This window comes from Fimbriimonadaceae bacterium, from assembly GCA_019638775.1.
Classification (GTDB): Bacteria; Armatimonadota; Fimbriimonadia; order Fimbriimonadales; family Fimbriimonadaceae; genus JAHBTD01.
The window spans coordinates 921,450-1,036,792 of record JAHBTD010000002.1 but is presented as its reverse complement, the minus strand read 5'-3'; the positions used below and the strand labels follow the sequence as shown (position 1 = coordinate 1,036,792).

The following is a 115,343-nucleotide window of genomic DNA, read 5'->3' as shown; positions in this document are numbered from 1 at the left end:
GAACGTAAAGTGGATGCGAGGGAAGCTATCGGTTTTCGATTTTGACGATACGATCCTGGGGACTCCCGTTATGGATGCGTACGTCACCCTCTTTTACATCCGAATCAGCCCCAATGCCGAGGAGATCGAAGAGGCGTACTGGCGGGGGCTTGGCTCGGCTCCTGCGGAGCTTGGTGTGACGCCCGAGGAGTTTGAATGGCTAGTCGCATCCCGAGCGCCTTTGCTTGTGAACGAATTCTATAAGAACAACACGGCTGGGTTTTCGGAGCTCGCACCCAAGTACGCAAAGGTGACCGAAACAAGGCTCAAACACTTTTCCGATACCGGACGTTTCGACCCCCGCGTCGCAACGATGCAGGGGTAGCTGATCCCTTCCTGATCTGCCACCAAACGGGCATGCGTTGTGTCTTGGCAACTTGCAGAACAGGCCACGCGGCTTCTTCGTTGCAATGGTCTGAGATGGGACTAACTGCGAGGGTTTATCAGGTTCAACCCGGTTGGTGGTATTATCTCCGAGCCGGGAGGTTGAGTCGTCTTTGCCGGACGGCTGTTTTTTCGGCAAACACAGGAGTATCAAAGGCAAATGAAAGTTAGAATACGACTTCGCGCGTACGATCACCGCTTGATCGACGCCTCTGCAGAGAAGATCACTGAGACCGCCAAGCGCACCGGCGCAAGAGTTTGCGGACCGGTTCCTCTTCCCACCAACATCCGCAAGTTCTGCGTGATTCGCGGGCCGCACATCGACAAGGAGTCGATGGAGCACTTCGAGCTTCGCACCCACAACCGTCTGATCGACATCCTTGAGCCCACCAACAAGACGATCGACGCGCTGATGCGCCTCGACCTTCCCAGCGGCGTGGATATCGAGATCAAGAGCTAGTTCGATACAATAAATCAGAAATCAGAAATCTGAGATCGGAGATCGGAAGGGCACAAGATGCTCGTCCAATCTCCGATTTTTTGATTATTAGATCGCTGATGGCAGATCGCTGATAACTGATCTCTGATTGCTGATTTCTGATTGCTGATTGCTGATTGCCGATTGCTGATTGCTGATTGCTGATTGCTGATAACTGATCGCTGATGGCAGATCGCTAATAACTGATAACTGATCTCTGATTGCAGATAGCTGATAGCTGATAGCTGTTCGCTGATAGCTCGTACTTCCCCTTACAATCCTTACTCTCCGGCCTATTCATAAGCCACGGTCAAGACTGACGCCGGTATCCTTCTGACTATGAAATGGCTGGGTCTGATCGGTGGCACAACTTGGCATTCGACGGCCATTTATTATCGGCACCTCAACGAACTTGCGAGCGCGAAGCTTGGCGGTGTGAGCAGCGCCAAGTGCATCCTCGTCTCACTCGACTTTCAAGAGGTCGTCCAGAACCAAAGCGGGGGAGATCTGTCTCAGAACGAGAGCCTCATTCTTGACGCAGCAGTACGGCTCAAGTCGGCCGGAGCAGAGGGGATCATGCTTTGCGCCAATACGATGCACTTCTTCGCCGACAAAGTGACGGAAAAAGTCTCGCTTCCGGTGATCCACATAGCCGAGGCCACAGCCGATGCCATCAAGGCACAAAACCTGAGCCGAGTTGCGCTTCTTGGCACGAAATATACGATGGAGATGGACTTCTATCGCGACAAGCTCAGCGCGTCGGGCATTGAGTGGCTCATCCCCAATGCAGCAGACCGCGACTTCATCAACAAATCGATTTTTGAGGAGATGGGGCTCGGCGTTTTTTCTGACGCAACGCGTGCCCGGTACGTGCAAATCATCGAGAGCCTAAAAGATCAAGGGGCGGAGGGCGCGATCCTGGGATGCACCGAGATTCCCATGCTCATCAGCGCCGAAGATGTGTCTATACCCACGTTCGATACAACCTTGATCCACGCAATGGCGGCCTCCGAATTTGCCTTGTCGGGGTAGAGCTCGAATCAAGCGAAGCCTCGCCAATCTAGTCGTGTCTCGGCTGGTACGATTTCTAAGTGATCACTAGCCTATCGCCGATTCTGGCCACTGCCGATATTCAGGCCACGGTTAAGTTTTACACCGACGTCCTCGGCTTCACCTCAAGCTGGACGTGGGGTGATACGCCCGACTTCGGCGGAGCCAACTGGGGCAACGTCAGCTTCATGTTCAGTCTCAACCCGGAGCTGGCTGAGCGCAGCGAGGGCCAAGAGCAGTGGATCAGCGTCGAGGATGTGGATTCACTTTATGCCAAGCATCTTGAAAACGGAGCGTTGATCGTCTCGGCGATTGAAGACAAGCCTTGGGGCCGACGGGAGTACACCGTCCGCGATCCGAGCGGATACCATCTTCGCTTTGCCGGCGACCCCTCGCATTTCTCGCAAGGACCGGGCGAGTTCCCCCACGGAGTGAAGATCGTGCGCCGGATGCCAACTCAGCAAGAATATGACACGGTTGCAGGCAGCGCTTTCTATAAAGATGGCGCGCCGGAGGGAGTTCTTGATCGCACCTGGCAAGGCATCGTGGCAATAAACCCTGATGGTGAAGTGATCGGGACGACGCGAATCATGTACGATGCCCCCGGCTGGTTCAGCATTTGGGACGTAGCCGTGCTGCCCGATTGGCAGGGCAAGAGGATCGGGACGGCGATGATGGAGGAGGCTATAGAAATTGTCCGAGAAGAAGCGCCAGGGGCCTTTGTATTTCTCTTCACGTTCAAACACGGCTTCTATGAACGGCTTGGATTTTCCAAGGGCAGCGTCCATATGTTGAAAGTTTAAAGATTTATCCTATCCAGAGAAGACTGCATTTGCGCCGCCGACTTTGTTTCTCTCAAAGTCGCAAAGACGCAATACTTGTTTGAATGAACGAGAAACGAGCCTGGATGCTCCCCGATGGAAGCAAGGACGAAAGATTCGACTCTTGGACCTGAACGCCTAAACGCCCGAATGCCTGAACACTCAACGCCACCTGCCAACCATTTGCCGACAACTTGCCAACCACCTGCCGACCACCTGACAAAAACTTGCCAACGTCCCCCAATAGGCCCTGTTTCCCTTTTCCTGTTCCAATTGGGTATAACTCTGACCCGCGCTCCGAGCAATCGGAGAACGAAATCGTACGGCTTCAAGCTGGCGGCGATGCCGACCCGAGCAAGTTGACCCGGGCAACGGTTCTAAAAGAATCGCCCAAGAGCAGAAGAAGCTGAACGAAAGAACTTAACTTGTATCCCGATGGTTCGGGGTGCCCAAGGAGTGTTTGATGCTGCCAGGAATACTCGGCACAAAAGTTGGCATGACGCACATCTTTACGGATGAAGGGAAGATGATCCCGGTAACGGTCATTCAGGCCGGACCGGTTTACGTCACCCAGATCAAGACGGAAGATACAGACGGCTATAAAGCCGTACAGGTCGGTTTTGGCGAAATGAGCGATAAGAGGCTCACTTTTCCGAAGTACGGCCATTTGAAGAAGGCCGGAGTCGGCACCAATCTGCGCACCATGCGCGAGTTCCGCGTGGACGACACAAGCGCGTTTGAGCTCGGACAGCAGATTGGAGTGGATATCTTCAACGAGGGCGATGTGATCGTCGTAACCGGAAAGAGCAAGGGTCGCGGTTTCGCCGGTGGCGTGAAGCGATACCACTTTAAGGGCCAGCACATGACCCACGGTTTTATGACGCACCGACGGCCGAACTCAAGCGGTGCCACTGGACCGCAGCGCGTTTTTAAGGGAACCCGCAAGCCCGGACACATGGGCGCAGAGCAGGTCACCCAAGTTGGATTGAAGGTGGTGAAGGTCGACACCGAACGAAACCTTATTCTCGTCGATGGATCGGTCCCCGGTCCGAACGGCGCGTTCGTTGTGATCAAGAAGAGGTAACAGCCATGGCGAGTTTAGAAGTCAAAGGTAAAGACGGTAAAAAGGTCGGCACAGTCGATCTTGGCAAAGCGCTTGCTTCAGCCGAGGTTAGCGTTCACGTCGTCCACCGCACAGTTGTTGCAGAAGAGTCGAACTCTCGACAGGGCACCCAAAAGACGAAGACCCGGTCGGAAGTTCGAGGTGGCGGTCGAAAGCCATACAAGCAGAAGAAGACAGGTAACGCTCGACAGGGTACGATCCGTGCTCCGCACTATGCCCACGGTGGTATGGCGCTCGCGATCACCCCGCGCGATTACGATAAGAAAGTGAACAAGCGCGAGCGCAGAGCCGCGATCCTTGGTTCTTTGGCCGCGCGCATCAACGCCGGTGACGTTATCGTCGCCGACGCGATCGCATTTAAAGAGTCCAAAACTAAGGCTGCGCAGGCGTTCCTCGCAGCCTTAGGAGCTGATAAGGTCAAGCGCGTTCTGATTATTCTGCCCAGCTACGACGAAACCACCTACAAAAGTTTCCGGAATCTGCCCAACGTCGAAGTCAGAACGGCTCCGGCGAAGGCTGGCGAAGGAACCAAAACCGTCGCCTTTTCCACCCGCGATGTGGTGATCGCTCACAAGATCGTGATCGCCAAGGACGCGCTGGCAAAGGTAGAGGAGGTTTGGGGCTAATGATTAGAGATCCGCATACCATCATCATCAAGCCGTTCATCACCGAGCGGTCGGTATCCCTCTCCTATGGCGATCATCGCATCGAAAAGGAAGAGGATATCCAGCGGCAATACACTTTTATCGTCGCAACGGACGCCAACAAGATCCAGATCAAATCGGCTTTCGAGTCGATCTACAACATCGGACGCAAGGATGCCGACAAGCTCGTCGTCGAAAAGGTCCGAACGATCACGATCCATGGCAAGACGAAAAAGGTTCGCACCAAAGCGCGCGCCTTCCCCATCGCCGGAAAAACATCCGTGCGAAAGAAGGCGGTTATCACCCTGAAGAAGGGCCAGCTGCTTGAGGAGTACGGAGTCTAAAAATGGCCACTCGCAAGATGAAACCGACCTCGCCAGGCGTTCGCTTTAAGATCGTCTCGGACTATAAAGAGGTCACTAAGAAGCCACCGGAGAAGGGTCTTCTCGGCAAAATGTCGAAGAGCGGTGGTCGAAACCACACCGGTCGCATCACGATGTTCCAGCGCGGCGGTGGAAACAAGCGCCGCTATCGAATCGTGGACTTCAAGCGCGATAAAGACGCTTACACGGCCAAGGTCGCCGCGATCGAATACGATCCGAACCGAACCTGCCGAATCGCTTTGCTGCACTACCGCGATGGCGAAAAGCGCTACATCCTTGCCCCCAAGGGCCTGGAAGTTGGCAGCTATGTTCAGAGCGGACCCGATGCGGACATCCTCCCCGGCAACTGTTTGCCGATGAGAAATATCCCTGTCGGTAACTTCGTCCATAACATTGAGCTTCAGCCTGGCAAGGGCGGACAGATGGTCCGTTCGGCGGGCGCTGCCGCTCAGATCATGGCCAAGGAAGGGAATTACGTCACGCTTCGACTGCCCAGCGGCGAAATGCGGATGGTCCACATCGACTGTCGCGCAACCGTTGGCGAAGTCGGCAACGCTCAACACGAAAACGAGCGCATGGGCAAGGCCGGTATCAACCGAGGCCGAGGCCGCAAGCCAAAGGTTCGTGGTGTTGTCAAGTCCCCACGCGATCACCCACACGGTGGTGGTGAAGCCAAATCGCCGGTTGGCCGAAAGAAGGGGCCTGTGGACCGTTGGGGCAACAAGGCTCTTGGCGAGCGTACGCGACACAACAAGCGTACAGACAAATTTATCGTTCGACGGAGGGGGAGCAAGTAGGCATTCGGGCATTAAGGCGTTTGGCATAAGGAACTTTTCCTAACCGAACGCCTGAACACCCAAAGCCACAAGGCCCCAAAAAGAAGTGCACTGCCCGCCCAAAAGGGCGAGGGTTAACACAGGAGAAAAATGGCAAGAAGTTTAAAGAAAGGGTTCTTTGTTGATGACCATCTGATGAAGAAGGTCAACAGAATGAACGCCTCTGGAGAAAAGAAGATCATCAAGACGTGGTCTCGCCGTTCGACAATTACGCCGGACATGGTCGGACACACGATCGCCGTACACGACGGACGAAAGCACGTAGCCGTGTTCGTCACGGAAAACATGATCGGACACAAACTTGGCGAGTTCGCCCCGACCCGCACCTATCGCGGACACGGTGGCAGCATGCCGGATCGAGGGGTGAGGCTCAGATAAGCGAACGGCGAATCGCGATCAGCCACAAAGCCGGGTCGCAGATTGCTGAGATCGAATAGCCACACTAGGCCCCAGGTTGAAGGGGTGCTCGTGGAAAAAGGTACAATTTGACGCTATTTTGCCTCGGAGGAGGCAGCGTCCTACACGCCGAGAAAATCGGCTTATGGATAAGACGGAATGGAAGTTCGAGCAGTTGCAAAATATGTGAGAGTGCAGCCACGCAAGGTGCGCATCGTCGCGGATGAAGTCCGTGGCAAGTACGCCGAGCACGTTGTCTCTCTTCTGCGCTATCACCCGAGCAAGTCGGCAAAGGCTTTGCGAAACGTGCTGATTAGCGCAATGGCCAACGCGCAGGAGAATCATGGGATGTCTCCGGGCAATCTTCGTATCGCGACCATCATGATCGACGAAGGCCCAAGAATGAAGCGCATTCAGGCTCGAGCGATGGGCCGTGCTTTCCGCATCGTGAAGAAGACCAGCCATATCACTGTGGTCGTCGAAGATGCAGAGCCGCCAGCAAAGATTAAGCCTCATGGCACCAAGCCAAAGCCGAGGCCGTCATTCGCTGATGCTAAGAAGGCCAAGGCAAAAGAGAAGAAGGCAGCCCCCGCAGAGGTCGTTGCTGAAGCTCCGGTCGCCGTCGAAGATGTCGTAGAAGAAACAGCCACCGCAGCGGCGCCGGTCGAAGAGACCACTGCTGAAGCGCCGGTTGAGGAAGTTGTTGAAGAAACCGTTGCCGAAGCCGCCGCTGAAGAATCAGCCCCGGTCGAGGAAGCGGCAGAGACGCCTGAGACAACCGAAGGCGATTCAGAGAACAAAGAGGGAGCGGAGTAAATTTGGGTCAAAAAATCCATCCAGTCGGTTTTCGCGTAGGTGTTATCCGTGGCTTTGACAGCCACTGGTACGAGAACAAGAAGAACTACCATAAGTCTCTTCTTCAGGATCACCAGATTCGCGAATACATCAAGAACAAGATCGGTAAGGGAATCATCTCCCGTATCGAGATTGAGCGCGCAGCGAACCGGATCAAGGCGACGATCTTTACGTCCCGACCGGGCGCTGTCATTGGTAAGAAGGGCGAAGGCATCAATGAGCTTTCAGACACCCTGAACCGAAAGGTGCGCAAGTTGGACAAGACGATGGCCGTTCAAGTGAACGTCACCGAAGTCCGCCAGCCCGAGCTTGACGCGCAACTCGTTGCCGAGAATATTGCGGTCCAGCTCGAAAAACGTGTATCCCACCGACGTGCCATGCGACAGGCGATGACCCGCGCCGTACGCATGAACGGTCGTGGCATTAAGGTACACGTTTCAGGAAGATTGAACGGCGCCGAAATCGCCCGCAACGAGCAAGACAAAGTCGGAAAGATTCCGCTTCATACGCTCCGCGCAGACATCGATTACGGAGTCACATTTGCCCACACGATCTACGGTTCGGTGGGCGTTAAAGTTTGGATTTATCGAGGAGAGGTTCTTCCCGAAAAGCGAATCGATAAGAATCGAGCTCGCGACGCCGAAGCCGAAGCGCCTGTAAAGGCGAAGAAGGAGTCCGCTCCTGCCGCCGCTGAAGCAGCTCCCGAAGTACCCGTACTCAAATCTGAGGCGGAGCCCAAGGCTGCGCCTGCGGAGACGACAAACCCCGCTGGGAGTGAGGAGTAACACATCATGTTGATGCCAAAAAGGGTCAAATATAGAAAGATGATGCGCGGCCGCATGAAGGGTCAGGAGACTCGCGGCAACTTCATCGCCTTCGGCGAATACGGGATCATGGCTATGGAGCCGGCATGGATTACGAGCAGACAAATCGAAGCCGCTCGTATCGCCATGACGCGACACGTACGTCGTGGCGGTAAGGTCTGGATTCGTATCTTCCCGCAGAAGTCTTATACAAAGAAGCCGCTCGAAACTCGTATGGGTAAGGGTAAGGCCGCCATCGAAGGATGGGTAGCCGTCGTCAAGCCGGGCCGTGTGATGTTTGAAATGGCAGGCGTCTCTGAAGAGATGGCGAAAGAGGCTATGCGACTGGCGATTTTCAAAATGCCGATGCGCTGCAAGTTCGTCACTTTGCGCGACTTCCCGGATTCACCCGGTCCGAAGACGCCGTTCGTGATGACCGCAAAAGCCCTTCGGCGACAGGCTGCAGAGCTTGCTGCCCTGGATGAGGCCGTAACTGCCGCAACCGATGAGGCATCGGCTGACGTGCCAACGATTGGTGAAGAGGTTGCCGGTGAGCCTGCAGAGGAGAGCACCGAATAGGTCGCTGTGATTGAGATGAAGGAATTAAAAGCTGCAGAATTGCGAGACAAATCGGTCCCCGAGCTTGAAGAGCTCGCGGCAAAAGAGAGAGCGGCGCTTTACAAAGCCCGACGAGACCTCGTGTTTCGCCAGATCACTGACACGGCCCAGTTGAAGGCCCGAAGGCATAATATCGCGCGCATCCTTACGCTGATTGCCGAGAAGAAACGAGGAAACGACTAATGCCCGAAGCTACCGAGAAGAAGTCAACAAAGAAGGCAGCCCCCAAAGCCGCCAAGACCAAGGCCCCCAAGGAAGCCGTTGAGGCTGGGAGCCAGGATCGAGGTCGGCGCAAGCTTCGACAGGGCGTCGTCAGCAGCAACCGCATGTCGAAGACGGTTGTCGTTAAGGTAGAGCGACGCGTGCAGCACCCGCTGTATGGCAAGGTCGTTAAGCGTACGGAGAAGTTTAAGGCACACGACGAGGTCGGTTGCGACATCGGAGATACCGTGGAGATCATGGAGACCAGACCGATTAGCCGAGAGAAGCGCTGGCGCGTCACTCGGATCATCGAAAAGGTCCGATAGTTTTGGAGTGCGGGGCTTCAGCCCCGCTTTTGTTGCGCGATTTATCGTCGCAACAAATTAAGCAACGTGCAGTCGTTGCTTAATCGAAGAGAATTTGTAAGGGCCATGAGCCCGAGCAGGAAGAGAGTTTTGAGTTGGACCGCAGGCCAATAGAAAGCCGGCGCCACAAGGGAAGACAGCAATGGTTCAGCAATTTACGAGATTAAAGGTTGCCGATAATTCGGGCGCGCGAGATGTCATGTGCATCCGCGTCCTGAAGGGTTCGCAGCCCCGATATGGAGGCGTCGGCGACATCATCGTGGCGTCTGTCAAGATCGCGACGCCGAATATGCCGATCAAGAAGGGAGACGTTATCAAGGCGGTCATCGTGCGAACGAAAAAAGCGATCCGCCGACAAGACGGCTCCACACTTCGATTCGACGACAATGCATGCGTCGTGATCAACCCGGCCAACCTTGAGCCGCGTGGCACACGCATCTTTGGCCCGGTCGCTCGCGAACTTCGCGATCACAACTTTATGAAGATCGTTTCGCTCGCTCCGGAGGTGCTGTAATGACTAAAGCTGAAATCATCGCTCGCGCATCCAACGTCAAGCTCAAGATTCGAACTGGCGACAAGGTCAAGATCATCGCCGGCAAGGACAAGGGCGAAATCGGATTCGTTGCCGCCGTCTTCCCCAAGAAGATGCGCGCCGTCGTTCTAAAGGAGAACGAGGAGAACGCAGACCAGCCGATTCCTTTGAACGCCGCTGTCAAGCACCAGAAGGCTCGCACGACCGCAGAGAAGTCTTCACGCTTCCTGATGGCAAAGGCAATCCACCTGAGCAACCTTATGGTTCTTGATCCCAAGACAAACGAGCCGACTCGGGTTGGAAGACGTAAAGAAGGCGACAAGATCGTTCGGTTTGCAAAGAAGTCGGGAACGACTTTCGAAGACAAGCCCAACATCGTCAAAGACTAATTGGATTTTGTGGTGCGGGCATCCCTGCCTTCACTCAAGAAGAAGTGACCTCGCACGCTTGGCCAGAAATCAAGCGGTAGGAGATCGATAATGGCAAGAAAAGACAAAAACGAAGGCATCGCCGTAGATAAGCTCCCTGCACCACGGCTCAAAAAGGTTTATAAAGAGACGGTTGTACCCAAGCTCCAAGAGCAGTTCAGCTATAAGTCGTCTATGCAGATCCCACGATTGCAGAAGATCGTGATCAACATGGGTACTGGCATCGACGAGAAGCACCTTGAGAACTCAGTGCGTGACCTGATCCTCATCGCTGGTCAAAAGCCCGTCGTCACCGTCGCAAAGAACTCGATCGCGAACTTTAAGGTCCGCGAGGGAATGAAGATCGGATGCAAAGTCACTCTGCGCGGCGATCGAATGTATCACTTCCTCGACAAGCTGGCGACCGTAGTTCTCCCCCGAATTCGTGACTTTCAGGGCCTTAGCTCAAAGTCGTTCGATGGACGTGGTAACTACGCTCTCGGACTGAAAGAGCAGTTGGTTTTCCCCGAAATCCCTTACGATTCGTTCGACCGAATTCGCGGAATGGATATCGTCATCTGCACCACAGCAGCAACCGACGATGAGGCTCGCAGCTTCCTAAAGCTGATGGGTCTGCCGCTTCGCGAGAACTAAGTCCACTTTGGAACTTGAGCAAGAACCCCGTCGGCACTCTGCCGACGGGGTTCTTTACTTCAAAATCGGATTGTGTGTCGTCACCGTTTCGGGTCAAGCGGGATGCCGACGATCTCAACGATCTTTGTCCGCGTCCCCGCCAACACCAACTTTCCAACTTTTGTAGGGTCCACATAAAGGATCACGCTCACATGTCTAGGTGTGTTGTGCACAGTGCTCATCGCTAACCCTGCGCCCCGAACACGTCCGTTTTGTTCAAATGAGCGCACGTACATCTCGGTTGAATAAGGTTTGCCCTCCTCATCCGAGTATAAGAGCGCGTTTCCTTCTGTGTCCTTCAGCGATAAGCTTGCGATCACGGGTGGCCCGTCAATGCTGCTACGGTCGATTGCGACGGTCCATGCTGCCCCACGTCGTGTGTTAAAGCTTTGAAGGTACTGATCTCGTACACCGGGGTAGATCGCCGAAATCTTGTAAATTTGTCCTGCGAGATTGACTGTTTCACCAGCTTGGCAAACTAGCTCTTTGGTCTCCTGAATCGGATCGTTTTGCAGCAGGCGGATACTTGTCGTGGACTTATCGTTGGTTTCGCTTACAACGCGGTACTCAATACGGCTGTACGAACCGGTACCCGCAGATTTGTAGCCGGTTAAGGGGCCAATACCAAGGGTTACACCGCCTCGCAGTTCGCCCGAACCAACACCACCGACATTTATGTTTGCCAACGGTTTGCCCTGCTGAACAGGTGGGCTTGTGATCTTCATGATGATGATTCGATTCTTCCTTCCAAACTTGAAGCTCATCGTTGGAACGTTCGCACTTGCCCACTGGGGCGCTTTGAGAGCTGCGAGCATCCTTTCGCGCAGATCCTTGTCCGGCTCACCGTCATAAGTCCAGCAGGCTATGTCGGCTTCGTTCATCTGACAGACGCCAACAATCTCGGCTTGAGCCCCTTCTGCGTTCTTGTAAGTCCCCTCCACGGTGATGTCAGGCTTTGCCGGAGGAGTATTCGCTGGTGTGTTGCCTGTGGATGTATTCGTAGGCCTTGGCGAGGCTGGTTCAAAGCCCGAGGACGCAGAAGGAGCGCCCTCCCGTGAGTCGCCGTTCTCGCTTTGATTGCCACATCCCGATAGAGTCAAAGCGAGAAGGCTAAGTACGCAGATCAACGGTCTCATCAATACTCCCCATCATAACAGCTTGACGAAGGCAAAACCCCCTTACCTTGTTTGTTATGCCTATCAAAACAATCGAAGCTAGGTAAGTGGTTTCATGAAACGCCAACCTGACTAAGTGACGCTGAGAACTCGTGCACTGCTGCGGTTCTACGGCATCGCTAGCCAACAAGCTCTTTGAGTAGCTCCTTTGTTTCTGTGAGCGCCGCATCAAACGTTTCAACTGCGAACTGAATCTGCTCTTCGCTGATGATGAGAGGAGGCTCAAATCGCATCACTCGCGGATTGTTGAGCGTGTACGCAGCAACCATATTGCGCTTGAGCATCTGGGCGATAGTCAATTCTCCAACTTCGTCCATCGCAAACTCAACCCCGATCATCAAGCCTACGCCTCGCACGTTGCAAATCATGTCGCCGTGCTTCTGCTGAACCTGTGCTAGCCCGGCTTTCAGCTTCTCTCCCATTGCACGAGAACGCTCGACCAAACCTTCATCTTCGACCAGTTGAAGAGCAGCCAAGCCCGCGGCACAAGCCAGAGGATTGCCACCAAACGTGGAGGTGTGCATCAATGGATTTGAGCCAAAGATCGCTTCCCACACCTCAGGAGTACCCATAGTCGCCCCAATCGGAATGATGCCGCCGCTAAGGCACTTGGCCATCGTCATGATGTCGGGCTTAATCCCTTCATGATCGCAGCCAAACATGCGTCCGGTCCGGGCAAGTCCGGTCTGCACTTCGTCCACAATCAGCATCGCTCCAACCTCGGTGCAACGCTTGCGCGCAGCCGTAAGATATCCTTCCGGCGCGATGATAATGCCACCTTCGCCCTGGATCGTCTCGACGATAAAAGCAGCCGTGGATTCGTCAATGGCGGAAAGCATTGCTTCCGTATCGCCGTAGTTGACGAAGGAAACTCCGGGCATGAGGGGCAGGAATTTGGTTTGGTACTTCTCTCGCCCGGTGATGGACAGTGCGCCGATGGTCTTGCCGTGGTACCCACCGTTTGTGCTGACAATCTTGCTGCGGCCTGTTGTGCCCTTCGCAAACTTCAAAGCTGCCTCAACCGCCTCCGCGCCTGAGTTGCTAAAGAACGTGAACTGAAGACCTTCAGGCGAGACTTGAGCCAGCTTCTCGGCAAGATCGGCTTGATTCTTGTTGAAGAACGCCTTCCCGCTCAGGGGCATGATATCGAGCTGATTTTTCACAGCCTCGATAATCTTCGGATGGCGGTGTCCCAACGAGAACACTCCATAGCCCCCGAGACAATCGAGGTACTTACGCCCCTCTTGGTCAAAGATGTAGCAGCCCTCTCCGCGCATTTCGACGCCGAATCCGGCGAAAGACATCAGGCGGGCAAGGCCAGGGTTGACGTACTCGGCGTACTTGTCGACGACTTCGGCATACAGCGCATCGGCGTCCATGGTGTGAGTATATCGCGGACATTATCCGACTCACTGAGACGTGGGCCTTCGGCAGAATTTAGAGCCATGTCTGGCGTGTGCAGAGATGAACCAGTAGACTCGGGTTTAGCGATGAGGAGCACACATGCAATAGGAGTCGCGATTCTTTGTGTACTTGCGTTCAGGAGCGGCGCTTCAGATTTGCCGTCGGGCACGACCCAACGACCAAAGCCAAACATCGTGTTCATCCTCGTCGACGATATGGGATGGAAAGATGTGGGTTGTTACGGGAGCAGATACTACCAAACGCCCAATATCGACCGGCTTGCCAAGACAAGCGCAAGGTTCACTCAGGCCTACGCCGCCGCAGCCGTATGCTCTCCAACAAGGGCATCTATCCTAACGGGAAAATATCCAGCCCGCTTGCACCTCACCGACTGGATTTCGGGGGAAGGAGCGCCCAAGAATAGCAAGTTTACAATTCCGAAGTGGCAGCAGAGTCTGCCGCTCTCCGAGACAACTCTCCCCGAAGCGCTGAAGAGACAAGGTTATGCCACGGCAAGCATCGGAAAATGGCATCTTGGTGGCCCCGATTCTTCGCCCGAGAAGCACGGTTTTGACCTCAATATCGCCGGAGGACACATTGGTCATCCTGCCTCCTTTTTCTGGCCCTATGGCGCTCCTGGTAACTCGCACCGTGTCCCTGGTATAGCCGAGACCGGCGGACAGAAGGGCGAGTTCTTGACCGACCGATTGACCGACGAGGCGCTGCGATTCATGGATAGCAGTAGGGACAAGCCTTTCTTTCTCTATTTGCCATTCTATGCGGTGCACGCGCCATTGATGGGCAAGCCGGAGCTTGTTTCCGAGGCTGGCGAACGCACACCCTCCGGCGGACAGGGTAACCCGCGTTATGCGGCGATGGTCAAGAGCGTCGACGACGGAGTGGGCAGGATTCTTGAAAGGCTGGACAGGCTCGGCCTTGCCGACAACACAGTCGTGATCTTTACCTCGGACAATGGCGGAGCAGTTCACTTTGGTAAACCACCGGCAACCTCAAACGCTCCGTTAAGGCTTGGGAAAGGATTCGCATATGAGGGTGGGTTGCGGGTTCCGCTCATCATTCGAGCGCCTGGATTGACCGGCGGGCAGACCGTGAACACTCCAGTAATCAGCAACGACTTTTATCCCACGCTGCTCGATCTTTGTAAATTGCCAAAGGCTGACTCAGTGGATGGGCTCAGTCTGGTGCCACTCCTCAAAGGGGCTAAGGCGTTGAAGCGAGACGAGTTGTTCTGGCATTACCCACACTACTGGAACGGCGGAGTCGTTTCTCCCTACAGCATCGCTCGGGTGGGAGATTACAAACTCATTCGATTCTATGAGTCGGGAACGGAGGAGCTCTATAACCTTGCTAGTGATGGCTCTGAGCGACACGATCTTGCTAACGCCAAGGCGGATGTCCGCAAGAAGCTCAGCGCGAGGCTTGATCTTTGGCTAAAAGAGGTTGGGGCGCAGATGCCCGTGCCCAGGTAGGAGAACCTCTCAGCGGACTATTTGGACGCCTGGGCAGATGCACCTTCCCAAAGCATTAACTTCGGTTTCTTCGACTCCTTGCTAGGATATCTAGAACGAACGGCATCACAGAGCTTGTCGAAGCGGGCTAACTCGGATTGCATAGCTTTAGCATCACGAATTGGTGAAACCGATCCACCCGAGATGGAGCAGGGAAGTACAGACACTTGTTCAATGTCGTTGCCCTGGAACCGTAGTTGAAAAATCGCAGTCGATCCCGGTCTCGGGCTAATCAAGTTGCCGAGGGAATAGAAGATCGGTTTTCCTTTATAAAGCTCTGCTCCCTGCAAGACATGCGGATGATGCCCCAACACAACATCTGCCCCCGCGTCGATGAATGCGCGGCCCAAAGCGACTTGGTAGGGAGTCGGGGTGGTCTGTTTCTCGAGCCCCCAGTGCAGGGCAATAATCGCAAAGCCGCCCGACTTCTTCGCCCGATCCACAATTACCTGGATCGTTGGCAGCGTCTTGTCATTCACCACTCCGCCAAGCTTCAAAGCAGCAAGGCCCGCACTCTTAGGTCCGGCTGGCCAACACGTGTTGAGCGCTCCATCGCCCATAAAAGCAAGCATAGATGTCAAGCTGAGCTTAGGATGCGTCTTGTCTTCCCGAGCTGCCGGTTCCCAGGCAAGATCTCGATTGATACCCGCGCCTGCGTAGGCGATGCGATTTGAATCCAAACCCTTGAGCATCTGAATCAAGCCGGTGGGGCCGTAATCCATGCTATGGTTGTTTCCCAATGTAACAAGATCGAATCCCGTAGCTTTAAGGTGAGTGGCATGGCCTGGGTCTGCCTTGAGGATGAACTGCCTTTTCGCTTTGACGTCCTCAGCAGATTTGCGCGAAGTAGGCGTCGTGCGATCGGTAAGTGGAATCTCAAGATTGCCGATGAAAACATCGCATCCAACGGTGTAGGGGCTGATCTCCACAAAGGGGTTTGTTTTGGCGCTAATGCCGTTCAGCATGATGTCTCCGCCCACACCCAGAGTCCATACTTTGGGCTGGGCAAGAGTGGCGCTTGCGAGCAATGCGAACAAAATCATCAAAGGAGTCCTAATTCGATCATAGCCGCGATAGATTGTATGAAATTCAGCGACTGTTGATTCGTACAATGTAGGTGACGAAATAGTACGGTCCGCGAAAGCGGCGCGAGGAAATTTTCATGCTGAAGCGATCCATTGGAATCTCATTCATTGGCCTAATGGCCCTTTCATTTGCTGCAACGACCCAAGACGGCGTTCTACTGCGTCGGCAGTTGACCGAAGGCACGAGCGACGTCTACACGGTGGTCTCGTCGATGAACTCCACCCTCGATATCCCTGGGCAGGGTGTCACCGAACTCAAAGCCGACATGTCTTCCACCTATACAGTGAAGATCGGCAAGGTCGATCCTGAGAAGGGATTGGCTGACCTGGAAACGATCATGTCGGACATCAAGCTCAAGCTAGAAGGTCCGATGTCGGGCGGAGAAGATGCCGCACCCCCGAAAGACATCGTAGTCGTTGGAAAGATCGACAACCTGGGACGCCAGTCTGAAATGAAGATGAAGGGCGTTACGGGTGAGATGTTGATGGTCATGGGGGCCGCAACGGCTGCTGGCGAATCCTTCTTCACCTTCCCCGAGAAGGCGGTGAAGATTGGTGAGACTTGGACGGTTATGACCCCGAAGGTTCCTCAATTCGGTAACAAAGAGCATAAGCTGACCGCCAAGTACGTTGGCGACGAAGTAGCCTTCGACAAGAAAGCGATGAAGATCAGCCTGACGGGCACGATCCCGATGGACGTCAACGTCGCCGAGATGATGAAGCAGATGGGTAGCGAAGACCCAACGGGCGGCATGCTCGACTCTATGCAGCCGATGATGCGCGGCAACATCATTGTCACCGGAACCGCACTCTTTGAGAAGGCGACCGGCAAGGTGCTTTCCATCGAAAGTGCTATGGATATGAAGACTCGCCTTGAGATCCCTAGCGCAGGCATGACCCTTGAGTCGCCCGGAAAGTCCAAATCGTCGATGAAGCTGAAAGTCTAACCCTCTATTTTGGGAGTGCGCGAATTTATTCGCGCTTTCAAGGGCGGCGATTTATCGCCGCCCTTGTTTTTGGTCTGCTAAGCCACCAGTAATCAGCCGCCAGATTGAGTGCCGGATACAGAGAGTTCACGCTGCAATAGCCGCCCGAACTCAAAGCGGGGCGTAAGCCCCGCACTCCAAGTCGTTCCGGGTATCCTTTTCTGTCCAAAGGCGGGCGATTAGCTCAGTTGGTAGAGCGCCTCTCTTACAAAGAGGATGTCGGGGGTTCAAGTCCCTCATCGCCCACCATCCCCACAGATTGATGGCCTCCGATAGCCGATAGCTATCCCTCCCCCTACTGGCCCATCGCAAACCCGATGCTCGCGTTGCGGAAGATGTTGTTGGGATCAACCGACTGCTTAATCCCCACCAACTTCTCAAAGTCAGCGCTGGAGTACAGCTGCTCGATATGCTCGCCACTTACATCCGACTCACCCAGGAAGTTGAGCGGACCTCGGCTTAGGGTTTGATCTTTGAGCGCCGCAAAGACCCCTTCGGCGTGATCCGACATCATCTGTGGCGTGACCGGCCCCATCGGGATGCCGAGAAGATACAGCAAGTAGTTCGCATTGCGGTTGCTTGCCGACGTGGCGCCCGTGTTCCGGGCGATTGCCCCGCCATAGTGTCGAAGCTGAATCATCAGGTTCGGCGACTCGTTCACCGGTCCGATTGCCTCCAACATCGCCGCAACCGAATCGCCATCCAAATCGCTGATGAGGATTCCTTTACCGTTCGCAGGCAGTGGATCAACAGGATCGTTGTATACGGCAGCGCTCTCCGTGAATTGAAGAGGCCGGAAGGAGTCAAACACGGCGCCTTCCATCGTTCGGATAGGCCTCAAAAGCTCTTCGGCTTGCGCGAAGTCTGTGATGACTGAAGCCGCGAGGATGACCATCGAGCGCCCGTGCAGAAACTCCGGAACAAACGGTACCGGTGGGAAGGTGATCATGATCAGCGCCGCACCGACCTCATCGGGAACCGTCTTCGTCCATTCGACAAACGCAGGTACGACTGTCGGCGCGAGCGAAGCGTCGTACATTACCGAACCGCCGAAGAATTCGGCATGTGGGACAAGATTGACCTCAATCTCTGTGATGACGCCAAAGGCTCCGCCGCCGCCCAACGCTGCCCAAAAAAGCTCGCTGTTCTCGTCGGGGCTCGCCGTTGTGATGTCGCCGTTCGGCGTTACGATGCGAAGAGATCGCACATTGTCCACCGCAAGACCATACTTGCGCGACATCAGCCCGTAGCCTCCTCCGATGGTATAGCCAACAACGCCAACCGTGGGTGAAGACCCCGAGATGGGGGCCAAACCGTATGGATGCGCGGCCTCAATGACCTCTTGCCAGAGCGTGCTGCCACCGATGCGGGCAGTCTTCGACTCTGCGTCAATGCTGACAGAATTGAGACCTCGAAGGATCATGAGAACGCCACCTTGCGAGTTGCGAGGTTGCCCATGCCCTGTCGCCTGAATGGTCAGAGCCAACCTGTTGTCCTGACAGAACCTGACCACGGTCTGAACGTCCGCTTCGTTTGCCACTTCAACAACCAGTTCAGGCCGATGATCGACCGTGAGATTCCATCCCATTCTGGCGATGTCGAATGTATCCTCCTCTGGCAAGTAAACCTTGCCCGAGATCTGCTCCTTTAACTGCGAAATCTGTTCGCTCAAATCAACAATAGTTGTAGTTTCCATATTCCCCTGCATGTCACGCCGAGGTAGAGATTCGGCGTTACTCCAGAGCATTATTACGAGGGCTCTACGAGGGGTACTGGGGCATTGGGTCCGCTCGGGGACGTTTGGTCTGGGCCATTGGTCGGACGTGCGGGATCGTCCCCAACTCGCCAGTCCACACCATCGCCACCGATTTCGACAAGCTGCTTGCTAAAATAGCCATATGAACACAGCCGCCATCGCAGAACTCGACACGGCGGTCGAAGTGTTCGCCCATGGCTTCAGCTTTGTGCGAAGCTACACCAAGCCTTACCCAGCCCAGAAAGTTGGCGACATTTGGGTTCTGATAGATGCGGCAACCTCCCGGTCGGGACAGCCCGTCAAATACCCACGCAAAACCGAAGTGCTCGCCCACTCTCTGCCGCCCGAGGAGATTATCCGGCAGGTCCAGGCGGCAGGCTTAGGCTGGCACTTCCTTTGTTATATCGGCTCGGTCGGGGCACGTGAAGACGAGATTCGGGATGCGTTTAGAGGCTTTGGCTACCGCAAACTCGCAACCGAATGGATGTTTGTCCATAGCCTTGACGACATTCCCGTCGTCGAATCCGTCCCCCCAATTCGCAGAGTCACTGAGATGTCCGAGCTGTTAAGCATCAAACGAGCGATGCGCCGCTGGCCGATGCGGCTTGAGGACTTGCCTATAGACGATGCTCCGCAAAGGCTGTATGCTGCCATTGAGGGCAGCAGCGCCTATGGCTGGGTCAGCAGCGTGCCTGTTGGAAAGCAGTCTTGGGTGTCGAATCTGTTTGTGACTCCAGAACAGCGCGGCAAAGGCCTCGGAAGAGCGCTAATGAGCCATCTGTTGCTCGAAGACAGAAGGTACGGCATTGAGCAGAGCGTGCTTATGGCAAGCGCCGCAGGTGCAAGACTGTATCCGCACCTTGGCTATCGTGAGATCGGGACATTGCAGGTGTTCTGCCCGGCAAAGCGCTGAGAACGAAGGCAGTTGTCACTTGCGTCCGTCAATTGAATGGCAAAGAAGCGCTCAACCGGACTGCAGATTGTTTCGTGGACACTGACCAGCTATCTCGTTTTTATGCTTGCATCCGGGTTCGTACTCGCAAGGACCGGCAGTTGTGATTCATTCAGCTTCCTAGAAGGACAGTATCCGGTGGATGGCAGAGTTCACGGTCAAATAGAGTCTTACGGGGGCGCTGGCGCAAGAGTAACCCGCTCTTACTGTTGGGAGCGTAAATTTGAATGGGTGAAGGTTGCAGCGCAAAAAGAGTTGGCTCCTCTTGGGTACAGCATCACTCATCAAGAAGCGGACAACGTTATTTTTGAGTCCCGCATTGGGGCTTCCGTTTCGATTGCACGAGGGCAAATCAGCGGTCTCGATCAATACGAAGTGTACAACCGAGACCCACGCTGGGTGACCGTATTAGTCACGAACCCATTGCCAAACACACTCATGACCGAACTGCGCGTGTCGATGGCCCCTCAGCACTAATCCGCTTTCAATTCATTGAGCTGACGAATCCGCACGATTCACCAACGCGGAAGCATGATGCTTCACAATAGGGCTATGCAATGGACCCCGACCGATCAGTTTGGCAACCTTTACGAAGGCATCTCCGACGCCGAGAGCCTTGAGGCTCTGCGACCTTGCCTGGACAGCATGATCGACGAGCTTCAGGAGCGAGCCTCCGGTCCGATCCGCATGACGGTCGACATTGACTACCGTGAGATCAACGGCCCCGACCCTGAAAACGTCTCCCACATCCTGCGGGTGGCCTGGTTCGAAGGACAAGACAAAAGCCAAATCCATGCTGGCGTTTCAGCGATGGTTGAAGAGATTTGTACAGAGAAGGGGATTGAGGGCGTGACCGTGGGCATGGGATGATCGATAAGAATGGGTGGCTGAAAACTGCTTGGGCTCGGCTCGCCATAGCTGGGCCTATCGCCCTTTTTCATCTCTGTAGAGCTGTCTTTCTAATTTCTGCAACCCCAATTGATCCTAATCTCTGGTGGTTTGTCTTCCTAGAGCTTATCTGCACGATTCCACTTTTTTGGGTGATCGCCGGGCAGCGATGGGCATTGATCATGTCGGCAGTACTGTGGAGTGTTCGCTTGTTCGCAGGGCTTTTGGTTGCCGTAGTTACCTCCGTGTCTCAGGATACATATGCAGCTCGCGTTTTACAGACCGGCTGGCCCTTCTGGGCATGGTCAGTATCCGTTTTCCTGCTTGTTGCCCTTTGCATATATACGTTCAGAACAGTTACGTTAGACAGTCAGCCATAGTTCGTGCTCGCTGTTTTACTTTCTTTGAGGTGAAATCAAATGCTTGCGTTTCTAGTTGGGGTAGTCCTTACTAAACCCTTGACTGTTGAAGAGATCAGCAGCTTGCTGCGTGAAGGACCTTGGGCAACAGAGATCAAAGAGAATGACACGAAGTCGGCAAACTTACTAATCTCGCGATTCAAGAAGCTTGCCCAATGTGATCTTGCTGATCTTGAAGATGGAATGATCCACGCTCTTGAACTCTCTCCGTACATTGGGGGCGGATCGCTAGTCTTAGACCTACAGACCAACATGCGCTTGCTTAGTTGTGTTGTGTTTGAATCAGATCGGTTTGCAAAAGTCGATGAGGACGGGAAGATTCATATTACATTCCCTTATTCTCAGAGCAGCGGGCCACCAAGTATGGGCGTCACCGAGTTTCGAAAGCTCCGCAAGCATACACAAGTTCGTTCAGCTTGGCGAAAGACCAAGGACAAATAGCTTGTCGCAAACTGTAGAGTTGAGAGTCAGTTTAGTCCAACGACATCACTCTGCTAGGCAACGACAAAACGTTTGATATCATAGAGTTTATGGGGCCGGAATCTGTGTCGGAAAGCAGGGCTCGGCAGATTGGGTCGCCAAGTCGTCTCTATTGGCTGGACATCCTGATTGCTGGACCATTGATTGTGTTCCTTTGCCGACTCCTCGCGGAAGTTGTCAAATTCCGGATGCAGTCCACGCACACCCACGACGGTGGACTCCTTCTGCTCGTCTCCTTGCCCCTCATTCCTCTTTTTGGAGTCCTCTTAAGTAAACGTTGGGGATTGCTGGCGTCGAAATATGTGTGGGCCGGTACCGCGCTCTATCTATTCTCTACAGTCGTTTGGGACTCTGTAGATCATGGCAGACACCACCCAGCCAAGAGTCTGGAAGATCTATTACAAAGGCTTGTTGTCGTTGGAATCTGCGCACTCATCGCGCTCTACTGTTTGATTCGGCTGCAATCCTTTCCACAGCCTCATCAAAATCTTGAAAGCACAGGCTCCCATTCTTAAACAACCCACCCCAGAGACTTCAACACGGGCAAAAGAGAGAACAAGGTTTCCCCCAAGAATGTGGAAATGTTGAAAAGTTGCTCTAACTTTCGCAAGGTGAAAACCTCAAGTAAAACCTGAGGAATACCGATAAAAGGGGTGTATGAAACCTTTGATGCCCCATAAAAATGGAGTCGGCGGGGTCAAAGGGCGGCTTGACCGGCTGGCGGACCTCGGCCCGCGCGCTGGCTTTTGGTTTGATCGACTTTGCGATCGTGCGGAGAGCGTTTACTATTGGTTTGCAGGACTTCCTCGGAAGTTCCGTCCCAAAGCGCTTCGAAGTGCGGCAAGCAAGGACACCGACTTATGGATAGCGCCGAAAGCAATTCGACGCTGTCCACTTCGACAATTTGCGCCCACGCGGTATCTTGTGAGCAGCCTCACTGCGGTGTACCGCTGGCTGCTCGCCCACGCATCAGCGCGTGCAACTCTTGTTTCCGTGATCGCCCTCGGACTGTTGATGCTGATTCACAGCGCCATGGGACTGTCCGACGGCCTGACGATGGCTTATGTAGTCCCGATTTGGCTCGCCACGCGGTTGGGAGGACCGCTCTCCGGGCTATTGTCGGTGGCGCTCACCACCATCGCGATGAACCATGCCGATTCGCTGCGAGGAACCCTCGACGGCGGTGGGTTCAGCCACACAACCATCGTGCGCCTGTCAACGCTCACCGTCATTATGTTCTTCATCGCCCACATTGAAACGCGGCTCAAGCGCGCTGAGCAGCGGGCGAGCACAGACTCACTGACGGGCCTGAAAAACCGTGCGGCAATCGTCGAATTTGCTACGGAAGAGATCAGTCGGGCGACCGCCGAAAAGGGCGACATTATCGTCGCCGTCATCGACTGCGACCGTTTCAAGCTCCTTAACGACTCGTTCGGTCACGCCTTCGGCGACATGGCCCTGCGAACTCTGGCGAGAAAGCTGGAGGCTTCGATTGGAGACAAAGGAGCAGTCGCACGGCTTGGCGGAGACGAGTTCGTCGCGATCTTTACCGACGCCACCGCCGAAGAGGCCACGAAGATGCTTGATCGAGGATCTGACCGGTTCCTGCGGCATATGCTGTACTTCGGTTGGGAACGAACGATGACCTACGGCATCGCCGAACTACATCAGGACGGGCGCGACTTCGAGACCCTGTTGCGCAAAGCCGACGAACGGTTGTATGAGCGCAAGAGATCGACCGGGCAGATTCAAGCCGTAATCATGGCAAAGCCGGAAACGGCGTGTCTGTAGCAGCCGCAGTTCAAGAATAGACTCCACCTACCCCTTCGTCGGCACATCTTCAACGTTGTCGATGAAGGGGCTTAATATTGCTCAAGGCTGGGATCGACGGTTTCCGCCCAACCATTCATCCCAGATGCAAGATTTCGAACGTTTCGAAACCCGCTCGCAAGGAGAAACTGGGTGACACGCTGTGACCGCGCCCCAGAGCGGCAAATGACGACGATATCCGCATCCGCATCGAGCTCGCCAACCCTGTCAGCGATTTCGCCCATCGGGATATGCGTATCGATTTCAAGCCTCGATATCTGCAATTCGTGGGCTTCGCGAACATCCAGCAAGTAGAGTTTCTTGCCCGCATCAAGCTCGGCTTTGAGCGCAATCGGGGTTATCTCAGGTGTCGGCATCTTATTGCTATTGTACTGGGCGAAGGCTAACCCTCACTGGCGGGTCTTCTATCCGGTTTTTGGTTTGAAACCAAGCCCCGACGGGTAAAGTCTGAACCATGTCCGACCAGCAGATGACGTATCGCTCCGCCGGAGTCGATATCGACGAGGCACAGCGAGCGCTCCGGGCGGTTGTCGGTGAGATTCAGGATACGCACAACGAAAACGTTCTCGGTGGAGTTGGCGGTTTTGGAGCTTTGTACCGAGCTTCCTTCGGCGACTATGAACGCCCAATCCTGGTCAGCAGCATCGACGGCATCGGCACCAAAACGAAGGTCGCCGCGATGGTTGGTGAGTTCGAAGGCCTCGGCCACGATATCGTCAATCATTGTATCAACGACATCCTTTGCCAAGGAGCAAAACCACTCTTCTTCCTCGATTACTACGGGACGTCACGGCTCAGAGGGGAGGTTTTTGAGCAGGTGCTGCGAGGCATGGCCGCCGCATGCAAAGAGACCGATGTTGCCCTGATTGGCGGTGAAACCGCCGAGATGCCCGACGTCTATCACGACGATGAGATCGATATCGTTGGAACGGTCGTTGGCATTGTCGATGCCGAAAAGAAGCTGCCACGCCAGAAAGTGCAAGTTGGCGACGTCGTGATCGGCCTTGCAAGCAACGGCCTGCACACGAACGGTTATTCTCTTGCTCGCCGTGCGCTCTTTGAGATGGGCGGTATGTCCACGAAGGATTTGGTCCCTGGTCTGAACACAACGATCGGCGAAGAGCTGCTGCGCCCTCACAAGTGCTATCTCAAAGCGCTTCTACCGTTGATTGAGGAGGGAGCGGCTATCAATGCCGCCGCCCACATCACCGGCGGAGGCTTTTTCGACAACATCCCACGTGTTCTGTCTTCAGATATGCAGGTGTTGATCGACAAGCGTGCCTGGACGCCTCAGCCCATTTTCAGCCTCATTCGCGAGCTTGGCAATGTGCCAGAGCCGGAGATGTATAGGATTTTCAACATGGGGATTGGCATGGTGCTGCTGGTGGACAAAGACCACGGCGCGGCTGTCGTCCAACGATTGACGCAGGCCGGTGAAGCGGCTGCAGTAATCGGAACTTTGCAAAATGGGGCGCACGATGTGCAAGTGATTTAAGTTATTACGTATAGGTTCTGTAACTATGAAAGCATTGCTAACACTATCAATTCTCAGTCTGGCCCTCGTTGGGTGCCAGCCAGCAGACAACAGCTCTCTCTATCCAGAGAGCGCCTCAAGCTCAACGTCAATGAATACAAGCTCGCAAGATAAGGACGAGCCGGAACAAAAGCCGGCTGCAGCCCCCTACACTCCCATCGCAACGCCAAAGGACGGGGAAGAAGTCGCCATCGTCGAGACTGATGAGGGCAGAATCGTTCTTGGTTTCCTGCGCGACAAAGCTCCGAAGCACGTCGAGAATTTTATCAAGCTCGCCAAGAAGGGCTACTACGATGGAACGAAATTTCACCGTGTCATGTCCGGATTCATGATCCAGGGCGGCGACCCAAATACAAAGAACGGCGATCCTTCCACTTGGGGCACTGGCGGACCTTCCGAGCGAGTGAATGCTGAGTTCAACGATGTCGAGCACAAGCGTGGCATTTTGAGCATGGCGCGGGGCCCTGAGGCAAATTCGGCAGGCAGCCAGTTCTTCATCATGCACGGCGAGAACGCAAACTTAAACGGCCAATACTCGGCGTTTGGGTATGTCATTGAGGGGATGGACACTGTCGATAAGATTGCCGAAGCTGCTGTGACGCGCAGCCCTTCAGGCGAGAACTCCGTGCCAGTGAACCCGGTTACTTTGAAGTCGGCAAAGATCGAGAAGTGGCCTCTGAAGTAAGCGGCAAATCGTGAGCCGCGAAGAGTAAGTCGGAACGCGACTCAAGAAAACTGGGTGGGCAACCAGAAGTTGCCCACCCAGTTCGGTATTTAAGATCTTGAGTGAACCCGTGTTGCAAACGCCCACGACTCACGACTTTCTACTCACTACGCCGCATCGCGCGCAAACAGCCGCTTGAACCAACCGCCGTCGATTTCGGGCGCAGGAGGAAGGTTCGCGATTTTTCGGGCGATGCCGTCCATGTTTCGTGCCGCCTTCGAGTTTGCCTCAGACAATACGTACGGGACTCGGCTTGCCGTGGCTCGCTGAACCGATTCATCTTTGGCAATACTGCCAAGGAGCTTCGGCTTTCCGCCTACATACAGGCTCACGAAAGTATGGAACTTCGCGTAGACCTCGCGTGCCTGAGCGTCAGTCTTGACTTCGTTGACGATACAGCTCACCTTGGCTTCGGGGCGCCTTTCACCAAGGACGCGTGCCGTAACGTATGCATCTTGAACGCTGGCAGGCTCGGGCGTGAGGACGAGGATGACTTCGTCCGCCGCCTCGAGCATTGATAGAACTCCAGAGTGGATGCCAGCCGCTGTGTCGAGGATGAGGTAGTCGAAGAGGCCGACCACATTCTCAAACCCGGCGTTGACGCTTTCAAAATTCTCGTAGGTGATGTCTACCAGATCGGAGGCGCCGTTTACGCCCGCAAGGACTCGGATTCCGATTGGCCCTTCGGTCATTGCCTGAAAAAGCCCTTGTTCGCCTTTCAGCACGTGTCCGATGTGGTGTTTGGGCTTTAGCCCAAGCATAACGTGGAGGTTTGACAAGCCAAAATCGCAGTCAATAATGCCAATCTTATAGCCAAGCTTAGCGAGCGATACAGCAAGGTTGGCTGCGACTGTCGTTTTACCGACTCCACCCTTACCGCCGGATACGGCCAAGACCCGCATTGTCGCGGCTGGATGGTTAAAAGCGGTGTCTCCAGCCTCTGGCATTTTGAACTTGGCGGGCTTTTCACTGACGGACTCGATAAGTAGGTCGGTCTCGCAGTACTGCTCCGCTTTGTAGACGCGGTCCAGCGCCATCTGGATGTCGATCTCGTCGGCAACTTCGACGCGTACGTCACGCCCGAGTTCCTGGCGCAGCCGTGCAACATCCCATAAATTGATTGAAGAACACGAGGCACAAATCAGAACATTGCCCTCTAACCGTAACGGCAAGAGCTTCGTTTCCTGCGCTAGCCGTTTCGGTACCACCGCCAATGCCTCCCGTGTTGGCGCCAAATCGTAACCACCATAACCTTCCATTGAATAAACCCCTCAAGGCTCGAAAATGAGACTTCTGTATGGGTTGTTCCACATGGAGGATAGTGTTCTAAACATTTTTTGCGCAATAAGTGAATCCTGGCAAAATCACTTGGTGAAATACGATTAGGAAAGATACATTCGAAGGTTGTTTTATAATTTAATACTCTTCGGTATTCTTGACAACTCTCTTATATCCTTCACATATATGAAATTGACAGTACTTGCAACGTCTTATGTCTTGGGTAAGGTCGAACATTCCAAAGAGAGAATCCCAATCTTTTTCATAAACTCCTGCACGTTCTTTGAGTAGCGTGTGCCTTTCGATCCACTTGTTTTGCAGTGTTTCAGTTCGTTCGGGTTCATATTTAACCCAGTCGATGCAGTTTGTTCCGGTAGAAAGCCAAACGGCTGCAAGTTTTAAACTCTCAGGCGTTGCGCTCCATGTGGACATGGCGTAGGCGCTGTAGGTGTGCAACTGATCCCGAACGCCTTCTTCGGCAACTGGGCTCACTTTTCCAGTCTTCCAATCGAAAATTAGCACCGCTTCTGGAGTAGGAATGGCAAGGTCGAACTTAGCATACACTGGCACGTCGCCGTGCATAAACCAAGGCGTTTCACCCTTGTTATCCACCCATAACTTAGGATCGTACTGGGTGATGATCCCTGGAACTTCAGATCCCATGAAGTTGTCAATACACCGATCGACCTGCTCAAGCAGCGCATCGTATTTGGCTTCCGTGAGTTCGCCGTTGTAGAAGATCTCGTCGATAGGCTGTCGGGGATGATTCCGAGCATGTTCGGTGGGCTCAATCTTGAGCTCAGCGAACCGTATCCATTCTTCTGTAATGTCGAAATACTGCTGCAGAAGCTTGCGCGCACCCTCATGAAGATCGGTCCGCCACGCCCGCTCCTTCTTGTAGTACTTCAGAGCATAGCCAATAGTGTCATCGACAACTTGCCCGACCAGGGCATTAAAGGGCATGAGCTTAGCCTGGAGGATGACATCGCGCCGGATGCTTCGTGGAGTCTTGAACTTCTCATACATCAACGCCCACTTGCGCTCGCACTCGTCGAAGACAGAAATGCTTGTTTTGGAGATGCTAGGGCGCGGAGCAGGGTTGAAGGGCTTTGCCATGGGGCTATAAGCCTTATGTTAGCCGATTGACATGCCTGTGGGCAGTCCACGGAGGCGTGATTCGGTTTGATGGAGGCAGGGGCAACAAAAAAGCACTCCTGCCGTGATAGCGGGAGTGCTTTTCTCTTTCGTCAGGTTGCCTTATGCAGGTTCAAATCTAGGCAAAGTCTTTGTTCCAGGTTCCGAGTCCTTCTCAGACTCCGTGGAGGCCGGAGGAGCCGCTGGCGTTTCCTCTTTCTCAGGAATCGGGCGTCCGTCCATAACGGCCGTGAACTCTTCGCGATCAAGTGTCTCTCGGCTGAGCAGAGCCTGCACCACTCGATCAAGCTTGTCTCGATGCTGAGTGAGAAGGTCCATCGCGCGCTGACGGCAAGTCTCGACGATGTTGCGAACCTCTTCGTCGATCATACGCGCAACCTCTTCCGAGTAGTTGCGCTCATCCATCGCATAGTCTCGACCGAGGAACGGATTGTGTCCCCGTCTGCCGATGGCAAGGGTTCCGAGCTTCTCGCTCATGCCGTAGTCACAGACCATGGCTCGGGCGATCGCTGTCACACGCTGAAGGTCATTGCTTGCTCCAGTCGTGACCTCATCGTAAACCAACTCTTCGGCAACGCGTCCACCCAGCAAAGATGTGATATCGTCAATCAACTCCTGCTCGGTGACCAGATGCTTGTCGTCTTCGGGCATCTGCCACGTCGAACCCAACGACATGCCGCGTGGCAAAATCGTGACCTTATGAACAGGATCGCTGTGCTCTAAGAGTTCGCCCACAACCGCGTGTCCAGCCTCATGGTAGGCGATGATCTCTCGCTCTCGCGAGTCGATCACACGGCTAAGGCGCTGAGGACCTGCCACGACACGATCCAGAGCCTCTTCGATGTCCGACTGACGAATCTTTGTGTGGTTCCGGCGAGCCGCCAGAAGCGCCGATTCGTTCAAGGTATTGGCAAGGTCTGCGCCAGTGAATCCTGGAGTACGCTTGGCAACTCTGCGAAGGTCGATGTCAGCTTCAAAAGGCTTACCCTTGGCGTGAACCTTGAGGATTGACTCGCGACCGTTTGCATCCGGCACATCAACGACGATGTTTCTATCGAATCGTCCGGGACGAAGGAGCGCGGGGTCAAGAACGTCGGGGCGGTTTGTCGCCGCGATCATGATGACGCCGCTGTTGACATCGAAACCGTCCATCTCAACCAGAAGCTGGTTTAGTGTCTGCTCGCGCTCGTCGTGACCTCCGCCAAGACCTGCGCCACGCTGACGTCCCACAGCGTCGATTTCATCCACGAAGATAACACTCGGGCGGTGGGCTTTTGCCGTCTCAAAAAGATCGCGGACTCGGGCAGCGCCTACACCGACGAACATCTCAACAAAATCGGAACCGCTGATATGGAAGAAGGGAACACCAGCTTCGCCGGCGATAGCACGGGCAAGGTGGGTTTTTCCAACTCCGGGAGGGCCGGTAAGCAGAACGCCCTTGGGGATCTTCGCCCCGAGCGCCGTGTACTTCTTCGTGTTCTTCAGGAAGTCCACGATCTCAAAAAGCTCTTGCTTGGCTTCGTCAATGCCAGCCACGTCTTCAAAAGTGACCTTGGGAGCGTTCTCACCAACCCTCTTGGCCTTGCTCCTGCCAAAGTTCATCGCTTGGTTTCCGCCCATTTGAGCGGGTTTGATGATGAAGAACCAAAGGAGAAGCAAGAAGACAATGGGGAAGCCGATAATCGACAAGACCGTCATGATCGTCGCGCCCGGTCCGGGCCCGACAACCTTATAGTTGACGCCCGCCGTATCCATCTGCTTTTGGAGATCGATACCCGCCGGACTTCCGGCCTCAAAGGCGCTCGTGCGGTAGTTGGAGGTGTCAACGAGAGTTCCCTCAATCTGAGAGCCCTGCCACTCTGCCGTCTTAACGTTCTTTGAAAGAATCTCCTGCTTAAAGCGGGAGATGTCCATCTCGATGGTTTTCTTGCCTGAGAGAAGTCCCGAAGAACTACCCATCGATTGGAGTAGGAAAATCGCTACAACTACGATCAGGAAAGAGAAAATAAATGTTCGCGCAGCTTTATTGTTCAATGCGTCACCGAAGTTAGAGTCTATGTTACCGTTACGTCTGCTCAGGCTCGTGCGTTTCCAATGCCTGATCGTTTAGGCCTGGCTTGGCTCAAACTTTATTCGGACTGCACGCTGGGAATTGGCGGTCAAACGCGCGCGTTCCGACAAACAGACGCCGGGTGCCCACAACGGGCCGATCATATCACAGATTATCGGCAACCTTTGGCGGGCGGCTTGGGTCAGTTTTGCCTCGCTTAGTATATCCGCTAACTTGCGAGCCCGGTCGAACCCAAACGGGATCATTTCGTCCCCCGACTGGGCAGATCGAAAGTGTAAAGCGCCTTTCATCTGCAAAGAGTCAATCAGGACACTCATCGACGCTCGTGTCTGGTTCATTTCCGGGCTGATCTCTTCTTGGCAGGTGATCGTCCAACCAAACTCTTCACTCACGGTTTCGCCTGGCATGGTGACCGGATATCGGAACGGAACGACCGGCTGAAGCTGCCGGGCATGGATCAGATCGGACGACCAATCAAAAGCCACTTCGCCCCCTTCGGTTGTGATAGAACCCTTTTCGTCGACCTGTACGCCGTGCAAGAGCGCAACGGTTTGTTCAAAGTTCAAACTTGAGCCCAAGACTTCGGCAATCAGCCTCATCGCGCGCTTAAAAAGAACGGGCGGGTATTGCGAGATCTTGGCCCTATTGAGGGCTACTTCGCAGTCCATCGTCAAAAACCTGAGGTCACCATTGAGTTCGCTTTCGCACTGCTCAAGCGCGGCAGCAGCCATCGAATCGAGAAAGGTGTCCTCTTCTTCCGCGATTTCGGAAAGGCGACTAATCGTGCCTTCAACTCCCGCGTTGATTGCGGATAGCTCCGGCAAGACGCGCAGGCGCATCCGCGCTCTCGCAAAGGAGATGTCCGTGTTGGATGGGTCTTCCGCTGTCCAAAGCCCCTGCTCCTTGCAATACTCCCGAATCTCCTCGCGACTGAAGGGAAGGAGCGGGCGAATGATGTTGCCTCGCTGATCGGGAATTCCAGCAAGCCCAGCCAGGCCAGACCCACGAGTCAGGTTCAGGAGAACGGTTTCGACATGATCGGTGCGATTGTGGGCGGTAGCGACAAGGCTGCAGTCCACCTGCTTGCTTGCCTGCTCGAAGAAGGCATACCTGGCTCTCCGTCCCGCCTCCTCAAGGCCGATTTTAAGGTCAGTAGCCATGCGGGGCACATTCGCCTTCCCGCTCAAAAACGGCACACCCAAGTCGGTGCAAAATGCCTCGCAGAGTTTGAGCTCTTTATCCGCTTCGTCACGCTGGCTATGATGCAGATACCCGCCTACAATCTCGACTCCGCACCGATGGAGCAGGTGGAGAAGGCAAGTGGAATCGGGGCCACCACTGTAGCCGACCAAGACACGAGAGCCTTGAGGGATGAGATCACTTTGTTCAAGATGGCTGCGGAACCTATCGAACACGGCAGGATGATACCGGCACGGAAGAACTGAACCCAGGCATCTTGCCAATCCTTAGGAGTGTTAAGGCGCAAGTCAGGGCCTATTCTTACGGAGCGCAGCCAAGCTACAATCCTTTAACGCTCACCGAGCAACACTAAAATGGACACGGACAGTACAATCTGCACGGCCAATCTTCTCTCCTAAGAGACCAGATGCGCCGGGAGCTAAACCCCGGCAGCCCATCCACGAGGCCGCCAGCGAACGATAACGAGGCATGCCCATGAGGATGGATGAAACCACATTCGTCGAGCAACTCCGCTCGCTTTCGCGTATCGAAAACGCGGATGTGATTCGGGAGGAGCTTCAGAACGTACGTTCTGAAGACCTTGCCGAGGCGTTTCAGCGCCTCGAAACAGACGAAGCCCTCACGATACTAAGCCAGCTCGACGCCATGATGGCCGCCGAGGTTCTGGTCGATCTCCCCACAGAGACGGCGCGTCGGCTTGTTCAGGAGTTGCCCGATACCGTCCTCGCACACTACGTCGACATCCTTCCGATGGACGACGCCCTTGAGCTTCGCGAGGAGATAGACGACGACCGGTTCGATGCTTTGCTGGAGGTCATCCCGTTTGAGGATGCCCAAGAGATTAGGCGTCTGCTCTCCTATCCCGAAGACAGCGCGGGACGCTTGATGACCGAAGCGTTCTTCGAGGTAAGCCCCGATCTGACGGTTGCCGAGATCCTTCGCGACATTCGTCATGCCGGAGAAGAGAAGTATGAGACCATCAACGACCTCTATGTTCTTGATGAGGGCCGTCACCTGCTTGGCGTATTCAGCCTCCGCAAAGTTCTTAGAGCCTCCCCGGACACGACCGCTCGCGAACTCATGCGAACGGATGTTATCAGCGCTCGTGCATCCGATGACGCAGAGGATGCCGCTCGTCAAATGGCGCGCTACGGTTTCTACTCCCTTCCCGTCATCGACGACCGTGGGCGCATGGTCGGGATATTTACCGGCGACGACGCCCAAGAGATCCTTCGCGAAGCGGAAACTGAGGACGTCCTAAAGCTTGGTGCGGTCTCCGGCGATGTCGAGGCCTATCTGTCCCTTAACGTGTGGCAGCTCTTCAAGCGTCGGTTCTGGTGGCTGTTGTTCTTGTTTGTCGCCGAGAGCTTTACTGGCTCAGTAATGCGCAACTATGTGCACGCACAGGGTGAGGCACAGACCGGCGAGTTGGCGCTGATCGCCCAGCTCACGGTCTTCATTCCTCTGCTCATCGGCGCGGGCGGAAATGCAGGCGCTCAGGTGACAACGATGGTTACACGAGCCCTTGCCGTTGGCGAAGTAAAGACATCCGACGCGATGACGATTCTGCGCAGAGAGGTCGCCACCTCGATTCTAATGGGCCTCATCCTGGGTGGGATCGGGTTTTTACGCGCGCTTTGGTGGTGGGGCTCCGACTTTCGGATTTCGCTCGTCATTGGTTTGGCTTTGCCCGCCATCATTTTCTGGTCGTCCATCGTGGGCTCTGTCCTGCCCCTTGGAGCGAAAAGGCTTGGCATCGATCCTGCGGTGATGAGCGCTCCGTTTATCTCTACATTTGTCGATGCTACAGGATTGGTCATTTTCTTTGAGATCGCCCGGCACATTCTTGGGCTAACCTATGGATAAATGGAGACCTCTGTTGTTGCTTCCTCGCAGCCGTATCAGCTAACGGCGTTGCGATGGCCATCTGCGGGCGGTGAAGTGTGCGAGATTCCTGTCGAGGAGGCCTTTACTGAGGGTGAAGCAGCCTCTTTTGTTTGGGTGCGGATCATCATGCACGATATTGAGGCTGTTCGCAGCCTCCTCACTCAGCAACTCAAACTCCCTTCGGATGGCATCGACTACGCCACAACACCGCTCGAAAGACCACGGCTGAGAGAAGTCCAAGATGTCTTGCTCTTGGTCACTCATGTCCCGCGCTATCATCGAAAAAAGGTCTACTTTGACCGTCTCGCCTTCTTTCTACGTGGGAGATCGCTGATCAGCATTGAGTTCAAGCAGACTTCGCTGTTGGACCACTGGTACGAGCGTTGCGATAAGCGTGGACTAAGTATTGGTTCTGAGCCGGGGCAGGTGTTGGCAGCATTGCTTGATGCGGTTGTGGATGAGTACTTCCCGATGATGGACGAGTTGGGAAGGCAGCTAGATCAGCTTGAAGACTTGGTGCTTGCCCAAACCCCCGTGCGAAATAAAGACATCTTGCGCCTTAAACGCAGGCTTCTCGAAACTCGACGTCATGTGGGGCCGACAAGGGATGTACTGAATGGCCTGCTACGAAGGGATGTCCCCAACATCTCGACACAGACCCGAAACGACCTGCAAGATGTCTACGACCACACTCTGCGGATACTCGATCAGATCGACCTCGATTTGGACCTGCTATCCACACTGATCGACGCCCATCTTGCCGTTATCAGCAATCGTCTTGGATACACAACTCAACTTCTAACGGTCGTCGCGACAGTTCTGATGTCGGTCTCCTTGATTGCCGGAATTTATGGGATGAACTTCCCAAACATGCCGGAGTTGAGTTGGCCTTGGGGCTATGCCTTTGCGTGGGCATTGATGCTATCGATTGCCGCAGTCGAGCTGTGGTACTTCCGCAAGAAAAAGTGGTTCTGATTCCCCTCCCTCCTGCGCACGAAGTCCGGAGGAGGGAGGGGCTCAGGGAGGGAGGTCCCGGCCTCGCAGGTAAGCTCCGCTTACTATGATTCGCGGTGTTCACACGATGTTTTACAGTTCGAAGGCCGATGAACTGAGGGCCTTCCTGCGAGACAAGATCGGCTTTTCGGCAACCGATGTCGGCGACGGCTGGCTGATCTTCAATCTCCCCGAAGCCGACATGGGCTGCCACCCCACCGATGAAGCCGAATCGCCGCCATCCGGCACTTGCGATATCTCCTTCTATTGCGATGATATTGAAGCGACGGTCGAGGAATTGAAAGAGAAGGGCGTGGAGTTCACACAAGGGATTGTGAACGCGGGCTTCGGCCTGATCACCTATATGAAAGTCCCCGGCGACTTTAAGGTGATGTTGTATCAGCCGCTGTATTCGAAGTAGTTAAGGGCACGTCGGCAGGTGGTTGGCAGGTGGTTGGCAAATTGTCGGCAAGTGGTCACCGATCCCTCCTTAACTGCCGTTATGGGGGGTACTTTCACCCCTCGTTTAGAACATAGAGTCGGATGCTACTTGCCAACGACCCGACTTTCCCCTCTCCCTAATGACCGAGGGAGAGGGGGCAGAGGGTGAGGGTGTAGAAAGACTTCACCAACAACCTGCCGACTACTTGCCGACGCGCCCCTAGAGCGCTTCAATCAAAATCGCCGTCGCTTCACCACCACCGATACAGGGCGTCGCCACCGCATACTTCCCACCCCGACGACGAAGCTCATGCAGGGCCGTCATCGTCAACCGTGTGCCCGTCATGCCAATCGGGTGCCCCAGCGCCACAGCACCGCCGTTCACGTTCAGCTTCTCGTGCGGAATTCCGCACTTGCGAGCGACCACCATCGCCACGACGGCGAACGCCTCGTTGACCTCAAAAAGGTCGATATCGCCGACGCTTAATCCGGCCTTGGCGAGCAGCTTATTGACCGCTTCGGCGGGTGCCGTCGTAAACCACTGCGGGTCTTGGGCGTGCTGGGCATAGGCGACAACCTTTCCAATCGGCTTCAAGCCCAACTCCGCCGCCTTGGACGCAGAAGACAAAATCATCGCCGCGCCACCGTCGTTGATCGAGCTGGCATTAGCGGCTGTCGTGACGCCCTCTTTGTCAAATGCCGCTCGCAGACCGCGCATCTTCTCGCGGTCGCCACCCTTGCCCGGGCCTTCGTCGTCCTTCACCACGACCGGGTCGCCCTTGCGCTGAGGAATCTCCACGGCGACGATCTCTTCCGCCAGCTTCCCAGACTTCTGCGCTTCTTGCGCTCTTCGGAAGCTCTCTGCGGCGAAGTCGTCAAGTTCATCCCGGCTGAAATTCTCCTCCTTCGCACAAAGGTCGCCGCAACTCCCCATGTGAACGTTGTTGTAGGGGTCCCACAAGCCGTCATGGATCATCATATCGATCAGGGTGCCGTTGCCCATCCGGTAGCCTGTGCGAGCCTTGTCCAGGACGTAAGGGGCCATGCTCATTGACTCCATGCCGCCCGCAACCACGATCTCCGCGTCGCCGGCCTTGATCGCCTGCGCAGCCATCATCACGGTCTTCATGCCCGATCCGCAGACCTTGTTCACGGTTGTGCAAGGGACGCTCTGCGGCAGTCCGGCATAAAGTGCGGCTTGGCGAGCCGGGGCTTGCCCAACTCCGCCCTGAAGAACCATGCCCATGAGAACTTCATCGACCTGCTCGGGCGTGACGCCTGCACGAACTAGAGCCTCCTTAATGGCGGCTGCGCCGAGTCTCGTTGCGGGCAGGGTCGAAAGGGAGCCGAGATAAGCGCCGACGGGAGTGCGGACACCGGAAAGAATAACAACGTCTTGCATAGGATTTCACTTCTTGAGAGCTGCAAAAAGGGTACCCGGAGGGTCCTATTAGGGTGCAGGCATCATGCCTTCTTTCCCTGGAGGGTCACTGTCCTCAGTGACCGTTTGCTTGGACATTGTGGACAATGTCCCTCCATCCACTTGCGGTGAAGGGTCTCCCGGTTCAACCGAATTCAGGACATATCCCTCCAACCGCTTGCGGCGGAGGGTCTTGTACCGATTTTTTCATCCCTCCATCCGCTCGCGGTGGAGGGTCTCCCAATCTAACCGAAACAGAGGTTCGACGAGGTCCCTGGAGGGTCACTGTCCTCAGTGACCGTTTGCTTGGACATTGAGGATAATGTCCCTCCAGCGTTTCATCCCTCCAACCGCTTGCGGCGGAGGGTCTTGTACCGATTTTTTCATCCCTCCATCCGCTCGCGGTGGAGGGTCTCTCGGTTCAACCGAAACATAGGCTCGACGGTCCCCAACAATCACGCACTACCCGTTCGCCAGCTTTTCAAACTCCACAACGTCCGCCTCGACCACGCTCAGGCTGCCTTCCCAGAATGCGCGGTCGCGGATATTCAGCCCAAAACGGTCGCCCAGCGTTGCCGCGTCCGCCATACCCGTTGAGCCCAGCAGGTCGTCGTACATCGCCTTGAACGGCTCGGGGTCGGCCTCGTACTTGGCATAAAGTCCAAGCGAGAAGAGCAGGCCGAACATGTAGGGGAAGTTGTAGAACGCTCTGCCCGAATAGTAGTGCGGCTTGGCGGCCCACATATAGCCATGCAGGTAATTGTCGTCCAGGCCGTCGCCGTAGGTCTGGCGCTGGGCGTCGAGCATGATCTCGCACAGCTCGCGGGGAGACAGCTCCCGCTTCTGCCTTCGCTCCAGAACCTCCTTTTCAAACCGGAATCGGCTGGTGATGTCCACAACCGTCTGGTTTGCCCCTTGCAGCGACCCTTCCAGGATCGCCAGCCGCTCGCCGTCGGAAGTGGCTTCGCGCAGCGCTGCCCGCTTGATGATCGTCTCGCAGAAGATGCTCGCGGTTTCGGCGAGGGTCATGGGGGTCTCGCGCTGGAGCGCGGTTTTTCCATACAGGCAGAGGTTGTGGTAGCCGTGCCCAAGCTCGTGGGCCAGCGTGCTGACCGACCGGAACGAGGCGTTGTAGTTCATCAGGATGCGGGAAACGTCGTCGCGCACACCCATGCAGAACGCGCCGTCCACCTTGCCCGCGCGGGGCTCGGCGTCGATCCACCTCTCCCGATAGCTGCGCAGGGCGAACTCGCGCATCTTGTCGGAATACGCGCCGAACTTGTCGGCGACGAACTTCTCGCCCTCGTCGTAAGCCCAGCTGCGGTCTTGCCCGACCGGCGCAAAGATATCGTAGAACGCCATCCTTCGCTTGCCCAGGAGCTTCGCCTTGGCGTGCATGTAGCGTCGGAAAACCGGGAACGCCGCCTCTGCCGCGCCCATCATCGCCCAAAGCGTGTCGGTGTCGATGTTGGCGTGATAGACCGAGACATCCAGCACCGCGCCCCAGCCTCGACGCAGACTCAGCGCGTTGCTTTCGCCCTTGATGCAGTTCATGGCCGCGGCAAGCGGGACCTCGACCGTCTTCCATGCGGCAAGCTCGGCGTGGTAGGCCGCCGCGCGCTTGGCCTCGTCGGGATCGTTGGCGAGGTTGCGCACCGCGCTCATCGGAAGCCTCTTCTTCTCGCCGTCCAGCTCGACGTCGACCTCAAGCTGCGACGTGATCTGGGAATGGAGCTTGCCCCAGGCTTGTCCTCCCGTGACCGAAAGCTCCGAGGCGAGCGATTCTTCCAGCCCCGACATTAGCCTTTTCGCCAAGAATCCGCTCCGTCGGACGTGGTACTCGTGATTGCGGGCGGTCTGAGAGGCTCCGACCAGCGCATCCGCGTCCAGCTTGCCAACCCACGCGGTCAGGCGCGTGCCGATGTTCTGCAGCTTGGGCGTCTCCGCCTCAAACTCGCTCAGCTTTGCCAGAGCCAGCTCGTCGCGCGAATCCACGGTGACGAAGCCGTAGATGTAGGAGTCCAGCAGGTTCGCCTTGTCGAGCAGATCGTTCAGCCGATGGGTCGCCTCATCGAACAGTGCCACGGTCGTCGAATCGGTTTCGCCCTCGTGGCTGTCGATCCCCTTAGCATTCAGCCACTCAGCGAATGTGTCGAGGTCGTTCACAAAGTCTTGAAAGGCATCGGCGTATTCGGGGGAGTCTAGGCCGGGAAAGAACGGGGTCATGTCCCAAGTGGGCAAAGAAAGGGTCGCGCTCATGGGCACACGTTACCCAAATTGTCATGCAGGCGGCTGGCATAGAAAATCCCCGCGGGACTATCGGAGAAAATGGTGAATAATCACCTCGGTACTATGGGGGTGAGCGATGAAAACCCTGCTGGACGAAACCGATATCCGCATCCTGAACATCCTTCAGCGGGATGGACGCATTACCAACGCTGACCTTGCAAAAGAGGTCGGGCTTTCCGCCCCGTCGGTACTCCAGCGCGTCCGGCAGCTTGAGCACAGCGGCTACATTCGGGGATACACCGCACTTCTGAACCCCGAGAAGCTTGGCAAGCGTGTGCTGATCTGGGCGCAAGTGAGTCTTGCTCTTCATCAAGATCAACCCATCGAACGGTTCATCAAGGCGATCCGACAGATCCCCGAAGTCATGGAGTGCTATCACGTGAGTGGAGAATACGATTTCCTCATCAAGGTTCTCGTTGACGACATCCGCACCTATGAGGTTGTCGTGCGCGAAAAGCTGATGAACATCAAAGGCATCGGCAAGCTGACCAGCTCGTTTGTGCTCGGCACGAACAAGCACTCGACTGTGATCAACGTGGAGTGAGCTTTAGACGTCGGTGACTGCTTCTGGGGGTTCGTCGCTTTGAGTCGGGACGACAGACTGCGGATCGAACAGCTCCGCAACTGTGGGGCGCATCAGTACGACCAAGGAAAAAACGCCGAGCAACAAACCGACGGGTGCGTTGAGGCAATTGATAGCCGCGACGACAATTAAAAACGTCTTGCCACGACGTTCCACATATCTATTGGACGCGATCCAGTTCAGGATGGCGTAGGCCAACGCCACAACCACGAATCCAGAGCCGAAGAAAGTCATGATGAAGCCCATAAACCGTTCGTCACCTGGACTATTCTTACCCTCAGGCATGTTGCCTGACAAAACAGTCACTCCGAAGGCGATGTAGAGTAGTCCAAAACAACTGAAGAGCGTCACGATACCGGCATAGATTCGGTGGAATAGGTTCAAGAGGCGCAGGTGCTCTTGGTCTTGCCGCCTCTGGTAATCGAGCCATTCCGCGTTCATAGGTGGTTTCATACGACTTGACAACGATGACGTTGGACGCATAGTGAAGGTTGCGAAACGTTGGAGTACAGTGAAAGGCCGTTGCAATTCCTAATTGCTGTTCGGCGTTGGCCGTTTGTCAGGTGCAATCCCAAAACTCGCGAATGCATCCCGTACACCCGAAACAAAAACACCTGCCGCGACAGCCGTCAGCACCCAAGCAGGGAAGCCGTGGTACGACGCCCCCCAACCCGTAGGTTCAGCCCTCCACTTCCAAAGCTCAGGCAACAGATAGGCCAAGAAAGACCCGTAGACGATACCCATCAGCGCGTGCATGATCCGCTCTCCTGCAGGCAGCTTGCGTACTTTATCTTCTTCGACGAAATCCCAAAGGGTGATAACGATCTCCATCAGCAGCAGCCCAAAGAGAACGTAGGCAAAGACGCCGTTCCAGGTGACGAAACCGAGCGTGCCTATGATGATCGCGTAAGCAAAGTCGCGGGCGGCATGGAGGCGGAGTTCGGTGTGCGTGTGGTCGCCGTGAGCAAGCTTGAGCTTGTATTCGTGGTAGTAGAGAGTGTCGAACGCGCCCAGGCACGCCTGCACCATCAGAATCCACACCGCGACGGTCATTGAAGACATAGTTTCCCTTCGTATTCGCACACTACCCCGAAGGGTGGAATGCCAATGCTTACATGAACATGCCAACCCTCTGGTTCACCTTCGACCGCTCTCACAACGGCTGAAGTTCTGGGGGACAACTTCCGGGGGATCGGGAGTCCTAAGGCTCGAAATCCGGTCTGGATGTAACGCAGTTCATCGTTCATCCATTCAAGCCTAAACCGCATCGACCAAATGCCAAAATGCTCCCGAACTTCTTTGCCAAAGATTTGATGGGTGGTGAAAACAGGCTGCTTGCCAAACTGGCGGTACCACCGAATCCGCTGCCTCTCCTTCCGTGAGATCACAAGAACAATCGGTACGTTTTCTCCGCTCTTTGGGAGCCCAGCCACTCCGACGAGGAGGTTGACGAGCCAGCTTGGATGCCGTTTGACTGTGACGGTACCGCGAGCATTGAGGGGGCACAAATGAGAAAAGCGAACGCCGGAGGGTAATTCCTCCGGCGCAATACCAATCGCCTCTGCGTAGGGGTCCTCACACTTGAGCAGTTCCCGCAACTCAGCGCTCTGCATATTGATATTCTATTTGAATTGAGATCGGATATCCGATCTCTGATCTCCCTGTGGCTTATTCAAACCAGTGCATTTTCCCGTCGCCGTGGAGCGACTGGATGTAGTTCAGCTGTCCGTCGTGATACAGAATGTGATTTGCAGCGATATTCGCCAAGGAATACAAGGGCATCTTGTCGCCCCAGGGTGCCGTCGCATCGCTTGCGAGAGTCTCGTCAGAGGCGCTTTCGAGTGCGCTGGCAAGCGCTTCTCCGCTATCCTTGATGCCGCCAATGCAAGCTTCCGTTGTCGCAAACTTTGCAGTAAATGCGGCTCGCTCCTCTTCGCTCGGCATCGAGGGTGACTCCCCCTTGAGCATCGCTGCGATCATGTAATTGAAGCCGATGACTTCGGCGGTCACATCCTGAACGGTCCGGGCGCATCCGCCTGGGCAGTTCGCGTAGTTCGCTTCGTCGATGGCTTTGAGGTCGTTGGCGTACATGCCAGTGAGCTGCCGGGTCCATCCGGCAAGGTGCGTTTTCGGGTCGATTTTTGTGGCTGTTTGGCTCATAATTCCCCTCCAAGTTTGCTTACGCCAAGCGATGTTGGAACGTGAGCAAGTCGTCACAAAGCTTAAACGCAAAAGGTTGATTTGGGTTCCTTCTGTGTGGGTAGTTATTGGATGGGCGCCCGACAATTCTGACTAGATCTTCGAAAGATTGAGACAGGACAATCTGACTTAGACGCCAGCAAGGCGAGAGTCCTCGTAGTGAACTTCGGTGACGACAGATTCATTCACTGGTGGCCAGGGCTCCTCAAAGGCACGAGCTCTTGGCCCGCGCGGACCTTGTGGGAGCCGTGCCCCAACTCCACCACCTGCATCCGCATCATCGTCACGGGTCCATCTTCCATACCGCACCATTGCGTCTTGTTCGGCCTGAGCAGCGACCAATGATGGCGTTTGATCAATGAGAAGTGGGTTCGAAGTTTTGATGATGTCAAGAAGCTCTTCCGAACTCAATGCCATCAGACGCTTTGCTTCAGCACGTGCTTTGTTGCGTGAACGGAAAACCTGGTTGTAGACAAGGCCAATCCTTGTCTTCCTATCCAACGCGGCCTGGAGGTGGCGGTTGTAGGCGTCATGATACAGACCGTCCGAGACGTCGATGACAAAGTGTCGCCGGTCCGGCATCCATATATAAACCCAGTAATTGATGCGTCGCCCCATTTCAAACCCCTCACAATTGTAATACGAACTTGAGGTGCTCGAAGTTGGAAGTTTTGCACAGCCAAAAACAAACGGCTATCGGCCGTCAAGACCGATAGCCGATAGCCGATAGCCGATAGCCGATAGCCGATAGCCGATCCCTAACTATCCATCCAGTGAACAGCGCCGTCGCCGTTCAAAGCCTGGATATAGTTCAACTGACCGTCGTGATACCAAATGTGGCTGACCGCGATCTGCGCGAGCATATAAACCGGAGTCTCCATGCCCCAAGGCGCCATGATCGTGGAGTTCAGCCTCTCGTCGCTTGCCTCGCTAAGCGCGCCGCAGAAAGCGTCAATGCTTGAAGACAGTGCTTCGATCTGTGCATCAGCGGTCGTAAGCTTTGCGCCAAGGGCCGCATAATCACCCTCTTCGAGCTTCGTTTCGTTGCCCTTAAGAGCTTCCGTCACCCAATTCATTAACAGCACGGTATCCGCCGTAAGATCGTTCGAAGAGCGGGCAACGCCGCCCGGCGAGACGTTCAGCTTGTCGGCGGGGATCGCCTTGACGTCTGCCGAATACATCTGCTTCAACGCTTGTGCCCAACCAGCCAGATAGCCGCGAGCGTCAATTCCTTCCATTACTTGACTCATTTTTATGTCCTCCAGAAAAAGATAAGGGGCGCCCATCGGACGCTCCCTCATTCTACATGAATTGTAAACAAATGTCTACAGTGTTCCGCGAAGCGCTTGCTCTCTCTCAATCGATTCGAACAGCGCCTTAAAATTGCCCTTGCCAAACGACTTCGCACCCTTGCGGTGGATGATTTCGTAGAACAAAGTCGGTCGATCCGTAATCGGCTTCGTGAAGATTTGGAGCAGGTAACCCTCGTCGTCTCGGTCTACCAAAATTCCTAAATCGGCCAAAACGGCGATATCCTCGTCGATGCTTCCAACACGGTCCGGAAGCATATCGTAGTACGTCTTCGGAACGGACAGGAACTGGATTCCGCGGGCGCGCAGTCGAGAGACCGTGTAGATAATGTCGTCCGTTCGCATGGCGACGTGCTGAACTCCCGCGCCCCCGAAAAACTCGAGATATTCGTCGATCTGGCTTTTCTTTTTGCCTTCTGCTGGCTCATTGATGGGGAACTTGACACGACCGTTTCCATTCGACATCACCTTGGACATCAGAGCCGTGAAGTCGGTCGAGATGTCTTTGTCGTCGAATGAGATGAGATTCTTGAATCCAAGAACGTCCTCGTACCACTTCACCCAGTAGTTCATCTTGCCAAGCTCGACGTTGCCAACACAGTGGTCGATTTCCACGAGGCCGATGGGGTCTCCGGGCAAATTCTCCTGGCGATAGCCGGGTAAGAAGTGTCCCTTATAATTGTCCCGGTTGATAAAGCTGTGGATCGTGTCACCGTAGATGCAGATCGACGCGATGCGGACCTTGCCAAAATCATCTTCAAGGGTGAACGGCTCACGGGCCGATACGGCGCCTCGTGCGGTTGCCGTTTTGTACGACCAGTCCACGTCCTCGACATCGAATGCGATGTCCTGAACGAAGTCGCCGTGATACGCAATCTTGTCAGCCATTGGGTGGCCCGGGCGAAGCGGCGCACTGAAAACTAACCGGAGGTCGTTCTGCTCCAGCAAATAGCCAGCTTCGTCCTGAATACCGGTTTCGAGGCCGTAATAGCCGGTGATTCCGAAGCCAAAGCTGTTCTGATAGAAGAATGCGGATTGTCGCGCGTTGTTGACATAGTGTCGAACGTGGTCAACTTTGCGTATTGGGAAACTGTCGGTGCTCATATTTTTCCTCTTGTAAGTTCAATTATAGCTGGGAAAAGACGGATTGCCGTCGAAGTGATAGGCTGTGCTGCCCTGCAAATAGGACCTATTCGATATATACGAGCTATCTGGTTCAGGCATTGGTGGCACGCTTCTTGCCCCAACTCTTCTCCATGACTACCGGCACTCGAAGGGCGGCAATCTTCAGTGCAATGCTGGCAGGGGCCACGATGGCCTTCTCCCAGACCGACCTACAACCGATCACGGCATTCTCAAGCAATGCACAAGGCTATGCGATGCAGCCAGAGGTCGGAAAGCCGTTTTTCGTTTCGGTCAAGTACCGCGTCACAGGCTATGTAAACCGAGCCTACAGAATTCGAATTCAAACTTCTTACGCCGATCTCACTACCCCCGATCTCACTTTTGGAATCGGCGCTCCTGGCGATTATCAGATCACATGGGGTCCCATCGACACGCTCATGGATCGCAGCGTACCGGTGACCGTCACCCTCGACTCCGCACGAAGAGTCAGTGAGAAGAACGAGAAGAACAACGTCTTCGGCTTCACGATGACGCCCCAGTCGCCCCAGTCCGCCCGCGAAGCTTACGGTAGCCAACTTCTCAGCGGTCAAATGCATTTTCATTTGGACTTCGACCGCCGGTCGTCCACTCCGCAAACGCTGACCATCGCCTACCCAGTCCCGATCACGGAGAGCTTCCAGGAAGTTGTGCGGCAAGTGACCCCGAACGCGGCCCAAGTTTCGGATCAGAACGGACAGCCGTTCTTGCTGGACATGATCTCCCAGCCCACCCTGGAACCGATCAATACGCAGCAAGTGATGATCACACGAGCGCACTCCGTTCGAGTGAACCTGAACATGCTCAACCAAATCGGTTGGGGTTCGGTAGATGCAGAAGCTCGCACGATGCCCGAGTGGATCAGCTCTGAAACCTACATCCCCCTCAACGACCGCAATGTCGTCTCCTTTGTTGGCCGAAATCTGCCGCGTAACTACCGAAGCATGATGACTCCAGCCGAGACCGCCGAAACGCTTTATCGGGCTCTGCTCAAGGGCATGCGCTACGATGGTCGTGCTGGCCAAGCCCCCGACGCTTCGCAGACTTTGCGAAGCAAGAAAGGCGACTGCGGTGGCCTCAGCGCAGCTTATGTTGCCCTTCTTCGAACCGTCGGCATCCCCGCTCGAACCGTTGCTGGATTCACCGAGGGCCAAAATCAGTGGCACGTTTGGACCGAGTTTTATCTGCCAAACGCAGGCTGGATCCCCGTCGATCCCGCATACGCCAAGGGTGCCATGCCGAGCGGTGATGCCCCGATCTACTTCGGAGTAGTGCCTGACCTGAACGCACGGATCGCGACCTCTTTTGGACTCGATAGAGAGTCCGGCAGCTTCGAAGCGCCCCTCCTTCAATCGACCCGAGTAGAGTGGACAGGACGCAACGTTCGCATAGGTTCCGCCTACACAAACAGCAACCTAAGCGTCATCGAATCTGCAGGAAACTAAAAGTCAGGAACTTACCTTCGCAATATTCGGGTTTAATCACGGATACAAGGTTCATTGAACCTTGTATCCGTGAAACTCTTTTTGAAAGGAAAGAAAGTGTAAATTGCGGGTTTTCCTTACAAAAGGCCTGTGTTATACTGAGTTACCTTGACGACAGCCACTATGGATATCAACGCAATTTATCAGCGCGGCTTTGACCTCCGGTGCAATGGGGATTACACTGCGGCAAAGGTTGAGCTGATGAAGGTGCTGGACGTGGACCCGAGGCATGCGGATGCCCGTTGGCAGTTTGGTCTGATCCAGGGTTTTGAAGGTGATTTCGACGGCTCACTTGCCACTCTGCAAGGAGTGGTGCGCGACCATCCAGACCACTCTAAGGCCATCCTTGATCTCGCCAAAACCGAGCTGATGCTTGGCATGTTCGATGAAGCAAAGACGCACCTTGAGCGTGTGTTGCAGATCGATCCCAACAACGAAGAAGCGCCCAAGCAGCTTGCCTATTTTTAGCGATCCGTATCGCTATCGTTGTTTGCCACACGCGATGCGCAGGCCCTCTAATGTTTCCTGCATTGCGATCGTTGCTGCCTAAGCCCCGACACCGATAGCAGATCGCCGATTGCCGATCGCTGATTTCTGATCACGGATCACTTCTTCGCCTCAGCACCCTTTCTCCTTACAATCCTTAACGGTCAATCCTTCATACTTCAAAACACCGTGGACCGCCTCAAGAAGAACTGGCCTATCCTTCTCCTGCTGATCGTCACCGTCATCCCTGTCTGGAAGGCGGTTTTTGCCGGAGAGGCCATCGGTCCGTGGGATCATATCCGCCACTTTGCCCCGTTCAACGGCCCCAAGCCGGAAACTCCCTGGGACGTGCTCCAGGCCGACGGCGCGCTCCAATTCTACGCCTGGCGCGACCTCGTTTTTGAATCATGGCGGCACGGCGAGGTTCCGGTTTGGAACCCCTACCAGCTCGGCGGCGCACCACTGATGGGGAATTCGCAATCGGGGGCGCTGTATCCGCCGCATATTTTAATGGGCGTTTTGCGTGTGCCGACACCCTTGGCGATGGGGTTGCTGGCGTGGTTTCATCTGTTCTGGGCGGGTCTTGGCGTGTATGTGCTCACCCGTCGGCTGGGGGCTTCCCAGATTGGGGCAGCGATAGGAGGTGTGGCGTTTGGGCTGTCGCCGTTTATGCTGGCTTGGACAGCCTTGCCCAGCGTGCCGACGACGGTCTCCTGGATGCCCTGGGCGCTTTGGGCAGTCGTATGGGCTAAGGATGCCCTGGGTAAGAAGTATCCGAAAGGTGAAGAGTGGCGACAATCGCTCGTGATCCTGGTGCTCGGGATGATCTTCGGAAGCGTCATCTGGGCGGGACACCTCCAGTTTGCCGCCTATACGGCGATGGGCGTGATCGCTTTTACATTGGCTTCGGCCTTTGGCCGTCATTCTCAAGTAAGCGAAGATGCAGGACCAGGATGGAAGCGATTTTTCCCCGTCATCATCGCAATCTTTGGTCTTCTGATTGGCGTTGGTTTTGCGTATTCGCAGACCTTGCAAGTGCTTCGAAATAGTCAAAGTTCTCACCGCAAAAACGTTCCTACCGAAGAGGGCTACCAAGCCTATCTGGGAGGAGCCCTGAAGCCCGCCATGATCGGGCAGCAGCTCGTGCCCAACGTCAACGGACTGCCCACCGAATTTGCCGATAAAGAAGGGGGCCTTAGCCAGTATTGGCCCGGGATGGCATTTCGCGGTGCGAACTACGCCGAAGCTGCGATGGGGCAGGGGCCGTGGATTTGGGGCCTTGCCATCGTCGGAGCGATGGCGCTTTGGCGGAAACGCCAGTTTGGATTTGCTGCCATCGGACTGCTTGGCGTGCTTCTGGCCTTCGGTACGCCCCTGAACCGCCTGCTGTATTTCCTCGTGCCCGGCTGGAGTGGGAGCGGCTCGCCAGGACGCGCTGGGGTCTTGATCGTCTTGGCTTTGGCTTGTCTTGCCGCATTCAGCTGGGAAGAGCTTGTAGGCGAGGCGAAGAAGCCGAGAATGATAGCTGCCATTGCGGGGCTGGCAGCCTTTGCAATCGGCATATTGTCAAGCATACAGGGAGGTTCAGCCCCAGAAGGAATCGATGCGAATGCCTTCGCAACCTACGTGCGTACCTCGATGCAATCGCAACTCCCAATGGCATTGCTTGGAATCGCTTTGACCATCGGGCTGATCTACTTCAGTCCTAAACTAAAAGATCGAGCGGGCTACGCCGTGATCGGGGCTGTGGCCTTGGCCGGACTTCTAGGGTGGGGCTTCGTCGTCCGCACCGGAGAGCCGATCCACCAAGGTGAGGTCCAGTTCGACCCCGGCAAGCGATACGCCTTCGTCAACGAGCCGTGGGACCTCCTCCAAGCCGCCCCCGCGCTCATGCCCCCCAATCTCGCCACGATCATGCGCGTGCAGGACGCCGCTGGATACGACTCGCTGATGGACAAGGACGTCGTCGCCCGGATGAACGACATGAACGGGCAGGACTCGGCCCCGCTGGCAAACGGCAACATCATGTTCGTCAAGCCGAACTTCGACCCGCAGAAGCTATCGGAAATGGGTGTGACTGAAGTATGGTCACGCATCCCACTCAAGCAGATGGGCGAACCGTTTGAGACCGCCAATGGCTATGCCAAGTACCGGCTGGATGGCCCGGGTCTGGCTTATACGCCGCAAGGTCCGGCGACTATCGAGTGGCTTACGCCAAACCAGGTAAGGATTACTGCTCAGGGTCCAGGCTTGCTTGTGACCCGGTTTCCTCATGGTGCTTGGACAAGCGACAAATTCGAAATGACGCGTCCTCGGAATAAACAGGACAACGGCTATGAGAATTGGGTGGCGATCAAACTACCTGAAGGCAAACACGATGTTGTGCTGTATCAGAGCTCGGCAAACTTGTTGAATGCGATCAGCATATTATGGTTGGTGATGCTTGGAGCTTTCCTGGCTTCATGGATCAGGTGGAAACGGAACAAAAATGTCGTTTCAACGCCTGTGCCTATGGAGCCCCGCTGACCCAAAGCCCCTCATACTCATCAGGATCTTCGGCAAGCTCGCTATTCACCGGCGAATCGAAGATCGCCTGCCACTTCTCCTCAAGCTCTACATCATCCCGAATGATGCGGTCGAAGCTCTCGGAATAGAAGGGCGGGAAGCGCTCACCCGTCTTCTTGATGATCTGCTTTCCAGCGCGGGTCTTCGCGTCTTCGATCACCTTGGAAAGCTCATAGGTCTGTCCTTTCGTGTCCGCCAGAACGTTGAAGATCATCTCGGTGGCTTCGGGCAGGACGCAGACGATGAGGCTCTCCAGCTTGCGGCCTTCGGGGCGCAGAAGCTGGCGCAGCAGAACGGTGCGCTCAAGGTCGTCGAGCGGGCGGCTGTGCCGGAAGGTGACGTAATAGCGCACATCGTCGGCCCGCCAGTGGGGAAGTTTTCCGCGCCAGATTTTGAAGTTCTTCCAGGGCATCTCTTTGGATTTGCCGCCAGACCCTGTCTGGAGGCCGTTCTCTGTACCCAATTATGCGGCCTGATGCGGCAGGTCGAGCAGGCTACATAGTTTCCAGCGGGACATTTGCGCGAAACCGTCTCACCCGCCCTCGGTTCGCTCCGCTCACAGTCCCTCCCTTCGAGGGAGGGAACTTCAAAGCGCAGCGTGAACAGGGAGGGTGAGTTGGTTTTGAACCTGGTGCTACAGAGGCAAAGCCTAGCTCAGTGCGGCGTCGCCGCGTTCCCCGGTGCGGATGCGGATCGCGTCCATCACATCAGAAACAAAAATCTTTCCATCGCCGATTTCGCCGGTCTGAGTGGCTTCGATGATGGCCTCAATCGCCAAATCCAAATCTTCTGCCTTCACAACAACGACGATCTTCGCCTTGGGCAGCAGGTTCACCGCGTAGGTGCTTCCGCGATACTTATCGGTCCGACCCATCTGCCGTCCATACCCGCGCACCTGCTCGACAGTGATGCCAAAAATCCCCGCCTTCTCAAGGGCATCTTTCACGGCTTCGAGCTTGTTGACTCGTACAAAAGCTTCGATCTTTTTCATTTTGGATTTTGGATTTTAGATTTTGGATTTTGGATTTGTGGGAACTGCTTCTATGCTACGGGCCTGTTTAGAGCATATCTGTAGCTTTCATTGTCTGAGCTTTACTTTTGAATTTTGGCCCAATCCAAAATCGTAAGTGGATCCCCTGCCCGGGAAAGACTCGCACAATCTGGTCGTGTTCCTACAGAATGCTCTTACTCTGGATTTCGGTTCCAATCCAAAATCCAAAATCTAAAATCCAAAATCCCCTAGACTTCCTCTTGGCTGTGCTTCCTCACAATGCTCCTCTTGGATTTCGGTTCCAATCCAAAATCCAGAATCGCAAATCCAAAATCCCCTAGACCTCTTCCACCACCAGCTTATCATTCGTAAACACGCAAATCTCCGCTGCGATGAGTAGGGACTTCTCAGCGATCTCCCTTGCCGACAGCTTTGTGTTCTCAATCAGCGCTCGGCCCGCTGCAAGCGCAAACGGCCCGCCCGAACCGATCCCGGCAACCCCGTCGTCCGGTTCGATTACGTTTCCGTCACCGCTCACCAGAAGCATCGTCTCCTGGTCGGCCACAATCATCAGCGCGTTCAGCTGGCGGAGAATCTTGTCGGTGCGCCAGTCTTTCGCAAACTCTACAGCCGCTCGTTTCAGGTTCCCGGCGTACTGCTCCAGCTTGGCTTCGAACTTCTCCTGCAGGGACTGCGCATCGGCGACCGACCCGGCGAACCCGCACACTACCTTGCCGTTGCCCAGTCTACGCACCTTTTTGGCGGTGTGCTTCAAGACGGTCGCTTCGCCCAGAGTGACTTGGCCGTCGGCAGCGATGGCGGTTTTTCCGTCACGGCGCACACCGATAACGGTGGTGGATCGGATCATGCCCAGAGTGTACTTGGTAGGTGCGACGCACAACGGCTCTAAGCTAAGAACGCATGCGTTGGATAGGTATCGAAGCGATCAGCAATCTCCAATCTCCAATCTCCAATCTCCAATCTCCAATCTACAATCTACAATCCGCCATCTCCAATCCACTAGGCCCCGATAGATTTTGATAGGACTTCTCGACTTTTTCAACATGCGATGCAGGGAGAAGAAGAGATGAGCGCCGAACCTTCGGTTATCGAACTCAGTCCTACACCGACCGTGGAAAGGCATACCCGAGAGCAATACTCGACTATGCCGCCCGATGATCTTGTCCGATATTTTGCCGACGATGTCTGGCGATATGTCGCGTCCAAGTTGCGTCGGCGAGAGGATGTTGAAGACGTTGTCATGGAGGTCTTCGGGGCCGCCTTTAAAGACCTGGATCGTTTGCGCAAAGCCGATTCGCCAAGGCTCTGGCTGCTGGTTGTGGCAAGAAGAAAGGTGATCGACGTCATACGGCGGTCGTATCGCAAACCTGAATTGCCGCTCGATATGGCTGCGGATCAAGCCGCACCCGAAGTCGATGCAAACAAGCAGCAAGTTTACGCCCTGATGGACGACCTGCCCGAAATCTATCGGGAAGTGTTGATTCTGAAGTACGTGAACGGGCTTGGGACAGAAGAGGTGGCTCGCGTGATACGAAAATCCGTCGGTGCGGCGAACAGCTTATTGCAGCGCGCGCGCCAATCGTTAAGGGAGAAAGGCTTGCTGGAACTCCCCTGGCTAGATAGGAGGGACGCATGATACCGAACGATCGAAACGAAGAGGAACGGATCCAACGCTTAATGGAGGAACTTCCAATTTCAATGCAAACGCCTAATGAGTTCAAATCAAAACTGATCGACAGAGCGGTCGCTGCCAAGTCGAAACCCCGTCCTGTACGCCGCCCAGCCTGGGTTGCCGTCATGACGGCTGGTATCGCCACTGTCGCACTTGGCGCTTACTTTATGAGTCCCAAACCCGCGATGGGAAAAACGTGGCTTGCCGTTCGTGAAGCCATCGAGCAGATCACATCCTTCAAGATGTCTGTGGTCACCACTGAGGGAGGACAGCGCAAGACCGAAGCCGTCATCACCGTGTCCGACGAAGGCATCCTCATCGAAGCCGAGCAGGGTGAGATCGTCTATATGGACGGTAAGTCGATGCAGGTCTACGATCCCAAAGAGAACACCGTCACACACCTGAAGATGATGGGCATCGAGTCCACGATCAAAGAGGCCGTGAAGACTGGAGTTGTCGAGGGACTCGGAGCGATCAGCCTCAAAGATGTGATCGCAGAGATGGAGAAGGACTACGGCAAGGAGAACATCAAGATCGGACCTTCAAGAACAGAGAACGGGCGACAGGTCTTCGACGTCTTCATGCGAAATCCAAAGAACGGTCTGCAGGGCTCCATCACCGTCGATGAGGCAACCAACAAGCCGTTCCGAATCATCTCGGAGGAACTCTCGAACGGAGCCAAGGTCATCAACGAGATCACCTTGGAGTACAACGGACGCTTCAATCTCAAGCCAACATTCCCGAAGGATGCCAAATACGAAGAGGTCGACTTTAGCAAGCTCATGCAAGGTCACGACTTCGGCGATTCAAAGGGTAACAGCGGCGGCGGAACCTTCCATTTCTCGTTCGGCGACGATGAAGACAAGCCGAAGGAAAAGGCAAGCGCAAAATAGCTTCGCCTCAGACCATCAATCAAAGAGCTGCTTTATCAGAAAGCAGCTCTTTTTTGTCCTCTTTCGTTCTTTGTCTTATCAGGGTTTGAAGTCCACCGAATGGCTTGAATTGAGGCTAACCCCAAAGAAACTATCAAGAAAAGCGCATGAACTTTGGGAAGCTAACGGGCAAGCATTTAAGCCAGAACCCGATAATGAATCTTAGATAACTCGATTGAGATTGGGCATCGAGGAAGACTTTTTGAATTTGAAGACGTCACCCGTCCGCAGACTCTTGCCGAAACTAGCGCTCGTTCAGGCGATTATCGTTACGGCCATTCTGCTGACAAATATTGCTATCCACTCGGCACTTGGCTCCGAGCAAGCCGCCGAAGACAAACTGAGCCTCGTGAGGCGTCAGTCTGCCCTGGTGCAGCAGATTGCCAAGTCGGCGATTCTCAGCGTCGATAGCGCCAATCCCTACTTCACGCAGCACTACGCCGATGCAGAGCAACTCCAACGCAAGTCTTTGGAGGAGTTGTCGAAAAGCCTCGACGAATGGAGATCGGACCGAAATCAACTCCTCAATCGCGATTCTAAGTCAGCGCTCTTCTCCATGTCGCCTGAGGGAGCCGATCAACTTGGCCAGTCGGAAGCTGCATTTGGCAGCATCGTCACCGCATCCGAGAATATTCTGAACGCGCTGGAAAATGGCGGCAATGCCGCGGTGGACAAGGAGTTGAGCACGCTGCTCCAAGCCGAATCCGTCTATCGCGAGCAAATGGAATCGTTAGCGAGTCTGGAGCGTATAGGCAACAGTTTCCCCGACCGTAGACTCCAAGAGATCATATGGATAGCCTCAGCAATCATCCTTGCGACTCTTTTTGCTATCGGGCGGTTCATCTTCAGACCGATGGCCCGAGAGATGCAGGAGGCCTTCGATGAGCTTGAAGCCAAATCCGAGCATCTGAGCGACCAAAACACGGAGATAACTCTTCTTCAAGAAGCTCAAGAAGAGCAAACAGCAAAGTTGATCGAGAGCGAAAGTCGCGCGATCGACGAGGCTGAAAAGGCCGTTGCAAACCTGCGCATTGCCGAACACGCCGGGAGAAGGTTTCAAGAGCTCTTTCAAGGTCTGCCGGTTGCGTGCTTTACCGTGAACTGCGAAGGCTTGATTCACGAATGGAACGGCGCCGCCGAAGAGTACTTCGGCTTGCCTGGGCATGCTGTGTTTCTTAGAAAGCTCTGCGATGCTCTCCCATGCTTCAAGCCAAAGGAGGGCCAGACCCAGCAGTGCGAGATTCAGAGCGCTTTCCAAGGCACGGCTTGCAACGGTTCCGAGCGACACTTTGTCACCCCCTCTGGTGAGGAGAAGTGGATTTTCAGCAACGCCTTTCCGCTACACGGTGCGAACGGTGAGATCATTGGTGCGCTCTGCGCCAGCTTCGACATAACCCAACGAAAACTTGGTGAAGAGCGCATACGACTCGCAGAAGAGAGACTTCGGTGTGTGATTCAGGCTGCTGGCGACTCCATTCTCACGCTGGACGGTGAGGGGCTTGTCCTATCCTGCAATCAGGCCGCCGAGACGCTCTTTAAGCAGCCGCAGGATGCTGTCGTCGGCGAGCATGTTTCAACGCTGATCCACATATCCTTCGAAGACCTTCTCGTCAAATTCGCCGAGCCAAGTACAGTCTCAGAAGGCAGCGATACGCTAGAAGAGACCATCGCATTCCGCCCGGACGGAACAGAGGTTCCAGTGGAGCTATCGCTAAGCCGTGGCTATGCCAATGACGAGGTCTTTTTTACATGTATCGTACGAGACATCTCGCAGCGCAGAGAGCTTGAGCTTCAGCTGAGTATGCAAGCGGCAAGCGTGAACGACATGCTGTTGAAGCTAGAAATGCAAGCCATCGACTTACAAGAAGCGAACCAGCGCCTCGAATCACTCGCTACTATCGACGGCCTTACCGGGTTGCTAAACCACCGGACGCTTCGCGAGATGCTGGACGATGAGTTTGTAGCTGCAAAAGGCGGTGGCGAACTCGCGATGGTGCTTCTCGACATCGACCACTTCAAGTCGTTCAACGACACCTTTGGGCACCAAGCTGGCGATGCGGTGCTCAAGATTGTTGCCGAGATCGTCCACACAAGAACGGGTGATAAAGGCTACGCGGCTCGCTATGGCGGCGAAGAGTTCGCAGTGATCCTCCCCGGAATCGACACGACCGGCGCAGTAGCCGTTGCCGAGAAGATTCGGCGAGCCATCGAAAACTATCCATGCGAATACCGCCAGATCACGGCAAGTTTCGGCGTGGCGAAGGTTGACGAAACCACGCAAAGGCCCGAGCAACTCATCGAACTCGCCGATCAAGCTCTATACGCAAGCAAAGACGCAGGACGAAATCGAGTCACAGTTTCTGGCTCAAGAGTAAATGCTGCGTGATATGATATTTGATAACCGATGGTTATCAGATGTCAAGGCATCTTATTCGAAAGCGTGCGGCCTTTAAGCGTGGAAGAACTAGAGTCGCTTAAGCATGAAGCCGCCGCCTCAGTGCGCGTCCGAATCATCTGGTACCTACTCGCGCTACTTTCTCCTATCCTTGTTTTCTCCGGAACCTACCTTGCGTTTCACTTTCAATGGCAAGGCTTAGATTGGCTGATAGGGCTTCCTTTCGCAGTTTTTGCAATTCTCATCCCAATGGACTTTGCCAAGAGGCGAGCTGCTTGGATTTTGCCGAGACAGGCTCTGCTAGAAGGAGTCGTGGAAGTGTATTCGGGCGTCCCAAACGCAATCGACCCCTATAATACTGTCGGTGTTAACCCTGACGAAGTTGACAACGATGATGAGGAAGATGACGAACCCAAACCCGAGCCAACCGTGATTCAGCGCCTACCCAGAAGCGGGTACATCCTGAGTTGGAATGGGGTTCGTTGTCAGACCCTTGAGCGAGCAGCCGTCTCAGCGTCCGCAGAGGGCAACGTCCCCTACGCATCGCAGAAGTTCAGCGATAGTCGATTCTGGAGAGGCAAACTGCCAACCGAAGAATCACGACCATTGACGACTTTTGAGAAGTCCGAACTGGAACTCTACGAGCGACAACTGCTCGCGCCGATTAGCGCCGTAGTCCTGATATTCGTTGCAATCTTCGTCTTGTCGATCGTCGTTAACGTTCTGAGTTACGATGGCATCATCGATCTTATCCAGATCTGGTTCTACTCTTTTCTTATCTTAGCCAGTCTCGTCTACGGTTGGATCAAATTTACGGAGGGCAAGAACGTTGCTGCCGACCAGAGTTCCGGAACCGTAATCATCGTCCAAAAGGAGGGTGTGGGCACTGTTGAAGTGCTACCCACATCAAGATTAACTTGGACCGTGAACGGTAAGCCAGCAATGTGGCGGTTTCTTACTCGTGAGATGGTGGCCCCGAAATGACGCGCTGGTGTTTGGGATTGCCTTATCAGTGCGAACGTGCAATGACGGAGGAGGAACGTGCTCGGTTGATCGCAGTCACGAAGCGTGAAGGGCGAAAAATGGCGATTGGCATAACTTGCCTTATCGGAGGCGCAATCTATCTCTTTCTGATATCACGCTTTCAGCCCGGCAGTGATCTCGAAATGGTTCACGGCTGGATCACTTTGATGGTTTGCACAATAGCCATTTTTATGATGTCCAGAACAACCCACATTGGTGTACAGCAAATAAACCTCAAGGATAGGTCCACACCGCTCCTTGTTGAGGTGTTCGGAGACTCGAACGACTTGGAAGGCGACCAGTCCCGCGTTGTTGAAATTGCAAAGGGCACCAATGCTCTGATTTCGATAAACGGCAATCCCTGCAATCCCATCGCATTCGCACTCGTCGTGCAAGCGTCTTCCCCAGCTATGTCGCACACCGTCTCTGAAACACACGTCGAGCGGCGCTTGCGCACCGAGGAATCGATTGAACTGCGTAAGTTTAGTCAAGGGTCTGGTGCCATGTGGGTGCAAGGCTTTATCTTTTTCGCAACGATTATATTGATTCGCGAAGAAGCTTGGGCTTCAATCGCCCGCAACTGGATGGAGAGATCACTGGCGATCCTCACATTCTTGTTGATCGCGGTGTTGACCTTTCCCGAGATCAGAAATGCCTTGCATCGCCGGAAACTACGGCATGATCTTGAGTACGGACGCCTTAGGCTCGAAAGGCAAGCAGACGAAACGCTCGTTGAGGTGCTGCCTAAATCGGGGCGGGTTTGGACTCGGAATGGCCTTCCAGAAGCTTGGCGCTATCTAACTCCCGTAGAGCGATTCTGAGCAAAGCCAATAAACAAAAAAGCCACGCTAAAGCGTGGCTTCTTAAAATTGGGTGCGGGAGTAGGATTTGAACCTACGACCTCCGGGTTATGAGCCCGACGAGCTACCAGACTGCTCCATCCCGCGGTGCAAGGGAGATTTTCCCGATTCAGCCAGGGGAAGTCAATGGGTCCTGGGTTGGAAACCCCTAGAGAATCAGCCTCATTAGCTGCATATCCACGTCCTCGTAGAAATAGCTCTTCACCACCGTCTCCCGAACGAACCCACACTTTTCATAGAACCCGATAGCATCCGGGTCCGCCGCGTCCACTTCGACACGAATGCTCGTTTTGCCCAACCCCCTCGCCATCGCGCTGATGGCTTCCACTGCCGACCGTCCAATCCCTTTGCCGTGCGTATTCGGGTCGACAAAGAACCAACCCAAATAGGCAATCTCTCGGTTGGTCCATTCCATCGAATACAGACCGATCATGCCCAGAGCTATGCCATCTGCCGGATCCTCAATCGCGAAGTACTCCACACGGACGAGGGCGGGTTTATCGCTTCCAAAACTCGGGCGTGGTTCGGTGAGTGAAAGTTCGATATGCTCCTTGACCAGCTTGGCAACGTTCTGCGAGTCGAAAGCTCGCGCCGACATCTCCGACATCGGGTCCGCGTCCGATACTGTCAGTGGCCTCAGTCGAATCTCCATTTCGTACTACCTCACAAGCTGATACAGCGGGTCGGTCGTGATCGGCTTCCCAGTCTCCGTTCGGATGTAGAGATCAAGCTGCTTGGCGACCCTATTCCACAAGTCGCCGTTCCGAAGCTCATCGAGGTAAGAATCGTTCTCAAGGAGCAGAGATTGCAAAATGGCAAACTGAACGGGATTCTCCTTTTGCACGATGTACGAACCATCGTCGAAGAACAAAAGATTTCGCGTGGTTCGAGAGGGCGGAAAGAGCACTGAAACCGGAGCGATCCCCAGTTTCAACGCATATTCCTCGCTTAGCCTCGCCAATCCGTGGATATGTTTGGACTGCCCGATGTAGTGTTCAAGCCTCGGGTCGGCCGTGTAGCTCCAGCCTCCGTGATCGGCATCCTCAGGCTCAATCTCAGGAAGAACGCGATTGCCATAAGCGCGGTGAATGGCAATAAAGAGGTCGATAGATCGATAGTAAGCGCCGGATAAATATCCCCTGTTGAAGATCGACACGCCCTGAAACTCCTCGTTGCGAAGCCATAGGAACAGGGTTTGCAGCCACACCCGACGTGACATCAACTGCATGTGGTTTTCGGGGTGCTCATAAAGCAGGTGGCTCTCCTCAAGGTGGGTGAGCAAGATTTGGAACTTTATCGTGCGCTTGTACTCCTCGTCGGAAAGCGACTTCGGAATGATCCCCGCGATATCAAAAACATGATCGCGGTACTTGAAATCCTGGCACCCCTCAAAGTAGCCAAGGAGCTGAGATGTGCATTCCCGGTACCGTGTGACGATGCCTTGCTCATTCTCAATTTTCCTCTGCCGAAAGTAAGCGATGATGCCAAGCAAAACGCCGATCGTGGCAAGGATTTGCGCTGCATTGGCCCACACCGCGAGCGAGAAACTCATCGCTTCGGGAGGTTCTTTCTCTTTTGTATCTTTGTGCCCCGCAACTTCCCCCGATTCTTTTTGAGAGGTCGCTTTCTCCGCCTTGGTCTGGGCAGGCTCGCTCTTGTTTGATGTTGGTTGATTCTGCGCAAGACCCACCACAAATGCGGCAAGCACCATAAGCAGCAGCACAAGACGAACCAGTTTCACGCTCGTAGCTCCTTCAAGGTCTGCTGCACGTATTCGTGATCTTCGTCAAGCTCAAAGACAAGCCTATAAAATGCCAAGGCAATCTCGCGCCTGTTCGCCTTTAGGGAAGCTGGCTTCCACATAAGGTTGAGGGGAACAGGTTCGCTGTCGTCGGTAAGTGCAGGCTGCGTATATCCCGAGCTAAGAATGCTTAGCCCCAACTTATCGAAGAGCTTGAGTCGAAGGACGCGACGCTCTCGGTCGCTTTCATCAAGCGCATCCTCGATCCGCTCAACCTCCCCAACTACCGCCAAAAACTCCGAACCAAGCTGTTTGGCAAGCTGCTGACAGTGCCGCTCGCCCTCCTGAAACAACGCCGACGCTACCCCTTTTCCCCGAGCATTGAGATTGACCGCGATATACACAAAGAACGCAAAGCAGGGCTGCCGGTAAAACGAATAGAAAAGAAAGCCCAGAAACTCATCGCCATCAAAAGCGGCAAGCAGGTAGTTCGGGTCACGTTGCCCTTCGCCAACATCGGGCTTGATCCATTCCGCGAATTTATGAGTCGGCTCACGCTCATCGTCGGGGAATGACGCTTCATAGAGCTCGGCAAAAGCGGCGAACTCTTCACTGGCTCCGTCGGTAACCCAATCGAAGCGAAGCTGCATGATTCTGAATTATAGCGGGAAGCGGGGAGGTTGTGAAAGGGAATCGGCAATCGCGGATAACCCTAGTTCTAATCATCCACTTCGGCGTCATGCGCCGGCTTACTCTTTTCCGACTTAGCGGTCTTTGCCTTCATCGACTGAACCTGCTGAAAAAGTTGGTACCCGGTCATGAGAATGCCCAGGACAGAAGTGATCTGTTGCATCTTGCCGGTCGTTCCCGACACAAGCCCGTCGATGCTGGAGGTGATACCCTTAGTCGTGCTGCCAACTCGCTCGACAGATCCCTTGGCGGTATCTGCAATCGAATCCACCTTTGCGCTAATGGCTTCAACACGCTCAGAAATGCGCTCGACCCTAGGCTTGAGCTCACGAACAATGCCGATGAGCCGCCCAAGCAGCACGATCATCGCCAAATAGCTCAGCGCCCCCAAAAGAAAGAACGCGCCCGACACCCAAAGCCAAATTGCAGGAATTTCCATTAACCAATCACCTTAATTTCGAGCTGTTCGATGCCGTCCTTCGGAAGAGTCCAATCGATGCTCAGTTCGCCATTCTCCGAGTTCTCTACCTTACCCGGACCTCCATCGATCGTGACCAAGAACTGACGTCCCCACAGCCCACTTGCCTTTAAGTTTACTGGAACGCTGCGATCAGCGGGGTTCTCGATCTTGAGCTTCGCCCATCGTTTGCGAGAATCGAGCTGCAACTCCTTGATCTGCCCGAACGAGATTTCAAAGTCACAGCCAATCTGCCGCATCACGATCCGTCGCCCGAGGCCATCCCAAGGATGAACCTTATAACCACCCGCATCCGGCTCAAAATGGCACCCAAAAGTGAAAACGCCATAGTTGCGGCTGGGCAGCACATACGCTGCCGCCCCCTTCAAATAGTGCAGCAAGGCAATGCCGAGGTCGCCCGTGATCGGGCTCGGCCCACGCATTTTGGTGGCTGGGTCGGGGCAGAAGCCCATGCTTCCCCCGCCATCAGGCCGGACCAACGCCCAGGGTGCAAGCATCCCGCCAAACGCGAGCCTCAAATAAGCCTCAGGCAAATTCCCGTAGTCATTCCCCAACGAGCGGAAGAAAAGCATGGAGTTTGCCGGACTCGTATAGCCAAGCATCAAAGACGCCGACTCCGAAGAGCCGCCATTGCCAGCCGCAATCTCCCAAATCCGAGGGTCGCCCGCATACCACCACCAACTCGGGGCCAAGGATCGAGCCGCGAATGCACATCGAAGAGCCCGCTCTTGAAGCTTCTTATCGCGTTTTCGCTGCGCGACATAATAAATCTCCTCAAAGCCCGCGCTGTCCCACCCCCCGCGCATGATTCCCGAGAGCCCACGTTGATACACGTCTTCGGCGCGTTCGTCGGCTTGCTGAACGATTTCGGCGTGCTCAGCGATAAAGCCCTCAAGGAGCAGCGCTTCCAGCAGCTCTTCGAGGAACGAATAGCCCATGATCCCGCCCGTCTCCGGGTCCGACCAGCGGAACATCGCCTTTGCCGTCATTGCCGCGTCGATCAGGTACGCCTTGGGCTCGTGCCGCGCCATACTCGTCGTCTTGGCGATTCGGTACATCGAGAGGTAGGTGGAAAAAACGAGCGGGTACAGGGGAGCCACACCGTAGTTCACAGCCACCGACATGAAGTCCGCAAACGCGCTGCCCACCGACCCATCGCTGGGATTCTGAATGTCGTCCTTGATAAAGTCTTGGATCGTGTCGTCGAGGACATCAATCTCGTTTTGGAGCGGATACGAGACGTTCTTTTCGGCAAGGAAAGCAGCGTCGGCGAGTCCGCTGAGAATGGTGAACGGGTCGCCGTACGTATCAACTTCGATAATCCGCTCGGCGGTGCGGATATTTGTCGCCAGGATGGCGTGGTGCAACACGCTTTTTGGGTCGTCGTGAACCTGGTTCTCGACGATCCACTGCGCTCTCTTCTTCAAGAGGAGCTCGATCGGTTCGACGAACAGCAAGTGGGCATGACTCAATTGTCCTTGTGCATCTTCAAAAGAGACCCGAACAGAACCCGCCTCGTGCGGTTTGACAAAGCAGAAGCCACCGTTTTCGTCGGCATCGGTTTCGGTAGTGGCGTCTTTGTTCAGGAAGAACTGGGTGGGCGTGGTACCGCTGATCTCGATAGCAATACCGACATCCCGAGGCGCGATAGCCCCGGGCAGAACCCGAATGGCAGGCTTGCCACACGCCGCCAAGGCCGAATGCAGCCCCTCCGCACCCTGACTGCCGGTGACCACAAACCGAGTCTGGAACGTGCGGCTATCCCCGGGTTCTAGGATCAACGCCGTGTGCTCATTGAACCATCCGCCCCAACCCTCACGCTCCACCGTTGCTCGACTGTAGATGTACACCACGGGAATGCCTTCCCATTTGTAGGGAGAGTGTAGGGATGCGGGGGCGTGGGTGATCAACTCCCAGCGTGTGTCCTCGGCGGGGAAGACGAGCAGCCCGGGCGACTCGCCGTTCATGCGCAAGGCATGAAGATAGCTGGCATTGCCGCCCACAAAACCGTGGACATGAACACGATCATGCAGGATAGATTCGCCGCCCTTCAAAGCGTCGTGCCCTTCGTTGAGGTTATGCAGCGCAAACGGGAACGCCAACTCACCGATTTCGATGCTGATCTTGCCCCTATTGGCGATGCGAAGCTCCCAAATGATTTGGGGGATTGGTGTTGCCACTTCGTAGTAGCGGCCCGTGGCCCGAATCTCGGGCAGGAGTGGAAACTCGTATTCGTAAGAGACCTGCGAAGGGTCCTCCTCACTGTAGTCGGTCGGCTCGGCATCTCCCGCTCGACTGAGTATCCAAGGGTCGTCAGGGTCTGTTCTCGCGCCGATGAGGATCGTCCCGGGCAGATAGTCTTCGCTAAACTCCTCGCCCATCGCCAAGGGCCCAAGCACGAACTGAAACTCCTCGTGTTCGTCGGGCTGGTGAGGATCGGACGCCCAAATCTGCTGGATGCGTCCACCCGACCCAAACTCAAGGGACATGAGTGTGCCGTTGAGCTCTTGACGGTCGAGGGAGAAGTCGTCCATGGGGAATTAAAATTTTCGATTTACGATTGACGAGTTACGAATTACGATTCACGACTGATGATTGGTCAAGAGACAAAGCAGGATGGCAAATGAACACGTTTATTCAGTGAGTCCATTCTATCCAGACTCACGGCCTTTCGTGCTCTTGGCTCGCAAAGTCTTGATAGAAGCCACGAAGATAGCCAGGAGCTCATGGGCCTCTGCTTTAAGTTCTTCGAGCCTTGCAGAACGGTCAATTCCAGTCTCTTGAACGATTTCCATCCAATAAATCGACTCGTCGAGTTCCTCCTCAACAATTTGAGCTTGGCGATCATATCTTCTGTAGAACGGGCCGACAAGCCGCGCGGTAGTTCGCACCATCAGAGCAGGCACAACGGATAAGCTGACGAGTCATGACATCAGAGAGCATAGACCGCTGGATGTTAGCGATGTGGAGGCAAACTTGAACGGCGAATGTCTTCGTCCGGGCTTGGAGTTCCTCTTTGGTCATGCGCGATTATGGCTTCGGCTTCCGCTAATCGCAATCCGTCAATCGTAAATCGTAATTCGTCAATCGTAATTCGTCAATCGTAAATCGAAAATTGTCTTACTCTTCCTTGACCTCAACCTTGATCCCAATCCGTGCGATCACGCTCGCCACGTTGTTGCATTCGTCCTCTTTCCCGTGGTGGACCACCGACTTTCCAAGGTGATCAATCTCCCACGTCTCAATGGCTGCCTCATCGAAGGTGCAATGCGTCGCCAGCATCAGGATGTGGATCACCTCTTCGTAGGTGTTGACCGAGTTGTCGTAGACAACGACGATCCACGCTCCACCGGTGCTTGGTCCGGATTCTTCGACCTCTGGGCGTTCGATAACGCCGGGGGAAGAGGATTTCGGGCTTGGGATAGTCGAATCTGGGGGAGAAATCGGTTGGAAGTTATGTATCCATTGCAAGTCGGGTTCAGGTCGCCGAACAGGGAGAACAGGGCTTGACTCAAGCGGCCTCCAAAACGGTTCAGGCGCTTGGTTCATCTTCATGCAGGAATTCCTAACAAAAGGCAAGAAACACCAAACCTCGATTTGCGATCAGCAATCGTAAATCGGCAATCGAAAATCCAAAATCCAAACTACTCTTCCCATTCCCGCCGGACCTGGGTTTTAACCCCGATCGTGGCGATCATGGAAGCAACGATCTCACACTCCGTCCGCATGGCAAAATGGACGGGCGCTTTGCCATAAGTGTGGGCTTCCCACATCTCAATATAGGCCTCGTCGGTGCTGCAACCAGTCGCCTTCATCAGGATCGCAATCACCTCGTCCATGCTGTTGGATTCGTTGTTGTAGATAACAACCATCCACCGCCCGGTTCCAACCGACGATTCGACTATCTCAGGTTCAAGGAAAACGCCTGCCATAACAGAAAAACACCTTCAAAATGGGCACGCCCGAACCTATTTTACATAACTCCAGCTCAAACGCCAAGTCGAAGGTCGGAAAGCTGGGGAATTGACGGGTGTGGATATTGATGTGAGTTTGTTTACGGATGCTCGACATCAGGCAATGGGCGTTTGGTGGGGAGTGTCGTTTTGTACCAATCTCCGCTGTATAGGTCCTCTAAGCCCTATTGAGCTCATTGATCGACACCTGAATTACCGAATCGCCGTTCCACTCGTCCTCTGGTCCAACAGCCCCGTTTGTCTGATTTTTCTGGAACCTCTAGGCTACAATAACTGTTAGACACAGTACATGAGCGTAGAAGACTCAAGTTTCTTGCGCGTGGTCAAATAACAAAGGTAGGAAAATGGGCAAAACAGTAGGAATTGACTTAGGAACAACAAACTCGGTCGTGGCCGTGATGGAAGGCGGAGAGCCGATCGTAATCAGCAGCGCCGAAGGCGCGCGCACCGTACCCAGCGTCGTCGCATTTAATAAGACGAGCGGGGAGCGGATGGTCGGCGTAACGGCTAAGCGGCAAGCTGTCACCAACCCTGAGAACACCGTTTTTAGCATCAAACGCTTCATGGGCCACAAGCTCAGCGAGGTCAAAGAAGAAGCGGGACGAGTTCCATATCAGATGAAAGCCGACAAGAAGGGCAACTCCGTCGCCCACATTCCGGCAATGGATAAGGACTTCACGCCCGAAGAGATCAGCGCGATGATCCTGCAAAAGCTGAAGGCCGACGCTGAGGCATATCTGGGTGAGACTGTCGACCAGGCCGTTATCACCGTCCCGGCGTACTTCAACGATGCTCAGCGAACTGCGACCAAGAACGCGGGCGAGATCGCAGGCCTGAACGTGCTTCGCATTATCAACGAGCCCACGGCTGCATCGCTGGCCTACGGCCTCGACAAGAAAGAGAACGAGACGATTCTCGTCTTCGACCTTGGCGGCGGAACCTTCGACGTGTCGATCCTCGATGTCGGCGAGGGCGTCTTCGAGGTCAAATCCACAGCCGGCGACAGCCACCTCGGGGGTGACGACTTCGACCAGAAGATCGTCGATTGGCTCGCTTCCGAATTCAAAAAGGACCAAGGCGTCGATCTCACCAAGGATCGAAACGCCCTGCAACGACTGCGCGAAGCCGCCGAAAAGGCCAAGATTGAACTTAGCTCCCAGGTGACAGCAAACATCAACTTGCCCTACATCACCGCCATCGACAATGAACCCCGCCACCTCGATGTCAATCTCAGTCGCGCAAAGTTCGAAGAGATGTGCGCCGACCTTCTCACACGCATTCAAAAGCCGTTTGAGCAGGCTATCGCCGACGCGAAGATCAAAGTTGGCAATATCCAAGAAGTGATCCTCGTAGGTGGTTCGAGCCGAATGCCTATGGTGCAAGACCTCGTCAAGAAGCTCACGAAGAAGGAGCCCAATCGCTCGGTAAACCCCGATGAAGTGGTTGCCGTTGGCGCGGCAATCCAGGCAGGCGTCCTCGGTGGGGAAGTCAAAGGCATCGTTCTCTTGGACGTGACCCCGCTCTCTCTGGGAGTCGAAACCAAGGGCAACATCTTCGACAAGCTGATCGACCGCAATACGACAATTCCAACGCGAAAGAGCCGGACGTATACAACCGCTGTAGACAACCAGCCCGAGGTTGAAATCCACGTCCTGCAGGGAGAGCGTCCACTTGCTCGCGACAATAAGTCGCTGGGTAAGTTCCACCTCACCGGTATCCCCGCCGCTCCCGCTGGTATTCCGCAGGTTGAAGTCACTTTCGACATCGACGCGAACGGAATCTTGAACGTCAGCGCTCAGGATAAAGGCACCGGCACACGTCAGTCGATTACCATCACCGGTTCGGGCAACCTGAACCGTGATGAGATCGACAGAATGGTGACCGAAGCGGAGGCAAATGCCGAAGCCGACCAGCAGGCACGCGACCGCGCCGAATTGCGCAACAAGGCAGATCACATGATCTACACGACCGAGAAGACGCTTCGAGACTCGGGCGATAAGGTCGAAGAAGCTGATCGGCAGAAGATCGAGGACAAGATCACCGAGCTCCGCACGGCGATCAACTCGGATGACGATGCCGCCATCGAAGCCGCGTTCGAGGCGCTCCAAACGGAGACGCATCAACTCGCCGAAAAACTCTACCGAGACGCAGGCACAGAGGGTGGAGAGGCTGAAGGTGAGGAAGATCAGGAGCCAGAAACCGCTGGCGTTGGTGCAAACAAGAGCGGCGAAGACGTGATCGACGCCGAGTTCAAAGAAGAAAAGTAAGAGACGCCCTAAAAAAAGAGCCCCGATCCCAGTTAGGGATCGGGGCTCTTTGCTTTGTAAGCTTCAGGTGCAGCGCGGTTTAGCTTTTTGCGCCCATTCTCTTTTCGGCCTCAGCCGTCCACTTTGCTGGACCGCCTTGATCGTATCCATACTCGCCTATCTTGTTGCCTTCTGCATCGATGAATAGGATCGTCGGATACCCCTCAATCTTGTACTTGTCGGCAAGGTCGGCATTCTGCTTCTTAAGTTCGGCAGACATTGCCTTATCGACATCACCATCCGGAGTGGGGAAGTCAACTTCGAGAAGAATCACATTTTCTGCAGCCCACTTCTTGAACTCTTCCTTCTCGAAGACCTCATCCTTGAGCTGGATACACCAACCGCACCAATCGCTGCCCGTAAAGTCGGCAAGAATCGGCTTGCCTGTCTCCTTAGAGAGCTTCTTGGCCTCGTCGAAGCTGGTGATCCAACCCTTCACTTCTGGCTTCGCGCTCGCCATCGTCTCAGTTGTAGGCTTGTCGTCGGTTGTGTTTCCTTGCACGATAGTTTCCTCGCCGGAAACGCCGCATCCCGCTACAAAAATCGCCGCAAGGGCGCTCGCAATCAGAACATTTCTCATAACACTCCTTAAGACGGATAAAGGCCGTCAAGTTCCTTTTTGGATTATCGGCAGAAGCTACCGCGCCACTGCTCGCTCGGGATAAACGTACTTTGGCTGCCAGTCGTTGTCGCCATCTTTGAGCAGGTCAAAGAAGTGCCAACCAGGGTTAAAGTCGTCCCCAGGGCCGAAATAAGTCATGGACACACGGGTAATCGTGCCGTCGTCGTTCTTGTAGAACGTTGACGCGCCCGGCCAATAGCCGTCGGTCTCATTGTAGAAGCCGAGCTCCCTCGTAAAGGACGAGTCCTTGCCAGACACTACCGGATAGTTCCAGCCCCGCGACGCCGAAAACTCTCTTGCTGTCTCTGGGTCGTCCGCAGAAACCAGGACGAAAGCCGTCCGGTCAAGAATATGCGGCGCAAGGCCGATAAACCCATCTGCCCACATCGTGCAGTAGGTGCATCGCTTGCCCATGTTGTGGACCATGATGAGGTCTCTCTTATCGCCAAAAAGTTCAGAGAGCCGGACTTTGCTTCCGTCAAGAGCATCCAGTTCGTAATCCGGGACAATGTCGCCGAGCTCTTCACGCTTCAGCTGAGCGAGCTCTTTCTTCATCGACTCGATCTTTGCAGTGAGTTCATTAATGCGTTCGGAAGGTTGTTTGACCATGAGGGACTCCTTTGTAAGGTTTTTCTTCCTCTAAGTGTAACGCTAAGATTAACCGGACGTGCGCGGATTCATCGTTTCTGGCGTCTGTTTGGAAAAATGCCGAATGTTTTAAACCGAATCGGGCACTGTCAACCGTCTCAACCCTACACAAGTTCGTTGAATCCGTACTGTGTAACGAGAAAATTCTCGTGAAATTGCTTCAAATCGACCTGTAGAGTTCTTGAAAACGCATTGTGTAGAGTGAGATTTCTACAAGAGATTGTTCAATTTCGGCTTGCGATGCGCTATGATGAGCCTGTCGCATGGCGACGAACAAAGCAATAAGTAACACGGTAAAGGTTGCGACGACCGTCGGGAGGAGGGGCTATGTCCTTGCTCCCCGCGTGGATTCGTCTATGAGGTGTATGCGCCAGTGAACCTAACGAAGAGCAAAACATTTTGGACCGGATCTCTGCTAGTTGCAGGGTTGGGTCTGGCGGCTGGGTTGGCGCTTGCAGGAGGATCGGCAAAAAGGCCGACCATGCCAAGTAAGACTACTTACGGCACTCCGAGCAAGTTAGCCAGCATGTCGTCAGGCAAGAGTGCCGGACTGACCTATCAGGAGCGATTCATCGAAAACCGCGGACAGTGGGATTCGGAAGCGCGCTTTATGGGCAAGTCGCCAGGCATGGACACCTGGATTACAGAGACCGGAGTTGTCTACGATATTTTTAGGCTGAGAGAGCTTAACGAGCCCAACAACGGCCCACAGATAGCCAAGCGAAGTGCACCGCACTACGCGAAAACTGGTCAAGTGGTACGTATGGGCTTTGCCGGCGGACAGCCTGGAACGGCACAGGGTCAGGACGCTGCCCCCGGCAAAGTCGGTTACATCCTTCCCAACTCGGGCGGTGGTATCGCTACCGAAGCATATTCCGAAGCGAAAGTTTCCGGAATCTACGACGGTATCAACCTCAGGATGTACTTCGACAACGGTTCGCCGCGCTATGACCTGATCGTCCTCCCCGGCGTTGACCCCTCACAGATCAAGCTCCAATTCGATGGAGCCAACAGCGTAAAAGCTGTGAGTGGGACGACTCTCGAGATCGGAACGAACGCAGGCACGCTCCGCATGGACGGACTGTATGCGTACCAGATGTATGGCCAAGCACAAGTCTCGGTCCCTGCTTCTTTCTCCGTGAGCAAGGCGGGAACGGTCAGCTTCGTGCTCGGCGCTTACGATCGCAACAAGCCGCTTGTTATCGACCCGGTCGTGTATAGCACGCTCATGGGTGGTACGGGCTCCGTCGATGTCATGAACGACATCGCGATTGATGCCCTCGGACAAGCATACGTTTGCGGTTACGCGACCTCGGCAACTTATCCGACTTCGATCGGCGCTTACGACGAGACGATGGTTCTCTCCGATGGCGTCGTTTCAAAGCTGCTCCCCGATGGCTCCGATCTGGTTTTCTCGACCTACATCGGTGGTTCTGGAGACGACGAGTGTTGGGGCATCGCAATCGACGCAACCAACAACGTTTATGTTTGCGGTCAAACAACCTCGGCTAACCTCGACACAAGCGCGGGTGCATTCCAGACGGCTCGTCAGAACGCACCGGCTGGGCCGAACTTCACACCTGAGGATCCACTTATTCCTCGACTGTTCGCCGACAATGCTGACGCGTTCGTCGCAAAGCTGAACCCGTCCGGTACGGCCCGCACATGGATGACCTATCTTGGTGGTAACCGCCGAGACTGGGCACGTTCGGTTGCAGTGGATTCAACCGGTGCCGTATACGTCACCGGTATGACGCAGTCCACAAGCGTCAACACACCGGATAACGGCTTCCCATTCGCGGCTGTTCCGTTCCCCACCACAGGTGGAGCGATTCAGACAACGATGCGAGGCGACGGAGATGCGTTCCTTACTAAGCTGAACAGCACCGGAACAGCGCTGGTTTACAGCACGTTCCTCGGTGGAACAGACACCATCACCCCCTCTGCTGGCCCCGGCACGCCGTGGGACGATGACCTGACTCATGGCGACGATGACATCGGCGTCTCTGTTAAGGTCGATATCGACTTCTTCGCCTACGTTTGTGTTCAAACGTCGTTCACGGATGCTCCGACGACTCCCGGCTCGTTCGACACAATCGCTAACGGCCTCGACGCGCTTGTGCTCAAGGTTGCGACCGATGGTCAGAGCCTTTCGTTCGGAACGTTTATCGGCGGTAACTTCTCTGACCAAGCGACCGACATGGATATCGATGCAACCGGAAACGTATTTATTACGGGTCCGACGAATTCGTTCAACTATCCGCGAACAGTTGGCGCTTACGACACGACATACAACCTTGGAACAGACGCCTTCGTCACCAAGCTGAACCGGCTTGGCACAGGGCTGGTGTACTCGACCTTCATAGGTTCGAACACAACAGCGGTGCCGTGGTCGATCAAGGTCGACGACCTGAACTTCGCGCACATCGGTGGTGCAGTCTGGCAGGCAAACACCAACACTGTTCAAATCCCATTGACGGGCGCTGCAGATCAGACCGTCTATAACGGTCCGACGAACCCGCTGATCTCTCCGAACGGCGATGCATTCCTCGAAGTCTTCAACCCGACGGGTTCTGGACTCTTGTACTGTTCGTACTGGGGTGGTGCAGGGCGCGAGTCCTGTAATGCCATCGCAGTCGATGGTGCGAGAAACGACTACATCGCAGGTTGGACGACATCGGCTACGAACGTCAACCCGGCGTTCCCGACAACTCCCGGCGCCTTCAAAGAGGCGTTCCCGCTCGACGCGATCGGTGAGGCTCTGCCCGATGGCTTTGTCGCCAAGATCAAGACTCGAATCCCGTACACGATCACTGGCGTGACCGTGACGCCGAACCCAATCGCCGGTGGCAACACCGCGACAGGTACGGTAACGATCAGCGCACCAGCATCCGATGCTGCTGTTCTGGTGACGATCACGAACGACAACAACTCGATCGTGACGACTCCGGCTTCGGCCCTGATCCCTGTCGGCGCTTCTTCGGTCGACTTCACCGTCCAGACCAGCGTCAATGTCAGCCAAGACACGACGGTTAAGATCACCTGTACGATTGAAGGTGACTCGAAATTCGCCAGTCTCTTGGTACGACCGCTCTTCCAGGCTCTCACACTCAGCAACGACACAGTTGTTGGTGGAAACCCGGTTGGCGCTCGTGTTACGCTGAATTTCCCGGCAGGCCCCAGCGGCGTCACCATCGGTCTGACAAGCTCGATCCCGAGCCTTGCTCAAGTTCCGGCATCCGTGACCGTTCCTGCTGGCGAACTCACCGCTATCTTCGACGTGAACACCGTTGGCGTTAGCGCACCGCAGTCGGTCGACATCACTGCCGGATTCGGTGGAGTGCTACGAACGAAAACCTTGACGGTTATCCCGGCTCGACTCTTCGCTCTGTCCTTCGCTCCGAACGTCCTGACTGGTGGTCTCACCACGACCGGTATCGTTCAGCTCGACGGTAACGCGCCTAACGGCGGTGTTGTCGTTGCCCTATCCAGCAGCGATCCCGCTGTGCAGGTTCCTGCAACAGTGACGATCACGGGACAAACGCAAAGTGCAAGCTTCTCCGCTCCGACGCAAATCGTTGCGATCAATACGTCGGTAACCGTGACAGCGACACTTGGCGCAGACAACCGATCGGCGGTTGTGGACGTGCTTTATGCATCGCTCACATCGCTTGGATTGGCCCCAGACAGCCTTGTCGGTGGCAATAACTCTACGGGTACGGTTGGACTCGACCGTCCGGCAACGGGCGCAGGCGTCCCAATCGCACTCTCGTCGAACAATCCGGCAGTGGCAGCGGTACCGGCAACGGTAACGATCCCGGCTGGTGCGGCATTCGTTAACTTCACCGTGACAACAGCACGTGTGTCGGCAATCACGAACGTGACGATCACAGCAACGCGCGGCTCCGTTGTGCTTAACGCAGTCCTTCAGGTCCGGCCGATGACATTCACAATGTCCATCGCACCGGCAAGTATGCCTGGTGGAAACAGCGCTACAGGAACGGTAACGCTTATCGAAGCGGCGCCTCCTGGCGGCATTGTCGTGGCTCTAAGCTCGAATAATGCTGCAGCCACAGTGCCAGCATCAATCACCATCCCGGTAGGGGCGACAACGGGAACGTTCACCGTTTCCAGCGTCCCCGTCGCTGTGAATACGCTCGTGACGATCACGGGTGATTACTTCGTCGGTGCGGTGTTAACCCACACTGCAACAGCGAACGTAAACATCACAGCGCCAACGGCGACAAACCTGACCATTGCACCGAGTACGGTTGCCGGTGGACAGAGTGCAACCGGTACGCTGACCGTTAGCGGTCCGGCGCCGACGGGTGGCTTGACGGCAACACTCTCCAGTAACTCTGGAGCAGCCGTTGTCCCGGCATCTGTGACCGTGCCTCAAGGCACAACCACAGCGTCGTTCCAAATCACGACGAATGCCGTTGCTGCCACAACAGTGGCGACAATCACGGCGACCGTGAATGCAAGCAACCGACAGGCAACGTTGACGATTCTGAAGGCATCCCTCACAGGTATCTCCTTCGATCCGTCTCGTGTCCGCGGTGGCTTCCAGACCACGCAGATGACGATCACTCTCGATGCAGCTGCGCCGCCCGCTGGCGCAACGGTTAACCTGAGCCAGACAAACCCGAACGTTGCCAACATTCCGGCGACAGTTCAGGTCCTGCCAGGCCAAACCAGCCGTACCGTAACGATCACGACGAAGCGCGTTTCCAGAACGCTGACGACCCTCGTAACCGCGAACTACGGTGGCGATGAAGTCTCGGCAGCGCTAACGGCAACTCGCTAAGACGACCCAATTAGCCCCCGCTGCGATAAGCAGCGGGGGCTTTTTTGTGTTCACACGGCACGAAAGAGCCGATTCCTGGTACAACCAACCAAAGTGAAAGGCTCGTTTTCCACATTTCTGTTTGGTATTTGCGTTGGCGCGGTGAGCTACGCACTTGTTCAGAAGATCCGATCTGAGATGGACCCCGAGGTCATGGCTCATGATGTTTCTGAGCGGGCTCTTGAGAACCTCACTGAGCTTGAGTCACGGCTAGAAGAGATCGAAGACGACGGCGCATAACTCAAATCGGCGCGAATCGCGATCTTCCGGGGGTTTAAGGTGAGCATACGCAGGTGACGACGACTCTGCGAAAATGGAAGGCCGTCTTCGGGATCTTTATCCAAGAGGGTCTCGCTTACCGAGCCAGCGGAGTTATCTGGATTCTCACAGACCTCACGAACGCACTCACCATGCCGCTTGTTTGGGCAAAGGCATCTGGCGGTGCCCCCATTGCCGGAATGACGCCCGGCGATTTCATCGTCTACTACCTCGCCATCCTCATCCTTGGCTCCTTCATCACCTGCCACATCATGTGGGAGATCGCGACCGAAATCCGAGAGGGGATCTTCTCAACCTATCTGGTTCGCCCCATCAGCTTCTATCAGTACTCCTTCTTTAGGAACATCTCGTGGCGAATCCTGCGCCTCACGCTTACGCTGCCGTTCTTCCTCGTGCTGCTCTTCTTCTATCGTGGCTATCTCGGAGGCTTCCAGCCAAATGTCGGCCCAGAGTTCTGGATTTCGTTCTTTCTGGGGCACCTGGTCAGCTTCAGCTTCGTCATCATGATGTCCATGCTCGCTCTCTTCGTGCAGGAGGCGATGGCGATCTTTGAGTTGTACTACGTGCCCCAACTCTTTCTTTCGGGCTACCTGTTTCCAATCACGCTCTTGCCCGAATGGGCTCGGCAACTCTCTATGTTCTTTCCGTTCTTCTACACGGTTGGCGCCCCAACTTCGATACTCGTGAACCAACTCAAGGGCCCGGCGGCATGGCAGGCAATCGGGATGCAGTGCGTGTGGATTGTGGTGTGCTACTTCTTCGCCACTGTCCTTTGGCGAAAGGGGTTAAAGCACTACACCGGCATCGGGATGTAATGCTTGGTTGAGGGCATTTCAGCTAAACTAACATCCGCATGATGCTGGTTCCTGACCAAGTGTACGCCGAGCCGCTCGGAACACCTCTTCGTTTCGATTTGATTCGACCAGACTCCGACGAGCTGCTGCCATTGGCAATTCTCATTCATGGAGGCGGGTGGATTTCCGGCGACAAGAGCGATATGCGTGACCTGACGCAAGCCTTGGGCAAAGCTGGCTTTGCCGTCGCTTGCCCTCAGTACCGACTGGCCCCTTTGCACGTTTTTCCCGCCGCAGTCGAAGATATCCAGGCGTTTGTCCGCTTTGCCCGCACCTCCGCGTCGGAGTGGGGTCTGGACCCAAATCGTATTGCAAGCCTAGGAAACAGCGCGGGTGGACATTTAGCCCTGATGTCGGGACTGACGGACGCGCCAGTGGACGGCGTCTCGTCCCGAGTGAACGCCGTGGTGGACATTTGCGGGATCACCGATGTCACGGTTGAAGGCATTCGTGAGAACCCCATCAGTATCCAGTTCCTTGAGCAGTTTATGGGTGTCTCTTATGGAGAAGATGAGGCGCGGTGGATTGCCGCAAGTCCGATTAAGACCATCTCGAACGATGCTCCGCCCATCTTGATTGTCCATGGCGATGAGGACGACATCGTGCCCATCAGCCAGAGCGAAGCCCTCGTCGCCGAGCTAAAACGTTGCGGGGTGGACCACGAGTATCACACCTTCCCAGGTGAAGGGCATTCCTTCACTTACGACAACTGGGTGAAGATCGAACACACCTACCTCGACTTCTTGCGGAGGCGGCTCGGCAGTGCCTCTTGACGCTCACGTTCCCAAGACGCAAAAGGGGATTGTCGATCTTCGCAGCGATACCGTAACCCGCCCAACCCAGGCGATGCTCGACGCCATGTTGAGTGCGCCGCTTGGGGACGATGTCCTTGGCGACGATCCTACGGTAACCGCCCTCGAACAAAAGGCCGGCGAGATGCTGGGCAAGGAAGCTGGCATGTTCGTTCCCAGCGGCACTATGGGCAACCAAATCGCCATCGTATGCCACACCAAGCGCGGCGACTCCATCCTTGCCGAGCAAGAAGCTCACATCCTGTTTTATGAGGTCGGTGGACCGGCTGTCATTGGTCAAGTCGTTTCGTTCACGCTTCCGTCGGACAAGGGAGCGATGGACCCGATAGAAGTTGAGAAGAGAGTCCTCGAAAAATCTTTGCACACACCCGGCACGAGCCTCATCTGTGTCGAAAACACCCACAACCGCGCCGGTGGAACCGTAATCCCAATCCCCTACTTGGCGGCCTATCGGGAGATCGCGAATCGTAAAGGCGTTTCGCTCCACCTCGATGGCGCGCGTGTCTTTAACGCCGCGGTCGCGCTCGGTGTGCCGGTTAAGGAGATCGCGCAATACTTCGATTCGGTGAGCTTCTGCCTCAGCAAGGGGCTGGGAACCCCCGTCGGATCCGTTCTCGTTGGCTCCGCGCTGTTGATAGAAGAGGCACGTTACTGGCGCAAGCGCTTAGGCGGAGGAATGCGACAGTCGGGTCTGCTCGCTGCCTGCGGATTGTACGCCCTGGAGAACAACGTCGAGCGGCTTGCCGAGGATCACGCTCGGGCGCGCCGCGTTGCCCAAGCCATCTCAGTGCTTCCCGGCATCTCGGTGGACATGGACCGGGTCCAGACCAACATCGTCCTCGCAAACTTCGATCGTCCCGCTGTCGATTGGCAGAACTCTCTGGCCGAACGAGGCATTTGGGCGCTTCCTTTTGGCGAGTTTCAAATGCGACTGGTGTTCCACTTGGACATCGACGATTCGATGGCAGATCGCGCGGTCGAAGCCTTTCAAGCGGGCTAGCGAATCCCCCTCTCACGTCAGGGAGAGAACGACTGATCTTCCGACCTGACCGTTGCCGTGACGACCACAACCCATTCCCAAAGGACGAGGCCTAATCAAGCCCCCTCATCCTCCCGGCCAACTCCACCGCCGTCTTCACCACTTCCGCATGCGACCATGTCAGCGGGCTCACGCTCATAGGCTCGCCCGAAAACGGGTGAAGCTGCTCCGCAAGCACCCCAGAGCCTTCCGCCCGATCCAGCGCCCACCGAAGCAACTCTTCAGGGCGTTGCAAGTCATCCACAGTCTGCGCCATCGCAATGAGCGACTGTGCTAACCACATCGTGCAGATAATCCAGGGATTTCCGGGCACATCATGACTGACTCGGTGATAGTAGTCATCTTGGTACCGTGCCATCCCCCCAATCGTCGTCGAGACCCAAAGCGCCCCATCACAAACCGCTAAGTTAGACACAACCATCGGATCGTCCGCAGGCAGCACACCCAACAGAAGAACCTGCATCGAGGATGAATCGATAATCAGGTCCGGTTCGTAAGACCCGTCAGCCTTAACGATCAGCCTCCGATAGAAGCAGCCTCGCGAATCATCCCACATGTGCTTCTTCAGGGCTGCAAGCAGCTCCACAGCGGCTTGGGAGTAACTGTGTGCCCTTACGTTGTCTCCAAGCTGCAAAGCAAGCTCAGAGGCTTTACGAAAGGCAACAATCACGGTCGAAACCGTGTAGATATGGATGCCCCGGCGTTCTTCCCACAAATCCCAGCTTGGCTTCGGTAAGCCGTTCGCATCGCGGAAGGCCAAGATATGATCGGTTGCCGGCTTGACGAAGCTCTCCCAACTGTGAGAGATCGCTTCCGGCGAGCAGTGCTTGTTGAGGAAATTGCACAACTCAAACACCGTAAGCGCAGTTTCGTCTTGCTGGTGCCCAACCTCAGGCGCACCTTCTTGCATCCAAGCGTGCCAGCCAGGGCCAACCGTACCATCCGCCCAGTACTTCTGCAAAAAGTAGGGTCGATGAGGGGTGATGAGCTTCTCACTGAACTGGAAATACTTGTCGGCAAGTTCGGGATACCCAGCCTGAATAAGAACCGACGCGACAAAAGCGCCATCCCGAGGCCAAACGTTGCTGTAGTTGACCTGGTTGCCGCCCGACATGATATCGGAGTCATTCGCTGCAAGAATGCCTCCCCCGTTGTCGATCTGCGTTCGCAAGATAAGCAGCCCCTGACGAACCGACGCGCAGAGATCGTCCGGCAATCCCAGAAGGTGCGGATCGCTTTGTGCGAGGTAATCCCGCCAGTGCTTCCGGGTCTCCTCAAAGACCTCATCAAAGCCATAGCCGACCAGCTTTGCACTCGCCTCTGCAGCATCGTCAATCGAACTCCCTACAACGATCCAGGCGTGTGCGACGGCATCGCCATTCGCCGGGACTTTGAATTTGAGGCTGTAAGTAGAATCGGTGCATCCGTAAGTCATCGGATTCCAGCCAAGGCTCCCGTCGCGCGCATCCTCGGAACTGCCCTGAAAGTTTGAGAACCCCCGATGCGCGGTCGTGTACTCAAACAGCCCACCTTCCGAAGTTCGTCCGCTCAAGGCTAATACCGTCTCACGTTTGTAGTGCACCATCGCATCGGCGAAGGGGTTGAAAAACGCAGTATCGCCAGCGTCGGATTCGTTCAACCGAAAGTCGCTGTTAATGAACAGGCGGACATCGCGCTCACTCCCACTAAGATCGTGAATAGCAAACCGCCGCAGATACCAAGGCTCAAACGGATGAACCGCTTCCGTGATCTCAACCTTAAGCTTTAGCCCATGATGAACAAACTCCGATTGCCCAACCAAGGAGCCCGGTTCATATCCAAGGGTCCGCTGCCAGCCATCCTCATCTATCCATCCAAATGCGCCATCAGCCCAAACTCCGACCCGACAAGCATGTCCGTTGATATGGTTGTAGAGCCCAACATGGGGCCAGTAAAGGTCGCGCATGCAATAGCGATGGTCATGACAAATTAGGAGGCTGCCATTTCCAAAAACAAGGGGACGGGGCATGGCTCTATTGTGGACGAGAGGAGAGTATGGGCTATCAGAGAGCGGTCAAGTTGTCTTGAACTCACTTACAAATCATTACCACGCAACTTGCCAACAACATACCAACGACTTGAGAATGAACCCACTCAGGTATACCCATCTCTGAAATCATGATTGCCGTCTTTGTTTCTCTCGTCGTGGGAATCCAGGGCCTTACCGTGGCCCAGCCGTGGGCTTTGGGCTTTGCCGCTCCGCCCCGAATGCCGTTTGTTGGGGATGTGGACGCCGATGGCTTCGCCGATCTCATTGTCGTCTACCCTCCAGGAGACGCCATTATCGACGTTTCCCTGACCGTTGACGGGCAGAAGGCAGGCAGGCCGTTTCAGGGTCTGACGCAATGGGGCAAAGACTGCCAGGCTGCCGCTGTTGGCGAGTTCGACGCGAAGAAGGGGGCCGACGTGGTCGGCATCTTCGACGGCCAGATGCTTCGGCTGGCAGGGGAGTTTGAGAAGGGCAAATTCAAGGATACGACGGAATGGGTGAAGCTCCCAAAGAAGCTGGAGGCTCCCGCGCTGGCCTCGCTGAACGACGGCGGTGAACTGATCGCCTTCTCGACGAAGTCGGGCGAGGGCTTCCGCGTCTCCACAAAGACGAAGACGACGACGGCATGCTCGGTTCCGAAGGGAGTCGTGTGGATCGGCGACGGAGGCTCGCTGCTGGCGGCGCAGGACGCCAAAGGGAGCGTTTGGGCGATGGACCGCGAGACGCTGAAGCTGGGGCAGAAGCTGGGAGAGAACGAGCCGGGCTCCCGTCCGGCAGCCGCCCGAAACGGGATGCTCGCGTTCCGCGATCGGCTGATGATCGACGCTCGGGAGATGAAGATCGCCGACGATCTGCCGCCCGCGAACAAGGTCTATGGCTTTGAGGATATGGACGGGAACGGCTCGCCGGACCTCGTCGAGTTTCGCTACGGCAAAGAGCATCACACTGGGCACCAGGTTTTGGTGCGGCGGTCCATCGTAGACGGCGACCCCGACCCTGACCGCGACGGCCTGACCAACGCTGAGGAGGCCGAGCACAAGTCAGACCCCCACAACCCGGACACCGACGGCGACGGGCTTTTGGACGGCTGGGAGGTCAAAGGCTTTCGCGGGCTCGACCTGCCGAAGATGGGTTGCAGCCCCACGCATACCGACCTGATCTGCCTCGTGTCGCGGTTTGAGAAGGTCGACCAGAAGAAGTTCGACAGCGAACTGGCCAAGGTGGTCAAGTTCTACGCCGAGCTGAACACCCCCAACCCCGACGGCAAGACCGGATTCAACTTTCATCACATCATCCTCGACCCGATCAAAGGGGAAGACGAGAAGAACTCTTGGCAGCGCAACCGCGACAAGTTTCTGCCGAGCAAGTGGCGTGGGCTAGTGCACTGGATGCAGGTGGGACCGGGGGGTGGCGGGCAGGCTGACCAGCTGGGTGACGGCGGAGGATGCGGCGAGAACGCGATGTGGGCGGTCTTCATCCACGAGTTTGGACACCAGATCGGGATGGACCACAACGGCTTTTGGAATAACGGCCTGTGCCCCACCTACACGAGTCTGATGAGCTACGCCTACAGCTACGGCTTTGAAGACGACTACAACAAGATTCACTACAGCGACGGTCGGCTGGCGAACTACGTATTGCGCGAAACAAATCTCGACGAGACGATCCCTCTGCCTTACGACAAGGTGAAGTTCTTAGAAAAGGGGCCGTATCGCTTCCGGCTGAAGCCGAACGGCGAGACGACGCTGATCGACTGGAACTGGAACGGGGTGTTCGGGGAGAAGAACGTCCGCGCCGATATCAACTACTCCTACTCGACCAACGCAGGCCGCCGCGACAACTTGGGCAAGATGATGACCTCGCCATGGCTGATGGTTCACCAGGATCGCGCCTTTGTGCTTTATGGGCAGCACGAGCATCCCATCGACAAGAAGACCGACCCGACGATCAGCCCGGAGAAGCCGGGCAAGCTCCTGCTTCGTCGGCTGCAGAAGCCGTTCAAGTGGGACGAGCCCTGGACCATCGAACCGAAAGGGCTGACCGGCGACCCGGTCGGCGCGAGTTTCGGCGGGAAGCTGTGGCTTTTCTATGAGACCGAGCAGGGCGTTGTCCGACGGTCTTTGACGGTTGGGGCCAAGGAGCCTGAGCTGGGCGAAGCGGAGGTGATTGACGCCGAGAAGACGCGTGTGCCGACAGTGGGCGTCCACGACGGTCGCCTTTATCTTTTCCTGTGGAATCCGGCGGATGGCTCGGTGGACTATAAGGTGATGGATTCGCGTGGGAAATGGGTTCTTGAGGCCGGTCTTGGCATCGAGAGCACGAATCCGGTCGGGCTCTGCACGGATACAGTAACGGGCGAGGCGGTGCTTGGTCTGGCGCAGAACCAGGACAAGGATCGCAGCGAGCGCTGGCAGATTCGCCGATTCCGCACGGGCAAGAACGGCGGGCTGCTGCAGAGCGGGTATGAGTGGGTCGAGGGTCCGAAAGGTGGCTCGCGGGGATCAGGCCGGATCACCGTCCTCTTCGAGCACACCAAAGACACCGGACCCGACGGGCGTATCTACTTCTACTGTCGCGGGCTGACCAGCGAGAAGTCGCCGTGGGCATGCACCTATGTGGCCCACCAGATCGCCGACAAGTCGGTTCGCGGTGGCTGGATGGTGAAGCGGTATTACGACGAATGGACGCAGTCGCGCTCGGCTCCGGCGGCGGCTTGGTTCAATGGGGATGTGATCTGGGCGTATCGGTGGGTTGACGGCGGTCAGGGGGATGGCGACAACATTCTGCACGTGGGCTATGAGGGGCTGGGGATTCAGGATGAGCCGATGGGAGATCACGACGACCTGACGTTCTTCCGCACGTTTGGGATCAGGAATTCGATTCTGTATCTGAATCGGGGATGATTGCAGATTGCAGATAGCTGATAGCTGATAGCTGATCACGGAGCACGCCACGGAAAATCGCGAATGAATTCGCGCACTCCCAAAAAGGGGATTTGCTCTTGGAGAAAATCTGGTGCCCAGGAAAGGACTCGAACCTTCACTCCCTTGCGAGAACTAGTACCTGAAACTAGCGCGTCTACCAATTTCGCCACCTGGGCGGGTGGAGCGAAATTATACCGATTCCGAACTTGGGAAGTTGGATTTCGGACTGAAGATTGGGGATTTTGGGCGTTGAGGCGTGAGGTTGGGCGCGGGGCGTGGGGAGCGACGGCACATTCGGACGGGTCCTATAAGACATATAAGACCGATAAGACCTATAGGCCTCCAGCCCGAACGCCCGAACGCCCGAAAGCCGGAACACCGGAACACCGGAACGCCCAACGCCCAACACCTAGTGAAAATAACTCGCGCCGTTGATGTCGATCACTTCGCCGCTCAAATAGGCCGCCTCTTCCGACAGCAAGAACGCCGCCACCGCGCCACAGTCTGCAGGACTCGCCATCCGCCCAACGGGGATGGTCTCCAAAATCTCCGGCAGCTTTTCCGTCATGCCTTCTCGGGCCATCGCCGTATCCACCCAGCCAGGAGCAATTCCGTAGAGCTGGATGTTCTTGTCGGCAAGCTCAACGGCAAGGCTGCGTGTCAAGTTGATCAAGGCCGCTTTCGACGCCGCATAAACCGCTGCGCCACCCTCACCCTTAAACCCAACACGACTGCACACGTTCAAAATCTTGCCCCCGCCATTCTTCACGTAGTACTTCGCCGCAGATCGCGTCAAGAGCATCGGGGCCTCGAAGTTAATCGCAAACGTCTTGTGCCATGTCGCCTTAAAGGCTGCATCGCCCGCCGTCACGAAGTTTTGGGGGAGGTAAACCCCAGCGTTATTCACAAGGGCGTGGATCGGACCATCCGCAAGAGCTTCGTCAAACAGCTTGCTTGATGCCGAAGAATCGGCGAGATCGGCTTGATACATGCCTGAAAACTGCGCGCCAAGCTCATTCTTGGTCGCCTCCGCATCACGCCCCTGATTCACATAATGGATGGCAACGTTCCATCCCGCTTGGGCAAGCCGAATAGCAATCGCCCTTCCTATCCCCCGGGATGCTCCCGTGACCAAAGCCCTCTTTGCGCTCATTCGACCAGTTTACTTGTGAACTAGCCTTCCGCTTCTTCGTCATTCGCGATAAAGTAGGCGTAGACTGAACGTCTGATCGAAAAGGACTCAACGATGAACCTTGGAAAAAAGTACGTATCTGCACTTCTCGCAACGCTCGCTCTCGCTCTTGGCGTGTTCGCGCTGGCGCAAACCAATTCAAAACCAAAGCCGACCGGTTCGGTTGTCCTGTTTTTGAGCACCGATTGCCCCATCGCCCAAAGGTATGCGCCGAGGATCAACGCCCTTTATGAAACCTACGTTCCAAAAGGGATCGAGTTCAAAGCGTATTTCCCGAACGAGATGGAAACAACAAACCGTTGCCAAACTTTCTTGTCCGAGCGCGAATGCGAAGTCCCGTTTGAACTGGACCTCGGTGGTGCAAGAGCAAAGGCCGAAGGAGTGACAACCGTCCCGACAATCATCATCTTCGATGCCAAAGGGAAAAAGGTTTATCAGGGAGCTATCGACGACAGCAAAGACCCTACCCTGGTCAAGAACCACTATGCGAAAGACACGCTCGCTGCCTTGGCGGCAGGGAAGTCACCCAAGTACCGCAAGACCGACGTCGTTGGTTGCCTGCTCATGGCTGGCGAGGAAGTGCCAACTGCCGAGTCCGTGAACTACGCTGAGCACATCGCTCCAATCATCAACAAGCACTGTATGGAGTGCCACCGACCAAACGAGGTCGCTCCGTTTTCTTTGGTGGGCTACGAGAATGTCCGAAAGTGGTCGCCTATGCTCGTCGCCACAACTCAGTCCAAGCGGATGCCACCTTGGAAGCCGGTCGAGGGGATTGGTGAGTTTCATGACGAGAACCGTTTAAGTGAGAAGCAGATCGAAACCATCAAGCGCTGGCATGAAGCCGGTGCGCCGCGAGGCGATGCAAAGAAGGAGCCCAAAACTCCCGAATTCGCAAGCAATTGGACACTCGGTGAGCCCGACCTTATCGTCTCCAGCAAAGCGCCCTATCGCGTTGAAGCCGACGGCGCTGACGAGTATCGACACTTCGTCATCAAGACCAACTTCACAGAAACCAAATGGGTGAAGGCGATGGACGTGCGCCCGGGCAATAAGACTGTTGTGCACCACGTTATCGCATTCCTTGACAACACAGGTCAATCCGCAAAAAACGAAGCCAAGACAACTGATGGAAAAGAAGGATACGCTGGGTTCGGCGGAGTCGGATTCTTGCCCAGCGGCGCGCTCGGCGGTTGGGCACCTGGGCTGCGTCCGCAGTTCACCCCAGACGGCACCGCATTTGAGCTAAAACCGGGTACGACCATCGTGCTCCAAGTCCACTACCATCGAACAGGAAAGGTAGAGATGGACCAAACCAAGCTCGGCCTCTACTTCGCCAAGGAGAAGATCACCAGCAAAATGCAGCTTGGTTGGCTCATGAACTTTGGCCTGAGGCTGCCCGCCGGCGAAAAGAGTATTCCTGTCGACAAGTCCTTCTCCTTGCCTGGCGATGTGACGCTGCACGGGTTGATGCCTCACATGCACCTGCTAGGCAGATCAATGAAGGCAACGGCTATTTATCCCGATGGAACCAAAGAGCCTTTGATCTTCATCAACGACTGGGACTTCAACTGGCAGATGTCGTATCTGCTCAAGCAACCCAAGAAGTTGCCGAAAGGAACCAGACTCTTGGTTGAAGCCGTTTACGACAACTCAGCCAGCAACCCCCGAAACCCCAACGACCCTCCCAAAGAGGTCCGATGGGGCGAGGAAACCACCGACGAAATGTTCTTGCTGATCGCGGCGTACACGGTCGATGGCGAGAAGATAGGGAAGTAGCTGGTGATCGTAAGGATTGTAAAGGAGTAAGGAACGGTGAGGGAGGTCGGTATTTCAGATGAAATACCGACCTCCCTCTTTACAATCCTTACAATCCTTACAATCCTTACAATCCTTACGATCCTTACCTCACTGAATCCCCCCACCGTTCCAGTACTGATCCAGGTTCGAGGCTGGACCTCGTAGCGACTTCAGCGGCGTCGCCTTCACGTGAGAATCCGCCCAAACGACGTTGACCACATCCCGATTGTATCGGGGCCACAGCTGCCCAAATGCCGCTGCGTGAGGCCAAACACCGGTCCATCGCGTCGGCGGCTCAATTCGCGAATATCCAATCGTTGAGGTGATCGTGCCACCGCCCGGACGCGCCTTGTCCTTCATCGTGGCTTCGCCATAGAGAACGGTGTCGGCGGTTGACTGGATCTCGCTCAGATTCTTGCCCACATAGTAGAACGGAGTCGGATTGCTTCCGTTCGGATCAGGCGTATTGATCTGTGTTGTGAAGTAGCGATAGTTGTAGCCGTAGCTTGGATTCGCCCCCATGATGTAATAGTGCAGCTCGTTCTGAGGGTCAAATCGCCCGCGCCCCTGAGAGTCCTGAAGCACCGGATCTTCATCGCGGTCGTTGGGGCAAAGGAAGATCGCCTCATTCTTGGTGTACGGGAGAAGCAACACGGGCCAGTAGTAAAAGCCCTGCGTGCTCGGAATCGAGAGGTTCGTCGCGTCGTAGTAGTACAGCGTAGGCGAGGTGTCGTCATAGTCGCCCACATACAGGATCGACGCCGTGCCGACCTGGCGCATATTGCTAATGCTTGCCGTCTTCTTCGCCGCGTTCTTGGCTTGTGCAAAAACAGGGAAGAGGATCGCAGCGAGAATCGCGATGATGGCGATGACGACGAGAAGTTCGATGAGAGTGAAGGCAGTGCGTCGTTTCATGACTGCATACGGTTTTGTTCCGTATTTGCACGAGCAGTTTTGCAAATATGATGATCGGAGCCGCAAGCTGACGAACGCACCCGATGTTCGTCATATCCGTCAAGCTGAAATTACGATGAGATAGTCTGTCCTAGGTACGCAGACCATCAGATTCAGCAACCCTGCAAGCAGAACTATCTCGACTGAGCGAGCTGGATCAAGTCGCGATGAGGCATAAAATGCACGTCTTCCGCAACCGATTCAATCACTTCCACCGGCACTTCCGGACGGTCGCGCAGCAGCTCCCCGATAATGCTTTCGACAAGGTGCTCAGGGGTCGATGCTCCGCTGGTAAGCCCAACAATCCTGTAGTTCGTTCGCCATTCGGGACGCACGTCCTCCGGCGACATGATCAGGTGAGCCTCCGCCCCAAGCGCCTCCCCAACCTCGCGCAATCGGTTGGAGTTGGAGGATGTCTTTGACCCGACTACGAGAAGAAGATCGCAGGCATCCGCCATCTGCTTGACCGCCGATTGCCGATTGGTGGTCGCGTAACAGATGTCCTCCTTCTTTGGGGTCTCGATACGCGGGAATCGCCTTCGCAGAACGACCATTGTCTCTTGTACTTCCTCGACACTGAGGGTGGTCTGAGTCAGGATCGCAAGCTTCTCCCAATCGTTGGGAATCTCAACCTTTTCGGCGTCTTCTGGGTTTTCCACCAAGACCATTCGCCCGGGCGCCTCGCCCATCGTGCCCTCGGCCTCCACGTGCCCAGCATGACCGATATAGATCATGTAATAGCCCTTGCGAGCGTAGTGTTTGGCTTCGTTGTGGACTTTCGTTACGAGCGGGCAAGTGGCGTCAATGACGCGTAGGTTGCGCTCTTCGGCGGTCTGACGAACCTGAGGAGAGACGCCGTGGGCGGAGAAGACTACCGGCATGCCTTCGGGTATTTCGTTCACGTCTTCGACGAAGACAACCCCACGCTGCTCAAAGCTCTGCACAACCCACTCGTTGTGGACGATGGCATGGCGCACATAAAGCGGCGGGCCATAGGCCTTGAGAGCTAAGTCGACGACTTCGATCGCATAGGCCACACCGGCACAAAAGCCTCGTGGCGCAGCGAGAAGGATTTTCTCCACGCCTTTATTGTAACTCGTGGGAGCTAATTCGACGGGGACGGCCCACCGAGTCCGGGTCCAGAAGCGGGCGGATCAAGCGGGATGCTGGGCGTACGCTGCCAGTTCCATTCAGTGCCCTGACCCTCGTGCCCTCTTTCGCTCTTCATTCTTCGCGCAGGCCACCAGATCACCTCTGCGCGCCCGACGATGTCCTCTCGCGGCACCAGTCCCCAAGCACGACCGTCGAACGACCTCTGGCGATTGTCGCCCATCATAAGGAAGTAGCCTTTAGGGATTGCCGCGGGCTCTGAATTTCTCAATTCGTCCTCAAGCTCTTGCTGCTCGGGCGAAAGTTTGTCAAAAGTCGTGATCCAGCTATTTTGCCAGGGAGCCGGGCTGCTCTCCTCAGGGAGTCCACCAACCGCAAACTCCTGTGCGATTCCATCAAGGAACCAGTTGTAATACTGATCTCGGAACTGGACTGGAATGTAGCGTCCTTTCCACGTCGTGTAGCTGCCGTTGTATTTGACAAGCTTGAAATCGAGCTGATTGATACCGTTTCGGAAAGGCTCGTCTACGGGCTGCCCGTTGCGAAACAAGACGCCGTTTCGAATTTCGACGACGTCTCCGGCAACACCGACACATCGCTTAATAAAGTCGACCTTGGGCTGTCCATCTTCATCAATCTGATCGGCGGTGCAGGCGTAAGTCGGAGGCTTGAAGACCACGATATCCCCCGGCTTGGGATCGGAGTACCGATACACCGCCTTATTGATGACTAGGAAGTCGTCAATAAGCAGCGTACTGACCATGGACTCCGAAGGAATGCGGAATGTCTGGACTCCAAACGGTCGCACAAGCAGGAAAACAAAGACGCCCGCGTAAATGATCGCATCGAGCATCTCATTCGCAAACCGAGCGACTCCATAGCCCAGGCCACGCTGATGAGCCGGGGTCTTCATCAGCACCGGATAAACCGCGATGCGGATGATCGTACAGATGACGACGAAGATAACGACCTTGCTCAGAGGGGTACGCGCAAGCGTATCGATAAGATCGGCGAACTTATTTGGTTGTGCTTGCGCAAAAGGTAGCACGGCAGTTTATGAACGTCGCTCTCGAATTCGGGCGCGCTTTCCAACGCGATCGCGGATGTAGAACAGTTTGGCTCGGCGGACGATACCGTGTCGCAGAACCTCAAACTTGGCTACCAGCGGGGAGTGAATCTGGAAGGTTCGCTCGACTCCGACTCCGTTGCTGATTTTGCGAAGGGTGACCGATTCGCCAATGCCGCCGTTCTTGCAAGCAATCACGAGGCCTTCATAAACCTGGATTCGCTCTTTGCCGCCCTCACGGACTTTGACGTGGGCGCGCACCGTATCGCCCGGCCGCATCTTAGGCAGATCGGCCTTCATACTCTCTTCAACAACACTCTTTAAAATTGCGCCCTTCGACATGGGGATAATCTCCGTAGGTTCGCTCAGTCACGATCAGCTTCCCGACGAGCGTTGAAGGATAGCATATCCACATCTTTCTTATCCAGACGGGCCCGGCAAAATAGGTCCGGCCGCCTGTCTCTTGTCAGCTTCAATGCCTGCTCACGCTTGAACCGCTCAATCGCGGCGTGATCTCCAGACCGTAAAACGTCTGGAACCGCCATTCCGTTCCACTCGGCGGGCTTTGTGTATTGGGGGGCGCTGAGCAGTCCATCGGAGTGGCTGTCGATCGTAAGACTGTCGCTGTCACCCAGCACGCCCGGAAGCAATCTTGTGATCGCATCCGCCATCACAAGCGCCGGCAATTCTCCGCCTGTAAGCACAAAGTCGCCAATGGAGAATACATGCGTGGCGTACTTTTGCCGGATGCGGTCGTCGATCCCCTCGTAATGTCCACAAAGGAAGATCACCTGCTCTTTCTGGCTTAGCTCGACCGCATGCTTTTGCTGAAAAGTCTCCCCGGTGGGGTCGGTCATGACGATAGCCGCGCTTGGTCCAGGCTGCAGGCTCTCAATGGCCCGGCTTACGGGCTCTGGCATCATTAGCATCCCAGGCCCTCCCCCGAACGGCTTATCGTCCACCGTGCGGTGCTTGTCCTCGGTGAAATCCCTCGGATTGGCTGCGCCAAAGCCGACCTTGCCCGCGTCAACAGCTCGCCTGAGAATGCTGTGCCCAACGGCGTCCAGCACCATCTCAGGGAAGAGCGTCACAAAGTCAATGCGCAGCATGTGCGAGAAGGATACTTTTTTTGGGCGTTGGGCGTTGGGCGTTGGGCGTTGGGCTGTGCTAAGCCTATCTTGCCTTACCCTTACAATCCTTACAATCCTTACAATCCTTACAATCCTTACAATCCTTACAATCCTTACAATCTTTACAATCCTAACCACCCTTACAACTGCGAGCAGTCGAACCCCCTCCTTGTTTCGACGAAGGAGAAATGGGGAGGGGGTAGGGGGTGGGGTAGCGCACTCCGCAAAGCGTTTTTCGACAATGCAGAAACGGGGCACAGAAACACCGCCAAAGATAAAAAATAGGACCTGCCGGACAACAAGTCCGGCAGGTCCTATCCAATTTCTGCAAAGAAGCGGCTACACAGCCGAATGCAGTCTCAACGCCAAGCTCACGTCGCCGTTGACCGCGCTGACATCAAGCGTTCCTGCCCCTTCACCGATTTTGCCGGTCAAGTGCGTCTCCGTCTTCGCCTCATCTTCGAGCTCGATTGACGAGTGCACATGCCCACGCAGAGTAGAAAGGGAGACTCGGCAGTCCGATCCATCCGGCACTGCAATGCTTGCATTTCCGTTGACATTCCTCACATTCAGCGAGCCCGTAATCGGCTCAACCAAGTCGATCGAGACATTGCCCGAAACCGACTCCACCGAGACCGACTTTCCAGCGCACTCTTTCAGCGCCACGTCGCCGCTCGCACTGCGAGCCCGGACCATCCCCTTCACATCATAAAGGGTGATGTCGCCACTCGTGCTCTCGATAGTCATCATCGTCGTTGACGAGTTATCGATGCGCAGATCGCCGCTCTGGCAGGTGACATCCACCGGACCGTTCAGACCCTTTAGGAACGTGTCGCCCGACTGAGTATTGATCCGGCAGCCCTTGCCCGTGTTCTCGACTCTGACATCGCCCGAGCCGGTGTGTATCTCCACCGCGCACTTGCCCTCAATAGAAAGCTCGAGATCGACGCTCGTACCCGCCATATCAGGCTGGCGAATGAGCACTTCGTGGTCGCTCTCCTCAATGATGAGCGTATAGCCGTCGGCCTTCATCCGAGCGTCCATATCGTCGCTTCCCCGAACCTTAGCCGTAGCCTTGGCGTAGCCACTCGAAGCTCCCCCGACGACCTTGATATTGCCTACGGGGTTTTCGATTCGCAGAGTCTTCTCCTCACTGACGATAAGAGGAAGCTCCACAACCTTCGTTTCGCTCGATGCCCACGCGCTAAAGCTGAAATTGCCCGTCTTAATCTGCTCGAAGGAGGACTTCAGCCCTTCGAAACCCTTGTTCGTGCCTTCCCGCACCTGATCGGCGACCTTCTTCCAATCGACGGACTCGCGAACCTGCTTTTCGAGGCCTTCCACAATATCCACAAAACCTCTGAAAGGGTCCTTCGATTTCCCCTGGGTCGAGTCTTCCGGGGGCGGAGGAGGGGTTTGAGGACCGCTCTTCTCCCCGGACTGTCCCGTGGTCTCCTCGCTGTGCGAGTTTCCCTCGGAAGTCTCCTCCTGAGACTCCTTCGAGAATGCATCTATAAGTTCCGCTGCGTCCTCGGGGCTCAATTTGCCCTCTTTGACCAGATTCATAATCCTTCGAATCTCTTCCTTCATGCCTTAACACCTTCTTTGATCTTCCGCTTAGCCTCATCAGCCGAGATCTTCCCGGCCTCCAAATCATCGAGGATCTTCCTCTTCCGCTCCTCCAGCTTCTCCTTGGTCTTTGTATCATCTTTAATCGGCTTCAGGTCAAGCGCCTGCAGCAAGGCGTCCAGACGAGCCCGTACCGTGGGATAGCTAACGCCCAACTCTTTCTCCATGGAGCTGAGCATCCCACGGCACCGAAGAAAAGTCTCCAGAAAATGGGCTTGGTCAGGGTCAAGTTGCGCATATGGCGGAATGGCGAATCTGCCTCGAATCGTAACGCCGCTCTCTTCACAGGCCAGCTCTGAAACATAGAGCGGCTTGCCCGAGATCGGATCGCGATGAGGCAACGTGTGCTGCGAATCTTTGCTCATCACACATACTATCGCAGAAAAGACACAGCAGGTTTCAAGTTTTCTTAAAAAAATGGGTCAAAAATTTAGAAAATATAAAAAATGAACCGCGTTGAACTCAGAATATCGACATTTCAAGAAGTTTCAGGGCCTTACAGATAGGGCAGAGGACACTCATCCGCCAGTTTTTGAAGATGGACCGGGATAAAAGGAAGCGAGCGACCCGGGTGACTCGGATCGCTCGCGGAAGGGTTGGGTGTGAAATCGGTTTATCGCCGACCACTCTTAGCAACGGACGAGCTTGTAGTACTTCTTGCCATTCTTCATGACAGTCTTGCGCTCGTAGCGTTTGCCTTTGTAGGTAAATCGCTCGCGGCTATAGAGCGCGGCTCGCTCGCGCTGGAGCTTGCTCTGACTCTTGCGGTCATGCTCGTAGCGGCTCGCCGCATACAGTGCACCCACGGTACCCAAGGTTGTGAGTGTGCCGTTCTTCTCGGACAAGCCGATCAGGGCGACAATTCCAGAGCCGATAGCGATGTTTCGCCATTCGTTCTTTGTCTTTTGGCGGTGCGCCACCGAATCTCTCTTGCTGCTCTGAGCATCGGCCATCGATGTCGTGAGCATAGGTGCGCTAAGCGCGGCTGCTAAGAGCCAAGGTGCTGCTATAGATCGAATCTTCATAGGAATCTCCTTTCTTTTTTGCCGCCGCCCGTCCCGACACATTTGCCAAGGACCTGCACATGTTAGACGGCGATAAGATCGGAAGGGTCCATCGCATTCGGGACATTCGGCCCTCAATTGCCCATTTTGAACCTAAGACTCATCACCCGAAGGCCGTTGGAATGGGTCTTCGATGGTGGCGCCCGGGAAACATCGCTTCATGTAATCCAACCAACGATCTTCGCGACAGGCCGCACAAACGTAGCAGTTGTCGCATTGCAAGATTTCAAAGAGCGCCTTAGGATGCTGCGGCTCAACATCGGGAGTCCAGAGCACCGGCCTGTCTTCAATCTTTGGGTAGACGGGAAGGAAGTTCGGGTCGGGTGCCTCCGCAAGTCGAAACGCCGAAAACACAGCGAACTGATACTGGACCGACACCTCGCTCATCGCCCGCACAAGGTCAAACGTAGGAGCGGAAAACTCCCGCTCGGCAAGCCAAGTCTGATCGGGGGTGTGGGCAACGACGTCCGTTACCAACCATTCAAAACGATCCTCCGTGGGGTCGACCGCAAGAAGGATGTCTTGCATGAAACCAATAAAATGCCCCTTGCGATACCAGTCAATAAAGAGTCTTGGCATATCAAGCGAGTCCCGCAAACTTCAACGTCTTGCGTCTCTGAAATCTCACCGGAAGGGTAAGGATCGTAAGGAGGTAAGGCGTAAGGGATAAGCGGCAAGGTCAACCGCCTAACCCCAACACCCAACCGCCAACGCCCCGAACCTATCCCCCTCCGAGCCCAAGATGCTTCAAGAACGCATCCATCTTCGGATCACGGCCCAGATAATCCCGCAGCATCTCCATCTCGTCCATCGTGCCGCCCCGCGCCAAAACCTTGTCGCGGTAGTAGGCCCCCGCCTTCGGGTCCAGGACGCCCAGCTCGTCAAACCGCTGGAACATATCCTGCGCATAGACCAGCGACCACATATAGCCGTAGTACGCGCCCTGATATCCGGTCAGGTGTCCGAATGCAGCCTGGAAGAACGTCCCTGGCACGTTCTTGTAGAGCGTGAACTTCTCATAAACTTCGCCTGCGACCTTGGTCGTGTCCACGTTCCCACCGGGAGCGGTGTGGAACGCATAGTCCATGTTGCCGAGGAAGAGCTGGCCTTCGGTCTCGATGCCGCTGCCGAGCGTTCGCGCGGCCTTCATGCTGGCGATCAGGCTATCTGGAATGACCTCGTCGGTCTTGTAATGCTTGGCAAAGGTCTTCAACGCCTCGGGACGCCACACCCAGTTCTCAAACATCTGCGAGGGCGCTTCAACGAAATCTCGCGCGACCGCCGTGCCCGCAAACCGAGCATAGTTGGCGGTGGTGAACAGGTTGTGCAAACCGTGTCCGAACTCGTGGAAGAAAGTCTCCACTTCGTCGTGTGGAAGCAGGGAAGGCTTCTCGGCTGTGCCCTTGGTGAAGTTGCAGACCAAAGCCGCAAGCGGGGGAACGACCGTGCCATCCGCCAGCACCCGACGGGCCTGCAGACCCCAGCACGCCGCATGGTTGTACTTGTTGTCGCGGGGGTAGAGGTCGGTGTAGAGCCGTCCCAGCAGCTTGCCGGAAGCCTTGTCGTAGAACTCGTACAGCTTCACGTCCTCGTGCCAGATCGGCAGACCCAGCTCCTTGGCCTTGCTGGTCACATCCCGCATCTCCACGCCGTAGAGGCTCTGGATGATGCCGAACAGGCCCTCCATCACGCGCTCCATCGGGAAGTATTCGCTCACTTTCTGGCTGTCCACCGCATACTTGGTGCGCATCAGATAGTTCTTGGTGAACGAGTAGTCCCACGGCATGAACTTGGCATCCGAGTCCTTGGTGAACTCCTTCTTGGCGGCCTCAAACTCGGCAAAGTCGGCAAGAGCCTTCTTGCGGACCACCGGAAGCAGATCGTCGTAAAACTTCTTGATCGTCTCCGAGTTCTTCGCCATGCGGACTTCGACTTCGTAATCGACCGTGTTCTTGTAGCCCAGCAGCGTGGCCTGCTCCCATCGAAGCTTCAGCAGCTTCTCCAGAACCTGCACGTTCTTGACCGCGCGGCGGCGATAGAGCCACTGCGTCTTTTGGCGTGTGGCCTCTACTTCGCAATAGTCCATGATCGCGCCGTAGGTGGGGCCGTCCATGCCCAGCAGATAAACGTCGCCGTTCTTCGGCTTGCCCGCCAAGGCTTCCGGCGGAACGCCCTTCAGCTCTGCCGAGGTGAGGGGAAGGCGGGTGGCATCTTCGGCGATATTGGTGTCGAATTCGATGCTCAGCTTGGTCAGCTCGATCTCAATCTCTTTCAGCCGGTCGCGCTTCTCTTTGGAGAGGTCCATGCCGGAGCGTCGATAGTCGCGCAGCGTGAAATCCATCAGTCGCTGCTGCACGGGGTCGAGCTTGGGCTTCTTGTCGGCAACCGACTTGAGAACCTTGTACAGCGCCTCGTTCTTGCCAAGATCGATGTACCAGTTCTGGATGGCCTCGTCGGCGGCGCGGGAGTTCTCGCGCTCCTTGGCGTCGGTGCTCACAAACTGCATGAACGCGGTGAGGCTGGTCTCGGTGTCCATCTTGGCGGTGATGCGGTCGAGCTCGGCGACGGTGTTTTCAAACGTCCGCTGTCCGGCAGGCAGGGCGACGATCTTGGCGACAGCCGCGCTGGCGTCCTTGAGTGACTTGGCGACGTTCGCCGGGACTTCCTGGGCGAACGCCCCCGCCGCGACGATCGCCGAAAGGACGAGGAGAAGGATTCGGGCTTTCATAGGTGTGCCTATAAGTATGTGCGATCCGAGCGGGAAGGTTCCGAGGGATTTGGGAGTGCGCGAATTTATTCGCGCTTTGAGTCAGGGCGATTCATCGCCGCTGGATCGACACTGTCCTCAATGTCTTTATGGACTTGATCCTGTTTGTGGTGCAGGCATCCCTGCCTGCACTCTAAATGAAGGTATCGACACGCGAGGTCTGAGGTTAGGGACAATGTGAGCGCCCTGGAGAATCAATAGCGGAATCCTTGGCGAGACTCACATATCTCAAGAATTCTGGCGACAACGGACTCGACATCGGAAAGAACGTCGTTGTTGGTGAAGCGCATCACATAGATGTTCTCAGCTTCCAAGTACTTAGTTCGCTCTTCATCATATTCCTTCAGATCGCTATGTCCAGAACCATCAAGCTCGATGGCAACCCTGGCTGACGCGCAGTAGAAATCCAAGATGTAGTAGCCGACCGGTTGTTGCCTACGAAAGCGAAATCCGATCTCCTTCCTGCGCAGATTTCTCCATAATGCACGCTCAGCGTCGGTCATGCCCTCGCGGTTTTGACGGGCATATTCACGGAGCTGCTTGGACTTCTCTGGCACTAAAGTTCATTCGTTGTCTCCCCCTGACAGTCCTGCTGCAGGCTTTAACGCACTACACAGTTTGGCGCACAACTCTGCTTGATTAGTTACAGGATTTGGCGCACACGCCTCAGACTGGCGCACATCAGTATCCAGTTCTCTGTCCGGGCGCAACGCGCCCGGACAGAGAACTCCGGGAATTCCCTCTCCCTTGATGGGAGAGGGGCAGGGGAGAGGGTGACGATTAGCGCAGATTTGCGGTGAGCAGAAGTCTCTGCTGAGGGTCGCAGAGCTATGTATCTAATGGCCGGTCCCCCGGTCCAACAGACCCCTGCCATCCAATCACCCCCACCCCGTTCGCTTCGCTCACGGACCTCCCCCATCAAGGGGGAGGAGAGTCGGATGTTTGTTCTCGGCGAGCTTGCTCGCCGAGAACAAACCCGGACCTGGAGAGCCAGCCTACATTCTAAACACGCCGAACCGTGGCTCTTCCACCGGAGCATTCTGCGCCGCTTCAATCCCAAGCCCGATCACTCGTCGAGTATCCACCGGATCGATAATCCCATCATCCCAAAGCCTCGCCGTGGAGTAGTAGCAGGACGACTCATCGGTGTACTTCTCCAAAGTCGGAGCCTTAAAGGCTTCTTGTTCCTCTAAAGACATTAGAGATTCGGGCGCGGGAGCCGGGGCTCCAGGGTTCGCCTTGCGATAAGCGGCGGCAAGCTGATCGAGTTTCACAGTCAGCAGAACGTTTGCCGCCTGCTCGCCGCCCATGACCGAAATCCGTGCATTGGGCCACATCCAAAGCTGCCGAGGCTGGAATGCCCGCCCGCACATGCCATAGTTGCCCGCGCCGTAGCTTCCGCCTACGATCACCGTGAACTTGGGCACATTCGCAGTCGAGACCGCCGTCACCAGCTTCGCGCCGTTCTTGGCAATGCCTTCGTTCTCGTATTTCTTGCCGACCATGAAGCCCGTGATGTTCTGCACAAAGACCAGCGGAATGCCGCGCTGGCAGCATAGCTCGATGAAGTGGGTGCCCTTCAAAGACGACTCGGAAAAGAGGATGCCGTCATTGGCGATGACGCCCGCAAGCTGACCATAGAACCGGGCAAACCCGCAGATTAGGGTGGTGCCGTAGTTCGCCTTGAACTCTTGGAAGCGCGAGCCGTCGACGATGCGGGCCAGCACTTCGCGCATGTTCATGGGGTGCTTGGTGTCGGTGGGGATGAGGGAGTAGAGGTCGTCTACGTTATGTACGGGGTCTTCCGGTGCATAGGACGTATATGTCTTATTGGTCCTATTGGACTTACTTAAGCCCCCAAGATTCTCCACGATATTCCGCACGATCTCCAGCGCATGTCCGTCGTCCTCGGCAAGGTGGTCCACCACGCCGGAAATCCGCGTGTGCACATCCGCGCCGCCAAGCTCTTCCGCCGTCACATCTTCGCCGGTGGCGGCTTTTACCAAAGGAGGCCCGCCCAAAAAGATCGTGCCCTGCTTCTTTACGATGATCGACTCGTCGCTCATCGCCGGCACGTAAGCCCCGCCAGCGGTGCAAGAGCCCATCACCGAGGCAATCTGGGCTATCCCCCGCGACGACATCTGCGCTTGGTTGTAAAAAATGCGTCCAAAGTGGTCGCGATCGGGGAAGACCTCCGATTGGAGGGGAAGAAACGCCCCGCCCGAATCCACCAGATAGATGCAGGGAAGGCAGTTCTCTAGGGCGATCTCCTGCGCACGCAGGTGCTTTTTGACCGTGATAGGGAAGTAGGTGCCGCCTTTGACGGTGGCGTCGTTCGCCACGACCACGCACTCCCGCCCGTGCACGCGCACAATCCCCGTCACCACACCCGCGCAGGGCGCATCTCCGTCGTACATGCCGTAGGCAGCAAGCGTGCTGAACTCCAGGAACGGCGCACCGGGGTCGGAAAGCGCCTCAATCCTCTCTCTCGCCAGCATCTTTCCGCGAGCTTTGTGCTTGGCGATCAGGGCTTCGCCTCCGCCCATCATCGCTTGGGCCGTCTTCTGCCGATACTCCGCCATGATGGCGTCCATCGCGGCTCGGTTGCCCTTGTGCTCGTCGTCGTTGAAGTTCACCTGCGAAGGGAGGATTTCCATGCTTGATGGATGATACTCGGCAGGGTGGCTTTGAGGCTTGGGAGAGGTTGTCTCCACCTTATGGGAGTGCGCGAATTTATTCGCGCTTTCCTGCGTTGACGTATCGCCGAATGATGGACATCGGCCTCAAATTCTAAGAAGGCAATCCCGGTTGTCGTGCAGGCATCTTGCCTGTACCCTTCATCCCTCCTACCGCCTGCGGTGGAGGGTCCAACTTTGCGTACTTTGCCCCTTTGCGACCTATGCGTGAAATCCGTAGAGCCAGATCTACATCCCTCCTACCGCTTGCGGTGGAGGGTCTAACTTTGCGCACTCTGCCCCTTTGCGACCTCTGCGTGAAATCCGGGAGCAGAGCTACATCCCTCCTACCGCTTGCGGTGGAGGGTCTCACGTCGCGGACCTTGCCTGAAATCCGATCACCCCAATTGTGCCAAGACAATAGCCCTATAGTTCGCGATTGTTACAAGCCCGATACGCCGATTGTTCCGGGGCTTTCGGGCACATTCGACCAATCAATAAGGGCATTTGGCAAAATTGCCGCAAACTAAGTTGCGGGGGAACTCAACTTAGCTTAGATGGAGTACTCCCGTATTGAGGTTAGTAGGTCCCAAGGAGAATGCAATGAGGAAGAGCTGGCAATATCTTGCGATGGCAACCGTGGTCTGCGGTGTGGCGATAAGCACCGTGCAGGCATTTCAATCGGATTGCAACGATTCACGAATCACAAGAAGCTTCAGGGATGAGAAGCTGGGTGACGTTTTGGCTTGGATGAGCTTGGGCAAATATAGCTTTGTCTGTGCCGATCAATACTATCAAGACAGAAAGGTCTCTCTCACTCTGCGTGGAGCTACGATCGACGAGGCGATGGAAGCGATTGCCGCTCAAACCAACGGCAAATGGGTGCAAAACGACAGCATCTTTACGCTTTATCCCGATACCGTACAGGGCTTTATCGTGCCGACGCCCCCAACGAATAACGGCATCGGTGCCGTGTTCCAGCCCTTCATGCCCGAAAGTGACATGGGCCAAAGCAGCGACGCTCACTTCATTTTCTCAACGAAGCAAGGCGTCGAATCCAGCGGTTTTAGTGTACGTGTCGATCCGCAAGCGCTGGGTTCAGGCAAGTTTGAAATGCTGGCTCCGATTGATGCGAAATTCGACGGCCGCGAGATCATGTTCCGACTGCCAGCGCTGCGCGAGATCGCAGGATCCGATTTCTCGTGGTCGCACCAAGAGCCCAAGCCTTTCGAGTTCGATTTCCTAAGCACATCCCCCATCCCCGAGTACAAACTGCTCGGTGATCGGATGCAAGATTCCGACCTGCAAAAGCAACTCAAGAGCGCCCTTGAGCAGCTTGAAAAGACGATCTCGGAGATCTCAAAGAACAGAGATTCCAAGATGAGCCCGGAGCAATCCGCCAATCTGCAAAAGAAGCTCACGGAGATTCAGGCTCAGCTACGACAGATCATGTCGCAGCGCGGCAACTTCAAGTTCGACTCCGACGCTTTCCGAATGAAGATGGACAGCGCCGATGTCAAGCGAATGATGGAGCTGCACACGAAGGGTCTGGATAAGATGAAGTTCGACTTCCCGCATGGTCAGGGTTTCAAGATGTCGCCCGATCAGAAGAAAGAGGTCGAGAAAGCCATGCAAGAGGCTGAGAAAGCCCGAGGCGAGGCCTTCAAGAAACTTGCCGAAACCAAGATGAAGTTGGACTCCGACGTCATGAAGAAACGCATGGAAGAGGTCATGAAACTTCAAGACATCAAGCTCGATCCCATGCACAAGCTTGAAATGGAAAAGGCTCTAAAGCAGGCCGAGAAAGCCCGAGGCGAGGCCTTCAAACTCCACGAGACCATGAAGGAAAAAATGGGATCGGAAGAGATGAAAAAGGCAATGGAGAAGATGAAGGACACCAAGGTCTCCTGGAACGGCAAGGACCCGATTGAGTTCGAAAAGCTTCTCAAGAGCCTCACGCCCAAGCAAAAGGAATTGATGAAGAGCCGAGGACACCTCACACCCGAAGACCTCACTCCTCAGCAGCGTGAGCTGTTAGGCAAGCTGCCCGATGGCAAGTACACGCTCAGCTTCTCGAAAGACGGTCAGACTTTCACGATCAAGGGCGGCAAATAAGAGGTCCAACTCCTGACAAGACAAAACCTCATCAACCCTAACATGGCCCGGGCAACGACCCGGGCCATTTTGGATTTGCGATTTTGGATTTCGGATTTTGGATTTACGAATCAAGGATCACAGATTACGGATCACGGATCACGGATCACGGATCACGTCACTGCTCACAATTGAGGATCGCATTCTCAAAATTGGATGGTGTCCCAAATGGGTGGCAAGAGGATCAAAGCCAATGCGGGTGAGGTTTTTTTGCCTGCAAACAAATGACATGAAAATAATTGCAAAGTGATATCGTTTTGATATCATCTTGATGTCATTTGGAAGTGCGGTTTGATGGGCGTTTGTTGGCGACCGGCCGACAACTTGCCATCCACTAGAAAACGCTTTGAAGAATTGGTCGGGGCGACAGGATTTGAACCTGCGACCTGCTGCTCCCAAAGCAGCCGCGCTACCAAGCTGCGCCACACCCCGACTGAAGCCCTCCTAAGGTACCCGATACCCCCATTGTGGAGTAACATCGCCGTGCCTAATGTCCGCTTTGCCCCGACCGATGACCTACCGCCAAGCGGCTGACTATCTGAGCTCATTGAAGCACAAGAAGTGGCGGGGCGGGCTTGACCGCATGGAAGAGTTCGTCCGACGCGCGGGTCTTGAAGAGGCGGTGCTGGGTGAAAGGCCGCGCTTTATCCACGTCACCGGCACAAATGGGAAGGGGTCTACCGCAGCTTTCATACAGTCCATGCTGGTCCAATCTGGGCACAAGACCGGAGGCTACTTCAGCCCTTACGTTTACGACATACGCGAGCGAATTCAGGTTGACAGCCAGATGATCTCGGAGGAGGCGTTTGCTTCCCTTGCTGAGCGGCTGGCCCCAATTGCAGAGACATTTGAGGAGACCGAGTTTGGGGGCGTGTCCGAGTTTGAGTTTAAGACCGCGATGGGGTTTCTCGCGTGGAAGGAGGCGGACTGTGATTGGGTTTCGTTGGAGGTTGGGATCGGGGGACGGCTCGATTCGACCAATCTTGTGAATCCGGCTTGCAGCGTGATTGTTTCGATCGGGCTGGACCACACAGACCTGCTGGGCTCTACCCACGCTGAAATCGCCGCTCAGAAGGCAGGAATCGTGAAACCTGGGAGACCAACCGTTGTCGGAACGCTCCCGGTGGAGGCTGAACTTACCATTGCTGAGGTTTGTCGACAGCAGGACAGCCAGCTTTGGCGCTTGGGACGCGAGATCACAGTTCTCCCGACGGGTCAGGATTACTCGGTGGCGATGCCTGGTCGATTAATTGAGGGACTCGTTCCTGGGCTGCCGGGCAGTTATCAGGTGGATAACATGGCTTTGGCTGCGGCAGCGATGGTTGCTTCCGGGGCACATGTGTCGGATTGTGCAGTTCGAGAGGGGGCGAAACAGACTCGCCTTCCGGGCAGGTTTGAGCGAAGAGCCATCGAGGGGAAAGAGTGCATCCTTGACGGAGCACACAACGGAGAGTCGGCGCACACCATTGCCGAAGCGATTCGGAATCAATATCCAGGCAGGCCCGTGGTGTTGCTCACGGCTATGCTGGCAGGGCATGATCCCGACCGATTCTATCGGGCTTTTGAGGGGATGACGGATCGTGCCGTCGTGACCGAGGTTGAATTCTATCGACGGGTGCCAGCAGAAGAGTTAGCGGAGAAGATTCGTTCGCACTTTCGGTGCGTTGAGTCGATTCCTAACAGCGCAGAGGCGCTACGTCGCGCCCTTGAGGTCACGCCGGATAACGGCATCCTCCTCATCACAGGCAGCTTCTACCTGCTGGGCGATCTGTATCCCACGTTCACCGCACGATAGCAAGCATCAAGCACATCGCTTATCGTTTGTATTGGCACTCGACGACGACATCACGCACCCCTTGGATTTGGCGCAGGAGGCGGGCGATGCGAAGGGTCTCCTCCCTTACATCCTCATAAGGCGCGGTTCGCTCGGCCTGAACAACGCCTCGGAGATAAACCACACCGTGTCGGACGAGAAGGTCGCACAACGTAATATCGATACGATGCTTGACGAACTCTCGGCGCGCATATTTTGCGGTTTCCATATCCTTTAAGTCGGCCATACTTGCCCCTCCGGGTTTTATGCCCGGTATAGCAAGGTTCCGATAGGATATTGACCATGTGGCTTGACCCGAATGGAAACCTTGCCACGTCGATCTGTCCCTCTTATTCTAAGCCGGAAATTGTCAGTATGCGGACGAATAATTTCGTACGGCCTTCGTTCAGGGTCAATTAGAGCCAAAAAAGCCCCTCGGTTTGACCGAGGGGCTTGATTGTTTCACAGTTGTGAAGGGCTATTCGACCTTCTCACCTTCCGACTCATCGTCGTCGACGGTGATGCGCTTTTTCGGTGCGGGTGCATCGAGCGGGCGCTTACCTGCGGCGGGAGCTTGGGCGACGGCTGCTTCCATTCCTGTCAGCATGCTTGCTCGCTTCGACCACCAGATCGAGAACGCGAGCGCGGCAAGACACAGGGTTGTAATGGTTGCCAGGACCTTCCAGTCGTAGGGAAGGATGATCGTCGGGGCCAACAGAAGCGCCACAAGGTTCATGACCTTGATGAGCGGGTTCAGGGCCGGACCAGCCGTATCCTTGAATGGGTCGCCAACGGTGTCGCAGACAACAGCAGCCTTGTGAGCTTCTGTGCCCTTTCCTCCGTGAAGTCCATCCTCAATGACCTTCTTTGCGTTATCCCAAATTCCGCCTGAGTTGGCAAGCATAACGGCGAGAAGCTGACCGGAGAGGATTGAACCGGCGAGGAAGCCACCAAGGGCCTGCGCGCCGCTGAGGTTGTATTCGACTCCACCGATGGTGGTTCGACCACCGGGCAACATTGCAAATCCAAACGCGGTTGCGAGCGGAAGTGCAATGGCGAGTACGCCCGGTCCAAGCAGCTCTGTCTGAGCAGCCTTTGTGACGATAGCCACACAGCTGCCGTAGTTCGGCTTGCTTGTGCCCGCCATGATGCCTGGGTCGTTGCGGAACTGCCGACGAACTTCGTTGATCAGTTCGAATGCAGCGCGACCTACTGCGTTGATCGAGAACGCAGCGAAGAGGAACGGCGCAGCTCCACCGATCATAAATCCAAGGAAGATCGCGGGTACGTCGAGTGGAAGGCCAATTCCTGTGAGCTTGGCCGACTCGATGTACGAGTGGAACAGGGCGACCGCCGCAACCACCGCGGTGGCGATGGCAAAGCCCTTGGTGAGGGCCTTGGTTGTGTTGCCAGCCGCGTCCAGCCGCTGAACTGCTTTTGCACCTTCTGGACTTGTATGACCTGCTCCCGACATCTCAAAGACGCCCTGAGCGTTGTCTGAGATGGGTCCAAAGGTGTCCATCGCGAGGATGAATCCTGTGGTGGTGAGCAATCCGAGGCCGACGAGAGCGATTCCGTAGAAGCTCAAGATCAGGCCGCCGTACAGCGCAGGCGGGAAGAGGAACATCGGAACGATGAGCGCGACGACGATAGCAAGCACCGAGAACACGCTGGATTCACAAGCGAGTGCAAATCCGGAGATGATCATCGGAGCCGGACCGGCAGTTGCAACACCGGCAACTTCCTGAACGGGCTTCTTGTGCGTCGAAACGTAATAGTCGGTCATCGCTTCGAAAGCGAACGCCATCAAGATGCCGATGATGATCGCAAACGCGAACAGATACCACGGGACAACCTGGTGGTCAACGTGACCCAGTTCGATGTTTTGTTGGGGCAGACTTTGGATTTTCCCTTCCTGCATCTCCTTTGCAAATCCCGCCATCTCGTCTGGCGAGTACTTGTAGTAGGAGGGCAGTTGGACGATCACACGATGGGGGAATTCCACCTGCTGAGGACCAGTCCCTACCGGCGCTTCAATGCCAGCGGCAAGCGAGCCATCATCGGTCGCGTAGAACGCCAGCGGAGCCTCGTGTAGGATCTCGATGGAGCCGAGTTTGTTCTCCTCCATCATCTTCTTCTGCTCAAGAAGGAAGTTCTTGGGAAGAGCAATCCAGATCACCCTGCTCGTGGCGGCAACGGTTTGACCGTCGGGGCCCTTTTGCTCGGGTTGGCTGAAGTTGATTTTGAAGACGACAATCTCGTTTACCTTTTCGAGGATCTTCTTACCGTCTCTGTCGACTTCTTTCTCCGTATCGAAGAAGTCGCCAAGCGTGATGTACTGAGGGGCAGTGGGCGAATCGCCCGGCTCTGCCGGCTTCATCGTGGAGTACTTATAGAGAACGGAATTCTTGTCGCTCCGATCGATTCTCTTATAGCCTTGAAGGACAACTTCCTTGGGCCTCATGTTGTCCGGCATGAGCGCTTGCTGGAGCATCTGATCTCCGGGTTGGCCCTCGTCGAACTTCAACGCCTTGATGCGCGGATCGTCCTTGATATCTTCCGGTTTGATCTGCCAAGAGGGGATGCCTTTAGACTTTGCAACTTCTTCACGAACCTGGACAACGACCTTGTGCTCTTCTTTCTCGTAGTGAGAAAGCGACACGAGACGGTCGGTGCCGATCGGCTTCATGTTCTTGTTAATCATCGACATGCCGCCCATCATAAAGAAGGCGAGCACGAGGGTGGCGACTCCAGCAATGATGGCAGAGCCTGTGAAGCCACGGCGGATAGCCTTGAGCGGGTCGTCGTCGACGTTGTCCGATCCCTTCACCATGAAGATGCCGATGATTGAGGCAATGATGCCAACGCCACGGGCCATGAGAGCGAAGAGGATGAGCTTCATCCAGGTCGTCTGATCGAAGATTGCGGCAGTTGCAGCACCGAGAACGATTGCAGCGACGAGTGTGACTTCGTAAGATTCGAAGATGTCGGCGGCCATTCCCGCGCAGTCACCGACGTTGTCACCAACGTTGTCGGCGATAACGGCGGGGTTGCGGGGGTCGTCTTCGGGGATACCGGCTTCGACCTTACCTACGAGGTCAGCGCCAACGTCGGCGGCCTTTGTGAAGATGCCTCCACCAACACGCATAAAGAGCGCGGCGAGCGATCCTCCAAAACCAAAGCCGACCAGCAGCTTCATGGCGTCGCCCTTGGCGATGAGGAAGATCAGCGTAGCACCGATCAAGCCCATACCGACCGTGACCAAGCCCGCCACCGCTCCTGAGCGGAATGCGACTTCAAGAGCACGCTTGTAGCTGGTTAGAGCTGCCGAAGCGGTGCGCATGTTGCCGTTGACGGCCATGAGCATGCCGATGTAGCCAGCGCCATATGATGCACCAACACCAGCCATAAAACAGACTGCAATGGCAATACCCATAGCAGCGCTGTAGGTCTGGCTGTAGTAGACGCCGAGCACAAGCGCAAGAGCTCCGACGAAGTAGAGCATCGTCTTGACTTGCTGCTTCAGGTAGGCGAGTGCGCCCTCCCGGATGGCTAAGCCAACGCTCTGCATCTTTTCGTCGCCAGGCGACTGCGCCATGACTTGCTTTCCAACGAACCAAGCGCATAAGACAGCTAGTGCGCCAAAGAACAGCGACACATAGAGGTAAATGAGGTCTGAACTCGCAAAATTCAGCGTGACGTCTTCTCCGCCGGAGGCAAAAGCCTTGGTCGGCAGGAGCATCCCGAGCATGGATGCCATCAAGACGAAGAACGCTTTCAGGGAGTTCATGCGGAATCTTCCTAAGAGTTTCATCATGATCGTGAAAACACCCCCCTCTTCGGCACGCTTCCATGCATTCCGCGCACTTGGCCGTGGCGTATCAAAGGTGACACCGTAGGATACCCGCCTCAGGCTTCGGGAAGCAAAGGAAACCCTACGTTGTTGGTGAACTTTCGACAAGCTTGCCGAGAATCCGAACAGCTTCTTGGATGGCGCTGGTCGATTGCATGCCAAAAGTAAGCCTCATGCATCGCTCTTTTTCGTGACAACCCAAGAACAAACCTCCGCCGGCGAAAGCGGTGCCGTGCTCGACGGCCTGCTGATAGAGCTTGCTGTAGTCTCGTCCAGCTGGAAGCTCAACCCAAGTGCTAAAGCCACCTTCTGGCCATGACCACTGCGTTCCGGCAGGCATGGATGTTTCGAGCGCTTGCAGCATGGCGTCCCTGCGAAGCCTGTATTTGGGCAACACTCGCTGGAGGTGGGTGTCCAAGGAACCGTTTTTCAGATATGAGGCTGTCGCGAGCTGGGTGAATCGACAAAGCGAGAGCTGTTGGGCGCGCAGCCTGTCGGCGATTCTCTTTGAAATGTTGATTTGCGAGGCGATGTATCCCAGCCGAAGTCCTGGTGTGAGCATGTAGGAGAATGAGCCGATATGGATCACCCGCCCGCTGCCTCTTCCGAACGCGGTGATCGGCGGCAATGCGTCGCCATCGTAGCGGATTCGAGAGAAGCTTTCGTTTTCGAGAACGAAGATCTGCTGGTCGTTTGCGATCTGGGCAATCGCTTCCCGCTGTTCGTAGCTGAGCTGATAGCCCGTGGGCGCCGAATACGAGGGGCTTAGGATAAAGCATTTGGGACGGTGCTTTTTGATGAGGGCAAGAATTGCGTCGATATCGAACCCTTCTGCCGTTCTTGGTACGGGAATCGGGCGTACGCGACGGTGGGCGAAGAAGGATTCTGACCCGAGGAAGGATGGAGATTCGACGAGAACGGTGTCCCCTGGATCGCAGACGACATCGACGGCAAGCGTCATGGCGTGGGTCGAGCCGCTGGTGATGACCACGTGCGATGGTGTCGCGATGATTCGATCTTTGCGCAGCAGGTTCTGTACTGCGGAGATGAGCTCGGGTTCGCCATGGGGTGGCGAATAGTACATCTGCCAATGCGAACCCTTTCCAAGCGCATAGAGTTCGGCCCAGAACTCGTCAGCGTGGAACAGGGCAGGATCGGGGCAGGCCGTGGCGAGTGACCGAATTCCGGCGGCCTCGCTGAGGTCTTCGAAAGCGTTGAAGGGGCCGGAGTGGGCGAGCTGCCGGATGAGGAACTCGCCTTGCTCGCGGAAGGCCCGCTTGCTTACGACGGTGCCGCGTCCGATCGTGCTTTCGATCAGGTTCTGCTGTTGGAGAAGACCGTAGGCATGCAGGACGGTAAAGTTCGAGACGCTGAGGCGGTCGGCGAGCTGGCGTACCGTCGGAAGCGATTGTCCGGGCAGGATGACTCCTTCGATTATCTTCGATTTGAGCTGCTCGGCGATCTGGCGGTAAACAGGTTCGCGAGAATCAGGGTCGATCCTCACTTCAAAATCTGGTTCTATTCCCTCTTTCAACAACACATAACACTTCCACACACAGTTGTAGGTGAGTACCGTGGGGTCGATACGCTAAGTTCCGCTGTTATGCGAAACTACGTGAACCACGCACAAGCGGCTAAGCCGAGCGAGCGGGTATGACTGAGGAATTCATAGGAGTAGATTCAAATGCCGCTAAATATAGGAGATCCCGCCCCCGATTTTGTGCTTAAGAATTCGGAGATGACAGAAGTCAAACTGAGTGATGGCTTTGGCAAGAAGAACACGGTTTTGCTGTTCTTTCCGGCCGCTTTCTCTGGACCGTGCACCCAAGAGCTTTGCGATGTGAGCCAAGGGCTTGGGTTTAAGGCCGACGAGAACACTCAGGTCTTTGGTATCAGCGCAGACACTCCCTTTGCCCTGAAGGCTTGGGCCGCACAAAGTGGAATTACGACAACCTTGCTGAGCGATTATAAGAGGGAAGTGATCAACGCTTATGACGCCGTTCTGCCCGATTTGGCTGGGTTGGGGCCGTCGGCGGCGAGGGTTGTTGTGGTTATCGACAAGAGTGGCGTTGTGCGTTATGCACAGCAAACGCCTGAGCCCAAGGACATGCCGGATTTTGCGGCTGTTCAGCAAGTTCTGGCTGGGCTTTAGTCAGGCTTGATTGGAGAGGGCCTATGCTTCCTCTCCTGTGGGCTGTTTCGGCCGGAATGAATCATACTCTTTAGTATGCGGTTCGTCTTAGGTTGCTTTGCGGCCCTTGCAGTTGTGGGATGCTCAAAGCCAAGTGGCAGCCCTTCTCCATCGGAGCCGCCGCCTGATGTTTCGGCAGGCCAGTCGCCGGTGAAATCGGCGCTGTCGGAGGCTCAGCAAACGAAGTATGTGGGCTCGTATTCGATGACGACTTCGAAGGCAGGCTCCCCCGATCGCACGATTACGTTGACCCTCAACAGCGATCAGACGTTTACACTGAAGTTTGTTTATGAGGGGAAGGGTGACGTTCCGGCTTTTAAGGGGAACTGGGCGCTCAATGGGGACCTTGTCGAAGCGCTTGTGACCGTGCCACCAGGTACCGAGGATCGGTATGTGTTCGTTCTGGATGGCGACTCTCTCAAGGCGGTCGAATACAACAAGAGCGAGTATGGCGAGCAGGGGTTGACCCTGGTGCGTCATCCGCGATAATCCACTCTTCTGGCCCGAACGATAGGCGTTTTGGGCTGGGTTCTGCGTGCGTCGTTCGGGACTTTTTTGCCGGAATGCGGTCGTGATTGCAGAACTCCTACTTCTGGAAATCTTTACGTACGTTTGAGATTATTCGTTGTACTTATTTGATTTAATCAGTAATCATAAAGCATGAAGATGGCAACGAATTCTCTTTATGTTATTATCTTGCTTGCGAATCACGCAACGTCTATAGTTTAATATTTGATCATTCTTATTCAAATATCTCAATAAATATTCATGCCAAGAATCCTGATAATATGTAGATTAGTGTTGTAATCTGTATATTCCAATGTACACAACAATCTGTGGCTATTGGAAGGAAATTGGAGATGAAAAAATTACTGTGTATTTTGGGCATTGCGGTGGTGGCTTCGAGCGCAATGTCACAGGTATGGTCGCAACCTTGGACGCGGCCGCTTCCAGCATGGACGTCGGTGGTACGTTCTTGCACGAATCCCAAGCCCTATCGTCTGATGGCGCTTGACGACTTTATGGTGAATCATCACTATGTGACTCTCAACACGATTGTGTACTGGGGGACCGTCACGAACTTCGCTCAACTTGGGCGACCGATGTTCTATGCGATCTACAAGGATAACGGCAACTGTCAGCCTGATCTGAATTCGATGGTATGGCGTGATTGCCTGCGGCCCGATTGGGAGTTTGTTGATGGCGACTGCCAAAACATGCGCGTGTTTAGGTTCAAACAAGCGCTTACGGTTGGCAACCTGCCGTTCCTGACATTCGGCAAGTATTGGCTGCAAATCTCGGAAGACGATTCGCAGAGCGCGAATCCGAATGTGCCGGAGTTTGCTTGGTCGTCACACCAGCCAGTCAACCTGTGCCCAGCTGTGCAGTTTGACTCGACAGGGGCGATCATTCAGCCTTTGATTGATCCGTGCAACGGGCAGAAAGACGATCTCGCTTTCGAGCTTTATTGATGTCAATCTGAGTCAGGGCCTGCCTTTTGGCGGGCCCTTTCTTTTTGATTCACCCGCCTATTTAGGAAGCAATAGTTTAGGCTTGGTTAATTTAACGTAAAAATGTAATGGTTCTTATGATTTAAGACTCTAAAATGATTCTAAAATTTCTTTTCTGTTATCGTGAAACATGAAAGAAATGTGAAGTACTATATAGTCGGAAGAAGCGGGCACTGCTCGCAAATGGAGATGTAACGATATGAAGAGAATCATTGCACTATTGGGGATTGCGATGGCTGCTTCCACCGCAATGTCTCAGGTTTGGTCACAGCCTTGGACTCGTCCGTTACCCGCGTGGATGTCGGTCGTGCGTTCTTGCGATAATCCAAAGCCGTTCAAATTGGCCGCGTTTGATGATTTCCGCACCGACGACGTTCGAATCAGTACGATCGTCTATTGGGGAACGGTACGCGATCTCGCTCAACTCGGCCGCCCGATGTACTATGCCGTCTACAAGGATAACGGCAACTGTCAGCCGGCTATCGACTCTCTTGTCTGGAAAGACTGCCTCAAGCCCGATTGGGAGTTTGTGGACTGCGACTGTCAGGGCCAGCTTGTTTTTCGGTTTAAGCAAGCGCTTAGTCCGCTAAACATTCTTCGCCTTTCCTCGGGTCACTACTGGATTGAGATTGCGGAGGATGACAGCAACAGCGCCAATCCGGGAGCTCCGGAGTTTGCGTGGTCTTCGCATCAATCGGTTAACCTATGTCCTGCTTTGCAGTGGGATTGGAATGGTAATTTCATTCAACCGCTGCAAGACCCGTGCAACGGGGCGAAGGACGACTTGGCATTTGAACTGTACTAGGAAAATCTGAAACTTTGCCCCGAGAAGAGCTCGGGGCTTTTTTATTGTCCTACTACGGAATAGTCAATTGATATAAGAGTATAATGTTATTGAGAGAATCATATACCGTAGAATTATTTAACATTATACAGATCGATAAAAAATAGGATTAATTAAATATAACAATTGTATCTCTTGTAGAAGAGAATGTATATAATAGAATCTGTTACTCAAGAAAGACTTGTGATATACAAGTCTTAGGGGAGGTAATGAGATGAAAAAGTTCGTAGTATTGATGATTGCCGTTATGACGGCTTCGGGAGCGCTCTCGCAGGTTTGGTCTCAGCCTTGGACAAGGCCGCTGGCTTCTTGGGAATCGGTCGTTCGTTCATGTGACAATCCCAAGCCTTACAAGCTGGTCGCCCTTGATGATTTCTACATCATCAACGATGTGCTTGTCAGCACCATCGTCTATTGGGGGACGGTTTCCTCGGATGCCCAACTTGGCCGACCGATGTACTATGCGGTCTATAAGGACAATGGCAACTGCCAGCCCGACATGAACGCGTTGGTTTGGAGCGACTGTCTCAAGCCGTATTGGGAGTTTGTGGATGGAGACTGCACGGGTCAGAAGGTTTTCCGGTTCAAGCAGCCGCTGAATCCGTGGAACTATCTGTATCCTGGCGGCGCGAAGCTCTGGCTTCAGATTTCTGAGGATGATGCAGAGAGCGCACATCCGGATCGCCCTGACTTCGCTTGGTCGGCACACCAGCGTGTAAATCTTTGCCCAGCAGTCCAGGTGGACTACAATGGCATGATTTATCAGCCGCTGATCGACCCTTGCAACGGACGAAAGGACGACCTCGCATTCGAGCTTTACTAAGCTGTCCGCATGCATTTGCCCCGCGATTTATTCGCGGGGCATTTTGCTTTTAGGGGTTCCAGTTGCCGATGTGGGCCTTAGATTGAGGCGATGTCTGTTCGGTACTGGACACCTTCGAAAGCGATCTGCTTTGCCACGTCGTAAGCTGTCTCGCGGGCTTGTCCAAGATCGGGGGCTTCGGCAGATACCGCCAGAACGCGCCCCCCGGAGTTCGTGAGTGTGCCATCGACGATTTTCGTACCTGCGTGGAAGATATTTAGCCCATCGGGGATGGTTTCAGGGAGCGTGATCGGGAAGCTGGTTTGTGGAGCGGCGGGGTAGTTTGCGCTGGCGAGGACGACAGTTACCACAGCATTTGGCTTCACTTGGAAGGCGGGTATCGGCTCCCCTTTTGCGACAGCGTACAGAGCCGCGGCAAACCCGGAACCAAGCCGTTTCATGACGCTTTGAGTCTCGGGATCTCCGAATCGAACGTTGTACTCAAGGCACTTGATCTTCATGCCGTCGAACATCAGCCCTGAGAAGAGGACACCACGGTAGTCGATGCCTCTGTCCTTGAGCATATTGAGAAGTGGAGCGACAACTGCTGCTTCTGTTTGGCGAACGATATCGTCGGTAATCCAGGGCACGGGGCTGAATGTGCCCATGCCCCCGGTGTTTGGGCCGCGGTCGCCATCAAAAATCCGCTTGTAGTCTTGGGCTACGGGCAGGCTACGAAAGTGTGTGCCGCTGCACAGTGTGAGAAGGCTGAACTCCCGGCCTGTAAGCCGCTCCTCAATGACCAATGTATGCCCGGCATCGCCGAAGACTTTCTCGACCATTGCAGCGTCGATCGCTTCAGTGGCTTCTTCGAGGGTTGAACAGACGGTTACACCCTTGCCGAGGGCGAGCCCGCTGACCTTGACGGCCACCTGTCGTCCCGCATCGAACATAGTCTTGACGTAATCCTTGGCGGGTTCGGGGTGAGTGAAGATTTGGAATTCGGCGGTGGGGATGTGGGCATCGGCCATCAGCTCTTTGGAGAAAGCCTTGGAACCTTCGAGCTGGGCGCCGTCGGGGTTGGGCCCGACGACGGGGATCCCTGACTCTATGAGAGAGCTACCAAGCCCGTCGATGAGGGGGTTCTCCGGTCCAACAAGGACAAAGTCAACGGTTAGCTTGACGGCAAGGTCAATGACGGCTTTGTGATCGGTTGGGGACACAGGGAAGCACTCGCAGATTTGTGCGATGCCGGGGTTGCCGGGGGCAGCAAAGACTTCCGCTTCTTGAGCGAGTTTCCATACGAGGGCGTGCTCACGTCCGCCCGAACCGATGACAAGAATCCGCATTGGTTTCTATTATGAAGTTGTTGGCAGGTGGTTGGCAGGTTGTCGGCAAGTAGTCGGCAGGTAGTCGGCAGGTGGTTGGCAGGTAGTCGGCAAGTGGTTGGCAGGTGGTGGGCAGGTAGTCGGCAAGTGGTTGGCAGGTGGTTAAAGTAGGGGTTCAACTTGGTCATATAGACGATACAGTCCCAAAACTTGGGTGTAAAAAACACACTGGAACTCCCGACAATATTGCTGTGAAGGTCGGACAGGCAATTCTGGCGTTAATATTCAGTGGTTTTGCGGTGGTGTTCGGTCTGTGGTACTGGGCGGAACAACACGTTGGCGCGTCTCTTGCATCGATGAACGGCTTTGAACGGTTCTTAGCAGTTCATGTTGTCGGACCAGTGTGGACCAAAGTGCACGCATCGGAAACGCCGAGTTCGGTGGTAACTCGAGGATCGGCAGTTGGTGGTCGCAGTTTAACGATTACCACGGGTCCGGTTACACGACAGTCTTAGCGACACATCCAAGTAAGCCAACGCGGAGTTTTACCGTCACCAGTAAATAACTCGCGACAAATTGACAACTACCTGTCAGCGCATTATCTCGCCAGATTTGAGAACAGTGCGTAGCTTGCCTCAAAGCCAAGCCGTACCGTCCCCGTCGGACCGTTTCGGTGCTTGCCGATGATGACCTCGGCGGGCTCAACCGGTTCACGCACCTGCTCATCGTCTGGTCCGGCATCTCGGTCTTTGTAATACTGCTCGCGGTATATGAACATGACCATGTCGGCTTCGGCCTCGATGGAGCCCGATTCACGAAGGTCGGAGAGCTGGGGGCGTTTGTTGTCGCGTTGTTCGACGCCTCGGCTGAGCTGGCTTAGGGCGATGACGGGGACTTTGAGTTCCTTTGCCATCGTCTTCAATGCTCGCGCAATGTCGCTGACCTCCTGTACGCGGTTTTCACTTCGGCGGTGTCCTCGCATAAGCTGAAGGTAGTCGACGATCACCATGGATAGCCCTTGTTCTTTGGCAAGGCGTCGGCACTTACCAAGCATTTCCATGGCAGAGATATCTGAGCTTTCGTCGATGAAGAGGGGCAGGCTATATAAGTGTTCGCAGGCGTCGGCGAGCCTTTTGAGTGTGGAGGGCTCAAGGCTTGGCTTCTTCATGACGTGCGAATTCACTCGGCTGAGCATCGAGACGAGCCTTCTGGCAAGCTGGATCGCGCTCATTTCGAGGGAGAAGACGGCGACGGCGCCTTGATTTTTCTCGGCGACGTTGAGGGCCATTCGCAAGACGAGCGATGTTTTTCCCATCGCGGGGCGGGCGGCAACGATGACGAAGTCGCCGGGGTAAAAGCCGGTCGTCATGTCGTCAAGGTCGTAGAAACCTGACATAAGGCCATGCGATTCGACTCCGGTTTCGAGAACCGTGTCGATGTCGAGCATGACGTCTCTTGCGAGGTCGCGCATCAAGAAGAAGTCGCGCCCGAGCCGCTTTTGGCCTACAGCAAAAACTTCGGATTCGGCCCGGTTGATTTTGCCTTGAAGGTCAACTTCCGGGTCGCGCACGACTTTGACGATTTCGTGGCCTGCACCTTCAAGCTTTCTTAAAGTGGCGTTTTCTTGAACAATTTGCGCATAAAAAGCCGCGTTCGCGGGACTCGGAACGAACTCGGCGATGCGAATGAGATACTCTTCGCCCCCGACGTCCTCCAATGTCCCGCGACGCACGAGCTCTTGCTTCAAGGTCACCAGATCGATGGCCTTGGAGTCCCTTTGCAATTGGCGCGTGGCTCTGTAGATTTCGCGATGAGCCGGCCTATAAAAATCCTCTTCATCGAGGATGGCGAAAACCTCGTCGGCAGGCCGCTCACCGAAAAGCATCGAGCCTAGAGCGCTCATTTCCGCTTCCAGGCTATGCAATGGGACCAGTTCTTCCGTGATGGTGCGCATGCTCTTTTCTTTGATGATTGAAGTTCTGTGAATTAACTCCGGCTGACTTCGGTTGGCCGGGGATGAGACCAGTGTGCGGGGCGGTTGTGGGAGATTTCAAGACACATCTTTTGCACGTGGAAAAGTAGGAAAACTCCTATAGTACTGATTTGTCTACTATTATAGTATATTTTTGGGAGTGCGCGAATTCATTCGCGCTTTTCCGGATCGGTGAGTTATCGCCGATCCCTCTGAGGAGGATAAAGTTAGGTGAAGACTTGGCCGCATGCACCATCAAAGGTCGTGACCCATCCAGGGACTTACATTATCACGGCGGCGACTTATCACAAGCTCAAACTGTTTGACTCAGCAGCAAAGCTCGACTTGTTAATGGACGCTCTGTTTTCAACAGTGGAGGCGCAGGGGTGGCAATTACAAGCCTGGGCAATCTTCCCGAATCATTACCACTTGGTTGGATTCTCGCCAGAGCATGACGGGGCAGTACGTCAGTTAACGAAGGCCCTACACGCAATGACTGCTCAACAGCTGAATAAAATTGACGGTCAGCCTGGAAGAACAGTCTGGTACCGATCATGGGACACCAGGGTTACCTTTGAGAGGTCCTATTTAGCTCGACTTGCTTATGTTCATAACAATCCGGTGAAGCATGGAATTGTCACCGATGCGATTGAATACAGGTGGTGTTCCGCCCGTTGGCTACAAGAAGAGGGGGACCGCCCTTTTGTCGAGTCTGTCCTGAGCTTTGATACGAGCCGCGTCAACGTCCTCGATGACTTTTGATCTTTTAAGAAGGCGACCCGATAAATCGGGTCGTATGAAAGCGCGAATAAATTCGCGCACTCCCAAAGAGTAACATTTCTTCATGTCCGCAACCGAGCGCGCACAGCAGCTTCGCGATGAATTGAACCGGCACAACTATCTCTACCATGTGCTGGACCAGCCAGAGATCGGCGACACCGAGTACGACCTTCTTTTTCGTGAGCTTCTCGAGTTGGAGGAGGCCAACCCTGAGCTGAAATCCCCCGACAGTCCAACCCAGCGCGTCGGCAGCCCCCCCATCAAAGGGTTTGAGCAGCACAAGCACGGTGTGCCGATGCTCTCCCTCGACAACGCATTCGGCGAAGACGAGTTGCGGGCCTTCGATGCTCGGGTGAAGAAGGTGCTTGGCACGGAAGAGGAGATCGAATACTTCGCCGAGTTGAAGTTCGACGGCGCTTCCATCTCGCTGACCTATGTGGATGGTCTTCTTGAGCGGGCGACGACGCGGGGTGATGGGGAAGTTGGGGAGGTCGTGACGCCGAACGTGAAGACAGTTGGAGGGGTGCCACTGCGGATGCGTTCACTAGTGCCTGGATTGATCGAGGTGCGGGGCGAAGTGCTGATGTTCAAGCAGGTCTTCGAGGAGCTGAACAAGAAGCGAGCCGAGAAGGGGGAGCAGGTCTTTGCCAACCCTCGCAACGCCGCCAGCGGTGGATTGCGTCAGCTCGACAGTCGGCTCACCGCTGAGCGTCGGCTCAACTTCTTTGGCTATGCCCTTGGCGCGGGGCCGCGCATTGCGAGCACTCAGGAAGGGACCATTCAGAGGCTTCGTGAGCTTGGATTTGCGACACGCCCGGAGGCGCACAAAGTGAAAGGGATCGAGGGCTTGATCGGGTTTGTGAATGAGTGGGCGGTTAAGCGGCCGACGCTTCCTTTTGGGATCGACGGGATCGTCATCAAGGTCAACGACCTGGACCTGCAAGATCAGCTTGGGTTTACGGCCCGGGGGCCTCGGTGGGCGGTGGCCTATAAGTTCGCTGCCGAGCAGGCGTTTACGGTTTTGGAGGGGATCACTTGGCAGGTTGGACGGACGGGCGCGGTGACTCCGGTAGCGGAGCTTCAGCCGGTTTCGGTGGGGGGTGTGACGGTGAGCCGGGCGACGCTCCACAACTATGAAGATATGACCCGCAAGGGCGTTATGATCGGGGACACCGTTATTGTTCAGCGGGCGGGGGATGTGATTCCCGAAGTGGTTGGCCCGGTGCTGGAAAAACGTCCAGTGGGTGCGGAGATGCCAGTTGAGCCTGTGGTTTGTCCTGAGTGCGGCACGGAGTTAGTGAAAAAAGCCGGCGAGGTGATTCAGCGCTGCCCGAACAAAAAGGGCTGTCCGGCGCAGATCATGGCGAAGATCATTCACTTTGCCAGTCGTGGGGCAATGGATATCGAGGGGTTGGGGGATAAGCAGGTTCAGAGATTCTTGGAACTGGGCTATCTGAGCGATCTGCCGAGTGTGTATTCGCTCAAAGACAAGCGGGAGGAGTTGGTTCAGTTGGATCGCATGGGTGAGGCCAGCGTGGACAATCTGCTGGCAGCGATCGAGTTGAGCAAGACCCGGCCCTTGGATAAGTTTCTGTTTGGGTTGGGGATCCGGTTTGTCGGGGAGCGGGGAGCGAAGGAGCTTGCGACGCATTTCCGCACTTTGCAGGCTCTGAGAGAGGCAGATTATGATGCGCTGCTGGCGGTGGCGGACGTCGGGCCGACGACGGCGTCGGAGATTCAAGAGTGGTTTGAGGAGCAGGAGAATCAGGATTTGATCGACCGGATGCTGACGCTTGGGGTTGCTCCAGTAGAAGCTGCGGCTCCAAGCGGGGATTTCTTTGCTGGGCAGACGGTGGTGTTCACCGGCAAGCTGGAGCAGTTCACGCGCGAGGCTGCGGAAGCGTTGGTGATAGACCTTGGCGGAAAGGCGGCAGGAAGCGTGAGCAAGAACACGGCTTTCGTGGTTGCGGGGCCGGGGGCGGGCAGCAAGCTGCAGAAGGCAGAGCAGTTGGAGGTTGAGGTGTTGGATGAGGAGACGTTCTTGGCGCGGTTGCCGGAGGATGTGAGGGCACGGATTTTAGGATAGTTTTCGTGGGGTTTTCCTCACAGAGTCACAAAGTTGGATCGGACTTCACGCAAAGTGCGCAAAGAAGCAAAGAACGCAGTGGCTAGAATCTGAGATTGTGAAGTGGGCATTGTGCTTGCGCTCCTTGAGCTTAGATTTCTCACAAAGACACAAAGAGCCACGAAGCCACAAAGTTGATCAGATTCTTCGCAAAGATGCCGAGGGTATCCCAACAGTTGTGTGAGGCATTCCTGTGAGTGGGGATTTTTCTCACAGAGACACTAAGAACCACAGAGTCACAGAGTGGGATCAGATTTCACGCAAAGTGCGCAAAGATGCAAAGAACGCAGTGGCTAGAATCTGAGGTTGTGGAGTGGGCATTGTGCTTGCTCTCCTTGAGCTTAGATTTCTCACGGAGACACAAAGAACCACAAAGCCACAAAGTTAGATCAGATTTCTCGCAAAGACGCCAAGTCGCAAAGTCTATTCAAGGCGTCGTAGTGCTGGTGCCCTCACTCAAATCGTATGGAAGTGCTTCATGCCTTTGTGGTCCTTGGTGACTTTGCGAGATCTCTTTGAAAAAGGAGCCGGTAACGATGCCTGCACCACAATAGGGATGTCGCCACAATTGCATTGAGAAACCAGAATTGAATTCCTTTACCCTCACCGTCCCCAACCTTGAGCTTGACTTCGTTCGCTGTATTACCAGTGGGCAGGTCTTCCGGTGGGAGCAGTTGGAGGATGGGCGCTGGTTGGGTGTGGATGGGCCACATTGGTACTTGGTTCGACTTTCAACGGTAGGTGAAAACACACAGCACGAGGTGGAATCAAATGCGACTCAACAAGACTTTGAGAGGTTTTTTCAATTGGGTCATCCGTTGCCGGAAATCCTGACTTCCATCCTTGAAAATGGTCCGGAACTGAAGCCGTATTTGGCGTTGCTTGGTGGTTTGCGGGTTTTGCGTTGTTCCGACCCTGAAGAGGTTCTTTTTAGCTTCCTATGCTCGGCGAACAACAACCTGCACCGGATCGTGCCGATGGTAAGAGCATTGGCGAGCTATGGAGAGCCGCTTAGGGATTACCCCACCCCCTGCACCCCCTCCCCATCAGTGCTTCGCACGGACGAGGAGGTGGCTAAGAGCGATCGGCTATCTGCGATCAGCGATCTGAACTTCGATAACTTAACACTCAACACCCAACACTCAACACTTACAAGATTCCCAACTCCCGATCGCATTGCTGCCATCCCCGAATCGGAACTCCGCGCGAAGGGGTTTGGCTACCGGGCGGCGACCATTCCCCACGTTGCCCAACAGCTGTTGGAGAGGCCGACCGGTTGGCTGGAAAGCCTCAAAGGGGCCAGCTATAAAGAGGCTCATGCCGAGCTTTGCCGCTTCAAGGGGATCGGCCCCAAGCTCGCCGACTGCATCGCCCTCTTCGGCCTGCACTTCCAGCAGGCAACCCCTATCGACACCCACATGTGGCAAGCGGTGACCCGGCTGTATCGGCCTGAATGGGCGGGGAAGTCAGTGACCGACGCACGCTACAAAGAGGCAGGACAGATATTGAGGGAGCGTTGCGGTCCGTGGGCGGGC

The 115,343-nt window shown here is 55.2% G+C and carries 106 protein-coding genes and 4 tRNA genes (2 of these 110 cut by a window edge); 57 read left to right on the top strand and 53 right to left on the bottom strand.

Annotated elements, in window-relative coordinates; translation table 11 throughout:
• The 17 genes from KF784_11055 to rplE all read left to right on the top strand — a co-directional run.
• On the top strand, positions 1–364 hold the 3' portion of the coding sequence (locus KF784_11055) for a phosphotransferase (protein ID MBX3119594.1). Its footprint begins 644 nt before the window's first position; only the last 364 of its 1,008 coding nucleotides appear in the window; the start codon falls outside the window, past its left edge; its stop codon occupies positions 362–364.
• A gap of 219 nt (positions 365–583) precedes the next feature.
• Positions 584–883 carry a 30S ribosomal protein S10 gene (rpsJ, locus tag KF784_11050; GenBank protein ID MBX3119593.1) on the top strand — a complete coding sequence of 100 codons (300 nt, stop codon included), beginning with the start codon at positions 584–586 and terminating at the stop codon, positions 881–883.
• Between the two features lie 357 nt (positions 884–1,240).
• A complete protein-coding gene (locus tag KF784_11045; GenBank protein ID MBX3119592.1) occupies positions 1,241–1,933 on the top strand; it encodes an aspartate/glutamate racemase family protein in 693 nt (230 codons plus the stop codon).
• A 59-nt stretch (positions 1,934–1,992) separates the two neighbouring features.
• Complete coding sequence (locus tag KF784_11040) at positions 1,993–2,754, top strand: GNAT family N-acetyltransferase (protein ID MBX3119591.1); 762 nt, start codon at positions 1,993–1,995, stop codon at positions 2,752–2,754.
• A 481-nt stretch (positions 2,755–3,235) separates the two neighbouring features.
• Positions 3,236–3,856 carry a 50S ribosomal protein L3 gene (gene rplC / locus KF784_11035; protein MBX3119590.1) on the top strand — a complete coding sequence of 207 codons (621 nt, stop codon included), beginning with the start codon at positions 3,236–3,238 and terminating at the stop codon, positions 3,854–3,856.
• Between the two features lie 5 nt (positions 3,857–3,861).
• On the top strand, positions 3,862–4,521 hold the full coding sequence (rplD, locus tag KF784_11030) for a 50S ribosomal protein L4 (protein ID MBX3119589.1): 660 nt from the start codon (positions 3,862–3,864) through the stop codon (positions 4,519–4,521).
• A complete protein-coding gene (locus tag KF784_11025) occupies positions 4,521–4,883 on the top strand; it encodes a 50S ribosomal protein L23 (GenBank protein MBX3119588.1) in 363 nt (120 codons plus the stop codon). The genes rplD and KF784_11025 overlap by 1 nt, the downstream gene beginning before the upstream one ends.
• A 2-nt stretch (positions 4,884–4,885) precedes the next feature.
• Positions 4,886–5,719, top strand: a complete 834-nt coding sequence (gene rplB, locus KF784_11020) for a 50S ribosomal protein L2 (GenBank protein ID MBX3119587.1) — start codon at positions 4,886–4,888, stop codon at positions 5,717–5,719.
• Positions 5,720–5,848: 129 nt separating this feature from the next.
• Positions 5,849–6,136: a 30S ribosomal protein S19 gene (gene rpsS, locus KF784_11015; GenBank protein ID MBX3119586.1), complete on the top strand. Its 288-nt coding sequence runs from the start codon at positions 5,849–5,851 to the stop codon at positions 6,134–6,136.
• A gap of 177 nt (positions 6,137–6,313) precedes the next feature.
• The gene (gene rplV / locus KF784_11010) at positions 6,314–6,970 is read left to right on the top strand and encodes a 50S ribosomal protein L22 (protein ID MBX3119585.1); all 657 of its coding nucleotides are present in this window, start codon (positions 6,314–6,316) and stop codon (positions 6,968–6,970) included.
• 2 nt (positions 6,971–6,972) lie between these two features.
• Complete coding sequence (rpsC, locus tag KF784_11005) at positions 6,973–7,794, top strand: 30S ribosomal protein S3 (protein MBX3119584.1); 822 nt, start codon at positions 6,973–6,975, stop codon at positions 7,792–7,794.
• Between the two features lie 6 nt (positions 7,795–7,800).
• Positions 7,801–8,391 carry a 50S ribosomal protein L16 gene (rplP, locus tag KF784_11000; protein MBX3119583.1) on the top strand — a complete coding sequence of 197 codons (591 nt, stop codon included), beginning with the start codon at positions 7,801–7,803 and terminating at the stop codon, positions 8,389–8,391.
• A 15-nt stretch (positions 8,392–8,406) separates the two neighbouring features.
• On the top strand, positions 8,407–8,613 hold the full coding sequence (rpmC, locus tag KF784_10995; protein ID MBX3119582.1) for a 50S ribosomal protein L29: 207 nt from the start codon (positions 8,407–8,409) through the stop codon (positions 8,611–8,613).
• A complete protein-coding gene (gene rpsQ, locus KF784_10990) occupies positions 8,613–8,957 on the top strand; it encodes a 30S ribosomal protein S17 (GenBank protein ID MBX3119581.1) in 345 nt (114 codons plus the stop codon). Before rpmC ends, rpsQ begins: the two co-directional genes overlap by 1 nt.
• Positions 8,958–9,138: 181 nt before the next feature.
• The gene (rplN, locus tag KF784_10985; protein MBX3119580.1) at positions 9,139–9,510 is read left to right on the top strand and encodes a 50S ribosomal protein L14; all 372 of its coding nucleotides are present in this window, start codon (positions 9,139–9,141) and stop codon (positions 9,508–9,510) included.
• Complete coding sequence (gene rplX / locus KF784_10980) at positions 9,510–9,917, top strand: 50S ribosomal protein L24 (protein MBX3119579.1); 408 nt, start codon at positions 9,510–9,512, stop codon at positions 9,915–9,917. Before rplN ends, rplX begins: the two co-directional genes overlap by 1 nt.
• A gap of 90 nt (positions 9,918–10,007) precedes the next feature.
• A complete protein-coding gene (gene rplE / locus KF784_10975) occupies positions 10,008–10,589 on the top strand; it encodes a 50S ribosomal protein L5 (protein ID MBX3119578.1) in 582 nt (193 codons plus the stop codon).
• 80 nt (positions 10,590–10,669) lie between these two features.
• Here the strand turns inward: rplE and KF784_10970 are convergent, their stop codons facing one another.
• Both KF784_10970 and KF784_10965 read right to left on the bottom strand, forming a co-directional pair.
• Positions 10,670–11,764, bottom strand: coding sequence for a hypothetical protein (locus KF784_10970; GenBank protein MBX3119577.1), 1,095 nt, complete (start codon positions 11,762–11,764; stop codon positions 10,670–10,672).
• Between the two features lie 158 nt (positions 11,765–11,922).
• A complete protein-coding gene (locus KF784_10965) occupies positions 11,923–13,182 on the bottom strand; it encodes an aspartate aminotransferase family protein (GenBank protein ID MBX3119576.1) in 1,260 nt (419 codons plus the stop codon).
• A gap of 111 nt (positions 13,183–13,293) precedes the next feature.
• Here KF784_10965 and KF784_10960 point away from each other — a divergent pair, with 111 nt between their 5' ends.
• A complete protein-coding gene (locus tag KF784_10960; GenBank protein MBX3119575.1) occupies positions 13,294–14,697 on the top strand; it encodes a sulfatase in 1,404 nt (467 codons plus the stop codon).
• A gap of 17 nt (positions 14,698–14,714) precedes the next feature.
• On the opposite strand, the gene KF784_10955 is transcribed toward KF784_10960, so the two are convergent.
• Positions 14,715–15,779, bottom strand: coding sequence for a CapA family protein (locus tag KF784_10955; GenBank protein ID MBX3119574.1), 1,065 nt, complete (start codon positions 15,777–15,779; stop codon positions 14,715–14,717).
• Between the two features lie 119 nt (positions 15,780–15,898).
• Between KF784_10955 and KF784_10950 the strand changes: the two genes are divergently transcribed.
• Both KF784_10950 and KF784_10945 read left to right on the top strand, forming a co-directional pair.
• Complete coding sequence (locus tag KF784_10950) at positions 15,899–16,768, top strand: hypothetical protein (protein MBX3119573.1); 870 nt, start codon at positions 15,899–15,901, stop codon at positions 16,766–16,768.
• A 212-nt stretch (positions 16,769–16,980) separates the two neighbouring features.
• Positions 16,981–17,056: transfer RNA gene (locus KF784_10945), tRNA-Val, on the top strand.
• Between the two features lie 46 nt (positions 17,057–17,102).
• Here the strand turns inward: KF784_10945 and KF784_10940 are convergent.
• A complete protein-coding gene (locus KF784_10940) occupies positions 17,103–18,503 on the bottom strand; it encodes an FAD-binding oxidoreductase (GenBank protein ID MBX3119572.1) in 1,401 nt (466 codons plus the stop codon).
• Between the two features lie 202 nt (positions 18,504–18,705).
• On the opposite strand from KF784_10940, the gene KF784_10935 reads away from it, so the two are divergent.
• The 5 genes from KF784_10935 (at position 18,706) to KF784_10915 (ending at position 23,093) form a co-directional block, all read left to right on the top strand.
• Positions 18,706–19,476: a GNAT family N-acetyltransferase gene (locus KF784_10935; GenBank protein MBX3119571.1), complete on the top strand. Its 771-nt coding sequence runs from the start codon at positions 18,706–18,708 to the stop codon at positions 19,474–19,476.
• Between the two features lie 270 nt (positions 19,477–19,746).
• Positions 19,747–19,992: a hypothetical protein gene (locus KF784_10930; protein MBX3119570.1), complete on the top strand. Its 246-nt coding sequence runs from the start codon at positions 19,747–19,749 to the stop codon at positions 19,990–19,992.
• Positions 19,993–20,067: 75 nt separating this feature from the next.
• Positions 20,068–20,385 carry a hypothetical protein gene (locus KF784_10925; GenBank protein ID MBX3119569.1) on the top strand — a complete coding sequence of 106 codons (318 nt, stop codon included), beginning with the start codon at positions 20,068–20,070 and terminating at the stop codon, positions 20,383–20,385.
• Positions 20,386–20,822: 437 nt separating this feature from the next.
• Positions 20,823–21,263 (top strand): hypothetical protein, encoded by a 441-nt coding sequence (locus KF784_10920; GenBank protein ID MBX3119568.1) that lies wholly within the window; start codon positions 20,823–20,825, stop codon positions 21,261–21,263.
• 708 nt (positions 21,264–21,971) lie between these two features.
• Complete coding sequence (locus KF784_10915; protein MBX3119567.1) at positions 21,972–23,093, top strand: GGDEF domain-containing protein; 1,122 nt, start codon at positions 21,972–21,974, stop codon at positions 23,091–23,093.
• A gap of 71 nt (positions 23,094–23,164) precedes the next feature.
• On the opposite strand, the gene KF784_10910 is transcribed toward KF784_10915, so the two are convergent.
• The gene (locus KF784_10910; protein MBX3119566.1) at positions 23,165–23,488 is read right to left on the bottom strand and encodes a rhodanese-like domain-containing protein; all 324 of its coding nucleotides are present in this window, start codon (positions 23,486–23,488) and stop codon (positions 23,165–23,167) included.
• A gap of 98 nt (positions 23,489–23,586) precedes the next feature.
• On the opposite strand from KF784_10910, the gene purM reads away from it, so the two are divergent.
• Positions 23,587–24,627: a phosphoribosylformylglycinamidine cyclo-ligase gene (gene purM / locus KF784_10905; GenBank protein MBX3119565.1), complete on the top strand. Its 1,041-nt coding sequence runs from the start codon at positions 23,587–23,589 to the stop codon at positions 24,625–24,627.
• 130 nt (positions 24,628–24,757) lie between these two features.
• Positions 24,758–25,351: a peptidylprolyl isomerase gene (locus KF784_10900; GenBank protein ID MBX3119564.1), complete on the top strand. Its 594-nt coding sequence runs from the start codon at positions 24,758–24,760 to the stop codon at positions 25,349–25,351.
• 146 nt (positions 25,352–25,497) lie between these two features.
• Here the strand turns inward: KF784_10900 and KF784_10895 are convergent, their stop codons facing one another.
• From KF784_10895 to tilS, 4 genes are all read right to left on the bottom strand, one after another.
• On the bottom strand, positions 25,498–26,649 hold the full coding sequence (locus KF784_10895; protein MBX3119563.1) for a P-loop NTPase: 1,152 nt from the start codon (positions 26,647–26,649) through the stop codon (positions 25,498–25,500).
• 157 nt (positions 26,650–26,806) lie between these two features.
• Positions 26,807–27,784, bottom strand: a complete 978-nt coding sequence (locus KF784_10890; protein ID MBX3119562.1) for a PD-(D/E)XK nuclease family protein — start codon at positions 27,782–27,784, stop codon at positions 26,807–26,809.
• 141 nt (positions 27,785–27,925) lie between these two features.
• Positions 27,926–29,782, bottom strand: coding sequence for an ATP-dependent zinc metalloprotease FtsH (gene ftsH, locus KF784_10885; GenBank protein MBX3119561.1), 1,857 nt, complete (start codon positions 29,780–29,782; stop codon positions 27,926–27,928).
• A gap of 147 nt (positions 29,783–29,929) precedes the next feature.
• Entirely contained in the window at positions 29,930–31,309 is a 1,380-nt protein-coding gene (gene tilS, locus KF784_10880) for a tRNA lysidine(34) synthetase TilS (GenBank protein MBX3119560.1), read from the bottom strand.
• 265 nt (positions 31,310–31,574) lie between these two features.
• Here tilS and mgtE point away from each other — a divergent pair, with 265 nt between their 5' ends.
• From mgtE to KF784_10865, 3 genes are all read left to right on the top strand, one after another.
• On the top strand, positions 31,575–32,960 hold the full coding sequence (gene mgtE / locus KF784_10875; protein MBX3119559.1) for a magnesium transporter: 1,386 nt from the start codon (positions 31,575–31,577) through the stop codon (positions 32,958–32,960).
• Positions 32,961–33,956, top strand: a complete 996-nt coding sequence (gene corA / locus KF784_10870) for a magnesium/cobalt transporter CorA (protein MBX3119558.1) — start codon at positions 32,961–32,963, stop codon at positions 33,954–33,956.
• An 85-nt stretch (positions 33,957–34,041) separates the two neighbouring features.
• Complete coding sequence (locus KF784_10865; GenBank protein MBX3119557.1) at positions 34,042–34,395, top strand: hypothetical protein; 354 nt, start codon at positions 34,042–34,044, stop codon at positions 34,393–34,395.
• A gap of 240 nt (positions 34,396–34,635) precedes the next feature.
• Here the strand turns inward: KF784_10865 and KF784_10860 are convergent, their stop codons facing one another.
• Positions 34,636–35,817, bottom strand: a complete 1,182-nt coding sequence (locus KF784_10860; GenBank protein MBX3119556.1) for an acetyl-CoA C-acetyltransferase — start codon at positions 35,815–35,817, stop codon at positions 34,636–34,638.
• A gap of 480 nt (positions 35,818–36,297) precedes the next feature.
• Complete coding sequence (locus KF784_10855; GenBank protein ID MBX3119555.1) at positions 36,298–38,094, bottom strand: M3 family oligoendopeptidase; 1,797 nt, start codon at positions 38,092–38,094, stop codon at positions 36,298–36,300.
• 106 nt (positions 38,095–38,200) lie between these two features.
• Here KF784_10855 and KF784_10850 point away from each other — a divergent pair, with 106 nt between their 5' ends.
• Positions 38,201–38,668 carry an Lrp/AsnC family transcriptional regulator gene (locus tag KF784_10850; protein MBX3119554.1) on the top strand — a complete coding sequence of 156 codons (468 nt, stop codon included), beginning with the start codon at positions 38,201–38,203 and terminating at the stop codon, positions 38,666–38,668.
• A gap of 3 nt (positions 38,669–38,671) precedes the next feature.
• On the opposite strand, the gene KF784_10845 is transcribed toward KF784_10850, so the two are convergent.
• From KF784_10845 to hppD, 7 genes are all read right to left on the bottom strand, one after another.
• Positions 38,672–39,148 carry a hypothetical protein gene (locus tag KF784_10845; protein MBX3119553.1) on the bottom strand — a complete coding sequence of 159 codons (477 nt, stop codon included), beginning with the start codon at positions 39,146–39,148 and terminating at the stop codon, positions 38,672–38,674.
• Positions 39,149–39,238: 90 nt separating this feature from the next.
• Positions 39,239–39,760: a hypothetical protein gene (locus KF784_10840; GenBank protein MBX3119552.1), complete on the bottom strand. Its 522-nt coding sequence runs from the start codon at positions 39,758–39,760 to the stop codon at positions 39,239–39,241.
• Positions 39,757–40,320, bottom strand: coding sequence for a DUF4166 domain-containing protein (locus KF784_10835; GenBank protein ID MBX3119551.1), 564 nt, complete (start codon positions 40,318–40,320; stop codon positions 39,757–39,759). The genes KF784_10840 and KF784_10835 overlap by 4 nt, the downstream gene beginning before the upstream one ends.
• 55 nt (positions 40,321–40,375) lie before the next feature.
• Positions 40,376–40,867, bottom strand: a complete 492-nt coding sequence (locus KF784_10830; GenBank protein MBX3119550.1) for a hypothetical protein — start codon at positions 40,865–40,867, stop codon at positions 40,376–40,378.
• Between the two features lie 168 nt (positions 40,868–41,035).
• Positions 41,036–41,524 carry a hypothetical protein gene (locus KF784_10825; protein ID MBX3119549.1) on the bottom strand — a complete coding sequence of 163 codons (489 nt, stop codon included), beginning with the start codon at positions 41,522–41,524 and terminating at the stop codon, positions 41,036–41,038.
• A 140-nt stretch (positions 41,525–41,664) separates the two neighbouring features.
• A complete protein-coding gene (locus KF784_10820; protein ID MBX3119548.1) occupies positions 41,665–42,156 on the bottom strand; it encodes a hypothetical protein in 492 nt (163 codons plus the stop codon).
• 75 nt (positions 42,157–42,231) lie between these two features.
• Positions 42,232–43,320, bottom strand: a complete 1,089-nt coding sequence (gene hppD / locus KF784_10815; GenBank protein MBX3119547.1) for a 4-hydroxyphenylpyruvate dioxygenase — start codon at positions 43,318–43,320, stop codon at positions 42,232–42,234.
• 152 nt (positions 43,321–43,472) lie between these two features.
• On the opposite strand from hppD, the gene KF784_10810 reads away from it, so the two are divergent.
• The 3 genes from KF784_10810 to KF784_10800 all read left to right on the top strand — a co-directional run bounded on the left by KF784_10810 (position 43,473) and on the right by KF784_10800 (position 47,873).
• Positions 43,473–44,822 (top strand): transglutaminase domain-containing protein, encoded by a 1,350-nt coding sequence (locus KF784_10810; protein ID MBX3119546.1) that lies wholly within the window; start codon positions 43,473–43,475, stop codon positions 44,820–44,822.
• A gap of 147 nt (positions 44,823–44,969) precedes the next feature.
• Complete coding sequence (locus KF784_10805) at positions 44,970–45,329, top strand: tetratricopeptide repeat protein (GenBank protein MBX3119545.1); 360 nt, start codon at positions 44,970–44,972, stop codon at positions 45,327–45,329.
• 207 nt (positions 45,330–45,536) lie between these two features.
• Positions 45,537–47,873, top strand: a complete 2,337-nt coding sequence (locus KF784_10800) for a hypothetical protein (protein ID MBX3119544.1) — start codon at positions 45,537–45,539, stop codon at positions 47,871–47,873.
• On the opposite strand, the gene KF784_10795 is transcribed toward KF784_10800, so the two are convergent.
• From KF784_10795 to hslV, 3 genes are all read right to left on the bottom strand, one after another.
• Positions 47,857–48,375 carry a hypothetical protein gene (locus tag KF784_10795; GenBank protein MBX3119543.1) on the bottom strand — a complete coding sequence of 173 codons (519 nt, stop codon included), beginning with the start codon at positions 48,373–48,375 and terminating at the stop codon, positions 47,857–47,859. The two genes, KF784_10800 and KF784_10795, sit on opposite strands and share 17 nt — an antisense overlap.
• A 186-nt stretch (positions 48,376–48,561) precedes the next feature.
• The gene (locus KF784_10790) at positions 48,562–48,903 is read right to left on the bottom strand and encodes a P-II family nitrogen regulator (GenBank protein ID MBX3119542.1); all 342 of its coding nucleotides are present in this window, start codon (positions 48,901–48,903) and stop codon (positions 48,562–48,564) included.
• Positions 48,904–49,240: 337 nt separating this feature from the next.
• Positions 49,241–49,771 (bottom strand): ATP-dependent protease subunit HslV, encoded by a 531-nt coding sequence (hslV, locus tag KF784_10785; protein ID MBX3119541.1) that lies wholly within the window; start codon positions 49,769–49,771, stop codon positions 49,241–49,243.
• Positions 49,772–49,990: 219 nt separating this feature from the next.
• Between hslV and KF784_10780 the strand changes: the two genes are divergently transcribed.
• The 5 genes from KF784_10780 to KF784_10760 all read left to right on the top strand — a co-directional run bounded on the left by KF784_10780 (position 49,991) and on the right by KF784_10760 (position 55,767).
• Positions 49,991–50,560, top strand: a complete 570-nt coding sequence (locus KF784_10780; protein ID MBX3119540.1) for a sigma-70 family RNA polymerase sigma factor — start codon at positions 49,991–49,993, stop codon at positions 50,558–50,560.
• Positions 50,557–51,489 (top strand): hypothetical protein, encoded by a 933-nt coding sequence (locus KF784_10775; protein MBX3119539.1) that lies wholly within the window; start codon positions 50,557–50,559, stop codon positions 51,487–51,489. The genes KF784_10780 and KF784_10775 overlap by 4 nt, the downstream gene beginning before the upstream one ends.
• A 241-nt stretch (positions 51,490–51,730) precedes the next feature.
• A complete protein-coding gene (locus tag KF784_10770) occupies positions 51,731–53,914 on the top strand; it encodes a diguanylate cyclase (GenBank protein ID MBX3119538.1) in 2,184 nt (727 codons plus the stop codon).
• A 69-nt stretch (positions 53,915–53,983) separates the two neighbouring features.
• Positions 53,984–54,907 carry a hypothetical protein gene (locus KF784_10765; GenBank protein ID MBX3119537.1) on the top strand — a complete coding sequence of 308 codons (924 nt, stop codon included), beginning with the start codon at positions 53,984–53,986 and terminating at the stop codon, positions 54,905–54,907.
• The gene (locus tag KF784_10760) at positions 54,904–55,767 is read left to right on the top strand and encodes a hypothetical protein (GenBank protein MBX3119536.1); all 864 of its coding nucleotides are present in this window, start codon (positions 54,904–54,906) and stop codon (positions 55,765–55,767) included. The genes KF784_10765 and KF784_10760 overlap by 4 nt, the downstream gene beginning before the upstream one ends.
• Before the next feature lie 49 nt (positions 55,768–55,816).
• Here the strand turns inward: KF784_10760 and KF784_10755 are convergent.
• From KF784_10755 to KF784_10715, 9 genes are all read right to left on the bottom strand, one after another.
• Positions 55,817–55,893: transfer RNA gene (locus tag KF784_10755), tRNA-Met, on the bottom strand.
• 61 nt (positions 55,894–55,954) lie between these two features.
• The gene (locus tag KF784_10750; protein MBX3119535.1) at positions 55,955–56,458 is read right to left on the bottom strand and encodes a GNAT family N-acetyltransferase; all 504 of its coding nucleotides are present in this window, start codon (positions 56,456–56,458) and stop codon (positions 55,955–55,957) included.
• A 6-nt stretch (positions 56,459–56,464) separates the two neighbouring features.
• A complete protein-coding gene (locus tag KF784_10745; protein ID MBX3119534.1) occupies positions 56,465–57,547 on the bottom strand; it encodes a hypothetical protein in 1,083 nt (360 codons plus the stop codon).
• Positions 57,544–58,197 (bottom strand): GNAT family N-acetyltransferase, encoded by a 654-nt coding sequence (locus KF784_10740; protein MBX3119533.1) that lies wholly within the window; start codon positions 58,195–58,197, stop codon positions 57,544–57,546. Before KF784_10740 ends, KF784_10745 begins: the two co-directional genes overlap by 4 nt.
• A gap of 68 nt (positions 58,198–58,265) precedes the next feature.
• Complete coding sequence (locus KF784_10735) at positions 58,266–58,676, bottom strand: hypothetical protein (GenBank protein MBX3119532.1); 411 nt, start codon at positions 58,674–58,676, stop codon at positions 58,266–58,268.
• Positions 58,676–61,249: a hypothetical protein gene (locus KF784_10730; GenBank protein MBX3119531.1), complete on the bottom strand. Its 2,574-nt coding sequence runs from the start codon at positions 61,247–61,249 to the stop codon at positions 58,676–58,678. The genes KF784_10735 and KF784_10730 overlap by 1 nt, the downstream gene beginning before the upstream one ends.
• Positions 61,250–61,366: 117 nt before the next feature.
• A complete protein-coding gene (locus KF784_10725) occupies positions 61,367–61,609 on the bottom strand; it encodes a four helix bundle protein (GenBank protein MBX3119530.1) in 243 nt (80 codons plus the stop codon).
• Positions 61,610–61,835: 226 nt separating this feature from the next.
• The gene (locus KF784_10720; GenBank protein ID MBX3119529.1) at positions 61,836–62,270 is read right to left on the bottom strand and encodes an ATP-dependent Clp protease adaptor ClpS; all 435 of its coding nucleotides are present in this window, start codon (positions 62,268–62,270) and stop codon (positions 61,836–61,838) included.
• 89 nt (positions 62,271–62,359) lie between these two features.
• Positions 62,360–62,647, bottom strand: a complete 288-nt coding sequence (locus KF784_10715; protein MBX3119528.1) for an ATP-dependent Clp protease adaptor ClpS — start codon at positions 62,645–62,647, stop codon at positions 62,360–62,362.
• Positions 62,648–63,033: 386 nt separating this feature from the next.
• Here KF784_10715 and dnaK point away from each other — a divergent pair, with 386 nt between their 5' ends.
• The gene (gene dnaK / locus KF784_10710) at positions 63,034–64,956 is read left to right on the top strand and encodes a molecular chaperone DnaK (GenBank protein MBX3119527.1); all 1,923 of its coding nucleotides are present in this window, start codon (positions 63,034–63,036) and stop codon (positions 64,954–64,956) included.
• A 79-nt stretch (positions 64,957–65,035) separates the two neighbouring features.
• Here the strand turns inward: dnaK and KF784_10705 are convergent, their stop codons facing one another.
• Both KF784_10705 and KF784_10700 read right to left on the bottom strand, forming a co-directional pair.
• The gene (locus tag KF784_10705) at positions 65,036–65,575 is read right to left on the bottom strand and encodes a thioredoxin family protein (protein MBX3119526.1); all 540 of its coding nucleotides are present in this window, start codon (positions 65,573–65,575) and stop codon (positions 65,036–65,038) included.
• Between the two features lie 57 nt (positions 65,576–65,632).
• A complete protein-coding gene (locus KF784_10700) occupies positions 65,633–66,226 on the bottom strand; it encodes a DUF899 family protein (protein ID MBX3119525.1) in 594 nt (197 codons plus the stop codon).
• A gap of 520 nt (positions 66,227–66,746) precedes the next feature.
• On the opposite strand from KF784_10700, the gene KF784_10695 reads away from it, so the two are divergent.
• The 5 genes from KF784_10695 to ltaE all read left to right on the top strand — a co-directional run bounded on the left by KF784_10695 (position 66,747) and on the right by ltaE (position 74,056).
• Complete coding sequence (locus KF784_10695) at positions 66,747–71,072, top strand: SBBP repeat-containing protein (GenBank protein ID MBX3119524.1); 4,326 nt, start codon at positions 66,747–66,749, stop codon at positions 71,070–71,072.
• A gap of 93 nt (positions 71,073–71,165) precedes the next feature.
• Entirely contained in the window at positions 71,166–71,351 is a 186-nt protein-coding gene (locus KF784_10690; GenBank protein ID MBX3119523.1) for a hypothetical protein, read from the top strand.
• A 53-nt stretch (positions 71,352–71,404) separates the two neighbouring features.
• Positions 71,405–72,205, top strand: coding sequence for an ABC-2 family transporter protein (locus KF784_10685; GenBank protein MBX3119522.1), 801 nt, complete (start codon positions 71,405–71,407; stop codon positions 72,203–72,205).
• Positions 72,206–72,243: 38 nt separating this feature from the next.
• Positions 72,244–73,017 (top strand): alpha/beta hydrolase, encoded by a 774-nt coding sequence (locus KF784_10680; GenBank protein ID MBX3119521.1) that lies wholly within the window; start codon positions 72,244–72,246, stop codon positions 73,015–73,017.
• Positions 73,007–74,056 (top strand): low-specificity L-threonine aldolase, encoded by a 1,050-nt coding sequence (ltaE, locus tag KF784_10675; GenBank protein ID MBX3119520.1) that lies wholly within the window; start codon positions 73,007–73,009, stop codon positions 74,054–74,056. Before KF784_10680 ends, ltaE begins: the two co-directional genes overlap by 11 nt.
• A 91-nt stretch (positions 74,057–74,147) precedes the next feature.
• On the opposite strand, the gene KF784_10670 is transcribed toward ltaE, so the two are convergent.
• On the bottom strand, positions 74,148–76,103 hold the full coding sequence (locus tag KF784_10670) for a glycoside hydrolase family 15 protein (GenBank protein MBX3119519.1): 1,956 nt from the start codon (positions 76,101–76,103) through the stop codon (positions 74,148–74,150).
• A gap of 149 nt (positions 76,104–76,252) precedes the next feature.
• Between KF784_10670 and KF784_10665 the strand changes: the two genes are divergently transcribed.
• Entirely contained in the window at positions 76,253–79,027 is a 2,775-nt protein-coding gene (locus KF784_10665; GenBank protein ID MBX3119518.1) for a hypothetical protein, read from the top strand.
• A gap of 110 nt (positions 79,028–79,137) precedes the next feature.
• On the opposite strand, the gene KF784_10660 is transcribed toward KF784_10665, so the two are convergent.
• Positions 79,138–79,224, bottom strand: a tRNA-Leu gene (locus tag KF784_10660).
• A gap of 233 nt (positions 79,225–79,457) precedes the next feature.
• Positions 79,458–80,201 (bottom strand): SDR family oxidoreductase, encoded by a 744-nt coding sequence (locus tag KF784_10655; GenBank protein MBX3119517.1) that lies wholly within the window; start codon positions 80,199–80,201, stop codon positions 79,458–79,460.
• 93 nt (positions 80,202–80,294) lie between these two features.
• Here KF784_10655 and KF784_10650 point away from each other — a divergent pair, with 93 nt between their 5' ends.
• The gene (locus KF784_10650; GenBank protein ID MBX3119516.1) at positions 80,295–82,019 is read left to right on the top strand and encodes a hypothetical protein; all 1,725 of its coding nucleotides are present in this window, start codon (positions 80,295–80,297) and stop codon (positions 82,017–82,019) included.
• A gap of 129 nt (positions 82,020–82,148) precedes the next feature.
• Here the strand turns inward: KF784_10650 and KF784_10645 are convergent, their stop codons facing one another.
• From KF784_10645 to KF784_10590, 12 genes are all read right to left on the bottom strand, one after another.
• Positions 82,149–82,955 (bottom strand): prepilin-type N-terminal cleavage/methylation domain-containing protein, encoded by an 807-nt coding sequence (locus tag KF784_10645; protein ID MBX3119515.1) that lies wholly within the window; start codon positions 82,953–82,955, stop codon positions 82,149–82,151.
• Positions 82,956–83,128: 173 nt separating this feature from the next.
• Positions 83,129–84,076 (bottom strand): 4-hydroxy-3-methylbut-2-enyl diphosphate reductase, encoded by a 948-nt coding sequence (gene ispH / locus KF784_10640; GenBank protein ID MBX3119514.1) that lies wholly within the window; start codon positions 84,074–84,076, stop codon positions 83,129–83,131.
• Between the two features lie 23 nt (positions 84,077–84,099).
• Positions 84,100–85,152: a signal peptidase I gene (gene lepB, locus KF784_10635; GenBank protein ID MBX3119513.1), complete on the bottom strand. Its 1,053-nt coding sequence runs from the start codon at positions 85,150–85,152 to the stop codon at positions 84,100–84,102.
• A gap of 6 nt (positions 85,153–85,158) precedes the next feature.
• Positions 85,159–85,512 carry a 50S ribosomal protein L19 gene (gene rplS / locus KF784_10630; GenBank protein ID MBX3119512.1) on the bottom strand — a complete coding sequence of 118 codons (354 nt, stop codon included), beginning with the start codon at positions 85,510–85,512 and terminating at the stop codon, positions 85,159–85,161.
• 23 nt (positions 85,513–85,535) lie between these two features.
• Positions 85,536–86,279, bottom strand: coding sequence for a tRNA (guanosine(37)-N1)-methyltransferase TrmD (gene trmD, locus KF784_10625; GenBank protein ID MBX3119511.1), 744 nt, complete (start codon positions 86,277–86,279; stop codon positions 85,536–85,538).
• 360 nt (positions 86,280–86,639) lie between these two features.
• Positions 86,640–87,890 (bottom strand): DUF4097 family beta strand repeat protein, encoded by a 1,251-nt coding sequence (locus KF784_10620; protein MBX3119510.1) that lies wholly within the window; start codon positions 87,888–87,890, stop codon positions 86,640–86,642.
• Entirely contained in the window at positions 87,887–88,294 is a 408-nt protein-coding gene (locus KF784_10615; protein MBX3119509.1) for a DUF2089 domain-containing protein, read from the bottom strand. The genes KF784_10620 and KF784_10615 overlap by 4 nt, the downstream gene beginning before the upstream one ends.
• Before the next feature lie 264 nt (positions 88,295–88,558).
• On the bottom strand, positions 88,559–88,954 hold the full coding sequence (locus KF784_10610) for a hypothetical protein (GenBank protein ID MBX3119508.1): 396 nt from the start codon (positions 88,952–88,954) through the stop codon (positions 88,559–88,561).
• Between the two features lie 132 nt (positions 88,955–89,086).
• On the bottom strand, positions 89,087–89,572 hold the full coding sequence (locus tag KF784_10605; GenBank protein ID MBX3119507.1) for a hypothetical protein: 486 nt from the start codon (positions 89,570–89,572) through the stop codon (positions 89,087–89,089).
• Between the two features lie 142 nt (positions 89,573–89,714).
• Positions 89,715–91,721: a Zn-dependent oligopeptidase gene (locus tag KF784_10600; GenBank protein ID MBX3119506.1), complete on the bottom strand. Its 2,007-nt coding sequence runs from the start codon at positions 91,719–91,721 to the stop codon at positions 89,715–89,717.
• A gap of 233 nt (positions 91,722–91,954) precedes the next feature.
• Complete coding sequence (locus KF784_10595) at positions 91,955–92,317, bottom strand: endonuclease domain-containing protein (GenBank protein MBX3119505.1); 363 nt, start codon at positions 92,315–92,317, stop codon at positions 91,955–91,957.
• 438 nt (positions 92,318–92,755) lie between these two features.
• The gene (locus KF784_10590; GenBank protein MBX3119504.1) at positions 92,756–94,417 is read right to left on the bottom strand and encodes a hypothetical protein; all 1,662 of its coding nucleotides are present in this window, start codon (positions 94,415–94,417) and stop codon (positions 92,756–92,758) included.
• Between the two features lie 621 nt (positions 94,418–95,038).
• Between KF784_10590 and KF784_10585 the strand changes: the two genes are divergently transcribed.
• Positions 95,039–96,550, top strand: a complete 1,512-nt coding sequence (locus tag KF784_10585) for a hypothetical protein (protein ID MBX3119503.1) — start codon at positions 95,039–95,041, stop codon at positions 96,548–96,550.
• Positions 96,551–96,944: 394 nt separating this feature from the next.
• On the opposite strand, the gene KF784_10580 is transcribed toward KF784_10585, so the two are convergent.
• Positions 96,945–97,021: transfer RNA gene (locus KF784_10580), tRNA-Pro, on the bottom strand.
• 58 nt (positions 97,022–97,079) lie between these two features.
• Between KF784_10580 and KF784_10575 the strand changes: the two genes are divergently transcribed.
• Entirely contained in the window at positions 97,080–98,384 is a 1,305-nt protein-coding gene (locus tag KF784_10575; GenBank protein MBX3119502.1) for a bifunctional folylpolyglutamate synthase/dihydrofolate synthase, read from the top strand.
• Between the two features lie 19 nt (positions 98,385–98,403).
• On the opposite strand, the gene KF784_10570 is transcribed toward KF784_10575, so the two are convergent.
• From KF784_10570 to KF784_10560, 3 genes are all read right to left on the bottom strand, one after another.
• The gene (locus tag KF784_10570) at positions 98,404–98,649 is read right to left on the bottom strand and encodes a hypothetical protein (GenBank protein MBX3119501.1); all 246 of its coding nucleotides are present in this window, start codon (positions 98,647–98,649) and stop codon (positions 98,404–98,406) included.
• 231 nt (positions 98,650–98,880) lie between these two features.
• The gene (locus tag KF784_10565) at positions 98,881–102,192 is read right to left on the bottom strand and encodes a sodium/proton-translocating pyrophosphatase (protein ID MBX3119500.1); all 3,312 of its coding nucleotides are present in this window, start codon (positions 102,190–102,192) and stop codon (positions 98,881–98,883) included.
• 145 nt (positions 102,193–102,337) lie between these two features.
• Positions 102,338–103,795: a PLP-dependent aminotransferase family protein gene (locus tag KF784_10560; GenBank protein MBX3119499.1), complete on the bottom strand. Its 1,458-nt coding sequence runs from the start codon at positions 103,793–103,795 to the stop codon at positions 102,338–102,340.
• A gap of 144 nt (positions 103,796–103,939) precedes the next feature.
• On the opposite strand from KF784_10560, the gene KF784_10555 reads away from it, so the two are divergent.
• The 5 genes from KF784_10555 to KF784_10535 all read left to right on the top strand — a co-directional run bounded on the left by KF784_10555 (position 103,940) and on the right by KF784_10535 (position 107,624).
• A complete protein-coding gene (locus KF784_10555) occupies positions 103,940–104,407 on the top strand; it encodes a redoxin domain-containing protein (protein MBX3119498.1) in 468 nt (155 codons plus the stop codon).
• A gap of 75 nt (positions 104,408–104,482) precedes the next feature.
• Positions 104,483–104,935, top strand: a complete 453-nt coding sequence (locus KF784_10550; GenBank protein ID MBX3119497.1) for a hypothetical protein — start codon at positions 104,483–104,485, stop codon at positions 104,933–104,935.
• Positions 104,936–105,306: 371 nt separating this feature from the next.
• Positions 105,307–105,918, top strand: a complete 612-nt coding sequence (locus KF784_10545; GenBank protein MBX3119496.1) for a hypothetical protein — start codon at positions 105,307–105,309, stop codon at positions 105,916–105,918.
• A 238-nt stretch (positions 105,919–106,156) separates the two neighbouring features.
• A complete protein-coding gene (locus KF784_10540; protein ID MBX3119495.1) occupies positions 106,157–106,762 on the top strand; it encodes a hypothetical protein in 606 nt (201 codons plus the stop codon).
• Positions 106,763–107,015: 253 nt separating this feature from the next.
• Positions 107,016–107,624, top strand: coding sequence for a hypothetical protein (locus KF784_10535; GenBank protein MBX3119494.1), 609 nt, complete (start codon positions 107,016–107,018; stop codon positions 107,622–107,624).
• 77 nt (positions 107,625–107,701) lie between these two features.
• Here the strand turns inward: KF784_10535 and purD are convergent, their stop codons facing one another.
• Entirely contained in the window at positions 107,702–108,952 is a 1,251-nt protein-coding gene (gene purD, locus KF784_10530) for a phosphoribosylamine--glycine ligase (GenBank protein ID MBX3119493.1), read from the bottom strand.
• A 577-nt stretch (positions 108,953–109,529) separates the two neighbouring features.
• Positions 109,530–110,885: a replicative DNA helicase gene (gene dnaB / locus KF784_10525; GenBank protein ID MBX3119492.1), complete on the bottom strand. Its 1,356-nt coding sequence runs from the start codon at positions 110,883–110,885 to the stop codon at positions 109,530–109,532.
• A gap of 249 nt (positions 110,886–111,134) precedes the next feature.
• Between dnaB and KF784_10520 the strand changes: the two genes are divergently transcribed.
• The 3 genes from KF784_10520 to KF784_10510 all read left to right on the top strand — a co-directional run.
• Complete coding sequence (locus KF784_10520; protein ID MBX3119491.1) at positions 111,135–111,665, top strand: transposase; 531 nt, start codon at positions 111,135–111,137, stop codon at positions 111,663–111,665.
• 82 nt (positions 111,666–111,747) lie between these two features.
• Positions 111,748–113,769 (top strand): NAD-dependent DNA ligase LigA, encoded by a 2,022-nt coding sequence (ligA, locus tag KF784_10515; GenBank protein MBX3119490.1) that lies wholly within the window; start codon positions 111,748–111,750, stop codon positions 113,767–113,769.
• Between the two features lie 626 nt (positions 113,770–114,395).
• Positions 114,396–115,343: the 5' portion of a hypothetical protein gene (locus KF784_10510; protein ID MBX3119489.1), read on the top strand. Its footprint extends 60 nt past the window's final position; 948 of the gene's 1,008 nt are visible here — the first part of the coding sequence; its start codon is at positions 114,396–114,398; its stop codon lies beyond the right edge, outside the window.

What these genes read in the sequence shown, in the direction of transcription:
- purD (MBX3119493.1), bottom strand. Translation starts at nt 108,952, where the DNA reads ATGCGGATTCTTGTCATCGGTTCGGGCGGACGTGAGCACGCCCTCGTA.
- rplD (MBX3119589.1), top strand. Translation starts at nt 3,862, where the DNA reads ATGGCGAGTTTAGAAGTCAAAGGTAAAGACGGTAAAAAGGTCGGCACA.
- ftsH (MBX3119561.1), bottom strand. Translation starts at nt 29,782, where the DNA reads ATGGGTAGTTCTTCGGGACTTCTCTCAGGCAAGAAAACCATCGAGATG.
- KF784_10740 (MBX3119533.1), bottom strand. Translation starts at nt 58,197, where the DNA reads ATGCAGCTTCGCTTCGATTGGGTTACCGACGGAGCCAGTGAAGAGTTC.
- KF784_10915 (MBX3119567.1), top strand. Translation starts at nt 21,972, where the DNA reads ATGCCCCATAAAAATGGAGTCGGCGGGGTCAAAGGGCGGCTTGACCGG.
- KF784_10955 (MBX3119574.1), bottom strand. Translation starts at nt 15,779, where the DNA reads ATGATTTTGTTCGCATTGCTCGCAAGCGCCACTCTTGCCCAGCCCAAA.
- KF784_10940 (MBX3119572.1), bottom strand. Translation starts at nt 18,503, where the DNA reads ATGGAAACTACAACTATTGTTGATTTGAGCGAACAGATTTCGCAGTTA.
- KF784_10960 (MBX3119575.1), top strand. Translation starts at nt 13,294, where the DNA reads ATGAGGAGCACACATGCAATAGGAGTCGCGATTCTTTGTGTACTTGCG.
- KF784_10900 (MBX3119564.1), top strand. Translation starts at nt 24,758, where the DNA reads ATGAATACAAGCTCGCAAGATAAGGACGAGCCGGAACAAAAGCCGGCT.
- KF784_10855 (MBX3119555.1), bottom strand. Translation starts at nt 38,094, where the DNA reads ATGAGCGCGACCCTTTCTTTGCCCACTTGGGACATGACCCCGTTCTTT.
- rpmC (MBX3119582.1), top strand. Translation starts at nt 8,407, where the DNA reads ATGAAGGAATTAAAAGCTGCAGAATTGCGAGACAAATCGGTCCCCGAG.
- mgtE (MBX3119559.1), top strand. Translation starts at nt 31,575, where the DNA reads ATGGATGAAACCACATTCGTCGAGCAACTCCGCTCGCTTTCGCGTATC.
- KF784_10950 (MBX3119573.1), top strand. Translation starts at nt 15,899, where the DNA reads ATGCTGAAGCGATCCATTGGAATCTCATTCATTGGCCTAATGGCCCTT.
- KF784_10760 (MBX3119536.1), top strand. Translation starts at nt 54,904, where the DNA reads ATGACGCGCTGGTGTTTGGGATTGCCTTATCAGTGCGAACGTGCAATG.
- KF784_10615 (MBX3119509.1), bottom strand. Translation starts at nt 88,294, where the DNA reads ATGAGCAAAGATTCGCAGCACACGTTGCCTCATCGCGATCCGATCTCG.
- KF784_10865 (MBX3119557.1), top strand. Translation starts at nt 34,042, where the DNA reads ATGATTCGCGGTGTTCACACGATGTTTTACAGTTCGAAGGCCGATGAA.
- KF784_10540 (MBX3119495.1), top strand. Translation starts at nt 106,157, where the DNA reads ATGAAGAGAATCATTGCACTATTGGGGATTGCGATGGCTGCTTCCACC.
- KF784_10735 (MBX3119532.1), bottom strand. Translation starts at nt 58,676, where the DNA reads ATGGAAATTCCTGCAATTTGGCTTTGGGTGTCGGGCGCGTTCTTTCTT.
- rplS (MBX3119512.1), bottom strand. Translation starts at nt 85,512, where the DNA reads ATGTCGAAGGGCGCAATTTTAAAGAGTGTTGTTGAAGAGAGTATGAAG.
- KF784_10730 (MBX3119531.1), bottom strand. Translation starts at nt 61,249, where the DNA reads ATGGACGACTTCTCCCTCGACCGTCAAGAGCTCAACGGCACACTCATG.
- rplN (MBX3119580.1), top strand. Translation starts at nt 9,139, where the DNA reads ATGGTTCAGCAATTTACGAGATTAAAGGTTGCCGATAATTCGGGCGCG.
- corA (MBX3119558.1), top strand. Translation starts at nt 32,961, where the DNA reads ATGGAGACCTCTGTTGTTGCTTCCTCGCAGCCGTATCAGCTAACGGCG.
- KF784_10970 (MBX3119577.1), bottom strand. Translation starts at nt 11,764, where the DNA reads ATGAGACCGTTGATCTGCGTACTTAGCCTTCTCGCTTTGACTCTATCG.
- hslV (MBX3119541.1), bottom strand. Translation starts at nt 49,771, where the DNA reads ATGATCCGATCCACCACCGTTATCGGTGTGCGCCGTGACGGAAAAACC.
- KF784_10535 (MBX3119494.1), top strand. Translation starts at nt 107,016, where the DNA reads ATGAAAAAGTTCGTAGTATTGATGATTGCCGTTATGACGGCTTCGGGA.
- KF784_10790 (MBX3119542.1), bottom strand. Translation starts at nt 48,903, where the DNA reads ATGAAAAAGATCGAAGCTTTTGTACGAGTCAACAAGCTCGAAGCCGTG.
- KF784_10715 (MBX3119528.1), bottom strand. Translation starts at nt 62,647, where the DNA reads ATGGCAGGCGTTTTCCTTGAACCTGAGATAGTCGAATCGTCGGTTGGA.
- rpsS (MBX3119586.1), top strand. Translation starts at nt 5,849, where the DNA reads ATGGCAAGAAGTTTAAAGAAAGGGTTCTTTGTTGATGACCATCTGATG.
- KF784_10620 (MBX3119510.1), bottom strand. Translation starts at nt 87,890, where the DNA reads ATGAAGGAAGAGATTCGAAGGATTATGAATCTGGTCAAAGAGGGCAAA.
- rplE (MBX3119578.1), top strand. Translation starts at nt 10,008, where the DNA reads ATGGCAAGAAAAGACAAAAACGAAGGCATCGCCGTAGATAAGCTCCCT.
- KF784_10645 (MBX3119515.1), bottom strand. Translation starts at nt 82,955, where the DNA reads ATGAAACGACGCACTGCCTTCACTCTCATCGAACTTCTCGTCGTCATC.
- KF784_10545 (MBX3119496.1), top strand. Translation starts at nt 105,307, where the DNA reads ATGAAAAAATTACTGTGTATTTTGGGCATTGCGGTGGTGGCTTCGAGC.
- KF784_10935 (MBX3119571.1), top strand. Translation starts at nt 18,706, where the DNA reads ATGAACACAGCCGCCATCGCAGAACTCGACACGGCGGTCGAAGTGTTC.
- KF784_10910 (MBX3119566.1), bottom strand. Translation starts at nt 23,488, where the DNA reads ATGCCGACACCTGAGATAACCCCGATTGCGCTCAAAGCCGAGCTTGAT.
- KF784_10835 (MBX3119551.1), bottom strand. Translation starts at nt 40,320, where the DNA reads ATGCAGAGCGCTGAGTTGCGGGAACTGCTCAAGTGTGAGGACCCCTAC.
- KF784_10720 (MBX3119529.1), bottom strand. Translation starts at nt 62,270, where the DNA reads ATGAAGATGAACCAAGCGCCTGAACCGTTTTGGAGGCCGCTTGAGTCA.
- KF784_10965 (MBX3119576.1), bottom strand. Translation starts at nt 13,182, where the DNA reads ATGGACGCCGATGCGCTGTATGCCGAAGTCGTCGACAAGTACGCCGAG.
- dnaK (MBX3119527.1), top strand. Translation starts at nt 63,034, where the DNA reads ATGGGCAAAACAGTAGGAATTGACTTAGGAACAACAAACTCGGTCGTG.
- KF784_10845 (MBX3119553.1), bottom strand. Translation starts at nt 39,148, where the DNA reads ATGAACGCGGAATGGCTCGATTACCAGAGGCGGCAAGACCAAGAGCAC.
- KF784_10590 (MBX3119504.1), bottom strand. Translation starts at nt 94,417, where the DNA reads ATGGAAATCCTCCCTTCGCAGGTGAACTTCAACGACGACGAGCACAAG.
- KF784_11025 (MBX3119588.1), top strand. Translation starts at nt 4,521, where the DNA reads ATGATTAGAGATCCGCATACCATCATCATCAAGCCGTTCATCACCGAG.
- rplP (MBX3119583.1), top strand. Translation starts at nt 7,801, where the DNA reads ATGTTGATGCCAAAAAGGGTCAAATATAGAAAGATGATGCGCGGCCGC.
- KF784_10670 (MBX3119519.1), bottom strand. Translation starts at nt 76,103, where the DNA reads ATGCCCCGTCCCCTTGTTTTTGGAAATGGCAGCCTCCTAATTTGTCAT.
- KF784_10600 (MBX3119506.1), bottom strand. Translation starts at nt 91,721, where the DNA reads ATGAAAGCCCGAATCCTTCTCCTCGTCCTTTCGGCGATCGTCGCGGCG.
- KF784_10700 (MBX3119525.1), bottom strand. Translation starts at nt 66,226, where the DNA reads ATGGTCAAACAACCTTCCGAACGCATTAATGAACTCACTGCAAAGATC.
- KF784_10550 (MBX3119497.1), top strand. Translation starts at nt 104,483, where the DNA reads ATGCGGTTCGTCTTAGGTTGCTTTGCGGCCCTTGCAGTTGTGGGATGC.
- KF784_10565 (MBX3119500.1), bottom strand. Translation starts at nt 102,192, where the DNA reads ATGAACTCCCTGAAAGCGTTCTTCGTCTTGATGGCATCCATGCTCGGG.
- rpsJ (MBX3119593.1), top strand. Translation starts at nt 584, where the DNA reads ATGAAAGTTAGAATACGACTTCGCGCGTACGATCACCGCTTGATCGAC.
- KF784_10570 (MBX3119501.1), bottom strand. Translation starts at nt 98,649, where the DNA reads ATGGCCGACTTAAAGGATATGGAAACCGCAAAATATGCGCGCCGAGAG.
- KF784_10610 (MBX3119508.1), bottom strand. Translation starts at nt 88,954, where the DNA reads ATGAAGATTCGATCTATAGCAGCACCTTGGCTCTTAGCAGCCGCGCTT.
- rplC (MBX3119590.1), top strand. Translation starts at nt 3,236, where the DNA reads ATGCTGCCAGGAATACTCGGCACAAAAGTTGGCATGACGCACATCTTT.
- dnaB (MBX3119492.1), bottom strand. Translation starts at nt 110,885, where the DNA reads ATGCGCACCATCACGGAAGAACTGGTCCCATTGCATAGCCTGGAAGCG.
- KF784_10830 (MBX3119550.1), bottom strand. Translation starts at nt 40,867, where the DNA reads ATGAGCCAAACAGCCACAAAAATCGACCCGAAAACGCACCTTGCCGGA.
- KF784_10825 (MBX3119549.1), bottom strand. Translation starts at nt 41,524, where the DNA reads ATGGGGCGACGCATCAATTACTGGGTTTATATATGGATGCCGGACCGG.
- KF784_10775 (MBX3119539.1), top strand. Translation starts at nt 50,557, where the DNA reads ATGATACCGAACGATCGAAACGAAGAGGAACGGATCCAACGCTTAATG.
- KF784_10820 (MBX3119548.1), bottom strand. Translation starts at nt 42,156, where the DNA reads ATGAGTCAAGTAATGGAAGGAATTGACGCTCGCGGCTATCTGGCTGGT.
- KF784_10655 (MBX3119517.1), bottom strand. Translation starts at nt 80,201, where the DNA reads ATGAGCGCAAAGAGGGCTTTGGTCACGGGAGCATCCCGGGGGATAGGA.
- KF784_10705 (MBX3119526.1), bottom strand. Translation starts at nt 65,575, where the DNA reads ATGAGAAATGTTCTGATTGCGAGCGCCCTTGCGGCGATTTTTGTAGCG.
- KF784_11045 (MBX3119592.1), top strand. Translation starts at nt 1,241, where the DNA reads ATGAAATGGCTGGGTCTGATCGGTGGCACAACTTGGCATTCGACGGCC.
- purM (MBX3119565.1), top strand. Translation starts at nt 23,587, where the DNA reads ATGTCCGACCAGCAGATGACGTATCGCTCCGCCGGAGTCGATATCGAC.
- rplX (MBX3119579.1), top strand. Translation starts at nt 9,510, where the DNA reads ATGACTAAAGCTGAAATCATCGCTCGCGCATCCAACGTCAAGCTCAAG.
- KF784_10860 (MBX3119556.1), bottom strand. Translation starts at nt 35,817, where the DNA reads ATGCAAGACGTTGTTATTCTTTCCGGTGTCCGCACTCCCGTCGGCGCT.
- KF784_10695 (MBX3119524.1), top strand. Translation starts at nt 66,747, where the DNA reads ATGCCAAGTAAGACTACTTACGGCACTCCGAGCAAGTTAGCCAGCATG.
- KF784_10925 (MBX3119569.1), top strand. Translation starts at nt 20,068, where the DNA reads ATGCAATGGACCCCGACCGATCAGTTTGGCAACCTTTACGAAGGCATC.
- KF784_10555 (MBX3119498.1), top strand. Translation starts at nt 103,940, where the DNA reads ATGCCGCTAAATATAGGAGATCCCGCCCCCGATTTTGTGCTTAAGAAT.
- KF784_10725 (MBX3119530.1), bottom strand. Translation starts at nt 61,609, where the DNA reads ATGGTGCGAACTACCGCGCGGCTTGTCGGCCCGTTCTACAGAAGATAT.
- KF784_10920 (MBX3119568.1), top strand. Translation starts at nt 20,823, where the DNA reads ATGCTTGCGTTTCTAGTTGGGGTAGTCCTTACTAAACCCTTGACTGTT.
- KF784_10780 (MBX3119540.1), top strand. Translation starts at nt 49,991, where the DNA reads ATGAGCGCCGAACCTTCGGTTATCGAACTCAGTCCTACACCGACCGTG.
- rpsQ (MBX3119581.1), top strand. Translation starts at nt 8,613, where the DNA reads ATGCCCGAAGCTACCGAGAAGAAGTCAACAAAGAAGGCAGCCCCCAAA.
- KF784_10810 (MBX3119546.1), top strand. Translation starts at nt 43,473, where the DNA reads ATGACTACCGGCACTCGAAGGGCGGCAATCTTCAGTGCAATGCTGGCA.
- ligA (MBX3119490.1), top strand. Translation starts at nt 111,748, where the DNA reads ATGTCCGCAACCGAGCGCGCACAGCAGCTTCGCGATGAATTGAACCGG.
- hppD (MBX3119547.1), bottom strand. Translation starts at nt 43,320, where the DNA reads ATGAGCACCGACAGTTTCCCAATACGCAAAGTTGACCACGTTCGACAC.
- KF784_10850 (MBX3119554.1), top strand. Translation starts at nt 38,201, where the DNA reads ATGAAAACCCTGCTGGACGAAACCGATATCCGCATCCTGAACATCCTT.
- rplV (MBX3119585.1), top strand. Translation starts at nt 6,314, where the DNA reads ATGGAAGTTCGAGCAGTTGCAAAATATGTGAGAGTGCAGCCACGCAAG.
- KF784_10890 (MBX3119562.1), bottom strand. Translation starts at nt 27,784, where the DNA reads ATGGCAAAGCCCTTCAACCCTGCTCCGCGCCCTAGCATCTCCAAAACA.
- KF784_10665 (MBX3119518.1), top strand. Translation starts at nt 76,253, where the DNA reads ATGATTGCCGTCTTTGTTTCTCTCGTCGTGGGAATCCAGGGCCTTACC.
- KF784_10680 (MBX3119521.1), top strand. Translation starts at nt 72,244, where the DNA reads ATGATGCTGGTTCCTGACCAAGTGTACGCCGAGCCGCTCGGAACACCT.
- KF784_10840 (MBX3119552.1), bottom strand. Translation starts at nt 39,760, where the DNA reads ATGACCGTCGCGGTGTGGATTCTGATGGTGCAGGCGTGCCTGGGCGCG.
- KF784_10585 (MBX3119503.1), top strand. Translation starts at nt 95,039, where the DNA reads ATGAGGAAGAGCTGGCAATATCTTGCGATGGCAACCGTGGTCTGCGGT.
- trmD (MBX3119511.1), bottom strand. Translation starts at nt 86,279, where the DNA reads ATGCTGCGCATTGACTTTGTGACGCTCTTCCCTGAGATGGTGCTGGAC.
- rplB (MBX3119587.1), top strand. Translation starts at nt 4,886, where the DNA reads ATGGCCACTCGCAAGATGAAACCGACCTCGCCAGGCGTTCGCTTTAAG.
- KF784_10895 (MBX3119563.1), bottom strand. Translation starts at nt 26,649, where the DNA reads ATGGAAGGTTATGGTGGTTACGATTTGGCGCCAACACGGGAGGCATTG.
- KF784_10650 (MBX3119516.1), top strand. Translation starts at nt 80,295, where the DNA reads ATGAACCTTGGAAAAAAGTACGTATCTGCACTTCTCGCAACGCTCGCT.
- KF784_10750 (MBX3119535.1), bottom strand. Translation starts at nt 56,458, where the DNA reads ATGGAGATTCGACTGAGGCCACTGACAGTATCGGACGCGGACCCGATG.
- KF784_10605 (MBX3119507.1), bottom strand. Translation starts at nt 89,572, where the DNA reads ATGCCAAGACTCTTTATTGACTGGTATCGCAAGGGGCATTTTATTGGT.
- KF784_10575 (MBX3119502.1), top strand. Translation starts at nt 97,080, where the DNA reads ATGTCCGCTTTGCCCCGACCGATGACCTACCGCCAAGCGGCTGACTAT.